General features: G+C 69.3%; 82 protein-coding genes, 1 tRNA gene and 15 pseudogenes. 52 read left to right on the top strand and 46 right to left on the bottom strand.

Going from position 1 to position 115,343, the window contains the following annotated elements:
- Positions 1-283 precede the first annotated feature (283 nt).
- The 3 genes from ACWCP0_RS27175 to ACWCP0_RS27165 all read left to right on the top strand — a co-directional run bounded on the left by ACWCP0_RS27175 (position 284) and on the right by ACWCP0_RS27165 (position 2,641).
- Positions 284-1,183, top strand: coding sequence for a thiamine pyrophosphate-binding protein (locus tag ACWCP0_RS27175; RefSeq protein ID WP_451081395.1), 900 nt, complete (start codon positions 284-286; stop codon positions 1,181-1,183).
- Positions 1,184-1,290: 107 nt separating this feature from the next.
- Entirely contained in the window at positions 1,291-1,692 is a 402-nt protein-coding gene (locus tag ACWCP0_RS27170; protein WP_451081394.1) for a tautomerase family protein, read from the top strand.
- A 211-nt stretch (positions 1,693-1,903) separates the two neighbouring features.
- Positions 1,904-2,641: an SDR family NAD(P)-dependent oxidoreductase gene (locus ACWCP0_RS27165; protein WP_451081393.1), complete on the top strand. Its 738-nt coding sequence runs from the start codon at positions 1,904-1,906 to the stop codon at positions 2,639-2,641.
- Between the two features lie 47 nt (positions 2,642-2,688).
- On the opposite strand, the gene ACWCP0_RS27160 is transcribed toward ACWCP0_RS27165, so the two are convergent.
- The 3 genes and pseudogenes from ACWCP0_RS27160 to ACWCP0_RS27150 form a co-directional block, all read right to left on the bottom strand.
- Complete coding sequence (locus tag ACWCP0_RS27160; protein WP_451081392.1) at positions 2,689-4,731, bottom strand: SpoIIE family protein phosphatase; 2,043 nt, start codon at positions 4,729-4,731, stop codon at positions 2,689-2,691.
- A gap of 434 nt (positions 4,732-5,165) precedes the next feature.
- Positions 5,166-6,000 (bottom strand): annotated as a pseudogene (locus ACWCP0_RS27155) (alpha/beta hydrolase); the annotation flags it as partial.
- A gap of 749 nt (positions 6,001-6,749) precedes the next feature.
- Positions 6,750-7,580: an alpha/beta fold hydrolase gene (locus ACWCP0_RS27150; protein ID WP_451081391.1), complete on the bottom strand. Its 831-nt coding sequence runs from the start codon at positions 7,578-7,580 to the stop codon at positions 6,750-6,752.
- A gap of 546 nt (positions 7,581-8,126) precedes the next feature.
- Between ACWCP0_RS27150 and ACWCP0_RS27145 the strand changes: the two genes are divergently transcribed.
- The 3 genes from ACWCP0_RS27145 (at position 8,127) to ACWCP0_RS27135 (ending at position 13,039) form a co-directional block, all read left to right on the top strand.
- Entirely contained in the window at positions 8,127-8,642 is a 516-nt protein-coding gene (locus ACWCP0_RS27145) for a hypothetical protein (protein WP_451081421.1), read from the top strand.
- A 392-nt stretch (positions 8,643-9,034) separates the two neighbouring features.
- On the top strand, positions 9,035-9,454 hold the full coding sequence (locus tag ACWCP0_RS27140) for a MerR family transcriptional regulator (protein WP_451081390.1): 420 nt from the start codon (positions 9,035-9,037) through the stop codon (positions 9,452-9,454).
- A 765-nt stretch (positions 9,455-10,219) separates the two neighbouring features.
- The gene (locus tag ACWCP0_RS27135) at positions 10,220-13,039 is read left to right on the top strand and encodes a Pls/PosA family non-ribosomal peptide synthetase (RefSeq protein WP_451081415.1); all 2,820 of its coding nucleotides are present in this window, start codon (positions 10,220-10,222) and stop codon (positions 13,037-13,039) included.
- A gap of 199 nt (positions 13,040-13,238) precedes the next feature.
- Here ACWCP0_RS27135 and ACWCP0_RS27130 read toward each other — a convergent pair whose 3' ends face one another.
- Both ACWCP0_RS27130 and ACWCP0_RS27125 read right to left on the bottom strand, forming a co-directional pair.
- Positions 13,239-13,709, bottom strand: a complete 471-nt coding sequence (locus ACWCP0_RS27130) for a DUF6174 domain-containing protein (protein ID WP_451081389.1) — start codon at positions 13,707-13,709, stop codon at positions 13,239-13,241.
- Between the two features lie 188 nt (positions 13,710-13,897).
- Positions 13,898-16,453 carry a Pls/PosA family non-ribosomal peptide synthetase gene (locus tag ACWCP0_RS27125; protein WP_451081388.1) on the bottom strand — a complete coding sequence of 852 codons (2,556 nt, stop codon included), beginning with the start codon at positions 16,451-16,453 and terminating at the stop codon, positions 13,898-13,900.
- 1,254 nt (positions 16,454-17,707) lie between these two features.
- Here ACWCP0_RS27125 and ACWCP0_RS27120 point away from each other — a divergent pair.
- The 4 genes and pseudogenes from ACWCP0_RS27120 (at position 17,708) to ACWCP0_RS27105 (ending at position 20,905) form a co-directional block, all read left to right on the top strand.
- A pseudogene (locus tag ACWCP0_RS27120) lies at positions 17,708-18,222 on the top strand (cupin domain-containing protein).
- Between the two features lie 353 nt (positions 18,223-18,575).
- Positions 18,576-19,133 carry an FABP family protein gene (locus ACWCP0_RS27115; protein ID WP_451081387.1) on the top strand — a complete coding sequence of 186 codons (558 nt, stop codon included), beginning with the start codon at positions 18,576-18,578 and terminating at the stop codon, positions 19,131-19,133.
- A gap of 747 nt (positions 19,134-19,880) precedes the next feature.
- Positions 19,881-19,958: transfer RNA gene (locus tag ACWCP0_RS27110), tRNA-Met, on the top strand.
- A gap of 386 nt (positions 19,959-20,344) precedes the next feature.
- Positions 20,345-20,905: a TIGR02391 family protein gene (locus tag ACWCP0_RS27105; RefSeq protein WP_451081386.1), complete on the top strand. Its 561-nt coding sequence runs from the start codon at positions 20,345-20,347 to the stop codon at positions 20,903-20,905.
- On the opposite strand, the gene ACWCP0_RS27100 is transcribed toward ACWCP0_RS27105, so the two are convergent.
- Both ACWCP0_RS27100 and ACWCP0_RS27095 read right to left on the bottom strand, forming a co-directional pair.
- Entirely contained in the window at positions 20,787-21,296 is a 510-nt protein-coding gene (locus ACWCP0_RS27100; protein WP_451081414.1) for a hypothetical protein, read from the bottom strand. The genes ACWCP0_RS27105 and ACWCP0_RS27100 overlap by 119 nt on opposite strands.
- 280 nt (positions 21,297-21,576) lie before the next feature.
- Complete coding sequence (locus tag ACWCP0_RS27095) at positions 21,577-22,389, bottom strand: DUF3152 domain-containing protein (RefSeq protein ID WP_451081385.1); 813 nt, start codon at positions 22,387-22,389, stop codon at positions 21,577-21,579.
- A gap of 325 nt (positions 22,390-22,714) precedes the next feature.
- Here ACWCP0_RS27095 and ACWCP0_RS27090 point away from each other — a divergent pair, with 325 nt between their 5' ends.
- Both ACWCP0_RS27090 and ACWCP0_RS27085 read left to right on the top strand, forming a co-directional pair.
- Positions 22,715-23,032 (top strand): hypothetical protein, encoded by a 318-nt coding sequence (locus ACWCP0_RS27090; protein ID WP_451081384.1) that lies wholly within the window; start codon positions 22,715-22,717, stop codon positions 23,030-23,032.
- 412 nt (positions 23,033-23,444) lie between these two features.
- Positions 23,445-24,128: a DUF899 domain-containing protein gene (locus ACWCP0_RS27085; RefSeq protein WP_451081413.1), complete on the top strand. Its 684-nt coding sequence runs from the start codon at positions 23,445-23,447 to the stop codon at positions 24,126-24,128.
- Between the two features lie 127 nt (positions 24,129-24,255).
- On the opposite strand, the pseudogene manB reads toward ACWCP0_RS27085, so the two are convergent.
- From manB to ACWCP0_RS27070, 3 genes and pseudogenes are all read right to left on the bottom strand, one after another.
- A pseudogene (gene manB / locus ACWCP0_RS27080) lies at positions 24,256-24,600 on the bottom strand (phosphomannomutase/phosphoglucomutase); the annotation flags it as partial.
- 208 nt (positions 24,601-24,808) lie between these two features.
- The gene (locus ACWCP0_RS27075) at positions 24,809-26,926 is read right to left on the bottom strand and encodes an FUSC family protein (protein WP_451081383.1); all 2,118 of its coding nucleotides are present in this window, start codon (positions 26,924-26,926) and stop codon (positions 24,809-24,811) included.
- Positions 26,927-27,087: 161 nt separating this feature from the next.
- Positions 27,088-27,420: pseudogene (locus ACWCP0_RS27070) on the bottom strand (DinB/UmuC family translesion DNA polymerase); the annotation flags it as partial.
- A 220-nt stretch (positions 27,421-27,640) separates the two neighbouring features.
- Here ACWCP0_RS27070 and ACWCP0_RS27065 point away from each other — a divergent pair.
- The 7 genes and pseudogenes from ACWCP0_RS27065 to ACWCP0_RS27035 all read left to right on the top strand — a co-directional run.
- A pseudogene (locus tag ACWCP0_RS27065) lies at positions 27,641-27,946 on the top strand (sensor histidine kinase); the annotation flags it as partial.
- Positions 27,947-28,233: 287 nt separating this feature from the next.
- Positions 28,234-29,238 (top strand): LacI family DNA-binding transcriptional regulator, encoded by a 1,005-nt coding sequence (locus ACWCP0_RS27060; RefSeq protein WP_451081382.1) that lies wholly within the window; start codon positions 28,234-28,236, stop codon positions 29,236-29,238.
- A gap of 287 nt (positions 29,239-29,525) precedes the next feature.
- Entirely contained in the window at positions 29,526-30,860 is a 1,335-nt protein-coding gene (locus ACWCP0_RS27055; protein ID WP_451081381.1) for an ABC transporter substrate-binding protein, read from the top strand.
- 7 nt (positions 30,861-30,867) lie between these two features.
- Entirely contained in the window at positions 30,868-31,815 is a 948-nt protein-coding gene (locus ACWCP0_RS27050; protein ID WP_451081380.1) for a carbohydrate ABC transporter permease, read from the top strand.
- Between the two features lie 47 nt (positions 31,816-31,862).
- The gene (locus tag ACWCP0_RS27045) at positions 31,863-32,669 is read left to right on the top strand and encodes a carbohydrate ABC transporter permease (RefSeq protein WP_451081412.1); all 807 of its coding nucleotides are present in this window, start codon (positions 31,863-31,865) and stop codon (positions 32,667-32,669) included.
- A 62-nt stretch (positions 32,670-32,731) separates the two neighbouring features.
- Positions 32,732-35,461, top strand: a complete 2,730-nt coding sequence (locus ACWCP0_RS27040) for a glycoside hydrolase family 38 N-terminal domain-containing protein (RefSeq protein WP_451081379.1) — start codon at positions 32,732-32,734, stop codon at positions 35,459-35,461.
- 192 nt (positions 35,462-35,653) lie between these two features.
- Positions 35,654-38,677, top strand: coding sequence for a glycoside hydrolase family 2 TIM barrel-domain containing protein (locus tag ACWCP0_RS27035; protein WP_451081378.1), 3,024 nt, complete (start codon positions 35,654-35,656; stop codon positions 38,675-38,677).
- Here ACWCP0_RS27035 and ACWCP0_RS27030 read toward each other — a convergent pair.
- Positions 38,630-39,022 carry a DUF5959 family protein gene (locus tag ACWCP0_RS27030; protein WP_451081377.1) on the bottom strand — a complete coding sequence of 131 codons (393 nt, stop codon included), beginning with the start codon at positions 39,020-39,022 and terminating at the stop codon, positions 38,630-38,632. The genes ACWCP0_RS27035 and ACWCP0_RS27030 overlap by 48 nt on opposite strands.
- A gap of 71 nt (positions 39,023-39,093) precedes the next feature.
- On the bottom strand, positions 39,094-40,059 hold the full coding sequence (locus tag ACWCP0_RS27025; protein ID WP_451081376.1) for a hypothetical protein: 966 nt from the start codon (positions 40,057-40,059) through the stop codon (positions 39,094-39,096).
- Positions 40,060-40,196: 137 nt separating this feature from the next.
- Between ACWCP0_RS27025 and ACWCP0_RS27020 the strand changes: the two genes are divergently transcribed.
- Positions 40,197-41,318 (top strand): ArsR/SmtB family transcription factor, encoded by a 1,122-nt coding sequence (locus ACWCP0_RS27020; protein WP_451081375.1) that lies wholly within the window; start codon positions 40,197-40,199, stop codon positions 41,316-41,318.
- A 669-nt stretch (positions 41,319-41,987) separates the two neighbouring features.
- Here ACWCP0_RS27020 and ACWCP0_RS27015 read toward each other — a convergent pair.
- Complete coding sequence (locus ACWCP0_RS27015) at positions 41,988-42,398, bottom strand: four-helix bundle copper-binding protein (protein WP_451081374.1); 411 nt, start codon at positions 42,396-42,398, stop codon at positions 41,988-41,990.
- A 126-nt stretch (positions 42,399-42,524) separates the two neighbouring features.
- Here ACWCP0_RS27015 and ACWCP0_RS27010 point away from each other — a divergent pair, with 126 nt between their 5' ends.
- The 3 genes from ACWCP0_RS27010 (at position 42,525) to ACWCP0_RS27000 (ending at position 44,751) form a co-directional block, all read left to right on the top strand.
- Positions 42,525-43,106 carry a GNAT family N-acetyltransferase gene (locus tag ACWCP0_RS27010; RefSeq protein ID WP_451081373.1) on the top strand — a complete coding sequence of 194 codons (582 nt, stop codon included), beginning with the start codon at positions 42,525-42,527 and terminating at the stop codon, positions 43,104-43,106.
- Positions 43,107-43,523: 417 nt separating this feature from the next.
- On the top strand, positions 43,524-43,925 hold the full coding sequence (locus ACWCP0_RS27005) for a VOC family protein (RefSeq protein ID WP_451081372.1): 402 nt from the start codon (positions 43,524-43,526) through the stop codon (positions 43,923-43,925).
- 394 nt (positions 43,926-44,319) lie between these two features.
- Complete coding sequence (locus ACWCP0_RS27000) at positions 44,320-44,751, top strand: hypothetical protein (RefSeq protein ID WP_451081371.1); 432 nt, start codon at positions 44,320-44,322, stop codon at positions 44,749-44,751.
- A 986-nt stretch (positions 44,752-45,737) separates the two neighbouring features.
- Here the strand turns inward: ACWCP0_RS27000 and ACWCP0_RS26995 are convergent.
- Together ACWCP0_RS26995 and ACWCP0_RS26990 are read right to left on the bottom strand one after the other, a co-directional pair.
- Positions 45,738-45,959 carry a hypothetical protein gene (locus ACWCP0_RS26995; RefSeq protein WP_451081370.1) on the bottom strand — a complete coding sequence of 74 codons (222 nt, stop codon included), beginning with the start codon at positions 45,957-45,959 and terminating at the stop codon, positions 45,738-45,740.
- Positions 45,960-46,295: 336 nt separating this feature from the next.
- On the bottom strand, positions 46,296-46,946 hold the full coding sequence (locus ACWCP0_RS26990) for a TetR/AcrR family transcriptional regulator (protein WP_451081369.1): 651 nt from the start codon (positions 46,944-46,946) through the stop codon (positions 46,296-46,298).
- An 81-nt stretch (positions 46,947-47,027) separates the two neighbouring features.
- On the opposite strand from ACWCP0_RS26990, the gene ACWCP0_RS26985 reads away from it, so the two are divergent.
- Entirely contained in the window at positions 47,028-48,521 is a 1,494-nt protein-coding gene (locus tag ACWCP0_RS26985; protein ID WP_451081368.1) for an FAD-dependent monooxygenase, read from the top strand.
- A gap of 166 nt (positions 48,522-48,687) precedes the next feature.
- Here ACWCP0_RS26985 and ACWCP0_RS26980 read toward each other — a convergent pair.
- Positions 48,688-48,855: pseudogene (locus ACWCP0_RS26980) on the bottom strand (IS110 family transposase); the annotation flags it as partial.
- 368 nt (positions 48,856-49,223) lie between these two features.
- On the opposite strand from ACWCP0_RS26980, the gene ACWCP0_RS26975 reads away from it, so the two are divergent.
- Positions 49,224-50,417 (top strand): WD40/YVTN/BNR-like repeat-containing protein, encoded by a 1,194-nt coding sequence (locus ACWCP0_RS26975; RefSeq protein WP_451081367.1) that lies wholly within the window; start codon positions 49,224-49,226, stop codon positions 50,415-50,417.
- A gap of 239 nt (positions 50,418-50,656) precedes the next feature.
- Here ACWCP0_RS26975 and ACWCP0_RS26970 read toward each other — a convergent pair whose 3' ends face one another.
- Entirely contained in the window at positions 50,657-52,567 is a 1,911-nt protein-coding gene (locus ACWCP0_RS26970) for a nitrate- and nitrite sensing domain-containing protein (RefSeq protein ID WP_451081366.1), read from the bottom strand.
- A 306-nt stretch (positions 52,568-52,873) separates the two neighbouring features.
- Between ACWCP0_RS26970 and ACWCP0_RS26965 the strand changes: the two are divergent.
- Positions 52,874-52,990, top strand: a pseudogene (locus ACWCP0_RS26965) (amino acid ABC transporter permease); the annotation flags it as partial.
- A gap of 79 nt (positions 52,991-53,069) precedes the next feature.
- Here ACWCP0_RS26965 and ACWCP0_RS26960 read toward each other — a convergent pair.
- The 5 genes and pseudogenes from ACWCP0_RS26960 to ACWCP0_RS26940 all read right to left on the bottom strand — a co-directional run.
- A complete protein-coding gene (locus ACWCP0_RS26960) occupies positions 53,070-55,016 on the bottom strand; it encodes an ABC transporter permease (protein ID WP_451081365.1) in 1,947 nt (648 codons plus the stop codon).
- Between the two features lie 89 nt (positions 55,017-55,105).
- Positions 55,106-55,915: a molybdate ABC transporter substrate-binding protein gene (modA, locus tag ACWCP0_RS26955; RefSeq protein ID WP_451081364.1), complete on the bottom strand. Its 810-nt coding sequence runs from the start codon at positions 55,913-55,915 to the stop codon at positions 55,106-55,108.
- Between the two features lie 101 nt (positions 55,916-56,016).
- Positions 56,017-56,412: a TOBE domain-containing protein gene (locus ACWCP0_RS26950; RefSeq protein ID WP_351225898.1), complete on the bottom strand. Its 396-nt coding sequence runs from the start codon at positions 56,410-56,412 to the stop codon at positions 56,017-56,019.
- 167 nt (positions 56,413-56,579) lie between these two features.
- Positions 56,580-56,768 (bottom strand): annotated as a pseudogene (locus ACWCP0_RS26945) (molybdopterin-dependent oxidoreductase); the annotation flags it as partial.
- A gap of 7 nt (positions 56,769-56,775) precedes the next feature.
- A pseudogene (locus ACWCP0_RS26940) lies at positions 56,776-57,002 on the bottom strand (hypothetical protein); the annotation flags it as partial.
- Positions 57,003-57,349: 347 nt separating this feature from the next.
- On the opposite strand from ACWCP0_RS26940, the gene ACWCP0_RS26935 reads away from it, so the two are divergent.
- Positions 57,350-57,655: a hypothetical protein gene (locus tag ACWCP0_RS26935; protein ID WP_451081363.1), complete on the top strand. Its 306-nt coding sequence runs from the start codon at positions 57,350-57,352 to the stop codon at positions 57,653-57,655.
- Positions 57,656-57,705: 50 nt separating this feature from the next.
- On the top strand, positions 57,706-60,195 hold the full coding sequence (locus ACWCP0_RS26930; RefSeq protein ID WP_451081362.1) for an ATP-binding protein: 2,490 nt from the start codon (positions 57,706-57,708) through the stop codon (positions 60,193-60,195).
- Positions 60,196-60,479: 284 nt separating this feature from the next.
- Here ACWCP0_RS26930 and ACWCP0_RS26925 read toward each other — a convergent pair whose 3' ends face one another.
- A complete protein-coding gene (locus ACWCP0_RS26925) occupies positions 60,480-60,668 on the bottom strand; it encodes a hypothetical protein (RefSeq protein ID WP_451081361.1) in 189 nt (62 codons plus the stop codon).
- A gap of 126 nt (positions 60,669-60,794) precedes the next feature.
- Between ACWCP0_RS26925 and ACWCP0_RS26920 the strand changes: the two genes are divergently transcribed.
- The 3 genes from ACWCP0_RS26920 to ACWCP0_RS26910 all read left to right on the top strand — a co-directional run bounded on the left by ACWCP0_RS26920 (position 60,795) and on the right by ACWCP0_RS26910 (position 63,508).
- Positions 60,795-61,355, top strand: a complete 561-nt coding sequence (locus tag ACWCP0_RS26920) for an NADPH-dependent FMN reductase (RefSeq protein WP_451081360.1) — start codon at positions 60,795-60,797, stop codon at positions 61,353-61,355.
- Between the two features lie 111 nt (positions 61,356-61,466).
- Positions 61,467-62,531: an LLM class flavin-dependent oxidoreductase gene (locus ACWCP0_RS26915; protein WP_451081359.1), complete on the top strand. Its 1,065-nt coding sequence runs from the start codon at positions 61,467-61,469 to the stop codon at positions 62,529-62,531.
- Positions 62,528-63,508: a pirin family protein gene (locus ACWCP0_RS26910; protein WP_451081358.1), complete on the top strand. Its 981-nt coding sequence runs from the start codon at positions 62,528-62,530 to the stop codon at positions 63,506-63,508. Before ACWCP0_RS26915 ends, ACWCP0_RS26910 begins: the two co-directional genes overlap by 4 nt.
- 752 nt (positions 63,509-64,260) lie before the next feature.
- Here the strand turns inward: ACWCP0_RS26910 and ACWCP0_RS26905 are convergent.
- Positions 64,261-67,971, bottom strand: coding sequence for a S8 family serine peptidase (locus tag ACWCP0_RS26905; RefSeq protein WP_451081357.1), 3,711 nt, complete (start codon positions 67,969-67,971; stop codon positions 64,261-64,263).
- A gap of 505 nt (positions 67,972-68,476) precedes the next feature.
- Between ACWCP0_RS26905 and ACWCP0_RS26900 the strand changes: the two are divergent.
- Both ACWCP0_RS26900 and ACWCP0_RS26895 read left to right on the top strand, forming a co-directional pair.
- Positions 68,477-68,572, top strand: a pseudogene (locus ACWCP0_RS26900) (IS982 family transposase); the annotation flags it as partial.
- A 595-nt stretch (positions 68,573-69,167) separates the two neighbouring features.
- On the top strand, positions 69,168-69,926 hold the full coding sequence (locus tag ACWCP0_RS26895; protein ID WP_451081356.1) for an SDR family oxidoreductase: 759 nt from the start codon (positions 69,168-69,170) through the stop codon (positions 69,924-69,926).
- A gap of 502 nt (positions 69,927-70,428) precedes the next feature.
- On the opposite strand, the gene ACWCP0_RS26890 is transcribed toward ACWCP0_RS26895, so the two are convergent.
- Complete coding sequence (locus ACWCP0_RS26890; protein WP_451081355.1) at positions 70,429-72,735, bottom strand: SpoIIE family protein phosphatase; 2,307 nt, start codon at positions 72,733-72,735, stop codon at positions 70,429-70,431.
- Positions 72,736-73,840: 1,105 nt separating this feature from the next.
- On the opposite strand from ACWCP0_RS26890, the gene ACWCP0_RS26885 reads away from it, so the two are divergent.
- Positions 73,841-75,196, top strand: coding sequence for a mycothione reductase (locus ACWCP0_RS26885; protein ID WP_451081354.1), 1,356 nt, complete (start codon positions 73,841-73,843; stop codon positions 75,194-75,196).
- 276 nt (positions 75,197-75,472) lie between these two features.
- Here the strand turns inward: ACWCP0_RS26885 and ACWCP0_RS26880 are convergent, their stop codons facing one another.
- Complete coding sequence (locus ACWCP0_RS26880; RefSeq protein ID WP_451081353.1) at positions 75,473-75,946, bottom strand: MarR family winged helix-turn-helix transcriptional regulator; 474 nt, start codon at positions 75,944-75,946, stop codon at positions 75,473-75,475.
- A 798-nt stretch (positions 75,947-76,744) separates the two neighbouring features.
- Here ACWCP0_RS26880 and ACWCP0_RS26875 point away from each other — a divergent pair.
- From ACWCP0_RS26875 to ACWCP0_RS26840, 8 genes are all read left to right on the top strand, one after another.
- Positions 76,745-77,218, top strand: a complete 474-nt coding sequence (locus tag ACWCP0_RS26875; protein WP_451081352.1) for a VOC family protein — start codon at positions 76,745-76,747, stop codon at positions 77,216-77,218.
- A gap of 557 nt (positions 77,219-77,775) precedes the next feature.
- Positions 77,776-79,215: a dihydrolipoyl dehydrogenase family protein gene (locus tag ACWCP0_RS26870; protein ID WP_451081351.1), complete on the top strand. Its 1,440-nt coding sequence runs from the start codon at positions 77,776-77,778 to the stop codon at positions 79,213-79,215.
- A 518-nt stretch (positions 79,216-79,733) separates the two neighbouring features.
- Positions 79,734-80,210 (top strand): S8 family serine peptidase, encoded by a 477-nt coding sequence (locus ACWCP0_RS26865; protein ID WP_451081350.1) that lies wholly within the window; start codon positions 79,734-79,736, stop codon positions 80,208-80,210.
- A 5-nt stretch (positions 80,211-80,215) separates the two neighbouring features.
- Positions 80,216-81,751 (top strand): hypothetical protein, encoded by a 1,536-nt coding sequence (locus ACWCP0_RS26860; protein ID WP_451081349.1) that lies wholly within the window; start codon positions 80,216-80,218, stop codon positions 81,749-81,751.
- Complete coding sequence (locus tag ACWCP0_RS26855; protein ID WP_451081348.1) at positions 81,748-82,515, top strand: class I SAM-dependent methyltransferase; 768 nt, start codon at positions 81,748-81,750, stop codon at positions 82,513-82,515. The genes ACWCP0_RS26860 and ACWCP0_RS26855 overlap by 4 nt, the downstream gene beginning before the upstream one ends.
- Before the next feature lie 617 nt (positions 82,516-83,132).
- Positions 83,133-83,369, top strand: a complete 237-nt coding sequence (locus tag ACWCP0_RS26850; RefSeq protein WP_451081347.1) for a zinc finger domain-containing protein — start codon at positions 83,133-83,135, stop codon at positions 83,367-83,369.
- A complete protein-coding gene (locus tag ACWCP0_RS26845; RefSeq protein ID WP_451081346.1) occupies positions 83,366-83,884 on the top strand; it encodes a GNAT family N-acetyltransferase in 519 nt (172 codons plus the stop codon). The genes ACWCP0_RS26850 and ACWCP0_RS26845 overlap by 4 nt, the downstream gene beginning before the upstream one ends.
- A complete protein-coding gene (locus tag ACWCP0_RS26840) occupies positions 83,787-84,023 on the top strand; it encodes a LexA family protein (RefSeq protein ID WP_451081411.1) in 237 nt (78 codons plus the stop codon). The genes ACWCP0_RS26845 and ACWCP0_RS26840 overlap by 98 nt, the downstream gene beginning before the upstream one ends.
- Positions 84,024-84,159: 136 nt before the next feature.
- Here ACWCP0_RS26840 and ACWCP0_RS26835 read toward each other — a convergent pair whose 3' ends face one another.
- Entirely contained in the window at positions 84,160-84,447 is a 288-nt protein-coding gene (locus tag ACWCP0_RS26835; RefSeq protein ID WP_451081345.1) for a LuxR C-terminal-related transcriptional regulator, read from the bottom strand.
- Positions 84,448-84,793: 346 nt separating this feature from the next.
- On the bottom strand, positions 84,794-85,156 hold the full coding sequence (locus tag ACWCP0_RS26830) for a hypothetical protein (protein WP_451081344.1): 363 nt from the start codon (positions 85,154-85,156) through the stop codon (positions 84,794-84,796).
- Positions 85,157-85,495: 339 nt separating this feature from the next.
- Between ACWCP0_RS26830 and ACWCP0_RS26825 the strand changes: the two genes are divergently transcribed.
- Entirely contained in the window at positions 85,496-86,566 is a 1,071-nt protein-coding gene (locus ACWCP0_RS26825; RefSeq protein WP_451081343.1) for an ABC transporter permease, read from the top strand.
- Between the two features lie 66 nt (positions 86,567-86,632).
- Here ACWCP0_RS26825 and ACWCP0_RS26820 read toward each other — a convergent pair whose 3' ends face one another.
- Positions 86,633-86,788, bottom strand: a complete 156-nt coding sequence (locus ACWCP0_RS26820) for a hypothetical protein (protein ID WP_451081420.1) — start codon at positions 86,786-86,788, stop codon at positions 86,633-86,635.
- Between ACWCP0_RS26820 and ACWCP0_RS26815 the strand changes: the two genes are divergently transcribed.
- Complete coding sequence (locus ACWCP0_RS26815; protein ID WP_451081342.1) at positions 86,744-87,274, top strand: phosphotransferase; 531 nt, start codon at positions 86,744-86,746, stop codon at positions 87,272-87,274. The genes ACWCP0_RS26820 and ACWCP0_RS26815 overlap by 45 nt on opposite strands.
- Before the next feature lie 149 nt (positions 87,275-87,423).
- Here ACWCP0_RS26815 and ACWCP0_RS26810 read toward each other — a convergent pair whose 3' ends face one another.
- The 9 genes from ACWCP0_RS26810 to ACWCP0_RS26770 all read right to left on the bottom strand — a co-directional run bounded on the left by ACWCP0_RS26810 (position 87,424) and on the right by ACWCP0_RS26770 (position 97,428).
- Entirely contained in the window at positions 87,424-88,191 is a 768-nt protein-coding gene (locus ACWCP0_RS26810) for an SDR family NAD(P)-dependent oxidoreductase (protein WP_451081341.1), read from the bottom strand.
- A 99-nt stretch (positions 88,192-88,290) separates the two neighbouring features.
- Positions 88,291-88,503 carry a hypothetical protein gene (locus tag ACWCP0_RS26805; RefSeq protein ID WP_451081340.1) on the bottom strand — a complete coding sequence of 71 codons (213 nt, stop codon included), beginning with the start codon at positions 88,501-88,503 and terminating at the stop codon, positions 88,291-88,293.
- A gap of 265 nt (positions 88,504-88,768) precedes the next feature.
- The gene (locus tag ACWCP0_RS26800) at positions 88,769-89,650 is read right to left on the bottom strand and encodes an SCO2400 family protein (RefSeq protein WP_451081339.1); all 882 of its coding nucleotides are present in this window, start codon (positions 89,648-89,650) and stop codon (positions 88,769-88,771) included.
- 516 nt (positions 89,651-90,166) lie between these two features.
- Positions 90,167-91,258 (bottom strand): aldose epimerase family protein, encoded by a 1,092-nt coding sequence (locus ACWCP0_RS26795; RefSeq protein ID WP_451081338.1) that lies wholly within the window; start codon positions 91,256-91,258, stop codon positions 90,167-90,169.
- Between the two features lie 92 nt (positions 91,259-91,350).
- Positions 91,351-92,373: a LacI family DNA-binding transcriptional regulator gene (locus ACWCP0_RS26790; protein WP_451081337.1), complete on the bottom strand. Its 1,023-nt coding sequence runs from the start codon at positions 92,371-92,373 to the stop codon at positions 91,351-91,353.
- Positions 92,374-92,494: 121 nt separating this feature from the next.
- On the bottom strand, positions 92,495-93,547 hold the full coding sequence (locus ACWCP0_RS26785) for an ABC transporter permease (protein WP_451081336.1): 1,053 nt from the start codon (positions 93,545-93,547) through the stop codon (positions 92,495-92,497).
- Entirely contained in the window at positions 93,544-94,515 is a 972-nt protein-coding gene (locus ACWCP0_RS26780; RefSeq protein ID WP_451081335.1) for an ABC transporter permease, read from the bottom strand. The genes ACWCP0_RS26785 and ACWCP0_RS26780 overlap by 4 nt, the downstream gene beginning before the upstream one ends.
- Positions 94,512-96,200 (bottom strand): sugar ABC transporter ATP-binding protein, encoded by a 1,689-nt coding sequence (locus ACWCP0_RS26775; protein WP_451081334.1) that lies wholly within the window; start codon positions 96,198-96,200, stop codon positions 94,512-94,514. Before ACWCP0_RS26775 ends, ACWCP0_RS26780 begins: the two co-directional genes overlap by 4 nt.
- Before the next feature lie 142 nt (positions 96,201-96,342).
- The gene (locus ACWCP0_RS26770; protein WP_451081333.1) at positions 96,343-97,428 is read right to left on the bottom strand and encodes an ABC transporter substrate-binding protein; all 1,086 of its coding nucleotides are present in this window, start codon (positions 97,426-97,428) and stop codon (positions 96,343-96,345) included.
- Positions 97,429-97,999: 571 nt separating this feature from the next.
- Between ACWCP0_RS26770 and ACWCP0_RS26765 the strand changes: the two genes are divergently transcribed.
- On the top strand, positions 98,000-101,272 hold the full coding sequence (locus ACWCP0_RS26765) for a LamG-like jellyroll fold domain-containing protein (protein ID WP_451081332.1): 3,273 nt from the start codon (positions 98,000-98,002) through the stop codon (positions 101,270-101,272).
- A 186-nt stretch (positions 101,273-101,458) separates the two neighbouring features.
- Positions 101,459-103,966 carry an MGH1-like glycoside hydrolase domain-containing protein gene (locus tag ACWCP0_RS26760; protein ID WP_451081331.1) on the top strand — a complete coding sequence of 836 codons (2,508 nt, stop codon included), beginning with the start codon at positions 101,459-101,461 and terminating at the stop codon, positions 103,964-103,966.
- A gap of 149 nt (positions 103,967-104,115) precedes the next feature.
- Here ACWCP0_RS26760 and ACWCP0_RS26755 read toward each other — a convergent pair.
- A pseudogene (locus tag ACWCP0_RS26755) lies at positions 104,116-104,211 on the bottom strand (helix-turn-helix domain-containing protein); the annotation flags it as partial.
- Between the two features lie 330 nt (positions 104,212-104,541).
- On the opposite strand from ACWCP0_RS26755, the gene ACWCP0_RS26750 reads away from it, so the two are divergent.
- A complete protein-coding gene (locus ACWCP0_RS26750) occupies positions 104,542-105,075 on the top strand; it encodes a GNAT family N-acetyltransferase (RefSeq protein ID WP_451081330.1) in 534 nt (177 codons plus the stop codon).
- A 145-nt stretch (positions 105,076-105,220) separates the two neighbouring features.
- Here ACWCP0_RS26750 and ACWCP0_RS26745 read toward each other — a convergent pair.
- Positions 105,221-105,706: pseudogene (locus ACWCP0_RS26745) on the bottom strand (cytosine permease); the annotation flags it as partial.
- A 305-nt stretch (positions 105,707-106,011) separates the two neighbouring features.
- Between ACWCP0_RS26745 and ACWCP0_RS26740 the strand changes: the two are divergent.
- A complete protein-coding gene (locus tag ACWCP0_RS26740; RefSeq protein WP_451081329.1) occupies positions 106,012-106,797 on the top strand; it encodes an MBL fold metallo-hydrolase in 786 nt (261 codons plus the stop codon).
- 259 nt (positions 106,798-107,056) lie between these two features.
- On the opposite strand, the gene ACWCP0_RS26735 is transcribed toward ACWCP0_RS26740, so the two are convergent.
- From ACWCP0_RS26735 to ACWCP0_RS26725, 3 genes are all read right to left on the bottom strand, one after another.
- Positions 107,057-109,357: an FdhF/YdeP family oxidoreductase gene (locus tag ACWCP0_RS26735; protein ID WP_451081328.1), complete on the bottom strand. Its 2,301-nt coding sequence runs from the start codon at positions 109,355-109,357 to the stop codon at positions 107,057-107,059.
- 39 nt (positions 109,358-109,396) lie between these two features.
- Positions 109,397-109,915 carry an SRPBCC family protein gene (locus ACWCP0_RS26730; protein ID WP_451081410.1) on the bottom strand — a complete coding sequence of 173 codons (519 nt, stop codon included), beginning with the start codon at positions 109,913-109,915 and terminating at the stop codon, positions 109,397-109,399.
- A gap of 546 nt (positions 109,916-110,461) precedes the next feature.
- Positions 110,462-110,590 carry a hypothetical protein gene (locus ACWCP0_RS26725; protein ID WP_451081327.1) on the bottom strand — a complete coding sequence of 43 codons (129 nt, stop codon included), beginning with the start codon at positions 110,588-110,590 and terminating at the stop codon, positions 110,462-110,464.
- Between the two features lie 468 nt (positions 110,591-111,058).
- Between ACWCP0_RS26725 and ACWCP0_RS26720 the strand changes: the two genes are divergently transcribed.
- The 3 genes and pseudogenes from ACWCP0_RS26720 to ACWCP0_RS26710 all read left to right on the top strand — a co-directional run.
- Positions 111,059-111,478, top strand: coding sequence for a hypothetical protein (locus ACWCP0_RS26720; protein ID WP_451081326.1), 420 nt, complete (start codon positions 111,059-111,061; stop codon positions 111,476-111,478).
- 266 nt (positions 111,479-111,744) lie between these two features.
- A complete protein-coding gene (locus ACWCP0_RS26715; protein ID WP_451081325.1) occupies positions 111,745-112,149 on the top strand; it encodes a hypothetical protein in 405 nt (134 codons plus the stop codon).
- Between the two features lie 56 nt (positions 112,150-112,205).
- Positions 112,206-112,387, top strand: a pseudogene (locus ACWCP0_RS26710) (transposase); the annotation flags it as partial.
- A gap of 410 nt (positions 112,388-112,797) precedes the next feature.
- On the opposite strand, the gene ACWCP0_RS26705 reads toward ACWCP0_RS26710, so the two are convergent.
- Together ACWCP0_RS26705 and ACWCP0_RS26700 are read right to left on the bottom strand one after the other, a co-directional pair.
- A complete protein-coding gene (locus ACWCP0_RS26705) occupies positions 112,798-113,424 on the bottom strand; it encodes a C39 family peptidase (RefSeq protein WP_451081324.1) in 627 nt (208 codons plus the stop codon).
- A gap of 26 nt (positions 113,425-113,450) precedes the next feature.
- A complete protein-coding gene (locus tag ACWCP0_RS26700) occupies positions 113,451-113,573 on the bottom strand; it encodes a hypothetical protein (RefSeq protein ID WP_451081323.1) in 123 nt (40 codons plus the stop codon).
- A 293-nt stretch (positions 113,574-113,866) separates the two neighbouring features.
- On the opposite strand from ACWCP0_RS26700, the pseudogene ACWCP0_RS26695 reads away from it, so the two are divergent.
- Positions 113,867-113,983, top strand: a pseudogene (locus tag ACWCP0_RS26695) (IS200/IS605 family transposase); the annotation flags it as partial.
- A 6-nt stretch (positions 113,984-113,989) separates the two neighbouring features.
- Here the strand turns inward: ACWCP0_RS26695 and ACWCP0_RS26690 are convergent.
- Positions 113,990-114,160, bottom strand: a pseudogene (locus tag ACWCP0_RS26690) (transposase); the annotation flags it as partial.
- Between the last annotated feature and the right edge of the window lie 1,183 nt (positions 114,161-115,343).

Raw genomic sequence — 115,343 nt, 5'->3', positions numbered from 1 at the left:
TTCCGGCACACCATGCTCGACGCTCTTCGCATGGGCCTCAGTCGCTGAATCCGTTCCACCCGGCCATGGTGCTGCGGGGGAGAGGTAAGGAGTCCGACGGCTGTGCGCTTTGCGCGCGGCTCCTTCCGCGAACACGCGGAAGGGGACACGAAGAGCGCCTGGCTTCCCCTGTTCGTCCGACGCGCTGCCTCGACGAGTAGCCGGAGGCTTGCCGCACGGCGCAGCGTTGCTGTGCAGAGGCTGGGCGTTATGCCCTCCGGGCTGTGGGAGCTGACTGCCTATCATGAGCACGCAAGCGACCGTCCACAGCGTGACGTACGATCTGCTGAGGTCACTGGGGCCGGCGACCGTCTTCGGTAACCCGGGGTCGACCGAGCAGACGTTCCTCCAGAACTTCCCGGACGACTTCACGTACGTCCTGGCTCTTCAGGAAGCCTCCGTCATCGCCATGGCGGACGGATTCGCCCAGACCACTCGTCGTCCCGCACTGGTGAACGTGCACTCCTCCGCCGGGCTCGGCAACAGCATCGGCAACCTTGTCGCGGCTCACCACGGACACACTCCGCTGATCGTCACGGCCGGCCGACAGCATCGCGAGCTGCTGATCGGCGAGCCTTACCTGGGCAACCGCGACGCGACGAACATGCCCAGGCCGTGGGTGAAGTGGTCCTACGAGCCGGCCCGCGCCGAGGATGTGCGAGACCGGTTCATGCGGGCCTACGCGATGGCCTTGCAGCCGCCGGCAGGCCCGGTGTCCCTCTCCATCCCGCTCGACGACTGGAACCACCCCCTGGACGGACCCGCCGTCGAGCGCGAGGTCAGCCGGACCTACGCGCCCGACAGCGAGCGTCTGCGGCGCTTCGCCGAGCGCATCACCGAGAGTGAGCGGCCGGCCCTGATCCTGGGGCCCGACGTGGATCGCGCCGGCGGATGGCAGGCCGGCGTCGCCGGGGGTGCCCGGGCTGGACCTTCCGGAGATGGACATCGCCGCCGTGGGCCGGGGGTTCGGCTGCCGGACCGTCGATGTCACGACCGCCGCGGAACTCGAGAAGGAGTTCACGGCCGCGGTGGAGTCGGGCAGGCCCACGGTCGTGGTGGTGACCACTCCGCAGAAGACCACGCTCTGAGACGCTCTGAGGCGCCTGAGGTGACCGTGCCGATCCAGGACTCAGGACAGTGGTGAGCTCACCGCCGTGCCTTACCCGGCCCGGACGTCGGCGCCGACCCGGCGGCCCTGCCTCCCAGAGACCGGGCTGCCCGGACGCATGTTGATCGACTCCAGGAGCCGATATGCCCATTTACACCTGCACAACCGCCCAGGGAACGCTGACGGCCGAGACCAAGGCCGCATTGGCCGCTGAGATCACCAGGATTCACGCAGCCATCAACCATGTGCCGCCCGCTTACGTCAACGTGGTCTTTCCCGAACTGCCGGTGGACAGCGTTTTCGTCGGCGGAGAACCGGGGGCACCGCTGCTGCTCAGCGGCTGGGCGCGACGCGGCCATCCGCAGGAGGACTTGACGCGTCTGGCGCTGGAGTTGTCCACGGCGGCTTGCCGCGTCGCCGGGGTGGCGGAGGACCGCGTCCTGGTGGTGATCCAGGACAGTCCCGCACGCTCCGCTGTCGAGGGCGGTCGGGTGCTGCCCGAACCGGGTGAGGAACAGAACATGCGGGCCGAGGGCGGGAGGTGAGGTCGGAATCGCGCGCACCCGCTGTCCGGAGCCGGGCGAGCCGGCGTGTCGCCGTCCTCATGGATCGGACCGACCGCACCACCCCCGGCATCCGGCGTTCTCGGCGAGAAGGGTGGCATCGGACGTGCAGGACGTTCCCGGGACGCGCGGGTCGGCCCCTGCGTGACAACTGCGTCCTCTTTCCGCTCTTCCCCACGGGATTGGAGCAGCAATGGATCTCGGATTGCAGGACCACGTCTACGTGGTCACCGGCGGCAGCCGCGGACTGGGACTTGCCGCGGCGCAGGTGCTGACGGCCGAAGGAGCCAAGGTGGTCGTCACCGGGCGCGGTGAATCCGTCGCGGACGCTGCCCGGACCCTGGGCGGTGACGGCCATGCGGTGGGCGTGGTCGCGGACAATGCCGCCCCTGACTCCGCCGAAAAGGTCGTGGGCACGGCGATGCGTCGTTTCGGCCGTCTGGACGGCGCCCTCATCAGCGTGGGCGGGCCGCCCGTGGGTCCCGCGATGGAGGTCCCGGACCAGGAGTGGCGGGACTCCTTCGAGTCGACGTTCCTGGGGGCCCTGCGCCTGGCAAGAACCGCCGCGAAGGCGTTCACGGCCGGTGGGTCGATCGCGTTGGTCCTGTCGTCCTCGGTCCGCGAGCCCATTCCCGGGCTGGCCGTCTCCAACGGCCTTCGCCCCGGGCTTGCCATGGTGGCCAAGACACTCGCCGACGAACTGGGGGGTTCCAAGATCAGGGTGAACGGCATCATGCCCGCGTACATAGCCACCGACCGCCAGAAGGAACTCGGGGGGCTGACGGGCGGCGGGCCTCCGGACAACGCCCTGCGGCGGATGGGTGAGCCCGAAGAGTTCGCGAGGGCTGCGGCCTTCCTTCTCTCGCCGGCTGCGGGCTACATGAGCGGTGTGATGCTGCCCGTCGACGGCGGGGCACTGCGAGGGCTCTGAGGGCCGGCGGGGGAGCGGCGTCCTGCGCGGTCCGACGAGGGCCGGCGTCAGGCGCCTGTCAGGGCTTGCTCGGCCCAGATGATCTTGCCGGTCTCCTCGTACCGCGTGCCCCAGTGCCGAGTGAGCGAGGCGACGAGGAACAAGCCGCGCCCTCCCTCGTCCTGCAGGCGGGCATGGCGCAAGTGCGGGGCGGTGTCGGCGTCGTCGCGGACTTCCACGGTCAGTGTCCGGTCGAGGATCAGACGCAGCCGGATGGGCCCGGTCGCATGGCGGATCACATTCGTGGCGAGTTCGCTGACGACCAGGTCGACGACGGGGGCGTGTTCCTCCAGTCCCCACTCCTCCAACTGGCCATGTGCCGCTCGCCGGGCCTCGCGGACCGAGAGCGGCTCGGGCGGGAAGGTCCAGGAGGCAATGCGGTCCGGAGAGAGGCACCGGGTCCTGGCCACGAGCAGCGCGGCCCCGTCGTGCGGGATTCCGCGCAGCACTCTGTAGGTGGCCGTGTCGCAGATCTCATCGGGAGGGGACGTGGGGTCGGCCACCGCGTCACGCAGTCGGGCGAGGCGGTCGGCGGCCTCCGCCGGATAGCGGCCCGCGCTGCCGTCCGAATGCAGGGCCAGCAGACTTCCGGGCGGCAGTTCCGTGGTGAGGAGTTCGTACGGCACGCCCTGGCCGAGCGCTGCCCCGCGCGGCACCTCCAGCGTGCTGACGACGCCCTCGGGGCTGGTGAGCAGAGGACTCTCGTGTCCCGCGGAAGCCGCCGCGCACCGGCCGGTGATCGGGTCGTACGTCAGGTAGAGGCACGAGGCGGTGAACGGGGGCCGTGCGTGGTGCAGTGTCATCGGGTCCGCGTCCTGCTCCCGCGCCAGGCTCTGGGCCACGTCGTCGAGGTGGGTCAGCAGTTCGTCGGGCGGCAGGTCCATCGAGGCCAGGGTGGAGGCGGCGGTGCGCAGTCGCCCCATCGCCGCGGAGGCCTGCAGGCCCTCCCCCGGCACGTACCCGATCACCAGACCCACCCGGCAGCTGGACAGGGGGAGGACGTCGAACCAGTGGGCACCGTAGCGCCCCGGCATATAGCAGTAGGAGGACTCCACCGCCGCCACCCCGGGAGGCACACGCGGCAGCAGACTGCGCTGAAGCGCGGTTGCCACCGTGTGCTCACGGGTGAACCGGCGAGCGTTGTCCACGTACACCGCCGTGCAATCGGCGAGCTGCGCTGCGAGCGACAGGTCCTCTTCGTCGAAGCGCTGAGGGCGGGAGCCGGCCCGGTAGAAACTGGCCAGGCCCAACACGAGCCCGTGTACGGTCAGCGGGGTCACGATGAGCGAGTGCACGCCCGCGCGGGTGATGTACTCGGCCCGCAGCCGGTCATGGACCAGCCAGTCACCGGCCGTGGGCAACGACGTGACCAGTCGCGGCCGCAGATCGGCCAATGCCTGCGTGTACGGCGTGGGGGTGGTGTAGTAGCTGGCGCTGCCCACCGGGTAGGCGCCGTACTCCCCCGCACGGGCCTTGAACGCGGCACGCCTCATCGGCAGCCGGACGGTGACCGGGCCCAGGGGCGCGTCCCCGGTGAACACGGACTCGAGCAGGTCGACCGCGATGGCGTCCGCGAAGTCGGGCACGGCCATGTCGGCGAGTTCCTGCGCGGTGCGCAGCGCGTCCAGGGAGGTGCCGATCCTGGCGCGCGCGACGTTCAGAAGATCCAGCTCCTTCTGCTTGCGGACCTGCTCCGTCACGTCGTGGATCATCGCGGCAGCGCCGATGAGCCGTCCGTTGTCCCGCAGGGGGTACCCGGTGACGGCATACTCACGCCGACTTCCCTGATCGGCTGGCACCGGACGCTCGAACACCGTGGCTCCGGTCTCCAGCACCTCGCGCATGACCGGCGAGAGGGGCATTCCGGAATCCAAGTCCATGAGCTTGGCACCGACGACCATTCCTGCGGGCAGGCCCCGGATGGCCAGCATCGCGGGGTTTGCCCGGACAATCCGCAGGTCGGTGTCGTACACCTCGATGCCGGCCCTGGCCTGTTCGAACAAGGCCTTCTCAAGGCTGTCCGCTCGGGCCGCCGCGTCGCTGCCGGTCACGGGCCGAATCGCCGGTGTCGTTGTTCACGAGGCATGGTCGACCTCATCTCTCATCGACAAGGGCCAGTTAACACACGAATTGTCCCGCTGCGCCACCCGGAACCCAGGCCGACCGGCGTTCCGGCGGTGGCGTCGGCCGAAGCCGGGCGCCGTCCCTTCACGGACGCGATCGGCACCCTGCCCAGGGAAGCGGCCGACGCCCGCGCCCGTGCCGGCGAGAAGGTCCTCAGGAGGCGTTCCGGGCCGAACAGGAATGCCCGGGCATGCATACCGATCATCCCGATCATCCTGATCTCCGTGGTGCCGACCCTGTCCCTCGAACGCTTTGGCGGCACGAGGTCAGCGTGCCGAGGGTCGGACCGGCAAGGTGCCTGCCGAGGCAGGTACTCTTCCGCGCTGACACCCGCCGAACCGGGCTGTACCGCAGAAGCCGGGCTCAGGACTCGAGCGAGCCAGTCGTTGCGCGTCCGGCGCGCCGTTGCCGAGACCCGTGCCTGCGGACACAGCGCGTCGAATCCGTGGAAGCCTCCCGCCCAGACGTGAAGATCTGCCTGTCCGCCGGCTGCCCGGATCCTGGTCGCGTAGTCGACATCCTCGTCGCGGAAGACTTCTGCCGAGCCGGCGTCGATGCAGGTGGTGGGCAGGCCCGAGAGGTCGTCGGCCAGTGCAGGTGAGACGTAGCTGGGGACGTCCTCGTCGGCGAGGTCGCAGGGGACTGATCGCCATCCGAACTCGTTCATCTCGCGGGTCCGGACACCGGGCCCGCCGGCGTACTGCCGGCTCGATGCGGTGATGTTGCGGTGATCGAGCATGGGGCAGATCAGCACCTGAGCGGCGATCGCCGGACGACCGCGGTACTCCGGCGATCGCCGGAGTACCGCGGTCGCGTGCCATCAGTGCGACTCCGGCGGTGAGGCCACCACCCGCACTGGCACCCGCAACGACGATGCGGGCGGGATCGACGCCCAGGTCGTCGGCGTGCTCAGCGACCCGGAGCAGACCCTGGTAGCAGTCGTCGACCAGAGTCGTACCGGTGACCTCGGGCGCCGACCGGTAGTCCACGGAGATCACGACCGCGCCGAACCGGTCGAGCCACTCCAGCGGGATGTCGATCTGCGAGAAACGGTCCCCCATGACCATCCCGCCGCCGTGCATCCAGTAGATGCACGACGCCCCTGTGGTGCGACCGGCCCCGCCGGGGCTGAAGATCGAGACCGGGATCTGCGCGCCGTCCGGGCCGGGAACGGTGACCTCGCACCGGTCGACCGCCGGCAGCCGCCACGTCGACCCTGCCGTTGCCGCCGTCGTCCGCGCTGATCGCGTCGGTCGGCGTGACGGTGCGGCCGGGTAGACATAGGTGTCCTTCCCGGCAGTTGTGATCCTCGCCTCTGAACTCCCTCCGTCGGGACCTCGTACGGTGATGGCGGCCGGGTTGCTGCCCACCTTGGTGACCGGTGACCTTGTCACCGGTCACCAAGGTGATGGAGACAGGTTCCGAGCGGCCGGTTCGAGACGGTGGCGCTGCCGTGAATGCAGGCGTTGGAGCGGGTCGGGCCCTCCGAGAGGAAGACGATGGACCGTCGCTGCGAGCCCGAGATCGTCCATGCGTAGATCCGGGCTGTTCCTCAGAGTGCAGTCTGGCGACAACCTCGGCCGGCCCGGGGCGAGGGGTGACGCCGATGTCGAGCAAGTCCTGGTACCGGTGGGACCAGATGGCCCAGAGCCGGCGGGAAGGGATGGCTTGGCTTCGGAACACCTCAAAGTTCGCGCCTGTCTCGAGCGCGGCCCGCGGGCGGCACGTGCGGAGGGGCTGCCGTCCCGGTCGAGTGCAGTCTCCAGGTCGTCGCGGTTCATGCAGCCAGGTTGCCGGACTTCGTTCGTGGACGTCGGCGGCAGCACGTGGTGCTTGGAGCCCGTCCGGCCCCGGTCGACCCGGGGCCGGACCGTCCGCCGGGAACGCCGCACCTGCGGGCTCATCTGCCGGCGGCAGCTCAGAAACACCGACCCTGTGACGAGCTCTACGCCTTCAGGAACGCCAGGATATCGGGATTGAGGACATCCGGATTGGTCGACAACATGCCGTGGGGAAGCCCTTCGTAGCTCTTCAGGGTGCTGTGCTTCAGGAGCTTGGCCGACAACGGCGCTGAATCCGGATACGGCACGATCTGATCGTCGGTGCCGTGGGCGACGAGGACCGGGACGTCGATCTTCTTGAGATCCTCATTGAAGTCGGTCTCGGAGAACGCCTTGATGCATTCGTAGTGGGCGTTGGCCGCACCCATCATCCCCTGCCGCCACCAGTTGTCGATCAGCCCCTGCGACACTTTCGCGCCGGGCCGGTTGAAGCCGTAGAACGGACCTGTCGGCACGTCGATGTAGAACTGCGAGCGATTGGCGGCGAGGGCCGTGCGCAGTTCGTCGAAGGCTTCGATCGGCAGGCCGCCGGGATTGGTGGCCGACTTGACCATGATCGGCGGCACCGCGCTGACGAGCACCGCCTTCCCGACACGGCCAGGCTTCGCGCGCGCAACATAGCGCGCGACCTCACCACCGCCGGTGGAGTGTCCGATGTGGAAGGCCCCTTGCAGATCGAGCGCGTCGGTCAGCGCTGCCACATCGGCGGCATAGGTGTCCATCTCATGACCGGTCGCCGTCTGGGTGGAACGGCCGTGGCCACGTCGATCATGGGCGATCACCCGATAGCCATGCGCAAGGAAGAACAACATCTGGTTGTCCCAGTCGTCGGCGCTGAGCGGCCAGCCATGGTGGAAGACGATCGGCTGGCCGTCGCGCGGCCCCCAATCCTTGTAGAAAATGACTGTGCCGTCATCAGTGGTGACCGTGCTCATTGCTGATCCTTCCGCGTGAAGGGATGAAGCGTTGGGGCGCGCGACAATATTTCGGCCGCAGCAAGGCAGTCAGAGCCCGGCGGGAATGGCCACCAAACCCCCGGCCCGGAGGCTGCGGCCCGATCCACCGCCAGCCACGATACGCTCAAGTCCGGCATGACTCATCTCCTGGCCACCAACCGGATCAGCGGCTTGTCGAGTGCCGCAGGAACATTCTCCCTTCCATGACCGTCTGCGCTGTGAACGACCTTTGACTCCCTGAAGTTGTCGCCACCATGCGCCGGATCTGCTTGCTGAACACGCGCGTGAAACCGCAGACAACTGCGATTTCAGCAGTTGTTTATCGGCGAGTCGAAGAGAAGAGCCTTCGCTCTCTCGACGCGAAAGCGACAACGCCTCTCGTGGGGCGAAGCAGCGCTACTTCCCATCGGAAGGTTCGCCGGGTCGCCAGTCGCAGGGTTTCCATCGCCCGTCGGCCGTGCCCTGCCTCGGCGTCGAGGATCTGTGCCGGGACCTGGGGGCCTGCCGCGGCGGGGCTCGGGAGAGGTGCGGACCTGCATCGGGTCGCCGAGCAGTTTCGCTCGCCGCTCACTCAGGACCGCGGCACGGGGATCGCCGGCATTCGCGAGCGAGAACTCTTCGTACGGCACGAAGAGTTGGCCTGAGCTCGCCCGCGGCCTGGGACTGCTGGAGCAGAAAGGGGACCTCTCGGTCCTGGCGGAACTCGCCAAGAAGGAGCCGGACAACGAAGGCGCGGCACTGACCGCCGTGAACTGTGCCGACCACACCGACCGCGGCGTCGGGGGCGACCCGAGGGCGCTGCAGCGGCAGCTCGACACGCTGCTGCCGAAGTTCCGCGACGCATCCAGGATCTTCGGACCGGGTGAGCTCGCCGAGATCACGTTCTGCCACAGCCAGCCCGAGGGCAGCGACTTCATCGCGAACATCGACCACCCGGCCGGCATCCCCCCGATGCTCCTGGTCGGGGTCGGAAACGACCTGGCGAAATCCCGATGCCCTGGCCGATCGACTCTCGGGTCTTGCTGGAGTGGGCGTCGGTGATGGGGCCTGCCCCTGACGGGGCAGGCCCGGGCGTGCGGGAACGGCGCGGACCGACCAGGAGCGGCGACCCGCGGACGGCCTGGAACATGAACGCCGGAGGTCATGGGGGAGGGGGCGGAGCGAAGACCGGCGGACGTGCCCGCTCTGGCTCACGTCCGCGTACGAAGCGTCACGGCGGGAAGGCGGCGGCGCCACGCGTCAAGGGCTCGCGCACGCTCTCTCCTGCAGGAGTCGGATCGTCACCGGGGGCGCCGTCGGCCCCGATGCGTCACAGCGGGACGGTGGGAAACCGTATCGGCAGGCGGCAACTCTACCCTGACGTTAGAGTAGAGATCGGCGGGGGCACGGCGGACGAGGCCCTCAGAAGCGGGACAGACCAGGGGATCACCGGCGTGGACGGCAAGCACATGCAGATCGGCGAGGTCGCCGCGCGGACCGAGCTGTCCCTGCGCACCATCCGCCACTACGAGGAGACCGGCCTCGTCGTCCCCTCCGCCCGCTCCCACGGCGGCTTCCGCCTCTACACCGAAGCCGACGTCGCCCGCCTCATGGAGATCCGCCGCATGAAGCCGCTCGGCTTCACCCTGGAGCAGATGCGCGAGCTGCTGGATGCCACCGACCGCCTCGACGCCGACACCGATCTCGACGCCCGCGAGCGGGAGGCCCTGCTGGAGCGCGTAAGCGGGTACCAGCAGGCTGCCGCGGAACAGGTCGAGAAGCTGCGTGTCCAGCTGTCCCGCGCCGAGGACTTCGAAGCGACTCTCCGCCGCCGTCTGGAGGAACGACCCGTCAGCGCTGCACCGCCCCGGTGACCGGCCGGGACAGGGACGGGATCGGGTCGGCCCGGGCCGGAGTCCGTCGGGCACGACGGCCGCCCGTTCACCGGATGCGGTCCGACGGTCACTCCCCGGCTCGTTCGCTCGTGCTGAAGCTGCCCGCCGCTCAGCGGGGGCGTTGATCTCCGGAGACCAAGGCAATCAGCCAGTCCACCAGCGGAAACACCAGTCACAGCCGCACCGTCCCGCCGTCCCGCGGCGCCCCGGCTCGGCCCGCATGCGGTGGGGTACGTCAAAACCAGAAGGGTGCCGCCGTTTATCAGAGTCGGTTTGTCGTGTCAAGTCCCGTAGTCCAGTATCAGGACAGAGCTCGTCCGATGAGGCCTACTGGATAGAGGAGAATTTGGCCACCGGAAGGCGCGGCGGGATCGGCAATTGACGCTGCTACCGCCGGACGCGTGCGGCCGGGCCAGACGATTCCGAGGAAAACTGAAAGTGATTTGCACCGACTGCAGGTGAACGACACATGTTTTCTTTTTTTTGGGACCAGAACGGGCCCCATGACCTTGCGACTCCCGGCTGCCGTGCTCCGGCTGCTGTCGTAAGGGGCTACCGGGCGCAGGCCGCACGGGCCGGTGCCGACCAGAACGTCGTGGGGGAACTGTCGTGATCGGCAACAGCGTTGATGGTCCCACGGGCACTCCGGCCCGCACGGTGTCCGCCGAAGACGACACAGCCACGGACACGCGAGCGGTCAGTACGGAGGCGCTGCTGGCGGAGGTGTTGGCCGGTGTCCTGGAGATGGAGCGGGTGCCGGTCGACGGTCACTTCTTCACCGACCTGGGTGCCGATTCCTTGGTGATGGCCAAGTTCTGTGCCCGGGTCCGAAAGCGGGACGACCTGCCCACCGTGTCGATGAAGGACGTCTATCAGCATCCGACGGTTCAGAGTCTGGCCACAGCCTTCGCGGAGACCGGTCTCTCTCCGGCGCAGGCGGACGTGCCGTCCGGTGTGGTGGTCGAGTCGCCGTCCGGGTCCTCAGTCGGTACGCAGGTGCTGCTGGCGGAGGTGTTGGCCGGTGTCCTGGAGATGGAGCGGGTGCCGGTCGACGGTCACTTCTTCACCGACCTGGGTGCCGATTCCTTGGTGATGGCCAAGTTCTGTGCCCGGGTTCGAAAGCGGGACGACCTGCCCACCGTGTCGATGAAGGACATTTACCGAAGCCCCACGATCCAGAGCCTGGCGGCCGCACTCGACATTCGTCAGGCCGATCCGGCCCGCTCGCATGTCCCGTCACAGCCCGGGACGGTTGCCGATCCGTCGCCCGACGAGACAGCCGATACGTCGGCCGACGACACGGCCGGGGCAGTGGCGCCGGTAGCGGCCGGCACGTGGCAGTACGTCGTGTGCGGGGTGCTCCAGCTGCTGATCTTCCTGGGCATGTCCTTCCTCGGCGCCCTGGTGTTGACACGCGGTTACGAGTGGATCCTGGCCGGTTCGGGTACGCCCGACTTCTATCTGCGGTCGGCACTGTTCGCCGGCATGGGTTTCGTGGGCCTGTGCGCCCTTTCTGTCGTGGCCAAGTGGACGCTCATCGGCCGCTTCACTGCCTGCCGCATACCGGTGTGGAGTCTCGGCTACGTGCGTTTCTGGTGCGTGAAATCCCTGATCCGTACGAGTCCGATGCGCCTGTTCGTCGGGACGCCGCTGTATGTGCTGTATCTGAGGGCGCTGGGCGCGAGCATCGGCCGCGACGTCGCAATCTTTTCCAGGAATGTGCCGGTCGGAACCGACCTGCTCACCATCGAGGAGGGCACCGTCGTCCGCAAAGACGTGTTCTTCTCCTGCTACCGGGCGCATGCCGGGGTGATCGAGACGGGTCCGGTCACTCTCGGGCGGAACGTGACCGTCAGCGAGCAGACCGTCCTCGACATCGACACGTCGATGGGGGACGGGGCCCAACTGGGACACGCCTCCTCCCTCCAATCGGGGCAGGCCGTCCCGGCCGGTGAGTCGTGGCACGGCTCGCCGGCGCAACCGACGAACACCGACTTCCGGGCGGTCGAGCCCACCGCGTGCGGCATCCTGCGGAAGACCCTCTACACCGCGGCGCAGCTTCTGGTCGTGCTGGGTGTGTACCTGCCGCTTGCGCTGGCCGGCGTGGGCATCGTGCTCACCGCGCTGCCGCAGCTCGATGTCCTGCTGAACCCGGAGCCGGCCTTCACGAGCCCGGGGTTCTACCTCGATGCGCTGATCGCCTCCTTGGTGGCCTTCTTCGGCGGCCTGCTGGTCGCTCTGGTGACGGCGAACGCGGCGCCGCGGATACTCAGGCCGGCGATCAGACCGGGCAGGATCTACCCGCTGTACGGATTCCACCACGGTCTGCAGCGGGCACTCGTGCGGATGACCAATGTCAGGTTCTTCGTCCTGCTCTTCGGCGACAGCTCCGCGATCGTCCACTACCTGCGCTGCCTCGGCTACGACCTGTGCCGTGTCGAGCAGACCGGGTCGAACTTCGGCTCGCTGGTCAAGCACGACACCCCCTACCTGAGTCAGGTCGGCAGCGGAACGATGGTCGCCGACGGCCTGTCGATCATCAACGCCGACTTCTCCAGCACGTCCTTCCGCCTCTCCCCGGCCTCGATCGGGCCGAACAGCTTCCTCGGCAACAACATCGCCTACCCCTCACGTGGCCGCACCGGAGACAACTGCCTGCTCGGGACGAAGGTCATGGTCCCCATCGACGGGCCCGTCCGCGAGGGCGTGGGTCTGCTGGGCTCGCCCAGCTTCGAGATCCCGCGCACGGTGATGCGCGACAAGCAGTTCGACCACCTTGCCGAAGGCGACGAACTGCGCCGCCGCCTGGCCGCCAAGAACAAGCACAACGCGGTCACTGCGAGCCTGTACCTGCTGATGCGCTGGTTCCACTTCTTCGTCGTCGCCCTCATCGCCATGGCCGCCGTGGACCTCTACCCCACCACCGGAGTGTCGGCGATCGCGCTGACCAGCCTGCTCACCCTGATATTCACCGTTGTCTTCTACGCGCTGGTCGAACGGATCATCACGGGCTTGCAGCCGGTGAAACCGCTGTACTGCTCGATCTACGAGCGACCGTTCTGGCGCCATGAACGCTTCTGGAAACTGACGACCCACCGATACATGCAGCTCTTCAACGGCACTCCGTTCAAGAGCATGGTCTGGCGGCTGTTGGGCGTCAGGATCGGCCGCAGGGTCTTCGACGACGGCTGCTCACTGGTCGAGCGGACCCTGGTCACCATCGGCGACGGCTGCACCCTCAACGCCGGGTCCATCATCCAGTGCCACTCCCAGGAGGACGGGGCCTTCAAATGCGACCATGCCACGCTCGGCGCGGGCGTGACCCTCGGCGTCGGCGCGTTCGTCCACTACGGCACCACGATCGGCGACCACGCACAGCTGGCCGCCGACTCCTTCCTGATGAAGGGCGAGGAAGTTCCCTCACACGCAGGGTGGGGTGGCAACCCGGCCCGGGAAACCGGTGCCGTCACCGAGCCGCGGATCCATCGGCAGACAGGCGGCTGTGATGACGTACGGACCGGTGCCACCGAGGATGCCCGTATTCCGACCTCGCGCACACAGTGAACCCGCCCTCGGCCATTGTCGCTCCGACGCGGCACCGCTGCCAGAGCAGGCGCGACGCAGACCAGTTCAGGGTGTGGGCAGCATCGTCGTTGTCCACAGCCTCGCCACGTGGCGATGATGCGGACCGGTCAACGGTTCAACGGCACACGGAGGCGCGGAGGCTGTCACTGCATCACCCGGATCCAGGCCGTCAGCCGGCTCAGACCCGATGCACCCGGTATTCAGTGATCTGGTAGTCGGCCTCGTCATCGAGGGAATCCTTGCGCCAGTCGAGATGGATCTCGGTGGGGTGTCCGTCCGCGGCGAATTCCGCCCGCGCGACGTCGGCCCTGTCCTGACGGGCTTGTCGGAATTCCTTCAGAAGATCTCCCAGCGTGGGCACGCTCTGCAGACCGGCTGTGACGGTGCGCCGGGCCTGCTCATCGAGGCCGACCGCCTTGACGACCTTCCCGTCCTCCACCGTGATGCGGTACTCCCCGAGGCCGTTGCGCTCCCCGCCTTCGGACAGCAGCCTGAAGGAATACCGGCCCGGCTCGGTCCACGCGGCTTCCTTGAGCGTTTCGGCACCGTGGCCCGCCGGCGGTGCGGACCCGGATTCGGAGCCGCAGCCGGCCGTGACGAGTGCAAGCGCGGCGGCTGCAAGGAGCAGGGGCGAACGGGGTGCCGTCATGGCGAGCCTTCCGGTGAGTCACTGCCGCTTCGACGAATTCGCCCTCGATACGGTTCCGACCGGTTGCGTCCCTTGACCTGCCTCCACCCGCAGGTGACCGGGCTCGTACTCCGGCCGTGGATCGTGTGGGGCCGCCGACGACACCCGCTCGCACGCCGCGACCAGGCGCCGGCCGATCCGTTCGGCCGCTATGTGATCACCACGATCGTTGCCTCTGCGCTGTCGGGTTGCCGCGAGTCGACGGTGGGCATCTCCGTTTCTGTCGCGGGGTTTCCGCCCCACCGGGCGTGCGCGGGGACTTCCTCGCCCTTCATCAAGAAGGAGTCCGGCGCGAGCACCGCGCCGTCGCCCATCGTCACGCCGTAGTGCACGTGGGCGCCGACGCCGAGGGTGCAACCGTCGCCGATCGTGCTGTGGTCGGACTTGAAGGTGCCGTCCTCCTGGGAGTGGCACTGGATCTTGCTTCCCGCGTTGAGCATGCAGTCGTCACCGATGGTGGTCAGCATCCGTTCCGTCAGATAGCAGCCGTCGTCGAACACCCTGCGGCCGAGCCGGACCCCCAGGAGCCGCCAGATCATGTTCTTGAAGGGCGTGCCGTTGAAGACGTCGAGGTATTCGTCGGGAACCTTCCAGAGGCGCTCGTGCCACCAGAAGTACGGCTCGTATATGGAGCACAACTGCGGTCTTAGCGCACGGAAGGCCGTGATGCAGCGCTCCACCAGGACGTAGTAGAGAGCGGAGAACGCGAGCGCGATGACCAGGAACGCGGCGATCACCACTGGCCCGAGAAAGCCGTAAAGGTCGGCGGACGCGAGGCCGACCGCGGTGAGCACGAAGACGTACAGCCACCGCACGAACAGGAAGTACACCATCGAGCGGATGTTGTAGCGGTTCTTCGCCGCGAGATTGCGGCGCAGTTCGTCGCCGGCCCGTAGGTGGTCGAAGCGGGTGTCGCGCTCCACCGACCGGGGAATCTCGAAGCAGGGTGAGCCGAGTAGCCCCACCCCTTCGCGGACCTCGCCGTCCAGCGGAACCATCACCTTCGTGGCGAGGAGACAGTTCTCGCCCGTCCTGGCCCCCGAGGGATAGGCGATGTTGTTTCCCAGGAAGTTGTGTGCCCCGATCGACGCCCGGGTCACGCGGAACGACGTGCTCGAGAAGTCCGCGTTCGCGATCGAAAGTCCGTCAGCAATCATCGTCCCGCTGCCGACGGAGCTCAGATACGGCGTCTCGTGCTGCACTTCGGTGCCGAAGTTCGACCCGGTCTGCTCGACCCGGGACAGGTTGTATCCGAGGGCGCGCAGGTAGTGCACGATGTAGGAGCTGTCGCCGAGCAGCCACTTGAAGAACTTGATGTTGGTCATGCGGGAGATCGTGCGGTGCACCGAGTACTGGAATCCGTACAGCGGATGGACCTTGTCCGGCTTGACCACCAGGTTCAGCAGACGGGGAACGGTGACCACTACGGCCAGGCCCACGATGACGGCTCCGAAGAACAACACGGCGGACATCGCCAGCGCGTCGACGTAGAGCGCCGGCGTCGTGAGGTCCACCCTGCCCGGAGCCAACATCCTTCCGAATGCCGGTATCGCGGTCAGCACCAGGTAGGCGCCGCCGATGGTCAGCGGTGTGTACAGGACGAACGTCTGCAGGACGGTGACGAGGCCGTAGCCGGCCCGGCGCAGCGCGCCACATTCCGTCGGCTCGACCCTCACGTAGTCGGTGTCCGTGGGTTCTGCCGGCGAACCGTGCCAACGTTCGCCGGCCGGCACCATCTGGCCGCTGTACAGCGCGGACGTGTGCCCGAGTTGCGACCCGTCACCCATCGAGGTGTCGATGTCGAGCACGGTTTTCTCGCCGATGAAGACGTCCCGGCCGATGGTGATCCGACCGGTCCGAATTCGTCCCGCCTGCGCCCGGTAGCAGAGGAGGAACGCCTCCTTGCGGATCACCGTGCCGGCGCCGATCGTGAGCAGGTCGGTGCAGACCGGCACGGTGCGGGAAAGGATCGTGACGTCCTTGCCGATCCGCGCGCCGAGGGCGCGTAGATACAGCACGTACAGAGGATTGCCGACGAAGAAGACCATGGGGTTGGCGTGGATCAGAACCTTGACGGTCCACAAGCGCAGGTAGGTCAGACCCCATACCGGGAACTCGCCGGGTTTCCACCGGCCGATGAGTATCCACTTGGCCACGATCGGGAACGTGCACATGGCCAGCAGGCTGGCGCCGCCGAAGAGGGCGGACCGTAGATAGATGTCGACCAGGTCCGAACCGTCGGCGACCCATTCGAATCCCCGGGCGGCGATGAATCCGGCGACGGAGGAGTATCCGAGGAAGACCAGGAGTTGTGCCACACCGCAGAGGACGAACCGCAGCGTGCTGGCAGGTGCGACCATCTCGGGCTCTTCCGGGACCGACGGCTCGAGAGAGGGAGGGGCTGTGTCCGCGAGTGCCGTCGCCAGGCTCCGGATCGTGGGGTACTGGTAGATGTCCTTCATCGACACCGACGGCAGGTCCGCCCGCTTCCTCACCCGTGCGCAGAATTGGGCCATCAGCAGCGAGTTGGCCCCGAGGTCACTGAAGAAATGGCTGTCGACCGACACGGTCTCGACGCACACGACGTCAGCCAGTACTGCCGCGAGATTTCTCCCGGTGTCCGCCACCGGGTCGGAGTCACCGCGCTTGGTGAGCGCAGGTTCATCCGGCCCGGGCGTCAACACTTCGACAGATTTCTCCACCATGCGAACTCCTCGTGGAATTTTCGACCACCGTCGGCCGCTCTGGCCGGGCACCCGGTGCCCCCGCGTTCCGGTGACTGCAGGAATCAGCAATCGGAGTCGGAAGCCACGAGGTTGTGAGTTCTTCCCTGGTCACAAGACCAACACGGATGTCAGTCTCCGCCGACCACTGCGGGGCTGCCACTCGAGCTCGCTGTGTCGGCGCGGCGCGGACTCGGGATGCCGTAGCACTCGGTGTCGCAATCCCCAGTCCTGGTGGACGGACGCCCTGCTCCATCGATGTCTCCCTGCGATGCTGGGGCCCAGCGCAGGCACTTCGGGTGAGGGGGCAGCTCTTCACCCGATTGCCGACTTGACGGCCATGCGGCCTGAGGGCATCGAAGGGGGAGCCGCAGAAGTGGGGTTTGCCGTGACCGGCTCCACGTTCCTCGGACGTGCCTGCGTATTGTCCACTCATGCTCCGCCGAAGGAGTGACCCGGCATACTCCGGTTCGGGGTCTGGGGCGGGACAGTGAGGAACGGCCGGCGAGCGCACACTGGTGCTGACCACCGAGTCAGTCACGTTACGTGATCACTGAGGGGGACGGCCCCTGCCGGCCGCGACGTCGGCCGAACGCCTCCCCCTCCGACGGACGATCGGCCGGGGTCAGGCCATGCGGGCGTTCAAGAAGGCCACTTGCCCGCGCCGCAGGGGCGGTCGCGCCGACGGCAACCGGTACGCCTGCGGCCGTCTTCCCCGGGTGCGGCCCCTTGCAGCTGCGTGGGCGCCGCAAGCGCCCCGACCTCCGCCGGCACGTTCCGAGGGATGCGGGACGTGCCGCATGGCGGGAGGGCGACGGTCTGCACTGTGCACAGCGCCTCTGGGCAGTGTTCGACCGTGACGGAGAAGTCGGAGTGGGTGCGCACGGGGCGGCCGGCGACGGAACAGGTCAGGATCTCGTAGCGGCTGTCCACCGACCCGAAGAGGTGGCCGGCGGTGCCGCCCGCGTGGGAGTGGAGTCCGCTGACGCGTACGTGCCGGGCGCCCTGCCCGTCCGGTGGCGTCCCCTCGACCGCTGGCCATCCATCCGCGCCGCTGCTTCAGGCGGTTGAAGCAGCGTTCCACGACGGTCGTCCGTTGTCCGTCGGCATCGACCTGACCCGATGAGCCGCTGGGCATGGCATGCCGAGCAGCGCGCCTCGGCCGCCAGCACGATAGTGGATGGGGAGGCGGACGCGGACCGTACGCCGTGAGCCGTTCCGCGAAGGGAGCCGGTCATGTCGTACCCCGTGTATCCAGAGCCGCGGTACCTCGGCGAAGGAGGTGAGGTCAGCGCGGTCTTCCGGGTGGCGGACGCTCCTGCCGACCTGACCTATGAATCGGGGAACCGGACGAGCTATCTCGCGACGCACGCCTCGACGGACGGGGAGTTCGGGCTGTACCGGGTCGACATGGCGCGGGTTCGCCCGGGCCCAGTACACACTTCCACCGGTCGATCTCGGAGTCGTTCGTCATCCTCGCCGGAGAGGCGAGCCTGTTCAACGGCGAGCGGTGGACGACCGGGCGCGCGGGGGACTTCCTGTACGTCCCGGTCGGCGGGCTGCACACGTTCCGGAACGATGCGGACGCGCCCGCGTCCATGCTGCTGCTGTTCGCGCCGGGTGCGCCGCGCGAGGAATACTTCGAGCGGGTCGGGGAGATGGCGCGCAAGGGCTGCGAGGAGTTCGCGGAGTTCCTCGTTCGGCACGACTCGTTCTTCGTCGACACGGAGGGCGGGCCCGGCAAGGCCTGACACGGGCCTCTGGCGCTGGGTGGCGACGGGACGAGGGCCTGTTCCGGGGCCCGCCGCGGCCGGCCCGAGGCATCCGTATGGCTTCCAGGATGGTGCACCGGGTGCAGTCGTTTGTGCTGCCGCCGGTGACGGTGACGGTGAAGGCGAGCGGACGGATCGGCACGGCCGCCCGGCGGGCGTTCCAGGTGTTCACCGTTACAAGCAGCGGCCGGCGTGGATGGGGCTCAGCCGAGACAGGCCCCGGACTCCTGTCCCTGACCTCGGTCGGCGCACCCTCTGTCCGCTGACCGGCGCCGGCGGATCGACGCCCTAGGCTGCCACCCGGCACCGGCCTCGACCCAGGAGCGCACATCATGTTCGACCCCGCCCGGAAGCACCCGTATCCCGACGCACTTCGACCGGACGAAGCACCTGCGCCGCACGCACTGCTCACGCCGCTGATCGGGTTCATCGGCACGTGGGTCGGCAGGGGCTGCGGCGAGTACCCGACGCTCGCCGAGGAGTTCGCGTATGCGCAGCAGGTCACCTTCAGCCATGACGGGAGGCCCTTCCTCCACTACGAAGCGCGCGCCTGGCTGCTCGACGCGGACGGCACCCCGCTGCGCCCGTCGGCTCGGGAGAGCGGCTGGTGGCGGCTGCAGCCCGATGGGCGCGTGGAGGCACTGATCACCCAGCCCACCGGAATCGCGGAGATCTCGGTCGGCCGTGCGGACGACGGCGCGCTCGACCTCACCACGCATCAGGTGGCTCTCGCTCCCACCGCCAAGGAGGTCAACGCCACCCGCCGCCGCTACACCCTGACGGACGAGGACACGCTCGACTTCGTCCACGACCTCGCGGCGGTCGGTCAGCCGCTGCAGCACCATCTGTCGGCACAGCTGCAACGTCGGGGCAGGAGCTGCAGAAGCTAGTGCCGCATCATGAACGTTCGCCCTGTTGTGGCCCGCCGTCCGGGTACGGGTCCGGGCGGCGAGCGTCCGTCATGTTCTCCGAGTACGACTGCGTTCAGCGGCGGTGCCATCGCCCACGTGCACCGGCCGCGAAGAGTGACTCCAGGCGGTTGGGAGTGCACCGGGTGACCCCGACGACGGCAGGGGAGAGGTTCCCCGGCCGGCGTCGCCTCGTCGGCGCCTGCGGGCTGTTCGCGGATGACTTTGGTCGGCGTTTGTCGTCGGGTCGTCGGGTAGGCCGTCCAGCTTCCGACAGTGGCTTGTTCGAGCACAGCTCACGGCGTCGGCCTTCGGGCAGCCGGTCCAGCAGCGTGCTCGCGCCCGGCTTGCAGCTGCTCATGACGAGCCTTCCGCGCCCGGCGGCCCGGTCGTCTTCCGCCGCGTGGACCGCGACCTGTGTGAGCGTGCGGCCGGTACGCGCCGACCGGGCCCGGTTCGGTGGAGGGGCGTCGTGCGCCGCGGAGGCACGGTCGTCGCCCTCCTTGACCAGCAGCCAGCGCTCGCGCTCGCCGTCCCGGCCGGAACCGGTGCGAGAGGCGTCGGTCGAGGCCGTCGAAGGGACGGTGCCCCGTGCACTTGCCGCACGCGCGCCAGGCGATCCGGCACCCGGTCGCGTGCCGAGGCCGTGCCCCATACGGAGTCGCGGGTCGGGACCGGGCGAAAATCCGTGTCCGGGTCCAGGATGTTGGCGTACAGTGGACGTACCGACGCGGGGTGGAGCAGCTCGGTAGCTCGCTGGGCTCATAACCCAGAGGTCGCATGGTTCAAATCCTGCCCCCGCTACCAACTCCGGCCCCTCGACGCTCAGTTCATCGAGGGGCCGGACGCATGGACGGCCCCTCCTCAGCGGGCCGGGGCAGCGGAAACTTCCCCTGCAACCCTTTCCGGCCCGCGTGGGCGACATTCGTGTACGGAGCGCCCGTTCCCGCGGTCGAATGAGGCACATGCCCACAAGGGAGGTTGCTCTTCTCCTCTTGCCGTAGCCGGCGAGCAGCACCACACCGCTCCCGCGGTTCGACGGGCTCATCGGGTCGGCGCGCCAGGCGTTCCGGAATGAGCCGGACGCCGACCCGCTGCTGCACGGTCGGGCCGACGCTTGGGCGGCGTGGCGGGGGTGGCGCTCGCTGCTGCCCTGCGTCCCGAAACATCCTCGGCTTTCCCTGGGCTGTCGCGTGAGAGCACGCAGTGCCGGTCAAGGACCCAGAGCGCATCGCCCGGTTCAAGGCCCGCGAGCGGCTTTTCGGAGCGCTGCCCCGGCTCTCGGTGCTGCGGTGCGTGCCAACATCGTGCTGGGCAACTTCGAGTCTGCCTGCTGCGCCGCGATGAAGGCGGTTGAGGTGGCCGTTCGCGACGCCTCCGGCGTCGACAACGCCCTGGGTGGGGTGAAGCTGATGCGCGCCGCGTTCCAGCCACACCAAACAGCAAGGTCGGTGGCCCGCTCGCCGGAGCCGGGGCATGAAGGCCGTGGGCTCGAAGCCGCCTCCCGTAGGCCAACGTCAGCCTCCACGAGCACAAGCAGGTCGCGAAGGCCGACGTCACGTGGGCCGGCCCCGAATGAATCAACGGCATCCCGACAGGGGCGCGGCGCACGGGCTCTGGACGCCTGCGTACGGCTCAGCAGCCGCCGCAGTTGTAGTACGTCACGTCCCAGTGATTGCCCTCGTCCGCATAGATGTTCCCCGACGCGGACTTCCATTGCGGAGCACCGTCACCCCGCAGGCCGATGTAGGTGAAGTTGTTCTTGATGTAGTTCCCGACGCAGGTGTACTTGCTGTAGTCGAGCTTGTAGCCGTTCCAGTGCGAGTACGTGCCGCCGGCGTGCCCGGTCTCCGTACCGCCGGTGATGTTGAGCGCGCAGCCGCTTGCGCTCTTGAGCGTCTGAGCTCCCTTCGCGGTGGCGAGGTTGAGCTGCTCGAAGGACGTACAGGTCGGATTGTTCCGGTTCGAGCAGCCGCCGGACGAGGACCAGGTGATTCCGGACGATCTGAACATCGAGGTCGCGGTGGCATGGCTGATCTTGGTGACGGCGTGCGCGTCGGTGGCGCCGGTGACGACGCCGAACCCCGGGGCGAACAGCGCGCCGAGGACGAGCGCAAGCGCACTGAGGACGGAGCGGATCTTCATGTTGCGGTTTCCCTCCTGCTGACCGTGCTGACCGTGCATCTGACGACGGTGCTGCTACTGGTGCCCGTACTTCTGATGGGACGGGAGTGCAGGTGGAGCACAGCGATGATGCCCGAGGTCTACGCGCGTCCGCCAGAGGGCTGCAGCGTCGTTCGGGCTGTACGGGAAGTTGCAGCACAGACTCGGCGGTGAGCTGCGCCCGGCGGTTGACGGCGACACGGCGGCACCTCGCACTGGTGGGAAGCGGGTGCCGCCGTTGGCCACGGGAGGGGAACCGCCGTCACCCGCCGCCCTTGATCTGCTGCATCATCGCGGGGGCGGGCCGGCCCGGCCCAGGGCAGTCGCGGTGGCCGCGGCCGGGGCGGTGGCCGACCTCGTGGTTGATGATCAGGGCGTGGTATGCGGCCGGCTGGCCCTGGTAGTACGGGCTCAGCAGCACCCAGCGCTTGAGGTTGACCACGACGTCCTTGCCGCTACTGCAATTGACCTCGCCGCCGGTGTCCAGGCCGTACTGGGCGCACAGCGTGTCCGTGGTGCCCGGCGTGGCCAGGCGGACCAGGAAGTCGTACGGCGGCTGGTCCACGCGCCGGAAAGTGGCGCCGCTGTTCGTCCAGCCCCGCTTGTCGGCGAGTATGCGATCGACCTCGGCGGCAACGGTCAGGGCGGAGCGTCGCCATGGCCTTCGCGTACACCCGCCACGCCCGGCGCCCCGTCCGGGCCACGCGAACACGGGTGCGGACCTCGCCTCCCCCGGGAGGCGGGCCGTCGTTTCGAAGTCGAGGACCTCGCCGTCGTATTGCAGATGCAGCGTCTGGCCGGCGCCCTCACTGCCGGACAGCCGACAGCCGGACAGCCGGACAGCCGGACAGCCGGACACCCGGACGGTCCAGCGGTGTGCCCAGGCGAGGCGTCCCTTGCCGGCCGAGCCGTCGACGTCCGGATGAGCCCCGGAGTAGGTGTTCTCGCGTTCCTGCCACGCCTTGGTCGCGTTGCAGGTCTTGGTGCCGACGAGCCCGTCGATGTCGAGCGGAGGCGAGGTTGCCGTCCGCCCCCACCGTGCACGAGCCCAGCTTGATGCGCTGTCTGTGCCCACTGATGAAGACTCCCGGATTCAGGGCCTCCCTTGGAGTCGGCTCGCGCCATTGGACAGCCCCCGAGGCCGCATCAAGGCGGCACATTCACGCCATGGGTAAGGCATGTTCACGCCGAGTCCTTCGGCTGCGGTGTGTTGGCGGTCCCCGCTTGCTGCGCATCAGCGTCGGCCACAGGCTCCGCCCCCGGCCGAGGTGTCGACAGCCCCGACGCGATGGCGGGCGGGTTCAGCTCGCGCAATAGATTCGTACGCCATGACGCAACTGGCATCTTCTGTACGACCGCGACTTCCGCGAACGGGCCGGCGGTCCAAGCGCTGGGGGGCGGTGTTCCTCGCCGTTGCGGGACTCCTGTGGGTGTGGTTCGCCGTCCTGCTCTTCACGCTCTACCAGTTCGACGACGGCTACAGCGACCCCGTGAGCTGCGACTCGCCGTTCTTCACGGACCGCGCGGACGCGAACGAGGCGGCTGCGGAGGGCAGTTCGTGCGTCGCCGAGCGCGACTGGCCCGAACTGCTCGCGGTGCTCGGCGGCTCCATGCCGTTCGCCGTCACCGGGGCGGTCCTCTACACCACCGGCGTCATCAGCAAGCGGATCAGCGAGCACGCCGCCGAGATGGCCCGGCTGAAGGAAGCCGACGCGTAGCCCTGCCGCGGCCGCGCCCTCGCGAGCCCGGCCGCCGGCGCGCGGCACCTGGCCGGGCATCCGAGTGCGCCGGTGGGCGAATTCCGTGACCTCGCCCCGGGTAATGACGCGATCGTCCACCTGGCCAAGTCCGCCCTCGGCCGTCACCTGCGTGTACTGGGCGACGCGGGCGCCGGCCCCGCCCGCCAGAAGGTACCCGCCGTACCCGCCGCTTCGCCGAACCACGCCGAGACGCCTCGATGCCCGCTTCCGGGGCTGCTCAAGCCACGATCCCGAGGATGTCGATGCTGCGCAAATCTGACCTTAACGGTCAATATGGATACCCATGCAGGGACTCCGGCTGAGCGGCGTCCAGCTCACATCTTTGGCCTGGCGCATGAGCGTGGACCTGAACTGGAAAGTGGACATCACCATGAAGACACCCCCGATCGTCACGCCTCAGGAATGGGAGGCAGCGCGCGAGCAGCTGCTCGTCAAGGAGAAAGAGCTGACCCGCGCCCGCGACGCGCTCGCCGCGCAGCGCCGGCGCATGCCGTGGGTGGCGGTGGAGAAAGGGTACGAGTTCGACGGACCCGAGGGTAAGGCGAGCCTGCTCGACCTGTTCGCAGGCCGTCGTCAGCTGATCGTCTATCGCGCCTTCTTCGAGCCCGGCGTCAGCGGCTGGCCCGACCACGCGTGCGTCGGCTGTTCCATGGTGGCCGACCACGTCGCTCACCTCGCCCATCTGAACGCCCGCGACACCACGCTTGTCTTCGCCTCGCGCGCGCCGCAGCCGGACATCGAGCGTGTGAAGGCACGGATGGGCTGGACGATGCCCTGGTACACCATGACCGACGAGTTCGACACCGACTTCGGTGTGGACGAGTGGCACGGCACCAACGCGTTCATCCGCGATGGCGAGAGCGTGTTCCGCACGTACTTCATCAACGCCCGCGGCGACGAGGCGCTGGGGACCACCTGGAGTTACCTCGACATGACCGCGCTCGGGCGCCAGGAGGCATGGGAGGACTCGCCCGAGGGCTACCCCCAAACCCCGCCGTACGAGTGGTGGAACTGGCACGACGAATACGGCGGCTCGGAGCCGGCCCAGGGCTGAGGACTGTTCGACGCGCCGTACGCGCCGTACGCGGCGTTCGTCGCCCGCCCGGTAACAAGGCCGGACGACCGAGCATCGGCGACTGCCCGTGCAGCTGCGCCAATGGTGGCCGTCGCCCGCCGATGTGTCACGCGTTGGTGCGGATGATCGCCAGTACCTCGTCGCGCATCTTCTCCATGGTCGCCGCGTCCCGCGCCTCCGCGTTCAGGCGCAGCAGCGGCTCGGTGTTGGACGGGCGGACGTTGAACAACCAGTCGGCGGCCGTGACGGTCAGGCCGTCGAGTCCGTCGAGGGTGACCCCGTCGCGGCAGACGTGGGCGGCCTCGACGGCGGCGAGGCGGCCCGCATGGTCGGTGACCGTCGAGTTGATCTCGCCGGAGGCGACGTAGCGGTCGTAGGAGGCGACGTAGCGGTCGTAGGAGGAGACGAGCGCGGAGAGCGGACGCTCCTGGCCCCCGAGAGCCGCGAGCAGACTGGTTTGGTGGTCGGACCGCGGTAGGGATCCAGGCGTCTCGCGCCACGCCTTGCGGTGGGCGGCGCGATGCCATGGGGATCCGCCCATCCGGACCGCGTCGCACCGCCCGTGCACTGGCGTCAATCACCAGGGCCTACCCGGCTTCGCCCCTCACCACCCCCGGCACGGAGACCCATGGTCAGGGCGGACGGCGACAGTGCGGAGTTCAGGCTGCCGCGTGGCGACGGGGGCGGTGGCGGGAGGCGATGGTGGCGGTCAGGGCCTCCACGGCGTCCACGGTTGCGCCGCTCAGGGCGACGGCGCGGCTGGTCGCGGCGCTGCCGGAGCCGTCGGACGTCTCGGCCGGCAGGCCGGAGCGGGCGGTGAAGGAGTCGAACACCGACCGCAGTGCCCCCGGAGCCACGGTCTCGGCTCCGGCGGCGGCGCGGGCCAGGGCGGCGAGGTGTTCGTGCAGCGGATCGGCCAGTTCGGTCAGCTCCGGCACGGTGTCCTGCGGGGTGCGCGGCAGGTGTTCGCCCAGCAGGGTGGCACATCCGGCGACCGTGGACACCTGGGTCCTGATCTGCTCCAGCTGCGCACTCGACCAGGGGCCGCGGTGCTCGGCCGGCTCGGCGTGCGACTCCTCCACTGCGGCCTCCAGGTGCTCTCTGACCTGCCGTGACCGCGCCCGCAGCTCGTCGACGGCTGCCCGGTCGGTCGCCCCGACGTCGGCGTAGCCGGTCAGCAGCTCGGGCAGCAGCCGGTCCTGCACCCGCAGCCACTCCGCGAGCAGGCCCGGCAGCCGCCGGGTGGACCAGGTCGGCCAGACCAGGAAGATGAGTACGGCGAGTGCGGCGCCGACCACCGTGTCGGCTGCCCGGGCCCACGCCGTGGGTCCGGGCAGCCCGCCGACGTGGTGGATCAGGAAGACGATCCAGGTGGTCAGCCACAGGTTGAGCATCAGCTGCCCGGTCCGCAGGGTCACGAACGACGCCGCGGCCAGCACCACCGACGCGACCGCCAAGCCGGTGAGCGACCAGTGCGGCAGGGACAGCACCCAGGCGAGGAGACCGCCCAGCACGGCCCCGGCCGCCCGTCCCCAGCCGCGGGCGAGGGTGTGCCCGTACCCGGGGAAGAGCACCAGCATGGTCGTCAGGGCCACCCAGAAGCCGTGCGCGGAGATGCCCAGCCCGCCCCAACCGCCGATCGACCGGCCGACGACCTCGGCGAGCACCACACCCACCGCGAGACGCACCGCATGGCGGAAGATCGGCGACTGGGGATGCAGCTGCGTCCGGATCCGCCGGGCGGTTCGTGCCACGGAGGGGGTGCCCGCGTACAGGCCCGGCACCTCGGTGTGGGGTTCCAGTACATCGCCGATGCGGTCCTCGGTCGAGCGCCGGGCCAGCTGCTCGGCGAGCCGCAGCCGCGCGGCCAGGTCGCGCGGGCCGCGCACGGGCGAGGCGGCCGCCCACGACTCCAGGAAGGTCCAGACCTCCCCGGGGATGCGGTGCTCGCGGCCGGAGGCCACCGTACGGGAGATGGTGCCCAGCACTTGCGGGGCGACAACCAGGGCCTCCTGGTTCCCAGCTGCTGCCGCCGCGGATTCCGTCACTCGTACGGTATGCAGCGCGCGGCGGATGCGCTCGGCCTCTCCCAGCAGTCCGAACATGGCCGCCGCCGCCGGCCGGCTGAACTGCGGCAGCAGGTCCAGGGCCTGCCGGGCAGCCGTGAACGGAGCGGACGGGCCCAAGGCGGCGGAGCCGGCCGTGACCGGGGCCTCGGCGAGCGACTGGTACAGGGCCGCAAGGGCACGGCGCTGGGCGGCGAACCGCGGACCGTATGGCGGGAGCAGCTGCACCAGCACGCTGAGTCCGGTCCCGACCGCGATCCATCCGGCCATCACCAGGCCGCCACGCACGTCGGGAGCGAGATCAGCCGTGATCATCAGCCCGATGACCGCGAGGCAACCCCGGATGCCGGGCGCGACGCCCGCCGTCCGCCACAGCCCGGCGGCGAACGCCGCGACCGCGAGCAGCAGCAGGAACAGCCAGGTGGTGCCGTGCACCAGGGCCCCCAGCACCGCCATTGCGCTGAAGGCCGCGGCCATCCCGAGCGCGTTCACCGCAGGGTGCCGCAGCGGGCTCAGCAGCGTACCGATGCCGCAGATGAACGCACCGACGCTGGCCATGGCCCCGGCCACCGGGTCGTCCAGCAGCAGGCCGAGGACCGTGGCGAGCAGCACTGCCAGCACGGCCCGTGCGATCGCCGACGGGGCGGCGAATGCCCGTTGAATGCGCAGCCCGTCCCGGCCGGTCGTGATCAGCGACGACCACCAACGCATGTCCGGGCCTCCTTAACGGCACGGCGCGGGAGCAGCCCTCTCATCCTCTGCCAGCCCAAGCGCGGCGGCCACTCGCTGCACCTGGACGGCGCCGCTCAGGGTGGTGAGAGAGGCGGCGACCGCGCGCTCATCTCTTCGCGATCAGCCGTTCTGCCATGGGGTCACCTCATGGCTGGAGTCCGGCCCTGGCGGTCGCCGGCGAGAGCGGCGGGCCCTACGGCTCCCGGCCCGAAGCGGCGGCGGGCTCTGTCCGCGGCGGCTTCGGTGGTGCGGGCGCGGTCGTCGCCGGGGTCCATGGAGAGTTGGCGGTGGGCGGTGTCGGCCGGACGCAGGTCGTCGCCGCGGATGGCGAAGGCGCTCACTCGTGCGCGTTGCAGCCCAAGGCCGGCCAGCAGGCCGAGAGCGGCGATGGCGAGGGCGGGTGAGTGGTCGGTGGGCTCTTCGAGCTTGTGGGTGCGTGTGGTGGTGCTGCGGTCGGCGTACCGCACTGTGATTCCCCATCAGGTTAGGCGCGGAGATCGCAGTAAAGCAGCGTGTTGCCGGTGAACTGTTCGTGGTCGACGCCGTGGAGGACCGGGTTGGTGGTGATGTCGGGGGCGTCGTGGAGAGGGCAGGGCGTCGGCGGCTCGTGGAGGCGGCTGTCGGGCTTCCTCGGGAACGCGGGCCAGAGTTCGCGGACCCAGGCCCTGAAGCCGCGCTGAAGCGTTCGTCTCCGTGTCCAACGCCCTGCGGCACCCCCCGACGGACGGCGCCGTGACACTCACCGCCCGCCGATGCGGTGACCAGGCCGAACTCACCGTGGAGAACACCGGCGAGGGCTTCGCTCCGGGCGACCTGCCGCACGTCTTCGAGCGCTTGTGGCGAGCCGAGAAATCCCGTAGCCGACGCACCGGAGGCAGCGGTCCGGGCCTGGCCATAGTGCGTCAGCTCGTCCAAGCGCACGGCGGCACGGTGACGGCCGAAAGCGAACCCGGTGCCGTAACGGTGTTCACCGTCCGCCTGCCGTCCGCGCCGCGGTAGAGACACATCGTGCCGAGACCAGGTCAGCGACGTGATCAAGAGCCGCTGGGGCGAAGGCCGCAAGGAGACCTCCGTGGCGGGCTCGCGGTCGTCGTCACCGAGTACTGAGGGAAGCGGCCCAGACCTGTTTCGGCCCGTCCCTCGGCGACGAGCCGCTCGCAAGTGACACGTTCCCGGAGTCCGGAGGGCACGTCCGCAAGGGCACCTGATATCGCGCCGCCGCGCCCGGGACGTGCATACTCGGGCCCTGCGGGCGCATCGGCACCCGCCAGCAGCGGGAGGTACACATGGTGTCGTCGTCGGGGACGGAACCCCGGAAGGTCACGATCCATGACGTCGCCCGGTCCGCCGGTGTGTCCCGTCAGACCGTGTCGCGGGCGCTGAACGACAAGGACGAGATCGATGGCTCCACCAAACAGCGCGTGCTCGACGCCGCTCGCGAGCTCGGCTACCGGCCGAGCCGGTTCGCCCGCGGTCTGGTCCGGCAGGACACCACCACCATCGGGTTGGTGATTCCGGACCTGCTCAACCCGTTCTTCACCGAGGTCGCCGCGGCGGCGCTGGAGGCGGCACGGGCCCGTGGCTGGCACGTTGTCGTATACGACACCGCGGACAGGGCCGAAGAGGAACTCGGCACGCTTCAGGTGATCGGCTCACAAGTGGATGCGGTCATCGGCTACTTCAGCTGTTCCGAGGACGAACTCGAGCTGTTCACCCGCGGCGTCCCGGTGGTGCTCATCGGCCGTGAGCATCACACGCCGCGGTTCAGCTCGATCCGGATCGACGGTGAGGAGGGTGTCCACGCCGCGGTCGCGCACCTGGTCGCGGAGGGCCACACACGGATCGGCATGCTCGACCACGACGGCCGCGCCGAGCCGAGCATCCGGCGCGAGTGGTTCGCGACGGCCGCGGCGGCGTACGGGATCGACGCGGGCATGGTGGTCGGCGCGGACCAGTCGGCCGACGGCGGCGGAGCGGCGCTCAAGACCTTGCTCACCGCCCATCCGGATGTCACCGCGGTCTTCACCTTCAACGACATCATCGCGATCGGCGCCCTGCGCGAGGCGCGCCGGCTCGGCAGGAGCGTCCCGCAGGATCTCGCCGTGATCGGCTTCGACGGCCTGAAGCTCGGCGCGCTCGTCGAGCCCCCGCTCTCCAGCGTCGCACTCGACACGCGAAAGCTCGGCGCGCTCGCCATCGACCAGGTCGCACGGCTGCTGACCGGGGCGAACCCGCTCGGGGCCGACGACCTCGTCGTCCGGGCCGAGCTGCGGTTGGCCGGGTCCGCTTAACCTGCCGGACTCGTGCGTGACTCAAAAGTCTTGACACTCGATCGCACCGGAGCGCACACTTCCGAACAATTATCAATGCACCCGTGAGCGCTCCCGTGAACGTTCACGTGAACGCTCACGGGAACGGAATACATGGTGTGTGTCCCTTCCTGCCACGGCGCTCGGCGCTTGTACCGACACCGTTGCGTCCTGTCCATTCCAACCAGAAGGCATCCCGCAACCCTTGCCTGAGGTGTCAACGTCGACCCGGCTAGCGCCGTCGCTAGTCGCTCTCTGGAACGGAAAATATGAGCAGCACAGTCACGCGCATCCGCCTCGCCGTCGTCGCCGCGGCAGTCAGTACCGCCGTACTCGCCGGGTGCTCGTCGCCCGCTTCGTCCGGTGATGCGTCCGCAGCCTCCTGTGAGCCCGCGAAGGGCAAGGTCACCCTCCAGTACTGGAACACCGTTCCGGGCATGGACCAGGTCGTCGCCCTGTGGAACAAGAAGAACCCGAACATCCAGGTCGAGACGAAGAACATCTCCAACGACCAGTACGGCACCCTCGGCAACGCCCTCAAGGCGGGCAAGGCACCGGAGCTCGCTCAGGTCGGTTACGACCAACTCCCCAACCTGCGCTCCCAGAACGCCTTCGTCGACGCCTCGGCCTGCTCGGCAGCCATCGCGGCCAAGTCGAAGTTCGTGCCGTGGACCTGGTCGCAGACCAGCTTCGGCGGCACCGGCGTGTTCGCCTTCCCGCAGGACACCGGCCCGATGGCGCTCTACGTGCGCGGGGACATCTTCAAGCAGCACGGCCTCGCGATCCCGAAGACCTGGGACGAGTACGCAGCGCAGGCGCAGAAGCTGCACAAGGCAGACCCCAAGCTGAGTATCACGTTCTTCGACCCGAACAACGCCGAGTGGTTCAACGGACTCCTCTGGCAGAACAACGCCGAGATGTACGACTACTCCGGCGACACGTGGCACGTCACCGTGGAGTCCGACCAGAGCAAGCAGGTCACCGAGTACTGGCAGAAGCTGATCGCCGCCAAGCTCGTCCGCACCGACCTCGCCCACGGGTCGACCCAGATGTACGCCGCGTACCAGAAGAACCAGATCGCCAGCTACGTCGGCGCCGCCTGGGGCTACAGCATGTTCCGCGACAACCTGCCCGACCAGGCCGGCAAGTGGTCGATCGTTCCGATGCCGACATGGGGCTCGAGCGCCGCATCCGGCAACTGGGGCGGATCCACCGTCGCGTTCATGAAGGGCAACACGCATCTGTACGAGTCGGTCAAGTTCAACTCCTGGCTGAACACCGACCCGGAAGCCCTCGCGCTGGAGAACAAGCTGGGCGGCCTCTACTCGGCAGCCACCGCCGGTTTGGAGCTTCCCGCGCTCTCGCAGGGCGTCCCCTACTACAACAACGAGAAGATCTTCGACGTCTTCGCCGACTCGTCCAAGAACATCGATACCAGCTTCACCTGGGGTCCCACCCAGAAGACGGTGAACCTGGCGCTCCAGGACGCGATGGCCAAGGCGGCAGCCGGCGACGGCACGCTCACCGACGCACTCTCGGCCGCTCAGGCGGCCGCGCTGAAGTCGATGAAGGATCAGGCGATCCCGGCTATAGCGGGCAAGTGACCGCGGCATGACGGACATCGCAACCCGCGCGACGCGCGTGGTGGCGGCAACCGCGGGCCGCCGCCGTCTCAACGGCGGCGGCCCCCGGGCAGGCACCATCGTCGCGTTCCTGATCCCGTTCTTCCTCCCGTTCGTGCTGTTCTACCTGGTGCCGATCGTCTACGCGATCTGGCAGAGCTTCCTCGTCGTGCGCCGCACCGGCGGCCAGTACGGCACGTCATACACGACCTTCGGCGGTTTCGAACAGTACGTGCAGGTGTTCCAGAACACCGAGTTCTGGTCCAGCATCGGTCGCATCGGACTGTTCGGCATCGTGCAGGTGCCGGTCATGCTGTTCGTCGCGCTGATCATGGCGCTGCTGCTCGACACGCCCTTGCTGAAGCTCAAGTCGTTCTTCCGCATCTCGGCATTCATGCCGTATGCCGTGCCCGGCGTCATCGCCGCGATCATGTGGTCGTACCTCTACTCGCCGCAGCTCAGCCCCGTCGTCGACCTGCTGAAGGGCATGGGCTTCCAGCCCGACTTCCTCGGCCCGGGCGCCGTGCTGTGGTCGGCGGCGAACGTCTCGACCTGGCTCTGGACCGGCTACAACATGCTGATCATGTTCTCGGCGCTGCAGTCGATCCCGCAGGAGCTCTACGAAGCCGCCAAGCTCGACGGTGCGAGCAACTGGGCGATCGCGTGGCGGATCAAAGTTCCGATCATCGCCCCGTCGATCATCCTCACCACGGTGTTCTCGATCATCGGCACGCTGCAGCTCTACGCCGAGCCGGCCGTGCTTCGCCAGATCTCCTCGAACATCTCGAGCACGTACACACCGAACATGCTCGCGTATGCGGTGGCCTCCGGAAACAACTACCAGCAGGCAGCAGCGATCTCCGTGGTCATCGCCGTCATCACCTTCGTTCTGAGCTTCGGGTTCATGCGACTGACCTCGAAGAAGGCGGGACTGTGAGCAACCATCCCCTGATCCGCGAAAGCCGCGTCAGCCGCACGGCTGCCATGGCTCTGATGTTCCTCCTCGCGATCTACTTCCTGCTGCCGATCTACTTTCTGATCGTCGCGGCGACGAAACCGCAGGGCGACCTCGCCTCCACCAACGGGCTGGTGTTCTCGCACTTCGACCTGTTCGACAACCTGGGCACCCTGTTCGGCCGCAGCAACGGCATCTTCGGGCGGTGGGCTCTGAACAGCGTGATCTACGCGGTGCTGGGCGCGGCCGTCGGAACCCTGATCTCCGCGCTCTGCGGCTACGCGCTCGCCAAGTTCACCTTCCGGGGCCGCGAGTTCCTGTTCTCCGTCATCCTCGGCGGCGTCCTCGTGCCCACCACCGCGCTGGCGCTCCCGCTGTTCCTTCTGTTCTCGGCGACCGGGATCGTGAACACGTACCTCGCGGTGTTCCTGCCCAGCATCGTCAGTCCGTTCGGTGTCTACCTGGCCCGCATCTTCGCCTCCGCCGCCGTCCCCCAGGAGATCCTCGAGTCGGCGCGCCTGGACGGCGCCGGCGAGTTCCGCACGTTCTTCTCGGTGGCGTTCAGGCTGATGGCGCCGTCGCTCGTGACCATCTTCCTGTTCCAGTTCGTCGCCATCTGGAACAACTTCTTCCTACCGATGGTGATGCTGCAGAAGGAGTCGCTCTTCCCGATCACGCTCGGCCTGTACCAGTGGAACGGCCAGACCGCCCGTGCCCCGCTCCTCCAGGAATCCGTGATCACCGGCTCGCTGGTGTCGATCGTGCCCGTGATCATCCTGTTCGTCCTCCTCCAGCGGTTCTGGCGCACCGGACTCGCCTCCGGCTCCCTCAAGTGACTCCGCACCCGCGCTCTCCTGTCCTCCACATCGCCCCGCCAGCACAGAAGGTCCCGCTCCCCATGCGCAATTCCGCCGTCTTCGTGCCCCACTTCCATTGGGACCGGGAATGGTACGAGCCTTTCCAGGTGTTCCGGCACCGGCTTGTCGCCGCTCTCGACACCGTGCTGGACACGGCCGAGGCGAACCCGGACTTCCGGTTCACCGTCGACGGGCAGATGGCCGCGATCGAGGACTACCTGGAGATGCGACCGGAGAACCGCGATCGGGTCGTGGCCCTGGTCGCCGACGGCCGGCTCGCCATTGGCCCGTGGCTCATCCTGCTCGACGAGTTCCTCTGCTCCGGCGAGACCATCGTGCGCAACCTGCAGATGGGATGGGCGGCCGCGGCGGACCTCGGCGGCCCGATGCCCATCGGCTATCTGCCGGACATGTTCGGCCATGTCGCGCAGATGCCGCAGATCCTGGCGCGCGCCGGGATCGAGCATGCGGCGCTGTGGCGCGGAGTTCCCGGCTCCGTCGACGGTCACGCCTTCCGCTGGCGCGCTCCCGACGGCTCCGAGGTGCGCACCGAGTTCCTCTTCGACGGCTACGACAACGGCCTCGACGTCCTGCTCGTGCCCGACCAGATCGGACGCGCCCTCGACGAGTACGCGCAGATGACGGCCGATCGGTGGGGTGACGACCCGGTGCTCGCGATGGCCGGCACCGACCACAATGCGCCCGACCCGCAACTCGCGACCTGGCTGCGGCGCGCATCCAGCGACGAGCGCGCCATCACCATCGCGACGCTCGACGAGTACATCCGCGAGCACGTGTGCGACGAGGTCTCCGCCGTCGTCACCGGCGAGCTGCGCAGCCACGTGCGCGGGAACATTCTCCCGGGCGTGCTCTCCGTGCGGCTCGGGCTCAAGCAGCGAATGGCCGTCGCCGAGCGCACCATCGACCACGCCGAGCGGGTGAACGCCCTGTGGTCCCAGCGCGACGACTCGCCGTTCCTCTCGCTCGCGTGGCACAAGATCATCGAGTCGACGGCGCACGACTCGGTCGTCGGCTCCGGCACCGACGAGACCTGCGATCAGGTCGATGCGCGTCTTGCCGAAGCCACGCACACCGCACGGGCGGTCCGGGATGCGGCCCTCGCCGAGCCCGCCACCTTGGTGCCGAGCGACGGCTACCTGGTCGCCAACCCGCTGCCGTTCCCGCGCACGGCATTGGTCGAGGTGGATGTCGTGGCCCCGCCCGAGGGAACCGTTCTGGTCGCGACCGCCGCCGACGGCTCGGCGCAGCCCGTACAGCTGGTCTCGAAGGCCCCGACCGTGCTCAGCGACGAGCGCATGGACGCCTCGCAACTCGAACGCGTGCTGCGCCGCATCCACCGCCGCGAGCTCTTCGGGCGTCTGATCGACCACTACGAACTCACCCCCGGGTCGCTCGTCTTCCACCTCGCCGAGGTACCGACCAGCGGACCGTTCGACCTGCTGAGCCTGCGCCGGAAGGTCGCTGCCGCGGCCGCCGAGCATCCCGGTGAGTGGAGGGTGCTGACGCTGGAGGAAGCCCGCGCGACCGCGCTGGTGCCCGTGAACGTCCCCGCCTCCGGGCTTGCAAGTTTCCGGGTCGAACCGAGCGACCGGGCCGCCGCGCAGTCGACGGCGTTCGCACCCGCGACGGCGAGGGCCCGCGCGCTCTCGAACGGACTGGTCGAGGTCGCGATCGCCGCCGACGGCACCCTGGACGTGACGGGGGCCGACGGCACCGTGCTGCACGGAGTCGGCCGCCTCGTCGATGGCGGCGACCGCGGCGACAGCTACAACTACGCTCCGCCGGCACAGGACCTGCTCGTGGAGGAGCCGGCGGAGGTCGCCGTCGAGCTCATCGAGAACGGCCCGCTGCGGTCGAGGATGCGTGTCACCCGCGTCTACGACTGGCCCACCGTGCTCTCCTCCGAGCGCGACCGGCGCAGCAGTCAGACCGTTCCGACCCCGGTGGAGACGCTCGTGGAGGTGCGCGCAGGCGAGCCGTTCATCCGGGTCTCCACGTCGTTCCTGAACCAGTCCGCCGACCACCGGCTGCGCTTCCACGTGCCGCTGCCCGAGCCGACGGCCGTGTCCGCATCCGCCGGGCAGTTCGCCGTCACCGAGCGTGGCCTCACCGCCGAGGGCGGCTGGGGCGAATACCCGATCCCGACCTTCCCCGCGAGTTCGTTCGTGTCGGCCGGCGCCGCCAACGTACTGCTCGACCACGCCACCGAGTACGAACTCGTCGGCGACGGCTCCGAACTCGCCATCACTTTGCTGCGCGCGATCGGCTCGATCAGCGTCAACATCCATCCACTCCGTGACGAGCCCGCGGCAGCGGAGATCCCCGCACCGGGCGCGCAAGATCTCGGCGTGCGCATCGAGAACCGTTTCGCCGTCGTGCCCTCGGCGACCGGCTGGCAGGGCGCGAACGCGGTCGCTCTCGCCGAGGACTTCCGCAACGACGTGCTCGTCACCCGCGGGACCGCGTCCGCCGGAGGTCAACTGCCCCCCGACGCGACCGGCGTGCAGGTCGACGGTGCGGACGTCCTCGTCTCGAGCATCCGCCGAGTCTGCGACGACGAGCGCGGTGACGGCACCGAGGTGCGGTTGGCCGCGATGAGCGCCAGGGGATCGACCGCCCGCATGACAGGTGCGTTCACAGAAGTCACCACGGTCGACCTGCTCGGCCGCCCGCTCTCCGCGACGTCGGTCGCGGACGAACTGCAACTCGACCTCGGCCCGTGGGAGATCCGAACGGTCGTGTTCCGTTAGGACGGACCAACGGTGATCGTCAGATTCGCGATCCACGGCACAGGCGGACCTCACTGAGCGCGCCTTCGTCCACCTGGAGCCGGCCTTCTCCGCACAACGCCGACGGCCAAGGCGGCCAGGCCCGATCACTCGGGTCGGCGCACGCAGCCGGCGTTCGGATCCTTTTTGTTTTCGAGAAAGAGTTGTCACCTCGTGCACTACCGACTTTCCGCGTCTGTTTCGGACACCACACCAGGGCGTGGCGCGCTGCGCCCGGCGCGCTCGTGGCTGCACTCCGACGCCCCCTCTCGTTCGCTGAACGGGCTTTGGCGTTTCCGTCTGTCGCCAACGGTCCCGGTGGCAGAGAATTTCGCGGCCGAAGGCTTCGACGACAGTGACTGGGACAGCATCCCCGTGCCCTCGCACTGGGTGCTCCAGGGTGACGGAGCCTACGGTCGGCCGATCTACACGAACGTGCAGTTCCCGTTCCCGATCGACCCACCCCATGTCCCGGATGAGAACCCCACCGGCGACTATCGGCGCCACTTCGACATGCCCGCCGACTGGTCGGCAGCCGAGCGCGTCGTGCTGCGGTTCGACGGTGTCGAGTCGCTCTTCAGGCTGTGGGTGAACGGCGACGAGATCGGCAGCGCCAGCGGCAGTCGGCTCGCCCACGAGTTCGACGTGACATCGTCTGTACGCCCGGGCGACAACGTCGTTGCCGTGCGCGTGCACCAGTGGTCGGCGGCCAGCTATGTCGAAGACCAGGACCAGTGGTGGCTGCCCGGCATCTTCCGCGATGTCACCGTGATCGCACGGCCTGCCGGGGGCATCGAGGACGTCTGGCTGCGAACCGGGTTCGAGAATGGACACGGACGCGTCGAGACGGAGATCACCGCCGATGCGGCAGCATTCCCGGTCACCCTTCGCCTCCCTGAACTCGGCATCGAGCAGGTCTGGGCGACACCGGCCGACGTGGCCCCGTTCGACGTCGATCGCGTGGAGCCCTGGTCGGCCGAGCAGCCTCGCCTGTACGACGTCACCGTGTCGACGGCCGTGGAGAGCATCGCCATGCGGGCGGGTTTCCGCACGGTCGAGATCCGCGGCGACCAGTTCCTGGTCAACGGCCGCCGCGTCGTGTTCCACGGGATGAATCGTCACGAGACCCACCCCGAGCGCGGCCGCGTCTTCGACGAGGACCACGCCCGCGAAGACCTGGCCCGCATGAAGCGTTTCAACGTGAACGCGATCCGCACCAGCCACTACCCACCGCATCCACGACTGCTCGACCTTGCCGACGAACTCGGATTCTGGGTCATCCTCGAATGCGATCTCGAGACGCACGGTTTCGACAAGCTCGATTGGGTCGGCAATCCGAGCGATGACCCGGTGTGGCGTGAGGCGTACCTCGATCGCATCCAGCGCACTGTCGAACGCGACAAGAACCATCCCAGTATCGTCATCTGGTCGCTCGGCAACGAAGCAGGAACGGGCAGCAACCTCGCCGCGATGTCAGCCTGGGTCCACGCTCGCGACGCCGGACGACCTGTCCACTACGAAGGTGACCACGCCGGCGAATACACCGACATCTACTCGCGTATGTACGCGTCGGTGCTCGAGACCGAGCAGATCGGAACCGACGGCTCACGCTCGACGCTGCTGAACTGCACTCCCGCGCAGGGCGCTCGGCAGCGCACCAAGCCGTTCCTGCTCTGCGAGTACGCCCACGCGATGGGCAACGGGCCGGGAGCGCTCGACCAGTACGAGGCGCTGGTGCACGAGCATCCGCGGCTCCACGGCGGCTTCGTCTGGGAATGGCGCGATCACGGCATCCTGGCGACGACCCCGAACGGTATGTCCTACTACGCGTACGGTGGGGACTTCGGAGAGGTCGTACACGACGGCAACTTCGTGATGGACGGAATGCTGTTGAGCAATGACGTCCCGACTCCCGGCCTCCACGAGTACAAGGCGGTCGTGCAGCCGGTCCGCTTCACCTTCGATGGTGACGAAGTCGCGATGACCAACCTGCGGCACTCGGCCGACACCTCCGATCTGCGCTTCCACTGGCGCGTCGAGCACGACGGGACACTGGTGGATTCCGGGGACATGGAGGTCCCCGTCCTCGCGGCAGGCGACTCGGCCCGTGTGCCGCTTCCCCGGATCCCGGTGTCCCAAGTCTCGGAAACGTGGCTGACCATTGACGCTGTACTGGCGGCCCGGACTGCCTGGGCGAGCGACGGGCATGTGATCGCGACCGCCCAGGCGGACCGTTCGACGCGTCGTCCCGCGCCCGGCGTGCGACCCCGGAACAACTGGCGGAAGAGCGACGGAACGCTCACACTCGGAATCGCCGACTTCATCGACGGGTCCCTCGTGCGCCTCGCCGGCCGCGCTGTGGCGGGCCCGCGGTTGGAACTGTTTCGTGCCCCGACCGACAACGATGAAGGCGCGTCCGAAGAAGTCGAGGAGAGCGACGCCGGCGTCGCCGGGGTTTCCCATGCCGAACTGTGGCGTCGCGACGGACTCGACCGGCTGACCTCGCGGCGAGTGTCCGTGAAGCGCACTGCTGAAGCCCTGCAAACGATCGACAGAGTCTCCGCGGCGAACTCCGCCTTGTCGGTGATGGTGGAGTCCGTCTGGTCGCTCGAGGGCGACGAACTCGAGCTGCGTGTGGAGATCGAGCCCTCGAGCGGTTGGCTGACGGTGTGGCCGCGGATCGGGATACGTTTCGACCTGCCCGATGGCGCGGCTCCTGTCGATGGCGCCGAGTGGTTCGGCCTCGGCCCGCTCGAGTCCTACCCGGACAGTCTTCGCGCGGCACGCACCGGCCGTTTCTCCGCCACCGTCCGCGACCTCTCCGTCGACTACGCGCGACCCCAGGAGACCGGGCACCGCCCCCAGTTGCGACAGCTGGCGCTGACGAGTGCCGGCACCGAGGTGCTGCGCATCGTGACACTCCCGGACACGCACGGACGTCGCCCCGGCTTCACGCTCAGCCGCCACACCCCACAGCAGATCGCACAGGCCGGACACCCGTTTGAGCTTCCGGATTCGACGACGAGTCACCTGATCGTCGATGCGGCTCAGCACGGGCTCGGCTCACGGGCCTGTGGGCCGGATGTGTGGCCCGAGTTCGCGCTTCGCCCCGAAGCCCGCACGATCAGGCTTCGCCTCGCAGCAGGCCGGCTACCTGCACAGTCCACTCCGTCCTCGGCGCAGCGTCGGGTGTCGTAGCGCCAGTGGATGCGCCAACGTCTCGAATCCCCCGATACCGTCGCGGTCTTCGCTCGCTTCCAGCGCACTCGCCAGTGAGCTGGATGAAGGTGGACAGCCCCTGTCCCACTCCATCCAGGCGACGTCCTCGTCGGCGTCGAGCCTGTTCAGCGCGCCGGCCCCGCTGTCCGGTTTCGAGGTCGGCAGCACCGAGTCGCCACGACCGGACGCGAAGGGCGTCCTGACGACGATCTCGGCATCGAGGCCGGCGGCCCACCTTGGGTCACGCCCCAGAACGTTGACGGTGACGCTGTCCCTCACGTCATCGGCAAGAGAGAGGAGCTCCCTCGGAACGCTGTCGCCCACAGCTACCCCCTCATCGGCGAGGGCCGGGAGATCCTCGCCCCGTCAGGGGTACATCCACCGTCCCCCTTTTGTCAGCGGTTCTCGGAGCGTTCGCAGACCGGGTCGTGGATCGCGCTCACGGTGTACGGGGGCTTCCCCGGGGGCTCGTCGTTCTGGCTGTTGACCACGTACAGCCGGCAGCCGTGGCGGGCCAGCGTCGTGGGCAGGTCGAAGGGCTCGCCGGTGATCCGGTGGGTCACGGACCCGGCGCGCAGGCCCTCGTCCAGTTCGGCGATGTAGACGCCGCTCGGGGCGCCGTAGTTGAGCACGGCGTACAGCGTGCGGCCGCGCAGCAGCATGCCGTCCGCCCCGAAGGACGCCCCGCCGAGGTCCAGGTGCCCGGTCTCCCGGGTGGCGACGTCCACCCGCCACACGGCCTCGGTCCCGTTGGAGGCCACGAGCAGGGTCGCGCCCTCCTCGTCCGCCACGATGCCGTTGAGCAGCCAGTACTGGGCCGGGAACTGCGGGAAGGCGGAACGGATGTCGAGCCAGGGCAGGAGCGGGCCCAGGGTGCCGCCGTGGATCTCGGCGCGGTGGACGACGGGGTTGGCCCAGTCCGTGACGTAGACGGCGTCCTTGGTGATCACCAGGTCGTTGAGATCGGGCGCCCCGAGCGGACCGTCCTGTGCGGTGCGCGAGGCCAGCAGTCGCCCATGGCGGTCGTGAACGGTCAGCTCGGCGCCGCCCACCGAGAAGACCCGCCCCCGGGTGTCGGTGTGCACCCCCAGGGTGCTCGGCCGGTCCTCGACGCCCTCGGCGCGGAAGGGCCGCAGTCGGGGATCGCGGACGTTCCCGCGGTACAGCGCGCCGGTGCCGTCCGAGGACACGTACATCGTGCCGTCGCGGCCGATGGCGATACCCTCGGGCAGGACGCCGGGGGACCGCGACACGACGTAGGTGTCGGGCAGTTGGCGGGCGACGGCCGGGGCGGGCACGGCGGCGAGGCCGACCAGCAGGACCGAGGCGCCGAGGCACACAAGACGGGCGGTTCCGGGCATCGTCAAGACCTCCGGGTGCGTGTACGTGGACGGGCCCCGCACCGCGGGGCCGCCTCGAGAGCCTGTCGGGCGCATTTCGCGGCCGCACGGCCTTTCATGTCTGGGCGAAAGGCTCCACCGGACCGATAATCGTCGGCGTGATCCGTTTACACTTCGACGCCGCCGATCTGCGCCAGATCACCCTCGCCCCGGAGCCCAACGCCCTGTGGGAGACCGCTCTCAGCGTGCGCGGCCTGCGCACCGGTACGGCCCCCGGAGGCCGCGCCCGCCCCGCCGTCGACCGGTGGCAGCGCCGGATGAACGGAAGCCTGGCGGCGCGCGCCGGGGTCCTCCTCGACCTGGTGCCGCGCGACGGCTCCATGCCGGATTTCCTGCTTCAGCCGTCCGCCGGCGACTTCGCCACCGCTCTCGATCTGGCCGGCCGCACCCCTGCCGAGCGGTTGGTCACGGACCTGCGGCTCGAGGACTCCTCCGGCTCCTCCGGCTCGCCCGGCTCCTCCGGCTCGCCCGGCTCCTCCGGCTCGCCCTGCTCCTCCGGCCGCTGGTCGCGCGAGTTCGCCGCCGGCGCGGCCGCGGCCCGCCGGACCTTCACTCACGACCTGCGGCGCTATCACGCCTCGTCGATCGCTCCGCTGTGGCCGCGGGTCCGGACCGACGGCCTGGCCGATCGCGCCCTGCGTGCCGAGATGCTGCTGCGCGGGGGCGTCGACGCCCTCCTGACCACACTCAGCCCCTCGTGGCTCTGGGATCCGCCGATCCTGCACCTTCCATCGCGGTCCACGTACGACATCCCGCTGTGCGGTCGCGGGCTGCTGCTCATGCCGTCCTGGTTCGCGACGGGGCCGCTCGTGATGTGGCGCCCCGAGCAGTCGACGGTGCTGGTCCACCCGATGCACGTGTCGGACCGGCCGGACGCCCCGCCCGGCGCTCTGGGGCCGCTGCTCGGGCAGACTCGGGCGGCCGTGCTCGCCGGTCTCCGGGACCCGGCGACGACCACCGCGCTGGCCGAGCGGATCGGGGTCTCCCTGGCGGCGGCCAGCCAGCACGCCACCGTCCTGCGGAACGCGGGGCTGGTGTCCACCACCCGGATCGGCACGGCGGTCCTGCACAGCCTGACCCCGCTCGGGCAAGCCCTGCTGGAGGGCGAGCCCCCACGGCCGGCGACAGCGGGCGAGCCAGGCCGTGGTGCGTTCGATGGTCCAGCGGTGCCGGCCAAGCCGCCCTTGCGCAGCCATCGGCGCAGGTGGTCGTCGTCGTAGCCATCGTCGGCATGGAGCTCGGCGGACTTTCGCCTGCGAGGGCTGCGGTGGGAGCGGATCGGCCGTATGCCGAGGCCAGGGGCTTCAGGGCCCTGCACCCGCTACGAAATGCCCGTCTTTGGTGGAGTTTCAGTTGGTGGGGGACGGGCTGGTGTCTTGTCTCATCCAGCCTCACCGCCGTATCGGTCGGGGCGGTTCGTCGGCCCCGGCAAAAGGGCACCGTCACTGGACTTTGGCAGGTATGAATCAGGAGACCTGGCCGCCCGGGGCGCCTATCTGGCCATGGACATGGTGGGCTGGTACGTCATCGCTCCCTTCAGCTTCGCCTCCCTGCTGACCGGGCTGATCCAGTCGTTCGGGACGGTGTGCGGGCTGCTGCGCCACTACTGGGTGATCGCGGAACTGCTGATCACCGCGATCGCGACCCTCCTGCTGCTGGTCCACATGCAGCCGGTCGGGCACCTCGCCGAAGCAGCCGCGCGGGCCACGCTGGCGGGCGGCGAGCTGGAGGGCATGCGCGTCCAGCTGGTCGCGGCCGCTGCTCTCGTGGTGCTCCTGACCGCCGCCGCACTGCCGGTGTTCAAGCGGCGCGGGGTGACCGCTACGGGCGCCGCCGCCGGCGCGAGCAGACCCCGCTGCCCGGCTGAGCCGGTCCCTGCCCGTCGTCCGTCAGCCGAGGCCGGCGAGCAGTTCGTTGCACGCCTGCTCGCAGGAGCGGCAGGCTTCGGCGCAGACGCGGCAGTGCTCGTGCATGTCCGCGTGGGAGGCGCATTCGTCGCCACACGCCTTGCAGGCCGTGGTGCACGCCTGGAGGATCGCGCGGGTGATGTTGGCGTCGTAACCGGTGTGCCGGGAGAGGACGGCGGCGGTGGCGGTGCAGATGTCGGCGCAGTCCATGTCGGTGCGGATGCACTTGGTCAGATCGCCGACCATGCCCTCGGACAGGCAGGCGTCCGCGCACGCGGTACACGCCTGGGCACAGGCGATGCACTGCTCGATACAGCGGGTGAGTTTGGCCTGGTCGATGTCGCCGAGGTCGGCCGGGTAGGTGGCGAGCATGTCCTTGACGGTGCTGGTCATCGCGGTACCTCCCTGATCCCGCGGGGCGGGCGGGCCGGTCGACCGCCTGCCAGCCCCGGTACACCTCCAGCTAACCCCTGACGGGACGAGCCTGCGCGGGCGCACCGAAGAAGGGCGCCCAGGCACGTGCGGGACCGGATCAGTGGTAGGCGTGGACAACCGGGCCCGCGCGAGTGGTGGCGCCTGGCCCACAACCCCGCCGGGGAACTCGTCGGCCTGAGTCCCGGCCGTCGCCACGGAGACCCCCTCATCGGCCGTGTCGGCGTGGTGCCCGAGCACCGAGGCCACGGACACGCCTATGACCTGCTCGTCGAGGCCACGCACAAGCTCGCCGACGAGGTCATGGACCGTATCGTGGCCGGGACGGACCAGACCAACGTCCCGATGGCCGCCCAGTTCGCGAGGGTCGGTTACACAATCGCCCAGGAAAGCATCGACCTGATACAGCCCCGAGACAAGAAGCGGGTGCGGGACTCGGGGTGTGACAACCGAGTCCCGCACCCTCGCTCGCGAGCTCACCAGGATCACACCGGATCGCGTTCGGCTTCGCGGATCCGCTCCAGCTCGCGCCGCCTCCATGCCGGACACCACCTGGCCAATGGTCGGGCTCCCGTCAGGCTCCTCCCGGCGCCCTTCAACCGCCCCGGTTTTGACGTCAGTTGCTTCGTTCGGGCAGTACAAAGCTCCAGTGCCTTGTACGCGGCGTGAACCCGCGCCTTGGCCGAGCCGTCACGAGCGGACTCGGCGGGCCGTGGCCCGTGGACAGCCGCTGAGACGGCAAGGCATCGGCCAGGCGGCCCGGAGAGGGCCCACGGGGAAGCCGCAGGGCCGACGGTTCGCGACCATCGGCCCTACGGCGTCGTTTCAGCGGACTACCCACTCCGACCTGCGCCTGCAGCACGCGGTCAGCCTGGCGTCGTTCCTGCTCCGGGCAAGATCCGTTTGAACACGGACGAGTGCTCCAGCCATTGCTTCGCCCCCTTGGGTGGGTGCCGAGGCTGTCGATGACATCGACGCTCTGCTGCGGCTCGGCGTTGGCCTGGAGCCACGTCCGAAGTGTGAAGCTGATCAGTACAGTGTGACGTGACCTGTGCCCGAGAGCCTGTTGGCCGTGACGGAGTTGCCATGCCCCCGCAGATGAAGCTGACGGCGATAACACTCGACTGCCCCGATCCCGAGGCGCTGGCCGCGTTCTATCGGCAGGCGACCGGGCTCGAGCCTCACCCCGAATCCGATGGTGACTTCGCCGGCCTCACTCGCGAGGACGGGTTCGTCATCGGCTTCCAGCGCGTTGACAACTACCAGCCTCCCCACTGGCCCGACCCGGCCGCGCCACAACAAGCCCACCTCGACTTCGCAGTCCATGACCTCGACGAGGCCGAGGCCTTGCTGCTGGAGCTGGGCGCGGTCAAGCCGGAGGACCAACCGGGCGGCGACAGGTGGCGGGTCTTTGCCGACCCCGCCGGACATCCGTTCTGCCTGACGCGTAAATACCAACCGGCGTGGGTAAAACCGGCAGGTAGCTGACCAGCTGACCTTCGCCTCCTGCGTTGCCGCCCCCACGACGCAGTTTTGATCAAGGGCTACGAGGGATCGGTCGCCCATTTACCTGCCCCACGGCGAGCCGCGAAGCCGCCCTGGGTCGCTGACCAGAAGCTGAGTCAAGGTCACTGCGAGCGGCCGCCCACCCGAAGACCTACGAGCCTCTCGGCCTGACTTGGAGTTCTGCGCGTTGGGCCTCCAGGAATCTGCGAACCTGCACGCTCCTCTCCGACCTGATCAAGTCCCTCCAGGCTCCCCGTGGTTGCGCTACGATCTCGGCGCTCCGCCCGGCCAGGGCGGGCAGGAGACGGACGACCGGGGGCGTGTAATGAGGGCTGGTAGGGGACTGAGGCTGCTGACACCGCTACTGGTGTGTGGGGTGGCGGCGGTCGCCGCCTGCGGTGGTTCCACCGGCGACCAGGGCAGCGAGTCCCTGGAGTTGGAGAAGAAGTGGCACGGCAGGATCAGCGATGCGATGAGCGCGAAGCCCGACGCATGCAGGGCGGGCGTGGGCAGTGCCTGCGAGGCCCATGCGGCGGCCGTGCACGCGATCACGGAGCAGCTGCGCGAGGACGTGGAGGCCCGTCCGGACAAGGAGCGGTACCAGGCGACGCTGGACGGCACGATGGCCATCGACAAGGACTATGACGAGTACTTCGGCAAGCTGTGCGCCACCGTCCCCGAGACCACCATCGACGCGGCCACGACCCAGGCGTTCATGAACTGCTCCGGGCTCTACACCGCGATCATCACGGGCGCAGGCGACCTCCAGGAGAACCTGCGTCCCTCCGAGAAGTCCGCGGACGGCTGAGCCCCGACCCGGCCCGCTCGTACCACGCTTCACCCCCGTCGCCGTACGCTCCAGTCGAAGCGGCCCGCGCACACCAGTGTGCCGTCGGCGTCCACGACCTCGGCCCGGGTGCTGAGCCCGGCGCGGTCCTTCTCACCGGCCAGCACGGGCCGCAACGCCGCACGGGCGGCCTTCGCAGGAGACCCGGCGGCCCGGTGATTCCTTCACGAAGAACGCCGGGCTTAGTCAGGGCTCAGCCCGGCAGCAGCGAAGGTCATGACGACCTACTAGGTGCAGGTCAGGAGGCTACGTGGCCAACAAGCCGGAGAGAACAGCGCACGGCCATGCCTCCCGCGTGCACCCTCGGCACAGGGCGTAGCCACCGGCTCACCCTTGCGCCCATGCGCGTAGGAGTGCCTACGCGTGCGCGGTTCTGGCGTGCCGTGGTTGCTGTGCTGGCGGCCCCAGGCTGCGAGGGTCCGCGGGTCGGCCGCGCCCGCCACGAAACGGGCCGGCAGGGACTGGGAAAGGGCGATCTCCTCGGTGCTGTAACCAGCGGCTGCCGCCGAGTACACCGGTACCTCCTCTGCGCCCTCCACCGTCTCCAGGCGCAGGTCCATCTGCGCCGGCTCACCGCCCATGCCGGACACCGCCGCGAGCAACGCTTCCACGGCCGTCCCCAGCCGAATGCCCACCGTGCCGCGCACGGGTGCAGCCTCGACGGTCGCAGAGCGCAGGCTCGTCCACGCCCACGCTTGTGAGCCGTCGGGGTCCACCACCTCCAGCCCTTCGGCAGTGAGCCGGACACAGCGCCCGTCCGCGACCGGCGGGGAACCCCACGTACATCGAATCCTCGCCGATCCAAAACAGTCCGACCATCGCCACAGTTCACTCTCCCCCGTATTTCCGGCACGGCGTGCATGGCTATGTGAGGGCGCGGGCGACAAACGCACCCGGTGCTTGTTTCCCCGGCGTGATCGCTGACCGAGGGCCAGGGCGCCTGATCGTCACGGCGGCGATTCGCCCCATGCCTCTGGGCCGCCGCCCCGCCACTCGATCAGCTCCGGATCGTCGACTGCGGTATCGGTTTCCGGCAGATTCGCGCGGCGCAGGAATTCCAGCACGTCGAACAGGTTGTACGCAGTGCCGACCTGGTTGCCGCGGATCGTCACCCGCCTGCCGCCGCTCGGCGCCGGTGGATGAACGATCACGGGTGGGTTCCCGGCCACAGTCCCAGCGTCCGTCCGGACCTGTCCGGACGCATCCGGACAGGCTCGGCCCGACACACAGCTGATCAAGAGCCTGAGCACTGAGGTCGTGGCTGTCTTCTGCTTCTGGGGACGGGGAGGGGGACTACGAGTGCGCGACCCTTCGAGGTTGCCGGCGGCTCCTGTACCAACTGGTCCGCAGCACGGGCAGGGAGGGCGACGCCGAGGCGATCGGCCGTGCACAGCGCGAGATGAGGGCCCGGGTTTGTGTGGTGGTGACAGTCGAGACGCCGGTGGCTGGCCCGCCGGCTGAAGGGCGCCGGGCGACGCGGACGCTCGGTGCTCGGGCGCCTGGAGTCACTGCTGCGGCGTCAGGTGTCGCAATCCGTTCTCCAGCAGCGCGAACGCGTGCTCCGCATCAGTCACCGCACCCGCGTAGCGCGCGTCGGCCGGCTCCCCGTACGCCAGGCGTTCGGCATTGTCCTGTGCCAGCGCCCAGTGGACCGCGACGATCTGGACGGCGGCCAACCGCGCCGTGAGTTCCGGAGTGCCCGCCGTCTCCCGCAATGCCTGGGCGAGCGCTCGTTCGGCGTCGGCCTTGAACCGTTCCATCCGGGCCACCAGTGAGGGCGCGTCGAGGATCATCCGATGGACCCTGCGCACCTGGGGATGGTCGTTGAGCCCGGTGATCGGGTCCCGCTCGCGCAGCCCCTTGAGGAAGTGCTCGCGCACCGCGGTCAGCGGGGCGGTGCGGGCCGGGCGGGCCCGCACGACGCGTGCGATTTCGGTCTCGTGGTCGGCGAGGCGGTGCACCACGAGGTCTTCCTTCGTCGGAAAGTAGGCGAAGAGTGTTCGTTTGGACACTTCGGCCGCCTCGGCTACCTGGGCCACCGAGACCTGGTTGAAGCCGTGTTCGAGGAACAGCGTGATCGCCGCATCGGAGATCGCTGCGTGGGTCCGCAGCTTCTTCCGTTCCCGTAGCCCTGGCTTGCCGTCCACGACATACACCGTAGCAAGTAGCTTTCCCGAGGATATTTCTGCACCTGGTATACATTTGCTCCGAGGCGAGAATGAGAGGGAGTGAAGGCGTTGACGGAGAGCACGACTGAGGTCCTCGTCGCGGGCGCCGGCCCGACCGGACTGATGCTGGCGTACGAACTGGCTCTGGCCGGGGTCGAGACCCTGGTACTGGAGAAGCTGCCCCAGCGCATCGAGCAGGCGAAGGGCGGCGGGATTCAGCCCCGTACCGCTGAGCTGCTGGAATCGCGCGGGCTACTGGAACCGTTGCTGCACCGGGCCACGCCGCGTGATCCGGTCGGCGGGCACTTCGCGGCCTTGCCCGTGCCCTTGGACTGCACACACTGGCAAACCAGGCACCCTTTCCCGCTCGCGATCCCTCAGTGGGAGATCGAGGAAGTACTCGAAGAGCGGGCGATCGCCGCCGGCGCGCGGGTTCTGCGCGGCACTGCCGTCTCAGGGGTCGAGTCGGACAACGACGGTGTGGTCGTGAGGGCGGACGGTCTGCAGGCGCGGGCACGCTACCTGGCGGCGTGCGACGGCGGCCACAGTACGGTGCGGAAACTACTCGGGCTGCCGTTTCCCGGTAGGCCCGGAACCCATCAGGCGGTGCTGGCCGACATCCGCCTGTCCGCCGCATCGTCGCTGGTGCCGCAGCAGACAGGGCATATGAGCACCCTGACACGTCAAGCGGGCGGTTACTGGGCCATGTTGGCCCCTCTCGGCGGCGACCGGTACCGGTTCACCTTCGGGCGCGCGGACCAGGCGGACACCACCAGCGACACCCCCCTCACCCACGAGGAGATCACCACCGCGCTACAGGCCGTGTACGGCCATGAGACCACCCTCGGTGCCGTGGACAACTCTTCCCGGTTCACCGACGCCACCCGACAACTGGAGCGCTACCGCGCGGGCCGCGTCCTGTTCGGAGGCGACGCCGCACACATCCACCCGCCACTGGGCGGCCAGGGTCTCAACCTCGGCATACAGGACGCGTTCAACCTCGGTTGGAAACTGGCCGCGGCCGTCCAGGACCGGGCGCCGAGCGGCCTCCTGGACACCTACCACGCCGAACGGCATCCGGTCGGAGCCCAGGTCCTGCATCACACCTCGGCGCAGCGGGTCCTGGCGGATCCGAACCCGAGCGAGGACGTGGCCGCCCTGCGCGACATCTTCATCGACCTGCTGCGACTGCCCGACACCAACCGCCACATCGCAGGACTGATCTCCGGCCTCTCCCTGCGCTACCCCCTGTCCGGCGATCATCCGCTCACCGGGCAGCGCATGCCGGACGCCGACCTGGTCACCGAAGCCGGCCCCACCCGGCTGTCGGCGCTGTCCGGCTCGGGGCACGCCGTCCTGCTCGATCTGGCCGGAACCGTCCCGACCGACCTCCGACTCCCGCCCCGAATCGACCTCGTCCGCGCCACATGCACCGACGATCTGGGCGCTGCTGCCCTGCTCATCCGTCCGGACGGCTACGTCTGCTGGGCTGCGGACAGCTCCGCCGCCTGTGGCGATACCCTGCTCGCCGCAATCGCCGGCAACCTTGCGAAGATGCCCTGAGCCGGGCGTCCACCATGGCCTGATTGCACTCACGCGATCGGTGGCCCATCCGCACGCCCTGGCCCCAGGGCCTCTCCGGCGGATCATGGCGTGAGCCATAACCGGACGGGGGCCGGCGGTGACGGTGCCGTGGAAGACGTAGGCCCTCTTGATGCCCCTATGGATTTCAACTGGCGGGTGCCGGCACGGGCGGGTTCTTCCTGGGTGTGATGAGGACCTGGTAGATCTCGCGGGCGACGTAGCGTTTGAGGCATCGGATGGCTTCGCGTCGTGTCTTGCCCTCGGTGATGCGTCGTTCCAGGTAGGCGCGGGTGCGTTTGTCCCAGCGGAGGCGGGCCGGACCGCCGCCCGAGGCGGCACCACTGCATCCTCACAGTCGTATCGGGTGGCGACGGCGCGGCAGTCCTTGAGGCGGTTGATGGTCCGTCCGGCCTCGTTGAGGCGCCGGAGATCCGAAGCCCCGGCTGCTGCTGTGCAGCTTGGAGAACGCCCGTGGCTTCGGCGTGGTGCTGGTGCGGTTAACGCGTGACCGCGTCCGATCGGACACGTGCGGCTGGGGAGCCATCGCCGTGATCTGGCGACTCGTGCGGAGCGGGGCGCTGTTCGGAGTCCAGGGTGGGAACCTCGCGGGGGGCTGCGGTGTATGAGAGGTGAGCGGGGTCGAGGGGCGGGCCCGCCGCAGCCAACAGGGGGAGCCAGCCCATGCGCCTGAACAATTCGTCAGCTCTCGTCGCCTTCACTGCCGTCGTCTGCCTGACGGCGTGCGACACCGATGCGGCCGGCCCGGCCGCGACGAGTCCGTCGTCCCATGCGGCTGCCCTGCCGTCGTCTCCTCCGCCCGGCATCCCCTCGGCGCCTCGACTCCCGGGCCATGCCGTGTTCGTGGCGTTCGCCGACGAGCACAGCGGTTTCGCCGTGATGGGGGAGTGCGCGGGCGAGGACGAGGCGGGGACTGACGACGACCACGTGTGCCGACAGCACGTGGCGGTCCTGGAGGACGGAAAGTGGCGGTTGGGCACGTCTCCGCTGCCAGATCTGAGCGGTGGAGACGGCTTCGTCGCCGACATTTTCGCGCTGGGCCCGGGCAGGGCGTTGATCACCGCGGGGACGGGCCGGGACCCGGACCTCACCTGGTTCACCGACGACGGCGCCAGGACCTGGACGAGCGGCACGACACGGGTCTCCGGCACGGTGCGAGCCGTGCCGGAGCCGGCCCAGCTCACCTGGGACTGCCTGAAGGAGAAGGAGGACGGAGATTGCGTCCGTAGCCGGCTCGTCGTGACGATGCCGGACAGCGGCCGGCGCAAGGCGCTGGCCGCCCAGCCTCCGCTGGCCGGCGTGGTGCTCCCCGCGGGCACGTCGAGCGGTGGCGCGCTATGGGCCTCGGGCCTGGACGCCGGGACCGGCAAGTCGGCGCTCGCCGTCTCGTACGACCAGGGGCGCACCTGGAGGGCCGAGAAGCTGCCCGGCCCGAAGGCGACGACACCCGGCTGGGGGCTCCAGGTCGTCGAGGGGCATGACTGCCTCTACGCGGCCGAGCCCGGACAGCTACTGGAGGAGGACGAGGTCAAGAACGGCCTGCGGGCGCTCTATCGGAGCACGGACAGCGGCCGCAGTTGGACGCGCGTGTGGACGTACCGCCCCGGACGGGAGCCTTTGTCCATACTCGGGGACCCCGTGGCCGCCACGGACGGGGGCCTGACGATCCACGGGGAGCGCGGTGTCTACCGGAGCACGGACGGCGGTCGCAGCTTCCGCAGGACCGCCGGCACCGGCCGGCCGGGAGCGCCGTATCGCACTCCGATCGGCTATCTCGGCACCGGCAGCTCCGGCCAGGGCTCGTACGCGGTCTCCGCCGACGGCGTCCACTGGCGCACCTTCACCCTTGGAGGCTGAGAAGCGGCCCGTAACCGCTTGATGCGCACCCGGGTGCGGGTGCGGTTGTGGCGGCCGACCGCACCGGCGAACGCCGAGGGCCTGCGAGCAGAGCGGCATTCATCCCGCGGTGCCGGTCCGCACGTGCGCTGCAGGGCCCCGCCGTCCTCACCCTCGCACTGCCGCAGGGCCTGCTGAGGTTGACGCAGCGGCTACTGCTGCAGTGCGGCTGGTGGGGGAGGGATGTGGAACGTCCTGCGTCATCCGGTTGCGGAGGCCGACGCCGCGGGTTGTTGATCGGGGTGCTGGACGAGCGTGGCGGGAAGTGCGACGTAGGCGGTGACGCCCGTGCCTTCGGTGGGGCGCAGCTCGGCGTGGGCGCCGAGGCGGGCTGCGAGCGTGCCGACCACGAGGTGGCCCAGGAAGCGGGTGGGTGCGACCAGGTATGACTCGCTGCCCGACAGGCGGGCATTGGCATGGGTCAGTTGCTCGGCCGACATGCCGGCACCGCGGTCGACGACGGCCAGGCAGTACTCGCCGGTGTCCCGCCATCCGTAGATCTCGACAGGCTGCTTGGGTGGGCTGAACATCAGTGCGTTCTCGATGAGTTCGGCCAGCAGGTGGGAGAGTTCGGCCACGACGTGGCCGCGGATGCGGCACTCCTCGACGTCCACGGCGACCACCCGCTGGTATTCCTCGACCTCCGCGACGGCCGACTGGACCACTTCGGTGATGGTGACCGTGCCGGGCCAGCGGCGGGGCGATGACTCCTCGCCTGCGAGGAGGAGGAGCGACTCGGCGTTGCGGCGCATACGGGTCGCGAGGTGGTCGAGTTGGAAGAGCTCGGCGAGCGCGTCCGGGTCGAGTTCCTGGCTCTCCAGGGTGGTGATCAGGACGAGCTGGCGGCGAAGGAGCGCCTGGTTGCGACGGCCGAGGCTGGCCAGCGACTCGGTACTGTTGCGACGCAGTACGGCCTGTTCGGCTGCGAGTCCGACGGCCGTGTGCTCGACGTTGCGCAGGGCGGCGGCGAGTCGGCTGATCTCGCGCGCGTTGCTGCCCGGCAGCTGGGGGTTCCGCGGCTCGGGGGGAACGGGTTCGTCCGGGTCGGCCTCCTGCATGCGTCTGACCGCGGTGGGCAGTCGGGCGCCGGCGATCTCGTCGGCCTCGTCGGCCAGTGCGGCCAGCGGGCGCGTGATGGACCGCGCCGAGGACATGGCGAGTGCGATGGCCACGGCGAGGATCAGCGCGCCCAGCGCGAGGAAGCCACCGAGCTGGCTGGTGGCCGCGCTGCCGGTCTCGTCCGCCCGGGCGCGTATCTCGTCGCCGACCTTCCCTTGCACGTCGTACAGATCGTCGACGAGCTTCGTCATGGCGGCCCACCAGCGGGACGGGACGACGGAGAGTTCCGATCCGTCGGCGCCGCGCTCGGCCTGCGCCTCGAAGGCGACGGCGCGCTTGGCCGCGGCCGTGCTGAAGGCGGAGTCGAGCGCGGACTGCTGGGCAGGCGTGGCGAGTTGGGCGAACTGACCGAGGGCGGCGACCCGGGTCGCGCGTACCTCCGTGAAGTCGACGTATTCGCCGGACCGGAAGCGGCCTGCCGCGAAGACGCCGTTGAGTGAGCCGCGCTCCAGGGCGACGGCCTCGGTGGCCCGGGAGACGGCCTGGAGCGCCCGTACGCCGTCGGCGATGCGGCGGTCTCCGATGTGCGCCGTGGCTGACTGCGCGGGAGCCGACTCCGCGTCGATCAGTGTGGTGATGGCGTCGGTGTAGAAGGTCAGCGTGGGGGCGCGCTCGGCGCTGCCGGCGTCGACATCGCCGCGGGTCGTGCCGAGCTCGGCGAGCGCAAGCAGGGCGTCCGTGACGGCCGACGCGGTGCCGGGTGCCTGATCGGCGCTCTCACTCAAGAGCACCGCCCTCAGCTCGGACCGGGCGGCATCGGTACGTTCGCGCTGCGCAGCCACGTCGTCGCGGTACTCGTTCGCGCCGCCCAACAGTCCGTTGGTCAGGCCGCGTTCACGCTGCAGCTCGCGGACGAGCTCCTGCACGGGCGGGAGTAAGCCGACTTGGCCGGCGGTCTCCCGCGCCGCGGACCAGTCGGCCGCGCGGTCGCCGACACCGAGTCCCGTCACGGCGAGGAGCAGGCAGGTCGGCACGGCCAGCACGATGGCCACGCGGCCCCGTATGGAGCCCCAACCGGGGAAGGCACGCGCCTTCGAGGCGTCAGGGCGTCGGAATCGGGCGAGTGCGCCGGCACGGTCGGGCCGGCGGGATGCGGTGGGTAGGTTCCCCGTCATGCCCGACGACGCTACGGGCAGCCGGTTCAGGGAGCGGTTTCCCCTCAGTAAGACATCCGTTCACAGCTTCTCACCCGGCGAGCCGGGGCACCGTGAGGCTCGATCACGCGTGTGGCAGCACCCTCTCGGCTTCGTGTCCAGCTCCTTGGCGAGCTGTGCGTCCGAGGGTGGCTTGTTGCCGAAGCCGTGACCACCGTGCTGAGCGCGGGACAGTTCTACGTCGAGCGGTACTACGCACGCGGTACCTCCCGCACGCTGCCGCCCACTCCGCTGCAGCGGTTGCACGACACCGTCTTGTGACGCCAGCACGGTGCGCTCCCCTGCCCTTCGAAGCCTCGATGGTCGTCGTCCGCCCGGGTGGCGCGCGACGGGGATCGGCTCAAAGGGCCACCAGGGTCGCCTCGGTCGCTTTGAGGCTGGTCCAGACGGGAGTTCCGTCGGCGAGGCCGAGTTCGGCGACAGCCTGCGGGGTGATCTCCGCGACGAGGTCCGGGGCCTGCTCGGAGCTGATCAGGACGCGTAGCCGGCTTCCACTGGTGGTGATCTCCCGTACCGTGCCGGGCCACACGTTGCGGGGGCTGCCGGTGGGCTTGTCGCGGTGTACCGCGACGGCTTCCGGCGCGATGATCGCGAGCGCGTCGGTGCCGACCGGGAGCTGGTCCGCGACGACGAGCGTGCCGCCGCCGGCGAGTTGGATGCCTTCGGCGGTGGCGGTGCCGGGCCAGGCGTTGCGTCCGAGCATTCGGGCCACCCAGGGGGATCGCGGGTGACGCGTGACCTCGGCGGGCGAGGCGTCCTGCAGGGCACGCCCGCCGTCCAGGACGAGGACCCGGTCGGCGAGCGCCACGGCTTCGACGGGGTCGTGTGTGACGATCAGGCACACGCCGCCGAAGCCGTCGAGATGACGCCGGAGGGTGTGGCGGACGTGGGCGCGGGTGGTCTGGTCGAGTGCGGCGAGCGGTTCGTCGAGCAGCAGGAGCCTGGGGCGGGCGGCCAGCGCGCGGGCGAGCGCGACGCGCTGGGCCTGACCGCCGGAGAGCTGCGCGGGCCTGCGGCCGGCGAGGTGCCCGACGCCGAGACGGTCGAGCCACTCCTGCGCCTCTCGGCGGGCCTCGGCGCGCGGGGCGCCGTGAGTGCGCAGTCCGTACGCGGTGTTGGCCAGCGCGCTCATGTGCGGGAAGAGGGCACCGTCCTGCGGGACCCAGGCCACGCCCCTGCGGTGCGGAGGGAGTGCGGTGACATCGTCGTCGCCGAGCCGGAGTCCGGCGTCGGCGCGTGGGGTGAGTCCGAGGAGCGCGCGCAGCAGGGTGGTCTTGCCGGCGCCGTTGGGACCGACGACGGCGATGGTGGTGCCCGGTTCGGCGTCCAGGGTGAGTCGATTGAAGCCGGTGACGTCGGCGTGCAGGGACCAGAGCTCCTGCGGAGCTGTGAGCTCAGTGTTGGTTCGTACGGGGGAGGGGACCGGGGCCGTGTCCGGGTCGGCTTCGTCCACCGCGGGCCTGGGTTCGTGCGAGCGGACGGCGGGCGTACCGGCCCAGCGGCCGCGCAGCGCGATGAGCACGAGCATCGCGATGGCGAGCAGCAGCAGAGAGACCGACGTCGCTGCCTCCGGCTCGTCCTGGAGCAGCAGGTACACCTGCAGCGGCAGCGTCTGGGTGGTGCCGGGGAGGTTGCCGGCGAAGGTGATGGTCGCGCCGAATTCTCCCAGCGCACGAGCCCAGGTGAGGGCCGCCCCCGCGATGAGGCCCGGGGCGACCATGGGCATGGTGACGGTGAAGAACACCCGTACCGGCGAGGCCCCGAGGGACGCGGCGGTCTCCTCGTAGCCGGGTCGCAGTCCTCCCAGCGCGCCTTCGAGGCTGATGACGAGGAACGGCATGGCGACGAAGGTCGCGGCGAGGACGGCGCCCGAGGTGTGGAACGGCAGGGTGATGCCGAACGTGTTCTCCAGCCAGGGGCCGAGCACGCCGCGGCGGCCGAAGGCGAGCAGCAGTGCCACACCGCCGACGGTCGGTGGCAGCACCATCGGCAGCAGGACCAGGGAGCGTACGAATGCCTTGCCGGGGAACGGGACGCGGGCCAGCAGCCACGCCAGCGGTACGCCCAGGACCAGCGACAGGCCGAGCGCCCAGAACGAGACCAGCAGCGAGAGCCGTAGCGCCTCGATGGTCCCCGGCGTCGAGAGATGGTCCGCGAGTTCGCCCCACTGAGTCCGTACGAGGATCCCGATCAGGGGCAGCAGCAGGAACGCGACGGCCAGCAGGGCGGGGATCGCCAGGGTGACCGGGGTGCGGGGGCCGGGTGTGCGACTGCGCATTCGTTTCATCGGAGATCCCTGGGACTCGGGGTGATGGATGAGGGAAGGGGGCTGCCCGTTCCCCGGAACGGGCAGCCCCCTCACGGCAGTCGCCGGAACTACGGCTGCTGGAAGCCCGCATCCTGGAGGATCTTCTGTGCCTCGGGCGAGGACAGCCATGCGACGAAGGCGGCGGCGGCCTCGGCGTTCTTCGACTGCTTCAGCGCGGCGGCCGGGTACTCGGCGACGGCGTTCTGCGCGTCGGGGATCTCGACCGCGTCGACCTTGTCCGTGGCGGTCTCCGCGTCCGTCTTGTAGACGAGTCCGGCGTCGGCCTCGCCGAGCTCGACCTTGCTCAGCACGGCGCGGACGTTCGGCTCCTGGGAGACCGGCTTCACCGTGATCTTCTGGGCGTCGAGGACCTTCTTGCTGTACTTGCCGGCCGGCACCTCGGGCGCGGCGAGGACGACCTTCAGCTTCGTGTCCGCGAGGTCCTTCAGCTCGTCGACCTTGTGCGGGTTGCCCTCGACGGTGGCGATGACGAGGCGGTTCTTGGCGATGACGGCCGGGGTGCCGGTGTCCGCCTTCACGCTGTCCATGCTCTTGGCGTCGGCGGTGACCAGCGCGTCGGCCGGGGCACCCTGCTTCACCTGGGCGACCAGCTCCTGCGACCCGGCGAAGGAGAAGGTGATCTTCGTGCCAGGGTTCTTCTTCTCGTACGCCGCGCCGGCGGTCTTGAAGACGTCGGTCAGTGAAGCCGCTGCCAGCACCGTCAAGTGGGCCTTGGGGGCCCCTTTGGCGGACTCGGTGGCCTTCGCGTTGCCACCCTCCTTCTTGGAGTCGCCGTTGCCGCAGGCGGTAAGCGGGACGAGGAGGGCGGCGGTCAGTACGGCAGCGGCGGCGCGGCGTCTGGTGAGCGTGCGGGACATCAGGGTGGGACTCCATGGGGGACGTGGCCGGCTGGTGCCGTCCGTTGCGGGTGGTGATGAGCCGCGCCGGTGACGGGCGACGCCGCTTGTCGGAGCGAGGGTCAGGTGCGGTCGATGTGCACGCTGGTCGACTTCACGCGGGCGGTGGCCTGCATGCCGACCTCCAGACCAAGTTCCTCCACGGCCTCCCGGGTCAGCAGTGATACGAGCCGGTGCGGACCGGCCTGGATCTCGACCTGTGCCGCGACATCGCCGAGCTTGACCGCGGTGACGATGCCGGGAAAGGCGTTGCGGGCCGAGGTGTAGGAGGCGTCCTCCTCGCCGCCGCCGCTCTGGGCGACCTCGATGGAGAAGGCCGCCAGATCACGGCCGTCGATGAGGCGGCGCCCGCTGTCGTCGCGATGGGTTGCGACCCGGCCGGCGTCCGCCCAGCGGCGCGCAGTATCGGGACTGACGCCGAGCAGACGTGCCGCCTGTCCGATGGTGTAGGACTGCATGCGCGACACGCTAGAGCCATCGATCTGGCATCTGCAACTCTAGATACGATTATCCATCGCAGATGCCAGTCGTATGGGAGAAAGTTCCCATTGATCGGAGCGGTGATGCCGCTGCGGCGTACAGGCGAGAACCCGTACCTCCGGATCGGACGGCTGATGAAGCCGTGAGCGCTGATGTAGCGTGCGCCGCAGCGGTCGGAGGGCACCACGAGCTGGGTGCCCGCCGCGTCGAGGTCGTCGTTGTCCAGGCGGGCCGCCGGCAGTACGGGCGTGTTGCCGAAGTCGGAGTCCATCTCCGCCCACGACACGCTGTGGTGGCCGTCGCCGCCACTGACGGACAGCAGGAAACGGGCTCGGCCGGGTTCAAGCGCCAAGGGCCGGGCTCTCGGCGGCTGAGGCCCGGGCGTGGCGGTCGAGGGCGAGCCAGATCCGGTTCCGGGTGACGGGTCGTTCGGTGAAGCGGGTGCCGGTGGCGTCGCGCAGCGCGTTGGCGAAAGCCGGGGCGACGGGTTGAAGGGGCTCTCGCTCATCGACGTGGCGCCGAGCGGCCCGATGGCGTCCGCGGTCTCCGTGAAGTGGACTTCGGTGCGGAGGAACACGCACGTCAGACGGTGCGCCGCGGCCCCGCGCCGTTGTCGCGGATACGACGGCTGGTTCATGCGGCGCCGGACGTGCCGGACACGCACTGTGTGGCCTGCGGTGTTGGACGGCAGTTCGCGTTCGGTGTGTGGCGGAGGAGTGGATTCTCGTAGCGTGTGAACTCCGGTCGGCGTGTAGGTGGGGAGGGTGGTGCGGGGTGGATCCGGTATCGGTGGGGCTGCCGGCGGCGTTGGCGGGTGGCGCTGGTGGTGAGACCGGTCGACAGGCGTGGGCGGGTTTGAGTCTCCTGTTGCGGCCTCCGCTCCGTGGTGGCCAGGAGACCGAGGACGTTCCCACGGTGGGTTCGGAGGAGGTGGAGCCGGCAGAGCTGGAGCGGGCGCCGGCCGATCCGGTGCGCGCGCAGGCGCTGAGTACCGCGCCGGCGCGGGCGGCGGTGGACGCGGACCGCCGTGTCGGCCGTCAGCCGTGGCACGAGCAGGCGAGGCTGCTGCGCACCGGCGACGGTGAGGCGCACCGCACCATCAGCGGTCGGACCTTCAACAGGTCGGCGCTGCGGGGCCGGGGCTTCTCAGGGATCTCCTTCACGACACCGCTCCTGCCGCCGGCCGTCCCCGGCCCCGGTACGCCCGCCGCGCAGGGCTGAGCGGCATGGCCGACGCGGACCCCCGCGGCGTGGGTCGGGCAGGCCCGCGCGTGTCGAACCAGATCAGCGGCGGTGTCTTCTTCCATGCGGTGATCCAGGGTCGGGACATCACCGTGCAGTTGCCCCCGCAGATCACCCCGGCACTGTCCGGCCTGCCCACCGCCGCGGCCACCTTCACCGGCCGCGACGAACAGGTCGAGGAACTGCTTGAGGTGCTGGCACCCGGCGCGGGGCCGCAGGAGGCGGTGCTGGTGGCGGCGGTGGCGGGTCTGGCCGGGGTCGGCAAGACCGAACTGGTCGTGCAGACCGCCGCCCGGGCGCTCAAGCAGCCCGGCTGGTTCCCTGGCGGGGTGCTGTTCGTCGACATGTTCGGCTACGACCCGGAACGCCAACTGTCCCCCGAACGTGCCCTGGACGGGCTGCTTCGCGCGTTGGGCATGCCCGGCGAACACATCCCCGCCGATCTGCAGGGCCGCTCCCGGTTGTACCGCAGCGTGCTGGCCGGGTTCGCCGAGCAGGGCCGCCGGATCCTGGTCGTCATCGACAACGTCTCCACCGCGGAGCATGCCCGCCCGTTGCTGCCCACCGATGGCACCACCGCGGCTCTGGTCACCTCCCGCCACACCCTGGACCTCGACGTCCGCCTGCACGACCTTGCCGTCCTCACCGAGCGTGCCTCGGTCGAGCTGCTCCGCCAGGCCCTCCTGCAGGCCCGCGGCCCCGCCGACGCCCGCGTGGCCGACGCACCCGAACAGGCCGCAGCGATCGCCCGGCTGTGCGCGGGCCTGCCCCTGGCCCTGCGCATCGCCGCCGCCATGCTCGCCGACGCTCCCACCCGCCCCCTGTCATCCCTGGTAGAGGCCCTGGAGGCGGAGCACACCAGGCTGGATCGGTTTCGCCGCGAGGACCGTGCCGTGCGCGCCGCCTTCGACCTGTCCTACCAGCGCCTCAACCACGACCACGCCCGGCTGTTCCGGCTGCTGCCACTCCACGCCGGCCCGGACCTGTCCACCGAATCCGCCGCACACCTGGCGGGCACCGACCAACCCCAGGCCGAGGAGCTCCTGGAGGGCCTCGCCCGCGGCCACTTGATCGAACCCGGACACACCTGGGGACGCTGGCGCCTGCACGACCTGGTGCGCCTGTATGCCGAGCAGCGCGGACATACCCATGCCGACGGCGACCAGCGTGTTGCCGCCCAGGCGCGCCTGCACGACCACTACCGCACCACCACCGAGGCAGCCGACGTCCACCTGGAAACCCTGCCCGGCACCCGCTCCCCCCGTTTCACCGACCGCCACCACGCTCTGGCCTGGCTGGACGACGAACGCCTCAACCTGGTCGCCACCGCCACCGCACCTCCACCCCTCGGTGACCCGGACACCAGCGCCGCTCTCGCCTTCGCCCTCGCCCGGTACCTCGACCACCGCCGCTACTTCGACGACTGGATCACCATCACCACCACCGCTCTGGCCGTCTGCCGCGAACTCGGTGACCGCGACGGCGAGGCTGGGGCGTTGAACCACCTCGGGCTCGCCCTGCGTGAGGTGCGGAGGTTTGGCGAGTCCATCGACGCGCACACTCGGGCTGCTGCTGTCTACGGTGAGCTCGGTGACCGCGACGGTGAGGCTGGGGCGTTGAACAACCTCGGCAGCGCCCTGAGGCAGGTACGCCGGTTCGATGAGGCCATCGACGCGCACACCCAGGCTGCTGCTGTCTACGGTGAACCGGGTGACCGCCACGGCGAGGCTGGGGCGTTGAACAACCTCGGGCTCGCCCTGCGTGAGGTGCGGCGGTTCGATGACGCCATCGATGCGCATGCTCAGGCTGCCGTTGTCTACCGCGAGTTCGGTGACCGTCACGGTGAGGCCGTGGCGATGGACAACCTCGGGCTCGCCCTGCGTGAGGTGCGGAGGTTCGGCGAGTCCATCGACGCGCACACTCGGGCTGCTGCAGTCTGCCGCGAGCTGGGTGACCGTCACGGTGAGGCTGGGGCGATGGACAACCTCGGCAGCGCCTTGCAGGAGGTGCGGCGGTTCGGCGAGGCCATCGATGCGCATGCCCAGGCTGCTGCTGTCTGCCGAGAGTTCGGTGACCGCCAGGGTGAGGCCGCGGCGTTGAACAACCTTGGTCTCGCCCTGCAGGAGGTAGGGCAGTTGGATGAGGCCATGGACGCGCACACTCAGGCTGCCGCTGTCTACCGTGAGCTCGGCGACCGCTATGGCGAGGCTGGGGCGTTGAACAACCTTGGTCTCGCCCTGCGTGAGGTGCGGCGGTTCGGCGAGGCCATCGACGCGCACACCCAGGCTGGCGCGGTCTACCGCGAGCTCGGCGACCGCCACCGCGAAGCCTTGTCGTTGAACAACCTCGGGCTCGCCCTGCAGGAGGGGCGACGGTTCGATGAGGCCATCGACGCGCACACCCAGGCTGCCGCTGTCTACCGCGAGCTCGGCGACCGCCACCGCGAGGCCATGGCGCTGAACCACCTCTCCAGGGCCCAATCCCACGAAGGGCGGCGATGGTGGCGTTGGCGCAGATAACAGGGCCGTTTCCACCAGGGCGGTGCCGCATGAGCCTGCTCGATCCGCTCGCCCCCGGGCCGAGCTCGATCGGTCGGTGGCGGCCGAGGGTGTGAAGCAGAGGCTGCGGTTTTCGAGGAACGGCTTCCACTACGGTGGCGCGCCGGCCTTGCGTGGCTCCTCCATGCTCGACCGGGCTGAGACCACCGCCAGTATCCGCATGCCAGGGGCCGGGGCCCGCGGCGACATCGGCTGCCGTATTGCCGACTGAGGGTGGGTGAGGTTGCAGGTGTCGGCGAGTTCGCTCATCCGCATAGCGGTCTTGGCGGCCTCAGGCAGGAGCACGAGGGGGTGTACTCGGGCAGACGGGGCCTGCCGTCGCGGGCCGTCTCCGCGTCGACCGCGTGCGTCAGCGCCATCGTGACCTGGCCCAGCGCCCGCACGAGCACTTCTTCGGCCTGGTCCAGGGGTCGCAGGGGCTGCTCGGAGGACATGCCTCACACTCCATCTGCTTGACAAGTCAAGCGGATACCGAATCTACTTGATGCGACAAGCACATGTCTGCGCATTTACCTGATTTCGCAAGCTCTGCAACTACATACCTCGCAAAGGTGTAAAGCATGACGAAGATAGGCATCATCCTCGGAAGCACGCGCCCCGGACGTAACGGAGAGGCCGTCGCCCGCTGGGTGCACGAGGTGGCTGCTCAGCGCACCGACGCGGAGTACGAGCTCGTCGACCTGCTGGACTACAAGCTGCCGCTCCTGGACGAGCCCGCCCCGGCGGCGATGGGTCAGTACAGCCAGCCGCACACTCACGAGTGGGCCGCAAAGATCGCCTCCTTCGACGGCTTCGTGATCGTGACGCCCGAGTACAACCACTCGGTGCCCGGCGCGCTGAAGAACGCCATCGACTTCCTCTGCGCCGAGTGGAACAACAAGGCCGTCGGGTTCGTCAGCTACGGCTCCACCGGCGGCACCCGTGCCGTGGAGCACCTGCGCCTGATCGCCGGTGAGCTGCAGATGGCGGACGTCCGTTCCCAGGTGGCACTCTCCCTGTTCACCGACTTCGAGAACTTCAGCGTCTTCAAGCCCGTCGACGCCCAGGCCGACGCCCTCACGAGCACGCTGGACCAGGTCGTCGCCTGGAGCAAGGCCCTCGCACCGCTGCGCGCCCACTGACGCGAGGAATCACGAGACGACCCGCCCAAGCCCCGCACCAGCGCATGACGCCGGTGCGGGGCACGGCCCGCGCATACCCGCCGCCCGTTACCGGAAATGAGAAGCCTGTCAATGACCAACCGAGCTCCGTCCCCTGCGGGTGGGCACCCGATCACGCTCGGTCTGGACACGTTCGGCGACGTGACCAACGATGCCCAGGGCCAGCCACTGTCGCACGGTGAAACAATCCGCAATCTGGTGGCCGAAGGTGTGCTCGCCGACAAGGTCGGGCTCGACCACTTCGCCATCGGGGAGCACCACACCGACTGGATGCCTCTCTCCGCGGCGGACGTGGTCCTCGCGGCGATCGCGTCGCGCACCTCGCGCATACGGCTCGGATCCGGCGTCACCGTCATCAGCTCGGACGATCCCGTTCGCGTTTACCAGCGCTACGCAACGCTCGACGCCGTGTCGAACGGCCGTGCCGAGTTGATTCTCGGCAGAGGCTCGAGCACGGAGTCCTTCCCGCTGTTCGGCTATGACCTGGGCGATTACGACATTCTCTTCGAGGAAAAGGTCAACCTCTTTGCCGAACTGCGCAAGGAGAAGCCCGTCTCCTGGTCGGGCAGCACCCGGCCGGCCCTCGAGGACCAGCCCGTCTACCCCTACAGCGAGTCCGGAGCGATCCCGACCTGGATCGGCGTAGGCGGCAATCCGGAGTCCGTCGTCCGCGCCGCACGCTACGGATTCCCGCTGATGCTCGCGATCATCGGTGGTCCGACGGCACGGTTCGCTCCCTTCGGACAGCTCTTCCGGCAGGCGCTGGAGAAGTTCGGTCAGCCGGACCAGCCTGTCGGCGTGCACAGTCCGGGGCATGTGGCCGCGACCGACGAGCAGGCTGTGGACGAATTCTGGCCCTACTACGAGAAGGCCATTCGTAAAGTGGCTCAACAGCGGGGATTCCGCGCCCCGACCTTCGAGCAGTTCATGCACGACGTCGGCGCTGGAGGGGCACTGTTCGTCGGCTCGCCTGAAACGGTGGCACAGAAGATCGTCACCACCCTCCGGGAACTCGGCGCCAACCGTTTCGACCTCAAGTACGGGATGAACGGTCTTCCGCATGAGGCGCTCATGACCAACATCGAGCTCTTCGGTACGAAGGTGGCTCCCCGTGTGCGCGAGCTGATGGCCTCGTGAGCGACGCCGAGTTCACCCTGGCAGCCCCTGCGGCCAAGGACGCCGGCACGCTTTCACCGGCAGTGGCGGAGGTCCTGCACCCACGGATGGTCCCGCTCGGGGGCCCACGCGCCCATCCCGTCCGACGGACGCTGCCGCAGCGACACCGATCGCTGATCGGAGCGTGGTGCTTCGCCGACCACTACGGCCCCACCACGACCGACGCCGCCAGGGCCATGGACCTGCCCGGTCACCCGCACACCGGTCTCCAGACGGTTTCCTGGCTGTTCACCGGCACCCTCGAACACCAGGACACCATCGGGTCGCACGCACTGATCCGGGCCGGCGAGATGAATCTCATGACCGCAGGCAGGGGCATCGCCCACGCCGAACACACCACCTCGGACACCACGACCCTGCACGGTGTGCAGTTGTGGATCGCCCTCCCGGAGCACGACCGTTACGCCGAACCCCGCTTCGAGTCCTACGCGCCCGAGCCCGTCACCGTCGGGGAAGCCCGCATGCGCGTCTTCCTCGGCTCCCTGGCCGGCTCGGCCTCACCCGTCCGCACGAGCACGCCTCTCCTCGGAGCGGAGCTGGAGATCGCCCCGAAAGCGGTGGTGCGGCTCGAGGTGGACCCGTCCTTTGAGCACGGGATCCTGGTCGACTCGGGCGACATCACCTCCGGCGGGGTCGCCGCCACCGACGCACAACTGCTGTACCTGCCCACCGGAGCGGACTCCCTGACGATCGAGACGGGTGACCGGCCGGTCCGTGCAGTGCTGCTCGGAGGGGAGCCGCTCAACGAGCGCATCGTCATGTGGTGGAACTTCGTCGGCCGCAGTCACGACGAGATCGTCACGTTCCGGTCGCAGTGGCAGCAGCAGATGACCGGTGATCACTCCGAGGCAGGGCCGTACGGACGCTTCCCCGAGGAGTGGGCCACCGTGCTCCCGGCTCCCGAACTGCCCAACGCGCAGCTGAAGCCTCGGAAGTGATGTCCCGGACAGGGCCGTGACGTCAGGGCAGCGCGGTTCCACCGGCCTTCGGCCCCGGAGACGGCAATCTCGCCGGCAGTCTCCGGAACGGCTCCTGGATCCAAGCCGTCGAATCCGAGGGCTCCGTCGGCAGTGATCATGCTGTTGAACTGGGGGAGATCACCGAGTACATGGGGAGCTGGGTCGAGCATCCGCTTGACGTCACAGCGCTCCTGGGCCGGTTCGGTCGTTCCCTCACGGAGACAGCGCGCCGGCGCGAGTGCCGTCGGCTGCTCGCCCCGGTCTGCCGGTTTCTGCCGGCGAGCGATGATCCCGAGCATCCCAGGAACCCTGTCGGTGCCGCGGAACGGCCGGCCGGCCGGCTGCTGGATCTGCTCGCCCGAGGCGGGGCTCGGGGCCCGGCGGCAGCATCCGCTGGGCCCCGAGGTCGGGTCCAGGCCGTCTCACGGAGTCCTGCGGAGGGGATGGCGTCGGCCCGCCGGGCGTGCCCGGCCGGGCGGCTTCTGGGGTGGCCGGCAGGCGGCGATGGTGGTCGGCCGCCGGCAGGAGCGTGGACGGTTGCGGGTTGCGGTGGGTTCCAGCGGGTCCCTCTCATCCGGATGACGGGATCCGCCGGTTCGGACCGGGGACGCGAGCGCGTCGGCCAGGCCCACGATGCGTGCGGCCGGTACCAGCGGGCCCGGGCCGGCGAACGGCGCCGGGCGGGGCCGCCGGCTGCGACCCCGCCCATGCGCGTGCTGTGTCAGATGACGTCAGCGCAGGCCGAAGGCCCGGGTGATCGTCTGCGAGACGCTGTTGTCGGCGCTGTCCCGGGCGGTGACCCGCAGGGTGACGAAGCCGGCCGTCTTCGGGGCCTTGAGGCTCGTCCGCCATCCGTCACCGGCACGGTCCAGGTCGGCCCGCTGCCAGGTCGCCCCGTCGTCGTACGAGATCTCGACGGAGAGCTTCCCGATGGCGGCGGTTGTGCCGGGCAGGTGCGATGCGGTCACCGTGAGCTTGGCACGCCGGTCCGCCCGGCCCGCCTTGTCGGTGTCCACGCCGTAGTCGAGCTGGATCAGCGGCAGGGACTCCACCGACTCGACCCCGGTGGCCGCGGAGGTGAAGTTCCACTCGGTCAGCGTGTGCGTCGAGTACGGGTGGGTCCAGGCGCCCCGGTCGTTGTCGACCACCAGCCGGTAGGGCAGCCGCTCCGCGGCGAGCCTCGGAACCGGCAGGAACTCGGCGTTGCCCCAGTCGAGTTGGCGGTCACCCTGGTAGAGCGACATCCAGTTCTTGACGTCGTAGTTGCCGCGGGTCCCACCGACATGGCCGGCGCCGGAGTCGCCCCAGCCGGGGGCGGGGATGTACACAGTGTCGAGGTAGCGCACCGGTTGGGAACTGACCGGGCCCATTCGGGGTCGCTGGATCGGTCCGAACCAGTTGACCTTGCTGGTCTCACCGGCCGGGTATCGCAGCTTTGCGATCGACTCCTGCCCGGTCTCCGTGGGAATGAAGGCGCTTTCGTACCAAGCGGCCTCGGAGGTGACCCAGTCGGTCCGCTCGCCCTGGGCGGGAGCGGTGACCTGGTTTCCGGCGGTCCAGCCCTGCCACACGTCGTAGCGGAACTCGTTCGCCTTGCCGGGCCGGTGGTTGCGGAACGAGACGTCCACCCGGCCCAGGTCGCGCGGCTCCACCCGCCAGGTCGGGTTCGTCGGGACGGCGCCGGTCCAGTGGTGCACGACGTCATAGAGGTAGTCGGTGGTGGGATGCGAGGTGACCTTCAACTCGACGGATCCGCGCTGGAGCGCGTCGATCAGATCGTCGCCCTGATCGGCGTTGAGTGTGGCGACCGTCAGCGGGGCCGGGCTCTCCGGGCTCCACGGGTTCTCGTCCCAGGGCCGCAGCCGGCCGACGCGGTCGTGGGCGACCAGGAGCAACTGCGCGCCCGCCGCGGCGGCGGCCTCCGCCTGCTCCTTGATCGTGACGGAGTCGCTGCGCCGCACCACCACGGCCTTGCCGCGCACGCCCTTGCGGGCAAGCGTCTCGGCCGCACCCTCGTCGGCGAAGACCGCCGTCAGGGTCCGGGTGCCGGCCGGCAGCGGCTTGGCCGCACGCTTGACCAGCGGGTCGTCGAAGGTTTCCGCCTTCGTGCCCACGGTCAGCGCCGGCTGCTCGAGGCGGAAGCGGGCGCCGAATTCGAACTTGCCGTCGGTGACCTTCTCACCGGTCGGCAGCGCCCAGATGCTGTCGTAGGTCTCGTTGGGCATCATGGAAGACTCGACCAGGCTGTCGGTGAACGACCGGTGGATGTCCAGTCGCGGAGCGACCGCGGTGGTCTGCCTCGGCGCGTGGGCGAGGATCTGACGGGCCTTCCGGCCGTCCAGGGTGACAGTACGGTCCTGGTCCAGCTTGACGTCGTTGAAGGCGAGCATCGCCATGCCCAGCGAGTGCGGCCCGTTGGCCCCCCGCACATCGGCGGTGAGCCATCCGCTGTAGCTGCCGACGGGCATCCGTGCGGTGCCGGTGCCGGACGCGTCGAGATCCAGCACTGTGAACAGGCGGTGAGCGGTGAGGACGACCCTGCCGGACAGCGGCTTGCCCGCCCGGTCCTTCGCGACGACGGTCAGGGTCTGCCGCTGCCCCTCCTTCGCGGCGCCGATCAGGGTCCTGGCCCGGACCTTTCCGGTGCTGTCCTTACCAGTGATCATGCCGCTGATCTGCTGGTCGAGCGACATCCGGTCCAGATCCGCCGTCAGCAGGACGGTGGTGGTGCCGTGCGCGGGAATGGTGACCCGGTCCTCCGACAGGGTGAACAGCCCCGCGGGGGCGGCCGCGTCGATCGCCAGGTCGAGGCTGACCGGGGCGTCACCGGTGTTGGTGTACGTCACCTTCTGGACGTCGGTCTCACCCTGCTCGTGCGGCCACGCGTAGAAACCGGAGAAGGCACTGGTGGTCGCGAACACCGAGGTGTTCACCGCCGCCACGGCGTCGAGCCGCCCGCCGCCCGCCTGGTACGGGGTGTACGACGGGGTGGCCTTGGCGCTGCTGACCAGGGCCTCCTTCAGCTGCGCGCCGGTCCAGTCGGGGTGGACGGCGGCCAGCAGCGCGGCGGCGCCGGCGACGTGCGGTGTCGCCATCGACGTACCGCTCATCGTCGTGTAGTAGCCCGCGCCCCGACGGTAGTGGGAGCGGGCCGCGAGGATGTCGACCCCGGGTGCGGTGATCTCGGGCTTCAGTCCGAAGTCGCCGTCACGCGGGCCCTGGCTGGAGAACTCGGCGAGCCGGTCCGCGGAGTCGACGGCTCCGACGGTCAGTGCGGAGTCCGCGGCACCGGGGCTGCTGATGGAGCGCGGGCCGCCGTTGCCCGCCGCGATGACGAACAGCGCGCCGGTCTCGCGGCTGAGCTGGTCGACCGCCTGGCTCATCGGGTCGGTGGCGTCACCGCCTCCGCCCAGGCTCATGCTGACGATCTTGGCCTGCTGGTCCCGGGCGGCCCATTCCATGCCCGCGATGATCCAGGACTCCTGGCCGGAGCCGTTCTGGTCGAGCACCTTGCCGATCTCCAGCCGGGCGCCTGGGGCGACTCCGCGCTCCTGACCGTCGGAGGCGCTGCCGGTGCCGGCGACGGTCGAGGCGACGTGGGTGCCGTGACCGTGGTAGTCGGCGATTTCCGGCTCGTACGGGATGAAGCTGGCGCTGTCGTCGATCTGCTCGGCCAGGTCGGGGTGTTCGGGGTCCACACCGGTGTCGAGGACCGCGACCTTGACGTCCTTGCCGGTGTTGCCCTCCGCCCAGACCTGCTGCGCGCCGATCTGCGCGGTCGAGTCGGACAGGTCGGCCTTGACCTTGCCGTCGAGCCACACCTTGGCGATACCGGCCGCGAAAGCCGGCTTCGCCGAACGGGCGGATGCCGAGCCCGAACCGCCGGTGAGCGCGGACCAGAACGCCGGGGCCTGCTCGCGGTTCTGCGCGAGGGCCGCGCCCTGCATGCTGCCCAGCCGGCGAACGACCGTCGAGCCGGCCATTTTGGGCTGGGTCCGGGACTTGGCCGCGGCGTCGTTGTAGCTCACGATGAGCGGCAGCCGGTCGGCGTGCGCGTCGTCGTACCCGTCGGCGATCAGCTGCGTCACGTTGAACAGCCGCTTGTCCAGCTTCCCCGTGCTGACGTACGGCATGACCGAGTCGGGATAGACGTAGGTCGCGCCGTCGATGACACTGCGGTGGAAACCCGTGGTGGCTCCGTTCGCGCCTTCGAAGGACCGGATGACCGTGCCGTCGGCGGCAGTGCCGATCGTCACCTTGTCACCGGTGATCAGGGTGACGGTGTGTGTGCTGCCTTTGCCGGGTGACTGGTGTACGGCCCCGGCGGGTGGCACCGGACCGGCCGGGGCCGCGGATACCGCGGCGGTGGCTGGTATGACCCCGAGTGCCAGGGCGGCGACCACGCCGAGCGCGACCGGCCCGGGTCGGGGGATGGGAACCATGGACAAGGAGACTCCTCAAGCGCTGCGAAGAGTGGAAGAGCATTGATCATCCGGGCCACCTTCGACCTTGCTCAATAGGCAGGTGCTGTCGCTCTTATGACATGGCGCAGGTACGACACCGCGGGGATGGGCCGCCGGGGCACCTTGCTGGCACGACCTGATGACCCGGCGGAGATGACCGCGCCGGTGATCATTACGGCAAGTGTCAGCAGCAAGACGCGCCGTCTGCCGAAGAGGTCACCGAGACGCGCCCGCTGACCGGCGTCACGATCGAGCCGGTCAGAAGAAGTGTGATGGTGACGACCCACGATGCGTCGGCGGGTGAGGCGTTGAGAACTGCGGGAAGACTGGGAACGAGGGGAATGACCAACGTCTGCAGCAGCGCCGCCGGCAGGCTGGTGGCGGCGAGTACGGCGACTATGGCCGAGGGGGACCGGAAGGTGTCATGCGAGTCTCCTTGCCGGGCGATTCTTTGGATCATGGACACATCGATCCGCCAGACCTTCAGGGCCGGCTCAACCGGGAACGACACGGCGGCAAGAGCCCGGCCGGGACAGCCGCCATGGGCCTGGCCCGCGTCATCGCGCCGACCGCCGCGATCATGACCACGGTGCGGTTCATGCACGGTGGCTACGCCTCCGTAGGGTCCCTGGAGTGGTACCCCCGGCCCCCGCGTCGACGCGGTCGCCCGGCACGTCACCGAGCGAGACCCCGCCGCACACAGCCGTCGGTGAACCTTCGCGCGTCAGCGTCAAAGGTGAAGTCAAGTACCGCAGACCGGGACGCGTCCCGAGTGCTGAACAGGTGCGGCACGGCCCGAAAACGGCGACCGTGGTGGAGGAGACCGGTTCTCGCGGAGGACGGAGTATGGCGCACAGCGCCCGGCCATTGACCACGTGTGATCGTTGTCTGCGGCGATGGGCACGACCGAGTCCTGGTTCAGCAGTGCAGTGCTCCTCGCGAAGGTCGCCAGGAACGCTGCGCACACGCACGCCTACGCCGAATTGAACAGTTTCAAGAGCTTTTCCTCGCTGGGATCCGAGCCCGCGCCGCCCTCGGGATACTGCGCGACACGATCCAGCCGTTGAGCAGATCGGGGAGACCGGCACCAGGCTGAAGGCGTACAGCCATGGCGGTCCAAGGGGCACGGAATCCGCGCGAGGCGTGATGACGACGAGCACGGCAGAGGAGGAACCATGAGCACAGCGAGATCTGTATCGTCCGGCCACCGCGACCCGGCGCTGCTCGGGCAGACCGTTGTCGTCATCGGCGGGAGCGCCGGCATCGGGCTGGCGACGGCGAGGCAGGCACGCGCCGAGGGGGCAGGCGTCATTCTGACCGGCCGGAACCCCGACCGGCTGCGGAGCGCGGCGACGGACGTCGGCGCGGTCGACACCGCAGTCTTCGATGCGAACGACCCGGTGTCGTTGGAGCGGTTCTTCCAGGAGCTGCCGGAGCCGATCGACCACGTGATGGTCACGGCCGGACACCCGACCTACGGGCCGCTCCTCGAGATGGACCCGGATCAGGCGCGCCGGGCGATCAGCGAGCGCATGGTGCTGGCGCTCGAGGTTGCGCGCCACGCCGTCGGCAAGGTGCGCCGCGGAGGCACGGTGCTACTCATGGGCGGCACCGGCGCTCGGCGGATCGGTCCCGGTCTCGGGATCGCGCCGACGATCACCGCCGCTTTGCCGGTGCTCACGGCCAGCCTCGCGCTCGAGCTCGCGCCGGTCCGGGTCAATCTCATCGCAGCCGGCTTCGTCGACACTCCGCTGTCGGCAAGGCTCCTCGGCGACGACCTCGACGCCCGTCGCGAGGAACTGCGAGCCAGGCTGCCGATCGGCCGCGTTGTCGGACCGGACGACGTCGCGGCCCTCGCTGTTCACATCATGACCAACACCGCCCTGACGGGCGCCACCTACGACGTCGATGGTGGACAGCATCTCGTTGGTTGAGAGCAGGGCCGGAAATCATGGAGTTCCTGGTCGAGTTCGAGCTCCTTCTTCCGGAGGGGACACCGGAGTCGGACGTCGAACAGCGCGTGAGTGCCGAGGCCGTCGCCGCTTCCGCCGCCGAAGAGTCCTGCGGCTGACGCTCCCTCGGCCCTCGGTTGGAGCCGCGCTCGTCTGGGCGCGTGCAGGGAGCGGGTGTGGCTGCGCACGGCCCGTACGTCCGTTGAGGGAGCCCAGAGTCGCGCATCTTGACCACGCAGACTTCTGTAGGTTCCCTCGCACTCTTCTGGTGCCGCATCAGAGAACCTTTGCCCTGTCGGGATGTGACGCACCGTCCGGGTGCTGGTCCTACTGATCCTGCTGGTCCGTGTGCAACTCTGCGGTCACTCACAGCGCGTCCTTCGAGCTCCAAAACCGTCTGCGAGCGACGGGGAGGGGTCCATACCCTCCGGGCATGGACCTTCGCGAAGAGCTTCCGAGCGACAGAGAGTCTGGGCGATCTGGGTCATGTGGAGAGGGCCGACGCCCCTGTTGCTTGTTCTGCCCAGACGGTCTTTCCACGCGCCTGGTAGCGGGTGCCCCACTGGTCAGCGAGGCTCGCGATGATGAACAGTCCGCGGCCTGTCTCGTCGATGGTGCGGGCGTGTTTCACGTGCGGAGCGCTGGGAGCGGTGTCGCTGACCTCGCAGGTCAGCATCCGCTCGAAGATCAGGCGTAGTTGCAGGGGCGGAGCGCCGTAGCGGATCGCGTTGCCGACGAGTTCGCTGACGATGAGTTCGGCGGTGAACGCGGTTTCCTCGTCCAGGCCCCAGGCCTCAAGTTGGCGGCGGGCCGCTGCGCGGGCGATCGGCGCTGCCTCGGGGTTCGCGGGTAGCGAGCGGGTCAGTACCCGATCCGTGGGCAGCGCCTTCGTGCGGGCGAGCAGCATCAGCGTCTCGCCGGTCCGGTGGCTGCTTGTGAGTGCGTGCGCGATGTCGTCGCGCAGGTCGGGCAGGGGCTTTGTGCCGGCGCCGTCCAGGAGTGGACGCAATGGACCGGATGGCGCCAGGACCTCATCGGCGAGCGCGGCCGTGCCCATCGCGAGGATGCTTCCCTCGGGGAGGTCGACGGTGGTCGCGGGGAAGGGGGCGGTGTCCGTTCCGGCGAGTGGGGGACCTGGGAGAACGCGCAGGCCGGCCGAGGTGCCGTCGGGGAAGACGGCGACCGGCTCCGGGAGACCGGCGCGGGCGATGGTGCAGGTGAGATCGACCGGGTCGTAGATCGCGATGGAGCAGCCGGCGGTGAGCGGCTCAACCTTGAGGGGATCCATGGGAGGCAGTGCGGCGCGCGCGGCGGCGAGACGGGCTGTGGTGTCGCTCAAGCGGGCCAGCAGCTCGTCGGGCTGCAGGTCCAGGGCGGCGAGTGCATGGACGGCCGTCCGTAGGAGTCCCATCATGATGGCGGCGGGAATGCCCTGCCCTGCCACGTCGCCGACGATCAACGCGGTCCGTGCGCCGGGCAGCGCGATCGTGTCGAACCACGCCCCGCCGCCCTCCGGGCAGGGAAGGTGCAGTGGGGAGATCTCCACGGTGGGTTGTGGGGCCGGTTGCTGGGGGAGAAGCCTGCGCTGGACGGTCGACGCGATAATCCACTCACGCATGTACTGAGAGGCGTAGCCGATGCAGAGCGCAGCGTGCGCACACACCGCGGACGCCACCGCGACGTCATCCTCTTCGAAGGGGTCTTCATGCTGGTGGCGGTAAAAGCTGACCACGCCCAGCGCCTGACCGTGCAACACCAGTGGTGCCACGATCAGGGAGTGCGCACCGGATCTCCTGACGGCCTCGGCCCGGGCCGGGTCGGCGGCCAGCCACGAGGTGTCCTCCGCGAGCGAGACGAGGCGCGGCCGAAGGTCGGACAGGACGTGGGAGAAGGGGGTGCCCGTCGGCAAGGGGCCCACATCTCTGACCGGGTGGGCCGGGACGTGGCCTTTGGCGGCTGCTCGGCGCAGTGGAACGTTCCGGTGGACGGGGACCAGGGGAGGGTCCTCGCCGCGGACGACGTCTTCGACCACCTCGACATCGGCGATGCCCGCGAAGGCGGGCACTACCGCATCCACCAGCTCCCAGCAGACATCCATCACGTTCAGTCGGTGTCCCACTCGTGTGCGGACCATTTCCTGGAGGTCCAGGCGGTTCTGTGCGTTCTCGCGCTCGGTGACGTCGACCGTGGAAGCCACCAGTCCGAGCACATCGCCGCGGGAGCCCTCCAAGCGGAAGTAGGAGACGGAGTAGAGTCGCCGCTTGCGCCGGCCTGGTGGCTTGACGCCCCGGACTAGCCGGTTCACTACCGGCCCTCCGCTCTCCAGGACCCTGTGCGCCACGGCGGCTTCTTCCTCGGGGTCTTCGAGTTCACACGCCTCGGTGAAATGCTTGCCCAGCAGCTCTCTGACCGGCGTGTCATGCGGGGCGCGGCCGGCGCTGCTCATGCGGACCACGCGCAGCCGGTCGTCGAGGACGTGCAGTCCCACCGGTGACTGAGTGAACATGGCCTTCAGGATCGCCACGTCCTGTCCCGACACGGTGTCTCCTGCTGCGAGCACCTGCCAGACCACGGAGGTACCTCGCAACACCGGCTTGACCAGCACCGCGGCCGCATCCGAGAGCCTTTCCCGCCGCCGTTCGTCGTCAGCGGCGACCTCGCGCATGAGCACGGTCACCAACTGGCCGACTGCCTGTTCGGCGGACCACCCGAACAGTTCCTCCGCCGGACGCCCCCACTCGACCACCCGGCCACTCTCATCGATGAGTACGAGCACGTCACCGCTGGGCATTCGAAAACACCTCCGCCTCCATCCTTGCCCACGCGTGCCGGCGGCAGGCCCGCACACCCGATGGCTACACCGATCGGCTCAGCCCGCTGGCCACCAGGGCTGTCGTGCTTCACCGGTAGATCCTGATCTTGAGGGTGCAGGGCACGGCTTACCCGGTGCCTCGTGGGTTGCTCCGCCCTCATCCGCAAGGTCAGATCATTCTCCGACAGCGCCCAAGCCGACATCCGCCAAGCACTCGGGCCCGGATTTCGCCGATCTCCATCTCCGCGACCTCCACCTGCGAGCACTCGCCGAAAAGGCACTCTCCAGGGCCGAGGACGAGGTGGGCCTGCGCAAGATCACACAATTCCTCAGCCTCAACGAACCAGCCGACAGCCACGATGCGGACAGCCGTCCGTATCCGATACCCGCGAAGCTCGCAAAGCCCCAGCCCCAGCCCCAGCCCCAGCCCCAGCCCCAGCCCCGGGCCTGGCTCGAGCCTGTGCGCAGCCTCCCGCGCGGCGCGGCGCGCGGGCACGACCGGGCACGACCGGGCACGGGACAGCGGCTGCGCACCTGATCCAAGAGCGACGTCGCCGCAACCCACTCCGCTGGTACGCCCCCGTACTCGACCAAGGCCATCCAGGGCATCCCGGATCGACCCACACCCCGTCACGCAGCGCGCGACACCATCGGTGCGGACCCGGGCGTCAAGCACCCGGCTGCCCTCTGGCAGCCCGTGACGGGCGATGCCCCTTCGAGCATGCCGGCGGCCAACCCCTGGCACCCGACGAAAGCCGAGAAACGACTGATGCGGGTGCAGCGGGCACTGGCCTCCACCGGGAAAGACATCGCCGGCAGGAGATGGCCGGCGCCGCATTGGTTGCCTCCATCGCGAGGTGTCCGTCCGCCGTGGCATTGCGCTGCACCAGCTCACCAAGGAACTCGCTACCGGCTGATGTCGCACTGACATTGCCCGCCGATGCTCCATTTTCCGCGACAGGGATCTTAGGGGTATTTTGCATGGAAGGGACCCTGAGACTTAAATTCGGGTGAAACGGACTCGCGGTCTCCAGGGAGGCCATGACTGTATGGCCGAACATTTCGTCGCGGAAGGTGGACGAGCGTGCGGCAATACGATCTTGTGGTCCTGGGGACGGGCAGCGGCAACATGCTGCTCAACGACGATCTCGCTCATCTGCGCGCCGCTATCGTGGAACCGGACCGCTTCGGTGGCACGTGCCTCAACCGAGGCTGCATTCCGAGCAAGATGCTCGTCGTCGCCGCCGACGCGGTCGAGGGCGCGCGGGCGGCAGCGCGGCTCGGTGTCCATGCGACCGTTGAGCACGTCGACTGGAAGGCCATTCGCGACAGAGTGTTCCAGCGCATCGATCCACTGCATGACAGCGCGCTGAACTACCGCAGGGACAACGGCGTTGACGTGTACACCGAGGAGGGGCGATTCGTCGCGCCGAAGGTGCTGCAGGTGGGAACCGAGCGGATCACCGCTGACACGTTCGTCGTCGCGGTCGGATCACGGCCTGTGGTGCCGAACATCCCCGGACTCGACACCGTGCCGTACCACACCTCGGACACCATCATGCGGATCGACGAAGTGCCCGCATCCATGGCCGTCATCGGTGGCGGTTTCATCGCGGCGGAGTTCAGCCATGTATTCGGCGCGTTCGGTACGGATGTCACGATCGTGCAGCGGGGACCGCGCCTGCTGATGGCGGAGGACGAGGAGGTCTCGGCGCGGTTCACCGAACTCGCGTCGCAGCGACATCGCGTCCTTCTCGATGCCGCCGTCACCTCCGTCGCACGGCGTGGTGACGACGTTGAAGTCGCCGTGACCTGTCCGGGTGGCGACCATGTCGTCCGGGCCGCGACGCTGCTGGTGTGCGTCGGCCGTCGGCCCAACACCGACCGGGTGGACGCGGCCGTCGGCGGACTGGAACTTGACGAGCACGGCCACATTGCGACCGACAACGCCTACCGCACCTCAGTACCGGGGGTCTGGGCACTCGGCGACGTGGTGAATCACTTCCAGCTCAAGCACATGGCCAATGCCGAGTCGCGCCTCGTGCGGTACAACCTGCTCCATCCGCAGGACGTGCGCACATTGGCCAACAAGGTTGCGCCGCATGCAGTCTTCACAAGCCCGCAGATCGCCAGCGTCGGATTGACCGAGCAGGAGGCGCGCCGTCGCAAGATCGAGTACCTGGTGAGTACCCGTGACTACGCAGAGACCGCATACGGATGGGCGTTGGAGGACACCACCAGCTTCGCGAAAGTCCTGGCGAACCCTCTCGATCGTACGATCCTCGGTGCCCACATCATCGGCCCACAGGCTGCGACGCTCATTCAGCCATTGATCCAGGCGATGACACTGGGCCTGACGGTGGACCAGGTCGCCCGGGACGTGCTGTACATCCACCCCGCACTGACCGAAGTCGTCGAACAGGCTCTGCTGGCCTTGTAGTCCCGAAGAAGCCATCTCATGTGGCGTGTTCGCAGCATGCGCCCGTGGGGTTCGTGGAGCGTCTGGTACCGGATGAGTCGGGTGAGCCTTCCACGAGGGGCCAACTCGACCCGGTCACTCCAGTGCCGGCTGCCCCGAACCTCGCAGTCCTGGCTGACGGCGAGAGCGAACCGCAGGGGTGGGCGGCGGCGGATGCGCTGGGCGCTGGAGTGTGCACGAGGCAACGAATTGGCCCGGGAACCGCTCACGGAGGATCGGCGGCACGCAGCGGCCGGGTCAGTCACCTGCGGAGACGTTGGCCGTCAGACGCTCGAGGAGGGACTTGGCAGCCTCGGTCTCCCAGGCGGTGAAGCCCACGGCGTCCCCTACGGCGGCGGGGATGGGGCGAGCACGCTCGCGGAGCTCGACCCCCTGCTCGGTGAGAGAGATCTGCACCGAGCGCTCGTCGTCCACCTGACGCTCGCGCCGGATCAGCCCGCCTGCTTGCAGGCGCTTCAGCAGCGGCGTCAAGGTGCCGTAGTCGAGCTGCAACAGCGTGCCCAGGGTCTTGATGGGGAGGGCGCCGTGCTCCCACAGCACCAGCATCACCAGGTACTGCGGATAGGTCAGGTTGAGCTCCTCCAGCAGCGGGCGGTAGCGATTGGTCATCGCGCGCTGCGCCGCGTACAGGGCGAAGCACAGCTGGTCCTCGAGCAGCATGCTGGCCGTGGCGGCGCCGGCCTGCTCGACGTCCGTCTCGATGTTGCCCATCGGGACTCCTCTCCCACGCGACTCTTTCGCGCTGACAGCATACTCCACACTGTTCCAGTGTGCAATTATATTGTGCACAATCGAAATGGCATTGGGTTGGCAGCGCATAACGGAGCCCTGGGTGCACCGCACTGTCACAGCATGAAGTCGACTGCTGTCCGCGGCGGCACCGGTGGTGCAGCATGTCCGCGCCCGCACGTCCGATCCGTGCGGGGCTGTCCGCAGGGGCTGTGCACGCACCGAAACCGTGCCATCCGGTGCTCCGCGACGGGTCCCAGGACCCGATCGGCCCGTGGTCGGCCGGTTCAAAGGATGGCGACGGCCGCCACGAGTCCGGCAACTGCGGCAACGCCGTGGATCTCCAGACGTCGCGGCAGCGTCGTCCGTCTCAGGCCACGGCATGAACCGCCTCGCAGGAGTTTCCTCGAAGGGTTCCGCAAGCGCCGGCCCTGATGTGGCGACCGCTGATCGCATCGTCGTCGGCGGGATTGCGCCTGTCCGTCCGTGGTGCGCCCCAGGCCCCTGCGGCGAAACCACGCCGGCCTGCTCGGACTCCGGGTATGCGCCGAGCGATACCTTTGTCACACTCTCATTTGTGACACTTTACTTGCGCACAAGTTAAGTGGAAGGTAGGTTTCCTGCCAGGTTGGACCGCAGGGATGAGCCACCCCTTCGGCCATCACCGCCGTCCGCCGCAGCAGCCGCGGGGCGCAATCGCCCCGGCTGCGACCACTGCCTGTTGAACCGGTGACGCATTGGATGCGTGATTCACCGACGTCAAGAAACAAGGACATCCCCATGGATCTGAAGCTCGAAATGATCGTGCTGCCCGTCTCCGACATCGATCGGGCCAAGGCGTTCTACGAGAAGGTCGGATTCCGCTTGGACGTCGACTACACGGCCAACGAGGACTTCCGGGTCGTGCACTTCACGCCGCCCGGTTCCGAGTGCTCGATCATCTTCGGCGAGGGGATGACCCCCATCGCACCCGGCTCGTTCCAGGGCCTGTACCTCATCGTCTCCGACATCGAGGAGGCCCGCGCGGAGCTCACCGGCCGCGGCATCGGGGTCAGCGAGATCTTCCACGACGCAGGCGGCCTCCTGTACCACGGTCACGACGGTGGGGACGTCACCCACCGCGGCCCCGGCCAGGAGCGACGGGCCGGCCTGCACCCCCAGCGCGCCTCCTACGGCTCCTACCTCACGTTCAGCGACCCGGACGGCAATGGCTGGGTGCTCCAGGAGGTCACACAGCGTGCCCCCGGCCGCTGACCCCCCAAGCCACCCCAGGTGTACGGGCCGTCACCAGCCCGGACGGCGGCCCGGCCCTTTCAGTCCCTGGGGTGCAGCACCGGCGAGGCCGAGCAGCCGGATCCCCGCGCCGAGCGCAGGGCGACCACGGCCCGGACGGCCTGACGGCTCTCGCACTCCAGGGCCGGGCACAAAATGCGACCTACCGCCCAGCGGCCCACCTGTCACGGGGGCCGCGTCGACTCAGCGGCCGCCGCGCGGACTGCACGGTGAAGGACCAGCGCGCCGCTGGTCAGGGCCGGGCACCGAGAGGCAGCCGGCGTGCGGGGAGCAATCCGCTCCCGTGACCACCCCCCACGACCGGACGCTGCGGCTCTCGGGCCGTCCGGTGGCGGGGGAGCAGCGGCGCGCGGTCCGTAGCCGGCCGCAGGTCACAGCCCTTCCATCGGGCGCGGCGGCGGCGGCGAGCCGTAGTCCGGCAGACAGGCCACGGTGCGAGGCCCGGTAAGCCCGCCCCCCGCAAAGGCCGCAACGTCCCACCGAGTTACAGAAGCAGATCAGTGATGAACGGAGCAGTGATGAACGAGACAACCCGCACCTACGACGTGGTCGTGATCGGCGGGGGGCCGGTCGGCGAGAACGTGGCCGAACGCGCCCGCGCCGCAGGGCTCAGCGCCGTGATCGTGGAGCGCGAACTCCTCGGCGGGGAGTGCTCGTTCTGGGCCTGCGACCCGAGCAAGGCGCTGTTGCGGCCGGTGGTGGCACGTGCCGACGCGAGCCGCGTACCCGGACTCAACCCGGCGGTGGCCGGCCCGCTGGACGTCGAGGCGGTCCTCGCGCACCGCGACAAGATGTCCTCGTACTGGAAGGACGAGGACCAGGTCGACTGGCTGAACTCGGTCTCCGTCGACCTCATACGCGGCCACGGCCGCCTCACCGGCCCCAAGCAGGTGGCCGTGCAGACTCCCGAGGGCGACACCATCGCGCTGACCGCCCGGCACGCCGTCGCCGTCTCCACCGGCACCCGCGCGGCCCTGCCCCCCATCCCCGGATTCGACGCCGTGCGTCCCTGGACCAGCCGCGAGGCCACCAGCGCCGACAAGGTGCCCGGCCGCCTCGCCGTCGTCGGCGGCGGTGTGGTGGCCGTCGAGATGGCCACCGCCTGGCAGGCCCTCGGCTCCCAGGTCACCATGCTGGTCCTCGAGAATGGGCTCCTCGAGCGGATGGAGCCGTTCGCCGGCGAACTGGTCGCCGACGGACTGCGCGAAGCAGGCGTCGACATCCGCTTCACCACCACCGTCACCTCCATGACCCGCGAAGACGGCGAAGACGGCGAGGTGCGGATCACACTGTCCGACGGCGGGCAGCTGGCCGCGGACGAGATCCTGCTGGCGACCGGCCGCGCCCCGCAGACCCGCGACGTCGGCCTGGAGACCGTCGGTCTCACCCCCGGCGACTGGCTGACCGTGGACGACACCTTCCAGGTCACCGGCGTCGACGGCGGCTGGCTCTACGCCGTCGGCGACGTCAACCGCCGCGCCCTGATGACGCATCAGGGCAAGTACCAGGCCCGGATCGCCGGCACCGTCATCGGCGCCCGCGCCAAGGGAGAGCCCATCGACGACGCCCCCTGGGGCGCGCATGTCGCCACCGCCGACAACACCGCCGTCCCCCAGGTCGTCTTCACCACCCCCGAGGTCGCCTCCGTCGGCCTGACCAGCCGCGAGGCCGAGCAGAGCGGGCGCCGCATCGAGGTCGTCGACTACGACCTCGACCGCGTCGCCGGCGCCCACCAGTACGGCGAGGACTACCGCGGCCGGGCCCGCATGCTCATCGACACCGACCGCAACACCGTGGTGGGCGTCACCTTCGCCGGCCCCGGCGTCGGGGAACTGGTGCACTCGGCCACCATCGCGGTCGCCGGCGAGGTGCCCCTCGACCGGCTCTGGCACGCCGTCCCCGCCTTCCCCACCCTCGGCGAAGTCTGGCTCAGGCTCCTGGAGACCTACCGCGGCTGAGGCGCTGCCCGGGCCGGGGACCGGCGCGGTGTCCAACGCTCCGTTCCGGTCCCCGCCGCCCGCTGCCCGGCGGTCGAGCCCGCTGCAATATTGCCGCATGGCCGCCGCTCCGCCCCGCCCACGCGGTCCGTCACGCTCATCACCGGCGACAAGGTGATCGTCACCCCCGGGGCGAAGGGAGCACCTGCCGCGGTGAGCGTGCAACGCCGCGCGGGCGCGACCGTCATCGGTACGGACCATCACCGATGACACAGGCACCTGTGTGTACCCCGACGATGCCGAGGCCTATGTCACCGAGGGCCTTCTCGACAAACGACTCTTCAACATCACCGGCCTCGTCGCCCAGGGATACGACGATGCGCACCCCCCGGGCTGCCCCTGATCATCACCCGCGACACGGACGCGTCGCGGCTCGCCGTCACCGACTTGCCGGGCGTCGCCGTCGAGCGGCAACTGGCGTCCGTCCGCGCAGGCGGTGAGCGCGGACCGGGCCAAGGCAGCGAGCGTGTGGAGCGCTCTTGTCGCGGCGCCGCCGGGCACGGCTGACCGGAAGACCACCGGCCGCGCCGTCCTTGCCCGGGGGCATCGACAAGATCTGGCTGGACGGCAAGGTCAACGCGGCCCTGGCGGACAGCACAGCCCAGATCGGCGCGCCGCAGGTCTGGGACGAGGGCGCCATCGGCACCGGCGTCAAGGTGGCCGTGCTCGACACGGGAGTCGACGCCGGCCACCCGGATCTGGAGAAGCGCATCGTCAGCAGCCGGAGCTTCGTGCCCGGCGAGGACGTCACCGACCGCCGCGGGCACGGCACGCACGTCGCCTCGACCATTGCCGGTCGAGGTCGTCGTTGCCACCGCCGTCGTCGCCGCTGTCGCCGCTGTCGCCGTCGTCGCCGTCGTCGCGGCTGTCGCGGCGGCGGTGCTCCCGGTGCACCGTCGGCGGTCGCGTCCGGCCCGGGCCCGGGTGGCCCGTTCCGCGAAGCCGTTGCAGGGTGAGCGGGATGAGACCCTTCAGCCCTCCCGTGTTGAAGCCGCTGGACCTCGAGGCTTCCCGTCCGCGCAGAGCGGCGTCTCGTTCGCTGCTCTGGCCGGCGGGGCTCGCGGTGGTGTTCACCATCACCCAGTTGGCCCTCGTGGTTCCCGGTTCCGGTCTGGGTTGGGACGAGACGGTCTATGTCAGCCAGGTCGGCGGGAATGCCCCTCCCGCGTTCTTCAGTGCGCCCCGCGCACGGGGCATTTCGTACCTCGTCGCACCCGTGGCCGGTGTCACCGCGTCCACGACCGCAATCCGGGTCTTTCTCGCCCTGCTGTCCGGGGTCGTCCTCCTGGCCGCTCTGTGGGTCTGGCGGAAGGTCGTGCCCACGCCGGTGCTGACCGGTGCGGGCGCCTTGTTCGCCGGTCTGTGGATCACCCTGTTCTACGGCCCGCGGGTGATGCCCAATCTGTGGTGTGCGTTCGGGGCGTTCATGGCCGTCGGCTGGTTTCTGCGTGCCACCGTGGACGCCGCCGGCCGCCGGTGCCGTGCGTCACTCGTCGGCCTGGGGGCTGCAGTGCTCGCGGTGACCCTGCTGCGGCCTGCCGATGGAGTGGGGCTGGCCGTGCCGCTCGCCGCGGCGGTCCTGCTGGTTCCGGACTGGCGCCGCCGCCCGGCGGTGCCGGCCGTACTCGTGGCCGGGCTGCTGCTCGGTGCGGTTCCCTGGGTCGTCGAGGCGTACGCGCACTACGGCGGACTTGCGGCCCGGCTCCGGCGTGCCGGCGAGATCCAGGGCAGCATGGGCTGGCAGATGGCCGTGGATGACCATGTGCGGGCCCTGGCCGGGCGCACGCTCTGCCGACCATGCGATGTGCCCTGGCAGTACCCGATCACTGCTGTGTGGTGGTTCGTGCTGCCGTTGCTTGTCCTCGGCGGCATCGCCGCCGCGTTCCGCGCCCGCCGGGGCGCCGCTGCGGTGCTGGCGACCGTGACCGCGGCAGCGCTGGCGGCGCCGTACCTGTTCACGATCGGCTACGCGGCGCCCCGCTTCCTGCTCCCCGCCTACGCCCTGCTGGCCGTCCCCGTGGCTGAATGTGTCGTGTTCCTGCTGACCTCGGTCCGCCCGGCGCTGCGACCGGTGACCGCGATCCTGCTCGCCGTCGGAATCGTCGCCCATCTCGCCGTGCAGTACGCAGTACTCTCCCGCGCGGTCGCCGGCAGCCGTTCCACCCGCGAGAACTTCACCGCGATCTCCTCCGCGCTCCACCGGCTGGGTGTGCGTCCGCCCTGCATGGTCAGCGGCCATCAGGCCGTACCGATCGCCTACTACGCGGGCTGCTCCTCCCGCCAGCCCGGCGGCCACGACGCCAGCATCTCCCCGGAGGGCATCGCCGCAGCCGCGCGCCGCATGCCGGTGGCCGTCATCGTGGCCGCCCACGGCGTCCCGCCTCCGTACGCCCGAACCTGGCGGTTCGTACCCCTGCCGCACGCCCCCGGCTGGGACCACTACGCCGCCTACCTCGCACCCGGTACGACCCACACGGAGAAGGACGCCCCAAGATGACCGCGCCCCGCACCGGCAATCGCGCCAGCCTCGGCCACAGACTCCGCTACGCCTCCCGGCACCCCGACCGCTTCGTGCCGTATCTGCGCCGACTCGGCCGCGACTGGAGGCTGCGGCTCACCGCCCGCGACCACGTGGCCTACTACCGCGCCGTGATGAAGGCGGACACCGCCAAGAGCCCGTCAGCCGCGGTCGGCAGCGCGACCGAGGACCGTTGGCTCGCGCTCGGTGAGATGCAGTTCGACTATCTGCTGCAGCACGGGCTCACCCGTGAGGACCGGATGCTGGAGATCGGCTGCGGGAATCTTCGCGCAGGCTGGCGATTCATCGACCATCTTCACACCGGGCACTACTACGGCATCGACATCTCTCCCGAGATCCTCCTGGCAGCGGGCGACACCCTCGCCGCGCGCGGACTCCAGGCAAAACTCCCGCACCTCGCCCTCGTCCGCGATCTGCGCCTTTCCACCCTGCCTTCCGGGTACTTCACGGTGGTGCACGCGCACAGCGTGTTCTCGCACTCGCCGATCGAGGTCATCGACGAGTGCCTCCGCCACATCTCGCGGGTCATGGCCCCGGACGCCTTCTTCGACTTCACGTTCAACCGCACAGAGGCCAAGGAACACCACGTTCTGCGCGAGGACTTCTACTACCGGGTCGAAACACTGACCGAGCTCGCTGCCTCCCACTCGCTCTCGGCCCGCCTCATGGAGGACTGGGAGCAGCTGCCCCACAAGCAGTCCAAGGTCCGCGTGAGGCGCTGAGACGCCTCAGGCGCCCATGAAGTCGGGACCGACGAGCGCCTGCAGGCTGTCGACCGCGCGAGCCATGCGTGCGGTCATCTCCGGGACCACCACACCTGACCGAGGATGCGCCGGCACGGATCACCTCTGCCGACACCACCGACCGAACTCCGCGAACCTGAGCATGGTGTCCAGTGACCACGAGCGAGCTTCCGAGATCCTCGAGATTCCCGACAGCGCCGCTCCCTCTCCCTTCCCAAGGCCTGATGGCGGCAGCGCCGTTGCGGCGGCGCGTGACAGGGACCTCCGTCTGTCGGCAGAGGAGGCGAGTTCGGCGCTGGGGGTTCACCGCCGCAACGGCCGCGGTGCCGAGGCCGCGCGCGCCGGCCTGCCGAGGGTGCTGACCCGCCCGGACCCGGTGCGGTCTCCCTGACCGGTCACTGCCGCGGACGCATGCGCGGGAGACGCGGACGGGCAAGCACGCCCCTTCGGGGACGGCGCCCGTGGGTTCGACACGGGTGGCGCCCGTGGCGGCGCCCCATTTCCAACGGGTGGACGCGCAGACGTCTGCAGCGAACCGGACTTCTTGATGCACGGGTCGACGCGTGAAAAGTACTGTTCATGAAACAGTCTGGGTCGTGAGTGACGACTTCAAGCGCGTGGAAGCGCACAAGCGCCCGATGTCCACCTGCGGCGCCCGGACGGGCTTGCCGTGCCGCACCGGCAAGGGCAAGGTGGCCATCCAGTACCGCACAGCCCGATTCCGCGTGCCCCAACTGGCGAAGGCCCTCAAGGTGCCCACCCTTGCTCTGCCCAAGCCCGGCTCGGTCTGGACCTATCCTCTCGTCGAACGCCTCGAGGCAGTCGCGGCGTGAGCACCATCGTGGCCCAGGCCAGCAGTACCGGGCGACTGGACCTGCTGCCGCTTCACGTCGACCATGCCGAGGAGATGGCAGCGGTGCTGTCCGATCCGGCCCTGCACGCCTTCACCGGCGGCACTCCGGACACCCCGCAGGCTCTGCGCTCGCGCTACCAGCGCATCACCGCCGGCTCTCCCGATCCGGCCGTCTCCTGGCTGAACTGGGTGATGCGGCTCCGCGAGGAGGCCTGCCTGGTGGGCACAGTCCAGGCGACGATCAGCCCCTCCGGCCACGGCCCCATCGCCGAGATCGCCTGGGTGGTGGGAACTCCGTGGCAGGGAAGAGGCATGGCCACCGAAGCGGCCCGAGGACTCGTCGACTGGCTCAGCCGGCAGCCGGTACAGACCGTCATCGCCCACATCCACCCCGGGCATCACGCCTCCGCTGCCGTCGCCACGGCCGCCGGGCTCACGCCTACCGACGTATGGCACGACGGCGAGATCCGATGGTGCCGGAGCATCGGACAATAACGACATCGTCACCGTTCGGCGCCAGGACACGGCCGGCCACGGCGACGTCACCGCTGTCCTGCTGGACGGCGAGCGCACCGTAAGGCGCCTGCGGCGTGAGGATGTCCGGGGGTGGCTGATGTCCCACAATTCCTCGTAGGCGCGGATCCTCGGTGACGACGCCGGCCATCCGCGGGAAGGTCGTCGCCGCAGGGCCGAATCGAGCTGCGGACGCTCTGTCGGCCGTGGCCGGGGTCGCGGCATGGCTCGGGTCTCGCGGAGTCGAGGTCGGGCCGTCAGATCCAGCCGCGCCGTGCGGCCTCCATGGCGACCTGGAAGCGTGTCTGCGCGCCGAAGCGCTGCATGAGCTCGGTGCTGTGGCGGTGGACGGTGCGTTCGCTCCAGCCCAGGGCCCGGCCCGCGGACTTGTCCGTGGCGCCGGAGGCCAGCAGCGTCAGCAGCCTGGCCTCGTCCGGCGACGGCTGATCGGACCGGTCGTCGGCCGCGCCGGGAGCCGACGGCCGCACCTGCACACTGCGCTCCCACACCGCCTCGAACAGCGCCATCAGCGCCATCAGCGCCATCAGCGCTATCAGCGCGTCGAGCAGGGGCGACGGGTTGGATCAGGTACGAGGCGGTCACGGCGTCGTCGCCGGGGCGCAGCAGCGGGAGCATGGCCACCCGGTCTTCGGACATGGCCGGCTTCGTCGGCAGGCCGGGGGCGACGCGGGCCTGTTCGCCCAGGCGCATGCCGGCGGTGACGTCCTCCAGCCACCCGGGGAGGTCGAGGACGGAGGTGTCGTAGACGACGCGGTACTTGACGCCCCGCTTGAGCAGGCCGAGTTCGACCGTGTGGGGCTCCGTGTGCTCCTCGACCGCGGCAGGCACCTCCTACTTCGACGACCGCTACGGTGCCCGTCCCAACCCGCGCTACGGCTGGGGCCGGATCGACGCCCACGCCGCGGTCGAGGGGACGTCCCTGCGCAGCGGCGTGCGGGGCACCGTCACGGACGCGAAGAACGGCAAGCGGCTTGCGGGCGTCACGGTGGCGCGCACCGACAACGGACGTCCCGTGCCCGGCCCGGCACGCCGGTCCGCGTCACGGTGCACATCACGAACGTCGGCGAGAAAACCCGCACGTACGAGGCCGTGCTGCTGGTTGCGGGAGAGGCGGAGCAGCGCCGTTCCGTCGTGGTCCGCGCTGACCAGGACGTGCGGGTCGAGTTCGTCGTACGGCGCAAGATCGCGGGAACGTACTCGGTGCGGCTCGGCCCGCTCACTGGGGGATTTCACGGTCCGCAAGTGACCGTCGGGGGAGTGCCGGATTCCGGCCCGGCCGGCCGGGCCGGAATCCGCCGTGATGCCAATACTGCCGGCATCCGTGAGCCCTCCTTGTTGCCAAGGCGACAACGGGCCGATCGACCGCGGCGTGGCGACGTCAGGAAGGCCTCCGGTTCAAGACGTGACACGGCAAGCGCAGCTCCGAGGTCAATGAACCTCCCCGCCGACGGCCCATGCACCGACGCGAACGTCATGTCCCCGGAGCGTCGGGTGCCTCAACGTGCCGACGCGGTGAGCAGGGTCGGCACCGTCCGGATGCAAGGCCTACACGGCTGCCCTAGCGTCTTTGCCATGGCGGAGTCCAGCGCGCAGGACAAACATGTCCACGGAGCACACGGGCGGCCTCCGACGAGGGCGGAGCGCTGGAAGGCGGCCAAGCGCTCCCCTTTCCTGCCGGCGACGGTGCTCGTGTTCATCGTCGCGCTGATGGCAGGTCTCTTCGCATGGTCGTACACCTATGCCTTCGCCAATCCCATACCGCACAAAGTGCCGACAGCGGTGGTCGGCCCGGTGAACGCGACGCACGGCGCCGCGTTCCTGGCGGGCATGGAGACGGCGCTGGACGCCTCCCTGGACGTCCACAGGTACGCCGGCTACGCAGGGGCCAAGGACGCGGTCGAGGAGCAGAAGGTCTTCGCGATCTTCGACGTGCGGCAGGAGCGGAAAGTGACGCTGGACGTCTCGTCCGCGTCGGGCGCATCCGTGGCAGAGCTCCTGGAACAGGCAGCGCCACTCGTCGGAAGGGCGGTGGGGACGGACGTCGCGGTACGGGACATCAATCCGAACCAGAGAGGCGATCCACGCGGCCTGGCGATCTTCTACATCTCGTTGGCGGCCGTGGTGGTCGGCTTCGTGGGCGCGATTCAGATGAGTGTGCACGCGAAGGCACTGAACCCAGGTGAGCGCATCGCGTTCACGCTCGCGTACTCCCTGCTGGGGGCGTTCACCATCGCCGCGGTCGTGGACTGGCTGCTCAACGCGATCGACCTGCCCTTCGTACCGACCTGGCTGACGTTGACCCTGACCATGTTCACCGCGGGCATGGTCTTCCTGATGTTCATGGTCCTGATCGGACGGTGGGCCATCATTCCCACATGGGGCCTGATGGTCCTGATCGGCAACCCCTCCTCCGGCGGTGCGGTCTCCTGGCCTCTCCTCCCCCCGTTCCTGGGCACCATCGGCCGTTGGCTGCCCCCGGGCGCCACGATCAGCGCCATCCACACGGAGGTCTACTTCGCCGGCCATCTGCATGCCTTCCCCTTCCTGGTCCTCGCCTGCTGGGCGCTCGTCTCCACGATGGTCTTCTGGGTCCGCGAGCACCGTCGTCCCGAAAGGCAGACCGCCGCGGCGCACTCAGCGTGAGAGCACCGGTCCCGCCGTGGCCGTGGTGACGCCGTCAGTGGAGGAGCGAGCCGAGGGGCGCGAGTCTCAGCCGAAGGCCCGGGCGAGGGCGACCAGGACGGGGCGGGCACGAAGGTCAGGCCACTCTCGGCTCAGTGTGACCCGCTGCACCGAGGCGGTGACCAGTTGCATTCCGCCGTGCCGTCCGAGGTCGTCGCCAAGATCCCCCTCAGGCCCGGTCATCAGGGCGAACTTCTCGGTCACCTCGGCGCGTGGGCAGAGACAGCGCGTCCGCGGGCCGGCGGTCCCGTCAGGCAGGCCATGGACACCGGGTTGGCGTGGCCGGCCCGATCAGGTCCGGAAGCCGACGCACCATCTGGGCTTCCACCGGTCTTCGGCCCTGGTGACGGCCATCTCGCCAACTACCTCTGGGACGGTTCCCGGGTGCAGATCGTCGACTTCGAGGGCTGTGGCCGCAGTGATCGCGCCTTTGAGCCGGCGGAGATCACCGAGCACGTGGGGAGCTGGGTGGAGCACCCGCTTGATGTTTCGGAGTTCCTGGACCGGTTCGATCTCTCCCCGGCCGAGACAGCGCGCTTGCGGACGTGCCGTCGGCTGCTCGCTCGGGTCCGGCTGTTTCTGCCGGCGAGCGATGATCCCGAGCATCCCAGGAATCCTGTCGGCACCGCGGAGCGGCAGGTCGGCCGGCTGCTGGATCTGCTGGCCTGACAGCGGGCCCGGGAACGTCGGCAACATCCGCAGGGCCATGAGGTGGGTTGCGCACCAGGTCGGGTCACGGGGGCCTGAGGAGGAGGACGTCGGGCACGACAGGCCCGCGAGACTCCTGTTCCGCTGGGAGCCTCCCGGGTGTGTGCTCTTCAGGTCCGCAGGTGCGAGGCGCCGTTGAGGTCGAGGACGGCGCCTGAGGACCATTCGGCTTCAGGGGAGGCGAGCCAGAGGACGGCGGCGGCGATCTCCGAGGCCGTGGCGATGCGACGGAAGGGGCTCTGGGCCAGGATGGCCGGGCCCTCGGGGCCTGTGAGGCGTGGGGCGACCCTTTCGGTGGCGAAGAAGCCGGGGGCGACGGAGGCTACGCCGATGCCGTGCGGGGCCAGGGACACCGCAAGCGACTGGCCCAGGGCGTGGACCGCAGCCTTCGTCGCCCCGTAGGCCGGGTGGTCCGGTTCGCCGCGGAACGCGCCGCGAGAGCCGATGTTGACGATCCGTCCGCCGCCGCCCTGATCGATCATCCGCCGCGCCGCGAGGTGGCTCAGGTTCGCCGTCGCGAGCAGGTTCACCGCCACATGGCGTTGCCAGACCGCGACCCACTCCTCGTACGATGTTTCCGCCAATGGGTGACGTATGTTGACGGCCGCGTTGTTCACCAGCACGTCGATCCCGCCCAGCGCCTCGGCGGCCGAGTCCACCACGGCCTCTGCCCCCACCGGGTCCGCGAGGTCCCGGCCGATCAGGACGTGGCCCGTGCCTTCGAGGGAGCCGAGTGTTGCGCGGGCCTCCTCGGCGCGCGAACCGAAGTGGACGGCGACCCGGTCGCCGTTGGCTGCGAACGCCTGGGCCACCGCGCGGCCCAGGCCCCGCGACGCGCCGCTGACAAGGACGCGCCGGCCTGAAGCGGGCAGGTTCATGGAAGTTCGGTCTTTCCGTTCAACGAAGGGAAAACAAGGCGGCGCCTCGAGAATTGGGGGACCACTCCGTCCCGGAGGCACAGGACCCCGCCCAGGGTCTCAGGTCACGCCGGAGGTCTTCAACCGGCGGCCGGTGCCCGCAGGGCGGAACGCGGCCTGTACGCCCGCCCCGGCGGCGCGCCGCCTGATCTGGGCACCCCGCTGCTGGTTCCGCCCGACGGCCACCGCGATCAGGCTCCAGCCTTCCGGGCGCCGTACCGCGTCCCGGAAGCACCCGACGTCGCCTTCCGCACCGGCTTCGCGCCGTGCCACGACCTGCGCGCAAAGCCCTTCCATCGCGGCGTGCGAGGGCTCCTCGGCGAACTCCTCGATGGCGACGCCTTCCCGCCCGCCACCAATTCCTCCGGGCAGCGGAATGCGAAAGCCGATCGCCCGCTGGAAACTGGACGTGATGGGCGGCGCGCTGCCGCCGGCGGCGGCAGCGGATCGGCGTACGGGGTGCGGGCCCGGAGTCGGGGGGAGGGGCGCGCTCTCCGTCAGGGAGAGCAGACCTCGCCGTGTGCCGGCAGCGGATCGATCACCCGATGCACACACCGATCAGACACACGTGTGTCGGTGATGTCGGCTTGTCTCCCAAAACACCCGGTAGAAGGTCCAGCGATGTCGGGCCGGTGTCCGGGCGTTCGGTCGCAGCGGGCACGGTCGTCGCCGGGGCCGACGGTTCGGCGGTGCGGGGCTGCGTCGTCTTGGCGGGCTCGGGTGCGGTGTCCGGCGTTGCGCGCGAGATCACGGGGGGCTCGGCGGCGGTTGTGGCCGGCCGCCGTTCCGTCGTCGAGGAGGAAGACACGGCGACGCCGGTGTCCTGCTGCCGACCGGCCGTCGGCGGCCGGCCCGTGCCGGGCTGCGGTGAAACCCGCGTGTCCGGCTGCTCCGACGGCGGTTCCACAGCCGCGGTCGAGGGCGTGGTTCCGGTGGGCACCGGCTCCGGAGGTGGGGCCGCGTGTGTGCGATCGTTGGAAGGCTTGCTGGTCGGCAGCGCGGCAACGGTCAGGCCGCCGCCGACGAGCGCAACGGCCGTCGCCGCCGCGGCGCGACGCCGGTTCTTCTTCCAGCGCGCCAGTTGCCGGCGCCGAGCCGCCCGGCCCTGCCCGGTGGAGGCGACGCCTTCATAGCCGTCGGCCGGATCCGTGTCCGACGCATCCGCCGTTGCGTCGTCGGACACGCTGTTGCCCGTCGGTGAGGCCCCGTAGATCCTTGCTGCACCGTGGTGATGAGCGTCGGGGTAGGGCCCCGGAGCGGGGGCCGCCTCCAAGTGCCACGCCCGCTGCGTCGTTGCGCCGGAGACGCCGTCGTTGCGGAGGTGCCGGGAAGGCGGGGCGATGTCCGGAGCGTATGCGCCGCACCCTGGACACACGAGTGCCCCGTTGAGATTCCGGCGGCACGCGGAGCAGTAGTCCATCTGCGATCTTTCTGTGGTGACTGCGTCGCCAGGGACGCCGACGACCTGTTTCGTGTTCGCACGCGGGATCGAGCGGCCAGTAACGCTACTGGCACTGGCGGAAGGCCGTGCGCAGCCTTTGTGACGCTGCTGCAAAGATTTGCCGCCTGCCCGCCGTGGTGGAACGCCAGGGGCGCCACGCCGTGAGGTCCGCGTCACGCCGCCCTTATTCGCTCACGGTCCTCCGGACCCGCTCGCAAGGAAACCGGTCAGAGGCGGCGGATGCGGGCAGCGATCCCATGGCCGAGCAGAAGGCAGATCACGGCGGGCAGTGCGCAGTTGAGCAGGACCCGCTTCACGTAGGACCCCGTGGTGAAGATGTCCTGGGACCCACGAGTTCGGTGGCCCAAGTCCGGGCGGCGGTGAGGCCTTCGTGGCAGGCGGTGTCGAAGTGGGGCGAGATCATGCCGAGCCGGTCGGGCTGCTTGATGCGGTCCTCGTCGAGGCGGCCCGGGCCGCGTCCCGGCGGGCCACGCTTCAGTGGTCCGGCTGCTTCGGGGCGTCGGCGAGGTGCGGAAAGCGGAACTCGGTGCGACTGTGACCGGTCGTGCCGGGGCGCAGCACGGTGGTGGGGTAGTCGGGGCGATTGGGTGCGTCGGGGAAGTGCTGGGTCTCCAGACAGACCGCTGTGTGGCGGTCGTGGGCCCGGCCGGCGCCGTCCGTGAGCGTGCCGTCGAGCTGGTTGGCGGTGTAGACCTGGATGCCGGGTTCCGTCGTCCATACCTCCATGACGCGCGAGGCGGCCGGCGCGGTCAGCCGGGCGGCGCGTCGCAGCGTGCCGTCACCTGCAGCGGTCAGGACCCAGCAGTGGTCGTAGCCCTCGGCCTGCCGGATCTGGTAGTCCGGCGCGTGGAGCCGCTCCCCGAGGAGCTGAGGGGCGGTCAGGTCGAAGGCGGTGCCGGCCACTTCCACGGCGGGGCCGTGCGGGATGCCGTCCGTGTCTACGGGCAGGTAGGCAGGGGCGTCGACCTGCAGGGTGTGGCCCCGGATGTCGCCGTCGCCGGCCAGGTTGAAGTAGGCGTGGTTGGTGGCATTGACCACGGTGGGCCGGTCCGTCACCGTCTTGTACTCGACCGAAAGCGTGCCCGAGGTGTCGAGCGCGTAGGTGACAGTCAGGTCGAGTGCACCGGGGAATCCCATGTCCTCGTGCGGGCTGTGTAGCGTGAGCCGTACCGCGGCACTGTCGTCGTCCATCAGGGGAGTGGCGTGCCACACCTTGGTGTCGAAGCCTTCGGGTCCGCCGTGCAGGGCGTGGCCGCGGTCGTTGACGGGGATCCGGTACGTCGTTCCGTCGAGGGTGAAGCGTCCGTGGGCGATGCGGTTGGCGTAGCGGCCGATGAGGGCGCCGAAGTATTGGCTCTTCTCGGCGTAATGGTCGACGGAGGCCAGCGACAGGACCACGGAGGCGTTGTTGCCCGAGGTGTCGGGGACGCCGAGGGCGTGCAGGATGCCTCCGTAGGTGATGATCTCGGCATGCACGCCGGAAGCGGATTCCAGTCGCCACAGACCGACGTTCTCTCCGCTCGGGGCAGTGCCGAACGGCCGGTGGTGCACGGTGGGTCGCGGCATGATCAGTCCTTTTGGCGAGCGGGCGTTCTCGGGGAACGGGTCGGTTCTGGGCGGGGGCGGCCGCCGGTCGTGACGGGGCCGTCGGCGCCCCGCTAAGCACCTGTCCGGCCGGTGCGGGTCGACTCCCTGACGATGAGGCGGTGACCGGGCCTGATCTTCTGCGGCTCCGACACGGATCCTCCGGTGAGTCTCTCGACGAGCCGGTCGACGGCCAGACGGGCGATGGCCGGCTTGTCGGGGGAGATGGTCGTAAGGGTGATGGCGCCGTAGCGGCTCTCCTCGATGTCGTCGAAGCCGACCACGGCGACGTCGCCGGGGACCTCGAGGCCGCGTTCGGTGAGTGTGCGCATGGCTCCGAGGGCGATCAAGTCGTTGTAGGCGAACACGGCGTCGGGCCGTTCGCCGCGCTCCAGCAGCTCGGCCATGGCCGCGGCGCCGTCGGCACGGCCGTAGCCGTCCGTGGCGACAACCAGGCTGTCCTCGGGCTCCAGACCGACTGCGGCGAGCTCCTCACGCCAGCCGCGCAACCGCAGGTGGGCGGGGCGGCGCTCGCGGCTCGTGCGTGAGCCGAGGAAGGCGATCCGGCGGCGGCCGAGGTCCAGGAGATGGCGTACCGCGGAGCGCGCCGCGGCCACGTTGTCGATGGCGATCTGGTCGTAGGGCGCCTCGTACTCCCGCTCGCCGAGCAGCACCAGCGGGGAGGTCTCCTGCCTGGCGAGGAGGTCGGCGTTCTCCAGGTGGACGGGGCTGAGGATGAGCCCGTCGATGACATGGGAACGGAACTCCTGGCTGACCAGCAGCTCCCGCTCGCGCAGGCCGGCCGTGTGGTCGATCAGGACGGTGTAGTCGTGTACGGCTGCGGCGTCGATGATGGCACCGGCCAGTTCGGCGAAGTAGGGGTTGCCGAGTTCGGGGACAGCGAGGGCGATGATGCCGGTGCGACCCTTGCGCAGATGGCGTGCGGTGAGGTTGGGACGGTAACCGAGTTCGTCGATGGCCTGTTGCACCTTGGCGCGCATGTGGGGCGTGACGTGGGGGTAGTTGTTCACCACGTTCGACACGGTCTTGATCGACACGCCTGCCCGCTGCGCGACGTCCTTGAGGCTGACGCCCACGGCACTCCTCTTACTCGGCTCTGTTAGGCATGGGACCGGGACCGGTGTCCGGTGCTTTCCGGGGTCCGGGGTGGTGCGCCGGGACCCAGGCGGTCGTGCGTCGGCGGGATCCCGGCCGGGTTCAGACTGTTCTTCGGCTGCGGGCCAGGTATCGCTGCGCGACCACGACGAGGATAAGGAATCCGCCGCTGACCACGGACTGGTACGAGGAGTTGAGCGAACCGATCTGGTTGATGAGGTTCTGGATCACGGCGAGCAGGAGTACACCCCACAGGGTGCCGCTGACGGATCCGGCACCGCCGACGAGGAGCGTCCCGCCGATGACGACGGCGGCGATCGCGTCGAGTTCCATCCCGGCGCCGATGATGGTCACGCCGGAGGACAGCCGTGCGGCATTGACGGCGCCGGCGAGGCCGGCCAGGAGCCCGCTGAGCAGATACACGATTATTTTGGTGCGGGCGACGGGCAGCCCCATGAGGGTCGCGGCGTCGTTGCTGCCGCCGACGGCGAACAGGGTCTGGCCGAACGAGGTGCGTTGCAGCACCAGGCCGCCGGCGCCGAAGAGCACGAGAGCGATCAGGATCGGATGGCCGAAGCCCCAGATGCTCCCCTGGCCGAGTTCGGCGAACACCGAGTCCTTGGGCACCAGATAGGTGGTGGCGCCTTCGTCGGTGATGGCGAGCAGCAGTCCGCGGGCGCCCAGCAGGGAGGCGAGCGTGACGATGAAGGGAGCCATGCCCGCTCGTGCGATGAGCACGCCGTTGAGCGCGCCGATCGCTCCGCACACCGCGAGCGGTACCAGTAGTGCGGGCAGGATGCCCCACTGAGAGGCCCATGCGGCGAGTACGCCGCCGAGGGCGAAGACCGATCCGACGGACAGGTCGATGCCCCCGGTGATGATCACCATGGTCATGCCCAGCGCTACGACCGCGAGGAAGGACGCCTGCACGGTCACACCGCGGGCGTTGTCGAGGGTGGCGAACGTGGGGTAGACGAAGGAGGCGATCACGATCACGAGGAGCAGGACCGCGAGCACGCCCTGACGCTGTACGAGCGAGGCGAGACGTTCCCTGCCGGACACTTCTGCGCCGGCGGGCTCCGTTGCGACTCCCGCGAAGGGCGCGGGCGCCTGGGTGCCTGCCCCGCAGGCAGCGAGTGGTGAGGTGAGTTTCATCGGGATCGGCGCTCCCGTGCGACGTAGACGGCGACGATGATGATGGCCGCCTGGGCTATCTGGGCGGTGGAGTCGGGCAGGTCGTGCTTGACGAGCGTGGCGCGCAGCAGCTGCATCAGCAGCGCTCCGGCGACGGTGCCCAGCACACGGATGGACCCTCCGCTGAGCGGGGTACCGCCCACGACCACGGCGGTGATCGCCGACAGTTCCATCAGGTTGCCCAGCGAGGACGGGTCGCTGGCGGTGAGCCGGGCGGTGGCGAGGATGCCTGCCAGCGCCGCGAGGATGCCGCACAGGATGTAGACGCCGGTCAGGACGCGCTTGACGGGGAGGCCGGCCAGGGCCGCGGCGGGCCGGTTGCCGCCGATTGCGACAACCTGCCGACCGAATGTCGTGCGGTGCACGAGGAAGGCCACCGCGAGCGCCAGCACAGCGGCGATGAGGACGACCAGCGGGATGCCGAGGAAGCTTCCGGTGCCGAGGGACAGCAGGTCGGGGTTGGCGATCTGCTTCAGCTGGCCGTCCGCCATGACGAGGGCGATGCCGCGCCCGCCGACGAACAGGGCGAGTGTGGCGACAATGGGTTGCAGTCCCACCACGGACACCAGCGTGCCGTTCACAGCGCCGACCACGGCGCCGGCGAGGAGCGCGATGAGCAGGGCGGGCACGAGCCCGTAGCCGAGGTACAGCGGCAGCAGTGCCGCCGCCAGTGCCATGCCGGAACCCACCGACAGGTCCACACCTTCGGTGCCGATCACCAGTGCCATGCCGAGAGCCACGATGACGATCGGGGCGACCTGGATCAGCTGGGTGCGGAGGTTGTCGGCGGTGAGGAAGTGCTCGGTGAAGATCGCGTTGAAGGCCAGGAGCGCGGCCACCGCCGCGTACACGCCGTACTCCTGGAACCATGCGGGGCCGCTCAGCCGTGACTGGCCGCGTGTCGGCGCCGCGGTCGCCTGGGTGGTCATCGGGCGTCCTCCTTGCCGGCCGTGGCCTGGGCCCGGGCCGGGACGTGCGCATCGGTGCCGGTGGCGTCGGTGGCCCCCGCGGTGCCGGTGGCGTCGCCTTCCGGGGGAGGGCCGACTGCGGGGGAGTGATCGGCGAGCACGTTGAGCAGGGCGCTCTCCGAGACCTGATCGCCGGTCAGTTCGCCTGCTGTGGCTCCGCTCCGCAGCACCACGATCCGGTCGGATCCCTCGATGAGTTCCTCGATGTCGGAGGAGATCAGCAGCACGGCGAGCCCTTCCTGGGCGAGCTCGTCGATGAGTGCCTGGACCTCGGCCTTGGCGCCGACGTCGATGCCGCGCGTGGGCTCGTCGAGCAGAAGTACTTTCGGCTCGAGGCACAGCCAACGGGCGAGGAGGACCTTCTGCTGGTTCCCGCCGGAGAGTTCGCCCACCTTCTGCTCGGGGCTCGACGCCTTGATGCGCAGGCGCTTCATGAAGATGTCGACGATACGGTCCTGCTGCTTGCGCGAGACGATGCCGGCGCGCGAGAGCCGGGGCAGCGCCGCGAGCACGATGTTCTCCCGCACCGACAGGCCGGGCACGATGCCCTCGGCCTTCCGGTCCTCCGGGAGCAGGCTGATGCCGGCGCGGATGGCGCTCGCGGAGGAGAACCGGTCGAGGGGGAAGCCGTTGATGCAGATCTCTCCGGCGTCGAGCGGCAGGGCCCCGGCGAGTGCCTTGGCGGTCTCGCTGCGGCCGGACCCCAGAAGGCCACCGAGGCCGAGCACCTCGCCGGGGTGGAGTTCCAGCGAAATGTCGTCCAGCTGGTGTTTCTTGGTGAGACCCGTGGCGGTGAGGACGGGCTTGCGAGCGATGTCGTGGTCCTCTTCGCCGAAACTCGTCACGCCGTGCCGGCGGACCTCGGAGACCTCGCGGCCGAGCATCATGGACACCAGCTGCATACGGTCCAGGTCGGCCAGGTCGCCGGTGTGGATGTGGTTGCCGTCGCGGAGCACGGTGGCCCGGTCGCATATGCGGTACAGCTCGTCCATGCGATGGCTGACGTAGACGACGGCGATGTTCTGTCGCCGCAGATCGCCGATGACCCGGAACAGGGTTTCGACCTCACGCGGCTCCAGTGACGAGGTGGGCTCGTCCATGATGACCACTTGCGCCTTGACGGACACCGCACGGGCCAGCGCGACCATCTGCTGGGTGCCGATGCCCAGGGTGTGCAGGGGACGGCGCGGGTCGACGGTGACGCCGAACCCTCCCAGGAGGGTGGCTGCCTCACTGTGCATGCGTGCGAAGTCGATCAGTCCGAGACGGTTCTTGGGCTCGCGGCCGAGGAAGATGTTGCGCGCCACGCTCATCAGCGGGACGAGGTTCACCTCCTGATAGATCGTGGAGATGCCGGCCTGCTGGGCCTCGAAGGGACGGGCGAAGCTCACCGGCTGCCCCGACAGCAGCAACTCGCCGCCGTCCGGGCGGTATACGCCGGTGAGCACCTTGATCAGGGTGGACTTGCCCGCGCCGTTCTCGCCGACGAGCGCGTGGGTCTCACCCGCGCGCAAGGTGAACCAGACGTCGTCGAGGGCGACCACGCCGGGGAAGCGTTTGCCGACGTCGCGAGCCTCCAGCAGCGTCGGCGCGGCCGCCGGCTCTGTGCCGGTCGCCGCGGGCGCTGCCGCTTCGGGGGGTGCCATGAACGTGGCCTTCCGGAGATGGATCGTGTGGGTGGGCCCCGGGCCGCCACGGGAGCAGAGCACCGTGGGGGCCCGGAGCGGGCCGGGGAGTTCCGTTCGGATCAGGCCGGATCAGCGGCATGACCCGAACGAGGGGCCAGGGTCAGTACGCTCCGCCGATGGAGGCCTTGGCGTTGGATTCGTCGTAGGCGCGGTCGGCGATGATGACGTTCTCCGGGATCTCCTCGCCGGCGTAGAACTTCTGGGCGGTGGCGAAGGCGAGCGGACCGAAGCGGGGGTTGGACTCGATGACGGCGTTGAGTTCGCCGCCCGCGAGGGCCTGGACGGCGTTGCGGGTGCCGTCGATGGAGACGATCTTGACGTCCTTGCCGGGGGTCTTGCCGACGGCCTTCAGCGCGGTGACGGCGCCCAGCGCCATCTCGTCGTTCTCGGCGTAGACGGCGGTGATGTCGGGCTTGGACTGGATGAGCTGCTCCATGACCTGCTGGCCCTTGTCGCGGGCGAATTCGCCGGTCTGCTGGGCGACGATCTCCAGTTGGGGTGACTGGGCCTTGACCTGGTCGACGAAGCCCTTGGTGCGATCGGTGGTGACGCTGTTGCCGGAGGAGCCGAGGAGGATGGCGACCTTGCCCTGGCCGCCGGTGGCCTTGATCATCGCGTCGGCGGCGCGCTTGCCCTGCTCGACGAAGTCCGAGCCGAGGAAGGTGAGGTAGTCCTTGCAGGCGGTGGCGTTGACCTTGCGGTCGACGGTCAGGACGGGGACCTTCTTGGCAGCTGCGGCCTGGAAGGCCGGCTCCAGACCGTCGGAGTTGAGGGGCGCGACGATGAGGAACTGCGCGCCCTGGGCGAGCATGTCCTGGATGTCGCTGATCTGCTTGGACAGTTGCGACTGGGCGTTGGTGGTGAGCAGCTTCTTCACGCCGATCTTGGCGGCCTCGTCCTTGATGGACTGCGTCTCGGCGATCCGGAAGGGGTTGGCCTCCTTCTCCGACTGGGAGAAGCCGACGACCGCGCCCTTCAGGTCGAGCTTCGGAGCGCCGTAGGTCTCGAGCTTGCAGCCGGGACCGGAGGACGCCGCGGGCGTCTGGATCGCCTGGGCCGCCTGGCTGCTGTCGCCGCCGGCGTCGTTCGAGGTCTCCGACTTGGCGCAGCCGGACATGGCCAGCGTGGCGGTGGCTGCGGCCAGGCAGGCGACAGCGAGCGTGCGAGATCTCTGCGGAAGGGTCATCTGAAGACACTCCTAGGCGGGGACAGCACCGCCGAGTGGCGTGCGGTCGGGCGAGGTGGGTAGGCAGAGCCATGCCTGTTCCGGATGTCCGGCAGGCCTCTTGGTCAGTACGGTCCTGACCTGGTGAAATCCGAGGTTCGCAGCCTCCGTGCGGCGGTCGGGGGCTCCGGCTTTACAACGTTATAACGCTGCCGTGCTGTGTGCGGCAAGAGTGCGGTGCGACGTTTCCGGGATGTGCCCGAGGCGTGATCTGCCCCCGTGGACACGGTGGTGACATCAAGTCAGGCACGTGCGTGTACGGGGTCTGGACAGCCGCCGGACGGCGTGCTGTCATTCCGCTGCACGCAGTTTTCCAACGTTGCAACGGCCACCGGCCGTTGCGGCCGACCGCTCCGGCGTCGGTGTCCTGCCCATCCGGGACGCCGTCGGTCGGAGCCCGTTCACGAGACTGTGCGGCGACCCGCCAGGCGCCATGACCTCGAGGTGAACACGGCACCTCACCGGGGCTCTTCAGCCGTTTGCGCCCCTCCCAGGTCCGGCTCCTGATCCCCTCTGTACGAGGAAAGAGTCGATGACAAGACAACACCCCCGCCCAAGAGCCAGGCTGTGGGCGCTGCTCACCGCGGCCGCCCTGGTCCTGCCGACGAGCAGCGTGGTCTCCACCGCGTCGGCCGCGGAGCCGACCAGCAGCGCGTCCACTGTCTCCGCTGAGGACGCCGCCATCGAGGTGCACGGCCTGAAGGGCGAGTACTACAGCATGTCGGCGCCAGGCGCGCGGGACTTCGCCCAGCTCGGCGGCGCACTGCTTGATCCGCAGATCAACTTCTCCGGTCTGACGAGCACCTTCGAGTCGCTGACCGGGCGGGCGGAGCACACGACCGCCCGCTGGACAGGTCAGATCGAGGCGCCCACCACCGGTGACTACACGTTCTACGGCATCGGTGACAACGGCTTCCGGCTCTTCATCGACGGCAAGCCGGTCATCGACCACTGGGAGCCCGACTGGGACAGGGAACAGACCAGCGCGCCGCTCGAACTGACCGCCGGTCAGAAGCACGACTTCCGCCTGGAGATGTTCCAGGACTTCGGCGGGGCGAACATGTTCCTGCGCTGGTCGACTCCGACGATGCCCAAGCAGCTCGTGCCGGAGTCGGCTTTCACCCCGCCGGCCGACTTCGAGGTCTACCCGGTGGAGCTGACCGTCGCCGAGGACGGACGGCGGCTGCGGGCGAGGTTCGAGAACAGGGTCAGTGACCTCCAGGCGGTCAAGGACCACCTGAAGGTCGAGGCCGACACGACGGCCATGCCGATCAAGTCGGTCGCGGCCGCCCCCGGCGACCGGAACTCCCTGATCGTCACCCTCGCGGAGCCGATTCAGAAGAATCAGCAGGTCCGGGTCGACTACGACGGCTCAGGTGGCCTGAAGTCCGGCGACGAGACCGTGCCGCAGATCATCCGCTCGGCGCAGAACGCCTCCACCCACCGGCTCACCACCGAGTGGGGCGACAAGCTCGACGAGAAGAGTCCGCTGCCGGAGTACCCCCGCCCGCAGCAGGTACGCGGCAAGTGGAAGAACCTCAACGGCCCCTGGCAGTTCAGCGGTGCCGACGCGGGCGAGAACCCGGTCTTCGGCAAGAACCTCGACGAGAAGATCATCGTGCCGTTCCCGGTCGAGTCGCAGCTCTCCGGGGTCGAGCGGCACGAGGACCACATGTTCTACCGCCGGCTCGTGAACGTGCCCAAGGACTGGAAGGTCGGCAAGGGCAACCGGCTGAAGCTCAACTTCGACGCTGTCGACTACCACGCCCGCGTCTGGGTCAACGGCAAGCAGGTCGCCGAACACACCGGTGGCTACGACGGCTTCAGCGCAGACGCGACGGACGCGCTCAAGGGCACCGGGCCGCAGGAGGTCGTCGTCGCGGTCACCGACACCGGCGGCGCGAACCAGCCGATGGGCAAGCAGTCCACCAACCCGGGTGGCATCTTCTACACCCAGTCGTCGGGCATCTGGCAGACGGTCTGGATGGAGCCCGTCGCCGACGCCTCCATCGACAACGTCGTCACCACGCCCGACATCGACACCAGCAGCCTGGCGGTGACCGTCGAGTCCGACGACGCCTCATCGAAGGCCCGCGTCGAAGCTGTCGCCCGCGACGCCCGCGGCAAGGTCGTCGGCAGGGTCAGCGGGCCGGCCAACAGCAAGCTGCGCCTGCCCGTGGCCGAGCAGTACCTGTGGAGCCCGGACGACCCGTACCTCTACGACCTCGACGTCAAGCTGACCGACGGCAGGTCGACCGACACCATCGACAGCTACTTCGGTATGCGGAAGATAGGCATCGAGAAAGTCGGCGGCTTCCAGAAGCTGGTGCTCAACGGAAAACCGATCTTCTCCCTCGCCACGCTCGACCAGGGCTTCTGGCCCGACGGCCTGTACACCCCGCCCAGCGACAAGGCCCTCGCGTTCGATCTCGAGGCGCACAAGAAGCTCGGCTTCAACGCCGTCCGCAAGCACATCAAGGTGGAGTCGCCCCGCTGGTTCTACCACGCGGACAAGCTCGGCCTGCTGGTCTGGCAGGACTTCGTCTCCGGGAACATCACCAACGAGACGGGCCGGAAGGCCTTCGTCGACCAGGGCCGGGAGGTGATGCGACAGCATCACAACTCGCCCGCCGTCATCGGCTGGATCGTCTTCAACGAGGGCTGGGGCGAGTGGAACCGCGAGGAGAGCGGCCGCATCGCCGAGTCCGTCATGGCCGCCGACCCGTCCCGTGTCGTCAACGCCCACAGCGGTGTCAACTGCTGCAACTCCAAGGGTGACTCGGGCAAGGGCGACATCATCGACCACCACGACTACAACAACACCGAGCCCCCGTTCCCCGACCACCGGGCCGCCATGGACGGCGAGCACGGCGAGCACGGCGGCTTCACCCTCCGCACCCCGGGCCACATGTGGCCGGGCGCCCCGACGGTGATCTACAGCGGCGTCGCCGACAAGGAGGCGCTCACCCGCAAGTACGTCGAGAACACGGAGAGATTCTACCTCGAGGCGGCCGGGGCCGAACTCTCCGGTTCGGTGTACACGCAGATCTCCGACCTGGAGAACGAGCTCAACGGCCTCTACACGTACGACCGCCGTGAGATCAAGATCGACCCGGTCAGGGTGCGCGAGATCAACCGCAAGGTCATCGCGGCCGGCGCCGCCGCCGGTGAGAGGGACGAGCTGAAGGGCGGTGGCTTCTGGACCCTCGACGAGGGCAAGGGCACCACCGCGCAGGACAAGGGCCCCAACAACAAGCCTTTGCAGCTCACCGCGGGCACCACCTGGACCCCGGGCGTCAGTGGCAGCGCCCTGAAGTTCGACGGCCAGAGCCAGTACGCCGAGACCGACGGCCCCGTGGTCGACACCACGAAGAGCTATTCCATCTCCGCCTGGGTCACGCTCGACTCCCTCCCCGGCAACTATGCGACCGTGGTCAGCCAGGACGGCCGGCGCCAGGAGAACCCCTTCTACCTGCAGTACGGTCAGGGCGCCTTCGCCTTCAGCACGCCGGGCGGCAACCGCGCCCGCCTGGAGACCAGGCCCGAACTGGGCCGCTGGTACCACCTCGTCGGTGTGCGGGACACCGCGAGCAACGAGATCAAGCTCTACCTCGACGGCAAGCTCGTCGCGACGGCCGCCCCCGGGCCGGCCGACGTCAGCACCGGACCGCTCGCCGTCGGCCGCGCCCAGTGGGGCGGCGGGAACGTCGACTTCTGGCACGGCGCGATCGACCAGGTCCACGCCTACGACAAGGCGCTCACCACCGAGGAGGTGAGCGCGCTCCACGCCCAGGAGAAGTCGTAGTCCTGAGCATCACCAGGGTTCCCCGGCGAGCGGGCCACGGTCCGCTCGCCGGGGAACCGCGCACCCGGCTGCAACGTGGAACCCGCCGCCCGCGCCCGGTGCCCGGCGAGCGCCGCCTCGTGACGAACCGGCCCGCCCCGCACCACCCCTGACTGTTCACCTGGTACGGAGAGACGGAGCACCCGCATGGCCCTCGACCGACGACAGTTCCTGCACACCGGCACTCTGGTCCTGGGTGCCGCCGCCCTGACCGGTCCCCTCGCACCCGGCGCCGCCGCCCGCCAGACCGAAGCCGGCGGTGCCCATGCCGCCTCCGCCGCCTCGACCGGCAGCCGACCGATCGTGCTCCCCATGTACCCCGAGGTGGGTCGTGGCACGGCGGTCCTCGACCACGAGGCACTGCTCGGCGACGTCGTCGAGGCGGAGTGGTACGAGGCGAACATCCCCTTCGTCGACGTGCCCGACCAGGCGATCAAGGACACCTACTACTACCGATGGCGGGTGATCAAGCATGCGCTGAAGTACACCGGGCCGGAAGAGGGCTGGATCTTCTCGGAGTTCCTCGGTCCGGTCGGGTACTCCGCGCCGAACGGCGGGATCGTCGCCGCCGCGGCCCACCATGTCCGCGAGGCCCGCTGGCTGCGCGACAGCCGCTACCTCGACGACTACATCGACTACTGGCTGCGCGGCAGCGGCGCCGGGCCCAAGCCGGCCACGGACTTCCTCAACAAGAACACCACCGACTGGGCACACCAGTACTCCTTCTGGATCGCCGACGCCGTCGTGGCCAGGGCCGCCACGGACGGGCGCTGGGACTTCGCCACAGACCGCCTCCCCGAGCTGGAGCGACAGTGGGAAAGGTGGGCTCCGCAGTACGACGGCGAACTCGGCCTGTACTGGCAGACGCCTGTGTGGGACGCGATGGAGTACACGGCGAGCTCCTACCAGAGCGACGACCCCTACCACGGTGGCGACGGGTTCCGCCCGACACTGAACGCGTACCAGTACGGCGACGCCAAGGCGATCGCCACACTGCTGCGGCGGCGGGGGAGGTCCGGAGACCTCGAGCAGGCCCAGCGGTACGACGACCGCGCGAGCGCGCTGCGGGCGAACCAGGAGCGCTGGCTGTGGGACGAGGAGGACCAGTTCTACAAGCACGTCATGCGTGACGGGAATCCTGACCGCCGGAAGATCGCCGACCGGGAGCAGATCGGCTTCGTACCCTGGTACTTCCACATGGCGCCGGCCGAGAACGCCGCCGCGTGGGCCCAACTGACCGACCCCCAGGGCTTCTCCGCGCCTTTCGGCCCGACGACGGTCGAGCGGCGCAGCCCGTGGTTCATGCACCAGGCGCTCGAGGGCTGCTGCCGGTGGAACGGCCCCAGCTGGCCGTTCTCCACCAGCCACACCCTCACCGCGCTCGCCAACCTCCTCATCGACTACCCCGATCAGCCCTACGTCGGCCGCGCCGACTACTACGACGCGCTCCGCGCGTACGCCCTCACCCACCGCAAGAACGGCAGACCCTACGTCGCCGAAGCACACCATCCCGACGAGGACCGCTGGATCTACGACGGCCGCGGGCACAGCGAGGACTACAACCACTCGACCTTCAACGACCTCGTCCTCTCCGGCCTGCTCGGGATCCGCCCCCAGGTCGGTGCCAGTGTCGAGATCGCGCCGCTCGTCCCCGGGGAGTGGGACCACTTCGCGGTGGAAAACCTCGCCTACCAGGGCCGCAATCTCACCGTGCTGTGGGACCGCGACGGCGGGACGTACGGGCGCGGTGCCGGCCTGACCGTGTGGCTCGACGGCAGGAGGGTGCACCGCCAGAACGGTCTCGAGCCCGTACGGCTCGAGACCGGCAGGGCACCGCACCGTGAGACACCGCCAAGGGTCGTCGACGACCTGGCGAACCTCGCCCGGAGCGGGTATCCGGCCGCGAGCGCCTCGTACACATTCCCCCTGGACAGCCCGGCCAGGGCGATCGACGGGCAGGACCTGCACATCGACACACCGCCGTCGCGGTGGACGAACTATCAGAGCCCGGACGTCACCGACTGGCTCGCGGTGGACCTCGGCGTCCCGACCCTGGTGTCGGACGTGCGGATCTCGTTCTACGACGACGGCGGCGGCGTCCGCACCCCCGACTCCTACGAACTCGAGTACCGCACCGCAGACGGGGACTGGCGTACGGTGCCCGGCCAGCGCCGTACTCCGGCCAAGCCGCAGCGCGGGGTCCTCAACCGAGTCCTCCTCGACCGCACCGTCACCACCGACGGGCTGCGGCTCACCGCGGTACGCGACGGAGGCGGCGGCGTGGGGGTGAGCGCCTGGCAGTCGTGGCGTGCCGAGGACCCGCGACTCGACGTCGCGATCGAGACGGGGCCGCAGGGGCTGATCGCCGTGGAGCCGGGCAAGGCGGTGGAGGTAACGGCCACGGTCAGGGCAACCGGCACCGTGGTCGTCCGGCCGGAGCTGCTGGCACCCCTCGGCTGGCAGGTCGCGCCACGCGAGACGATCCACCCGACGCCGGTGCGAGCCGGGCAGGTGGTGCGGACACGATGGTTGGTCAAGGCTCCGGCCGACCTGCCCCGGGGTTCGCACGAGCCGCTGCGCCTGTTGGTCCGGTCACGGCTCCGTGACGGCTCGCTGCGTGTCACGGGCCATGTCACCCCGGTGAAGGCCGGGTGAGCGGTCGTCGTCGGCGGCCCCGGCCGACGGTGCCGTGCGCCGCGGGGGCACCGGACCTCGCGGCGCAGGACGTCAACTGGTGCTGAGGCGGCGCACCCTGCTGCGCTCGACGGGTTCGGGCGGTGCCCCGAACCCGGTGACACAACCCTCATGACGAAGCCCTCGTCGTCATCGCTGAGCCGGCGGGGACGGCTTCCCGCCGATCGAGGGTCCAGGCAGGCCAGGCCGATCTCGTTGAACCGGTGGTCCTGGCCGGCCAACGGCCGGCCGCATGCCGCTCCCCCCGGTTCCTGGCCCGAGGCAAGTCCCTTCCGGGGACCCTGCCTCCCCGGGCAAATTGCCGGTCCAGGCAACGCCTCACCCCGCTGCCGCAAGCTGCAACAGGCCGTTTCCGAGTCGGTCTCGCCCCTCGACCGCGTCGGCGAGGTGGCACGGCATCTCTCCGCTGCTGTCGGACCGGTGCTTCACCGGCTGCACTGTCCGGTGCGGGCGGCCTGATGACGTGCGGTCCGGAGAGGCAACACGGGCACGTGCCGATTTCCGGTGAGGCCCTTGCCTTGGGCAGGATGGGTGCCATGACCGAGATCCGCACCCCCCGCCTCATCCTCCGTCGCTGGTATGACGACGACCTCGCGCCTATGGCGGACATCCATGCGGACCCGCAGGTCATGCGCTGGGTCGACGACGGGTCGGTGCGCGACCTGGACCGCACGGCGGAGGACATCGAGGGGTGGGAGGAGGAGTGGGACGAGGAGGGCTTCGGCCTCTTCGCCGTCGAGCTGCTGGCCTCGGGCGAACTGGCCGGTTTCACGGGTCTGTCCGTGCCCGAGTTCCTGCCGGAGGTGCTGCCCGCCGTGGCTATCAGCTGGCGGCTCGGCTCGCAGTTCTGGGGCCAGGGATACGCATCCGAAGCCGCCCACGCCACCCTGGAGTTCGCGCTCCAGGACCGCGGCCTCGACCGCGTCATCAGCATCAACCGCGTGGGGGACGACGCCTCCGAGAACGTCATCCGCAAGCTCGGTATGGTGCCGGAGCGCGAGACGGCACACCCGGTGTACGGCTTCCCACTGAGCGTTCACAGCATCGACCTCACCGAGTTTCAGGCGTGAACCAGCCGGGTTGACGGATCATCGGACAGTTGACCGCTGCCGCCCTCGGACTTGCTCCCGGCGGCATCGCCGTGACCGGTGACGTCACGGCCTTGAAGCGTCTGCCAAGGCGGTCACGCGCCTGGTCTGCAGTTCCTCAGCCGGCTCATGCGCGTACCGCTGCGCCCGGCCCGGTCAGCGTGCGCCGCATCAGGATCGCGTAGGCGGCCGATGCGACGGTGATGCCGGCGGGCAGGGCGAGGTCGACACCGCCGAGGGCGTGCGCGATCGGGCCGGTGTACAGGGTGTTGACGCGGAGGGCGGCTGCGGTGAGGCCCGCCATGAGCGCGAGGGCGCCTGCCCAGTTGACACCGCCGGTGTACCAGAAGGGGCTGCCGGGGGTCTCGTCCGTGAGCTCGAGGCCGTCGTGGCGGTTGCGGCGCAGCAGGATGCCGGTGGCGTAGATGGCCATGCTGGGGCCGAGCAGAACGACGGTCAACTGGAGAATGTTGCTCACGGTGTCGAGGAAGTTGGACACGAGACGCGCGTACGGGGTCAGGGAGACGGAGACGGATCCGTCGACGGTCACGCTGAGGGAGCGGCGGATGCGGAAGCCGACGGCCTGGAGGGCCGGGCCGGCGCTGCAGGCGGTCGTGACTCCTCCCCCGGCTGGAGCCGGGGGCTTCTCGCCAAGCCTGGTTGGCGTTGCGACGGACCAGCCCGGCCCGTGGAACGTTGAGGGCTCCCACCGTGCCAGCGTGTGCAGAGTGGCCGCACGAGCGGCAGTGGAACGTCTCCTGAGTGGGCCGGTTCTCCTTGGCGGTGTGCCGGCATTCTTACCGGGCGTTCGTCGGGGTGGACCGGTTCGTCCGAGGCAATCCGTGCTCGCAGCGACTGCAACGGTGAGGACAGGTGGGGCGGGGCGGAAACTGACCGGACCTGACACAGGAGGGCCGATTGGAACGGCACGGAAGGGTGCTCGCGTTGCTGGACGCCGCCGGTACGTTCTTCAAGCCGGAACGGCTCGCCTTTCCCGGCGCGGGCGAAAGTGACTGGGCACGCGCGGCCTCTCTCGATCCGGGCGCACGAGGGCCGGACGGGACGTGGCGGCTGAACTTCTGGTGCTTCGCGATCGAGTGGCCAGGCGGGCGTTGGGTCCTGGTCGACGCGGGTGTCGGGCCGGCCGAGGGCCCTGGTGCTCCGTGGTGCCCGGTACCCGGCCGGCTGCCGGAGGCGCTCGCCGAGGCCGGGATCGCGCCGCCGGACGTGGCGGCTGTCGTCCTGACCCACCTGCACGAGGACCATGTGGGCTGGTCGACGACAGCTGCCGGGGACCCCTTGTTTCCCCGGGCCCGCTACGTCGTCCAGCACGCGGAGACAGCTGCCCTCGATCGGTCGGACCCGGTGTGGCAGTGGGTCGTCGAACCGCTGCGCGCAACGGGACAGCTCGACGAGGTGCACGGGGAGCATGGGCTGATGCGGAGGGTGACCCTGCTTCCCACGCCCGGACACACACCCGGCCACCAGTCCGTCCTTGTCGAACAGCCCGGCGGCCGGGATGTCGTCGTCACCGGCGACGCACTTGTGCACGCCGTCCAGTTGGGCAGTCCGGCCGTCGCCTACGCCCACGAGCGCGACCCGGACACCGCCCGCGCCTCCCGCGAGGCACTGCTGGAGCGAGCTGCGGCACACCAGGCCCTGCTGGCACCTGCCCATCTGACCCGGGCGTTCGTCGAACCGTAGGACGTCCGGGTGTCGCCGCGGACCACGGCGCGATCGCGCCCGCGCCTCCGCCGTGGCCGTGCCCGGGGGACGGCGTTCGTACCCCCGGTCAGGGACCGCAGGAGCAGGGTTCGATCAGTCGGAGGGCCGCGGTCGCGATCAGGGATCAGAGTGGACGCCTGAGACCGTGCGCCGGGCTCTTCGAAGAGCGTCGCCCCAGGTTGACCGTGCACCCGGAACGGCTCACATCCCGTCCCTGCCGAAGGCATCCGGATGACACTCACTCCGCACGGGCGGCTGCGGGCTCCAGTCGGACGACGATGCCTTTGGCGGTCGGTTGGTTGCTGCTCTCGGCCACGCTGTCCAGTGGCAACAGGACGTTGGTCTCCGGGTAGTACGCGGCGGTGCAGCCGGGGGCCGTCGGGTAGGGGACGACCTCGAATCCCTCTGCGCGGCGCTCAGCATTGTCGGCCCACACGCTCACCAGGTCGACACGCTGGCCCTCTGCCAAACCGAGTCGGGACACGTCCTGTGGGTTCACCAGGACCACTCTGCGGCTTCCGTGGATGCCTCGATAGCGGTCGTTGTCCGTGTACGGGATGGTGTTCCACTGGTCGTGGGAGCGCAGCGTCTGCAGCAGCAGGTGCCCCTCGGGGGCGTGCGACATCTCCCAGGCGTTGCAGGTGAACAGGGCCTTGCCGACGGGAGTGGGATAGACCCCTTCGTTGACGGGATTGGGCAGCCTGATCCCGCCGGGACGGGTCACCCGACGGTTGAAGTCGTGCAGTCCTTGCACGACGTGGGAGATCCGGTCTCGGATGGTCCCGTAGTCGGCTTCGAACTGATGCCACGGAATTCCGGCCTTGCCGTCAAGGGTTCGGCGGGCGAGCCGACACAGGATGGCGACCTCGCTGAGCAGGAGCTTGGAGGCCGGCTCCAGGCGCCCGTGGGAGGTGTGCACCTCGCTCATCGAGTTCTCCACGGTGACGAACTGCTCGCCGGTGGCCTGGGTGTCCCGTTCGGTGCGGCCCAGGGTCGGCAGGATGAGCGCGGTCCGGCCGCAGACCGTATGAGACTTGTTGAGCTTGGTGGAGATGTGGGCGGTGAGGCTGCATCGCCGCATGGCGTCCTCGGTGACGGCACTGTCCGGAGCGGCCCGGACGAAGTTGCCCGCGACGCCGAGGAAGACCTTGATACGGCCTTCGCGCATGGCTTTGATCGAGTTCACCGAATCGAGCCCGTGGGCGCGAGGCGGGTCGAAGCCGAATTCCTTCTGCAGCGCGTCGAGGAAGGAGTCGGGCATCTGCTCCCAGATGCCCATCGTGCGGTCGCCCTGGACGTTGCTGTGCCCGCGCACCGGGCAGGCCCCGGCTCCGGCCCTGCCGAGGTTTCCGCGCAGCAGCAGGAAGTTCACGATCTCCCTGATGGTGGGGACCCCGTGCCTCTGTTGCGTCACCCCCATGGCCCAGCAGACGATGACGCGGTCGCTGTGCAGGACCTCGTCCCGGACCTTCTCGATCTCGTCTCGGGTCAGTCCGGTCGCGGTGAGGACGTCTTTCCAGGCGATGGTTCGGGCGTGCTGGGCGAACTCCTCGAAGCCGCTGGTGTTGGAGCGAATGAAGTCCTGGTCGAGCACGGTGCCCGGCCGGGCGTCCTCCGCCTCCAGCAGGAGCCGGTTCAGGCCCTGGAACAGTGCGAGGTCGCCGCCGCTGCGGATCTGAAGGAACCGATCGGCGATCTGTACACCGCGCCCGACCACCCCGCGAGCGTTCTGCGGGTTCTTGAACCGCAGCAGTCCTGCCTCGGGCAGGGGATTCACTGCGATGATGCGGGCGCCGTTGTTCTTGGCCTGCTCCAGCGCGGAGAGTTGCCGCGGATGGTTGGTGCCGGGGTTCTGCCCCACAAGGAAGATCAGATCGGCGTGGTGGATGTCCTCCAGGCTCACCGTTCCCTTGCCGGTGCCCAGAGTCTCATGCAAGGCGAAGCCGCTGGACTCATGGCACATATTGCTGCAGTCGGGCAGGTTGTTGGTGCCGAAAAGCCTGGCGAAGAGCTGGAGAAGGAACGCAGCCTCGTTGCTTACCCTGCCTGACGTGTAGAAGACGGCCTCGTCGGGCGAGTCCAGCGCCTTCAGCTCCTCGGCCAGCAGCCCCATGGCGTCGTGCCAACTGATCGGCTCGTAGTGAGCCGAATCAGGCCGTTTGACCATCGGCTCGGTCAGCCGGCCCTGTTGGTTGAGCCACAGATCGGACCGTCGGCCCAGTTCGGAGACCGTGTGCCTGCGGAAGAAGTCGGCCGTGATGCGCCGTGACGTCGCCTCGTCGTTGATGTGCTTGGCGCCGTTCTCGCAGTACTCGTTGAGGTGCCTGTGTCCGGGAGAGGGATCGGCCCAGGCGCAGCCGGGGCAATCGATTCCGTTCACCTGGTTCATGGTCAGCAGTGTCAGTCCGGCTCGCCGCACCGACGTCTCCTCGAGGGAGTACTCCAAGGCGTGGGTCACCGCGGGCACCCCCGCCGCCCACTTCTTGGGCGGAGTCACGGTGAGTCGTTCGTCCGGCTCTTCGCTCGGTGGCTTCTTCATCGGGCGTGCTTCTCGCTCTCGTGCTCTCAGGCAGGCGGATCAGCCGACAGGCCAGTGAGGGACCCGGCTTCTGGGTGGTTCCGGCTCCATAGGCTGGACGTGGCCGTTGTGGACGCTTCCCCGCCAGGCCCCGCCCTCTTGCCCGAGACCCTCGATGAACTCTTTGAAGTGGCCGAGTTCGGCCCGGACCACACGACGCGTGAACCCGGGGGCATGGGTGAGGAGGCCCGTGACTCTGTGCGGTTTGACGCGCATGCGGACGAAGACCGCGGTACGGTCCGATGCGATCGCGCGGAACGACACCTCACCCCGGTGGTTGGAACACCGGTCCAGGCTCCGCCATGCCACGAGAGAGTCGGGCAGCTGCTCCACGATTTCCGCCTCGAACTCGTGTCGCAACGGGCCGAACCCGATCACCCACCGGGTGAGATTGGGGCGGATCTGCTCGACGCTCTTCACCACGGACATGAACCGCGGAAAGCTCTTGAACTGCGTCCACTGGTTGTAGGCGGTACGTACCGGTACCGCGATTTCAATCGTCTCTTCAACGGTATGCATGGCCCACCTGTCTTCAGGCGCTGCTGTTCTCAGTGTCACCGCCTGCCCGGCGGGCCGCCATGTGAATTCATACAACGCTACGGTTGGTTCCCCGGCGGGTGGCGCCTCAACCGACATTGCTCTAGGCTGACGACCTTTTCCTTCGCCCGGCGCAATACGGCGTTCTCCTTCTCAGCCGCTCAATCTTCCCTGGTCCACATTCGGTATCGAGCCGCCGAACAATGCGGCCTCCGCCCTCCGGAACCAAGCTCGCGCAATTGCTGCCGTTCTGCGGTCAGCCTGCCGCCCCGTGCATCGCGCACGCCCTGGTGATAGTGCACGGACCAGGAGCCGTCAGCCCCTACGACATCACGAGTTCAACCTCACGAGTCTTGCCATAGCGGTCGAACAGGTCGAGAGAGCCATCCGTCCAGATGCGCGCGTGAACGTCGATCCTCATGGCCGCCTCCCTCCCCAGTCCCACCAGCGTCGGACCCCGACTCGCCAGGCGCCGGTGCGACTGCGCCGGACGAGGACAGGACACCGGAGACGGAACAGCCCGCCCGGTCACCGCACCACCCGACGAAGAGGGGACGACAGCCAGCGGGAGCCGACGACGGAGAGCATCGCTCCGGCGAGGCCCGGACCGGCACGTACCGCGGCGTTGTTCCAGGGGGTGGAGCGGTCGGTCCGCACGGGCCGTTCTCCCACGACACCACTACGGTCGCCCTGCGCATCGACGAGGCGGGCGGTCTCCGGCGTACCCGCTGGCCAACTGCGACGGCCGCTGCCTTGGTGGACCGGCACACCCCCGGCAACATGTTCGGGATCCGTAGCGGTCACGCTGCATCCCACGGATCGTGACCGGAGTGCGCGGGGCCGATCCTGGGCACTTTCGCCTTTCTGGCGCCCTGTGGCTCCGACATCCCCGACCCCGGATCGACCGGACCGGAGTACCGCGTGAGCATCCGGAACATCCGATGACTTTCCGAACAACCGTGGGCTCAGCCCGGTGAACGGGGGTATCCGGGACACTTTGAAGCCGTGATCACGCCGGCCACGACAAGATCGTCTCACTGCCCCCAAGGTCCCGGTCAGTGCCTGGAGCGGAGTCCGGACAGAGCTCACTGGTCCCGCCGACGTCGCCGTGAGAACCTCGCCACGATGAGCACTCACGATGAAGCCGAGGTGGGCGAGCTACTGCATCGGCGCGGCTGGCGGACGGCATTCACAGTCACCGACAGGGTGAACGCGTGGGCGGCGCTGGTGGGCTCGGTGGAGCGCGGGTACGGCGACGCCATCTACGAGTACACCAACGACCTCTACTGCCGGAACTGGCTCCACGAGGCGTGGCTCCTGCTGCACGACCATGTCGTCCAGCTGTGGACGCCGCAGATCAAGACGTTGGACGACCGGTTCAGAGCGGCGACGGTTGCAGACGACGGCCTGGCCCTCGACCAGTTCCATGCACTGCCCCACCCCGACATGTGGTGGTGGCGGCGTCACCCCCGCGTACTCACTGGAGACCTGGGCCAGTACCTTCGCTCCGCCGGCGCCATCGGCACAGATCGAGAGACGACCTGACCCGCGGCCCCGGTATCCGGGACAGCCCTTGGAGCTGGTCTCATCTGGTGCGCTCGGCGCTACCCTGCGGGGATGGGACCCGGTGCAGTGGTTGGTGCCAGACGAGGAACGCGAGCAGCTTTGGGCCGTGCCGCCCGTACCGGCGCGGTCCCGGGGTGGGGCTGGTGCCGCAGCACTGGCTGATCGACTACGGCATCAACGGGATCAGGTTTGTGCTCCAGCCTGGTTCCGCCGGAGGTGGAGGGGACGTCTTGGGTTGGAGTCCGATGATCTACAAGTTCGTTGACGGTGGTGAGGTGCCCGTGCCGCTGGACATGGAGCTGGTGCGGGCTGTTCTGGAACCGCACCATGTCGGGGATCCGCAGCTCACGGTGGGCGAGGACGGGACCCTGGGATTCTGGATCCGGGCTTCGGACGGAAGCGAAGCCGAAATGTTTGTCGATGAGTACGGCATCACGGTGCACCGCCCACACGCCGGCGGCGTGTTCGGCATTGTCGCGGAGCTGGTCTCCCGGCTCGGCGCGATCATCATCAACCCAAGCAGGGTTGGAGTCGTGTGCCGGGCGGAGGAGCTCGCAGGCCTTCCGCCAGGGATGCAACATGATGCCATCGTCATCGAGATGACGGGCGAGGCCGTCGAGGCCGCTCTCACCGGGCCGCGTCGGCCCTGACGAGCAAGACCCCCAGATGCAGTGCGATCGAGCGCCGCTACCTTGCGGGGCATGGTCTGGCCGATCGGGTGGCGCCGGACGAGTCATGGGAGCTGTTCCAGCGGGTGGTGCCGCCTGCGCCGACGCGCCCGCAGGCGGGGGCCGGTGCCGGTACGGGGACCGCGTGGTGCTTGCGGCGATCATCTACGTGGCGACCTCGGGCTGTACCTGGCGGCAGCTGCCGCCGGTGTGCGAGCCGTAAGGGCCGGCCGCCCACCGCCGCTTCACCCAGTGGACATGAACTCCCCGCACCGTCCTGGCTCGGACGGCCCTGTGCCGGCGATGCACAGTGACGAGCAGTGGCTGGTGGGCTTCCGCTTCCGGACTGTCACCGGCACGCTGATGCGCCACTACTACGGAGTTCCCCGGGCTCCAGATGGTGAGAATGCCACGCAGTTGGCAGTCCAACGGGCCCGCGGTGCGGGGGAGCAGGCGAGGCGCGCGTTCGCCGGAGTCGACGAACGGTGGATCGAGGTCCAGCGGCTACGGCGCAGCGCCATAGGTGACTGGCGCCTGACCGCAGGAACCTGGCGACGTGAGTCGGATCCGTCCGGCTTTATCGCGCCTCCTGCGTGGCACGGGGGCAGCACAGCGGCGGCGGACCCAGCATCATGAGGCTCCTTGTGCGGCGCCGAGGACGACTCCGCGGCCTGCGTAGAAGCGGTCGAGGTCCGTCCAGGACAGGGCGTGGAACTCCTGGGACTGACCGGGCAGGCCGGACGGGTTGTGCAGCACGACCCCGCGGGCACCGGAGCCGACGGCGAGCACCAGGTGCCCGCCGCGTCCGGCCGGTGCCGGATCAAGCGTGCGGATGGTCCTGTGTACGGACAGCAGCAGCAGATTTCCCCGCGCGACCTCGGCATCGATTTCCTCGGCCGCCAGCTGGGGCCGGGCCTCGGCACGCAGTCCCCAGCGGCGCCTGACCCAGTCGGCGAACGGCGCGTAGATCAGGCCCTTCACGGTCGCCTCCCCGGTGCGCACGTATGCGCCGGCGGCAAGGGCTTCGCGCAGCAGCGGTACGGATGGCGGCACCGGGTGACCCCAGAAGTCCAGGGCCATCCGGAGACAGGCCACGCCGCACATGCGCGGCGCCCAGAACGCGTACTCCTCGCGGCTGTCGGCGCCGGACTTCTGCCAGAGCGGGTCGTCGGCCGCCGACCTGGCGCCGGTGACGAATTCGGGTACCAGGTCGGCGGACTCCCACTGCGAGTAGTACGGGACACGGTGCATGGTCATGGAGCCAGTCATGGCCCCACAGTCTGCTACGGCATCCAGGCGGGCTTCATGAAAGCCGTGTCCAACACGTGCACGATCAGGTCCTCGGACGAGATGTCAGCCGCACGGGCCAGCGTGGCGAGGTTTCCGAGCTCGGACAGGCCGGGCACGGTGTTGATCCCGCGGCTTCGGCGGAGGCGACCGGTCCGGGCCGCTCGGGCAGAGTCGCCGCCGAACGGGACGCACGGCGGTGGCAGACGGCCGAGTCTGTCATCCCGCCCGGCATGGCTGGCAGCGCGAGCCGCTGAGCGTTCTGGGCCACTGTTGTTTCCATCCCTTGATCTTCGCTGCGTACCCCTGGCTTCAGCCAGGGGGTGAAAGCGATCCTTGGCCTGGGGCGCGCAGCGCCGGAGTTCTCTGTATCTGCGGGACGGTGTTCGCAGCGGACGCCGCTGGCCTTTGACTGCGTGCCGAATACACCGGCAGGATCAATCGCATCGGGCTTGAGTCCGTCTTCTGGTCCCGCTCATACTTCGCCGGTTCCTGTGGCGGTGCGCCGATCAGCATCGTTCGTCAGTAGATATCAGGCGCTGACGCCCTCGGGGCTGTTGATCAGTTGGGACAAGGCCACCTTCGGCGGGTAGTGCACCAGCAGGTGCACATGGTCGCCTTCGCCGTTGAACTCCCTGAGTTCCGCCTCGAGGCCCGCGCAGACCTGGCTCATGATCGCCTCACAGCGCTTGAGCATCGCGTCATCGAAGACTCACGAGCAGCACGCGCCCAGCGTGACCCGGATGACTTTGGACCTGGCGCCTACAGAACACCTGACGGGCCCGTCTCCCCGAGCGGCCGTGAGGGCCCGAACAGCCGACGGTTCGGGCCCTCAAACGCGTATCCGCGGGGACGGAGTTCAGTCACGCGTTGCCATGCTCAACGGCGCTGCGCCCTCGCAGTTACGGCGCCGACGGCCCGGATGGCCTTTCGAGTGTCGATCAGCAGGGATCGCCGTACACGGTCTTACGGATCGCCCGCGCGAGGAGGTCGAACTCCTTGCCGTCCACGGCGAGGAAAGCGTACTGCGCAGAGCGTCGACGTACTGGCCCGCGCCGGTCACGGAAACGTCCTCGCACTGTAAAGGAGCCCGACCCAGATGGCGCCGGCTGCCACGACGTGTCCCCTGACCACGAGGCTCTCTTCCTCCATCTCGCTGCTGTCGGTGTCACGGTCACTCCTCTCGGGGTGTGCGTGGCCGTCCCCGAGTCCTGGCCCGAACAAGGCGACCACGCCTTCCTCGCCATCTCGCCCTCCCAGGGACCCGAGGAGCCCGCTTCCCCGGGCCGGGCCGCCCGTTTGCATAGACAGTGCCGATGACGAAGGACCTGCCACCAGCCATCTCCTCATCGTCGGCCGGACGAGCCCTACGCCCGAACCCGAGCCGTGCGTCGGGTCGACGCCACGCTGATGGGCAGCGTCCTGCGGTAATCCACTTGAACGGGCGCCAGGTGGACGTGGCAGGCTTGCGCGGTGATGCTCGAGTTGGCCCCTGGCAATCTGACCTGGGACGAGGTGGACCCCACCCGTCGTCCCTTCGACAGCGCGTCGGCAAGACAGGTGGTGCACTCGCTCGGGCCGGCTCGGCGTGTGCCACGCCGCCCCGACGTCCCCATCGCCGACTCCGCGATGAGTGCCTGGAGCTGGGGCGAGGCCAAGCTCTGGGCCGACGCCATGTCGCATGCCCTCGTCCAACGCTACGGCCGCTGGGTAGTGGGCTGGCGCTGGTCGCACGACGAAGGGGACTTCGATGGGGGGCCGGTTGGGAACTGGTGCTGCCCGCGGGACTCGATCAGTGCGTTGTGGCAAACCGGATTTCGTTCGAGGTGTGCGGCGCGGGTGATCATCTGGACAGAGGTACGGGTGCGGCCGTGGACATGAAAGAACGG

The organism is Streptomyces sp. NPDC001970 (assembly GCF_053594115.1).
This window is presented reverse-complemented; position numbering and strand designations above follow the sequence as displayed.

Excerpts from the sequence above, each read along its gene's own strand:
- ACWCP0_RS27175 (WP_451081395.1), top strand. The coding sequence starts at position 284 with ATGAGCACGCAAGCGACCGTCCACAGCGTGACGTACGATCTGCTGAGG.
- ACWCP0_RS27170 (WP_451081394.1), top strand. The coding sequence starts at position 1,291 with ATGCCCATTTACACCTGCACAACCGCCCAGGGAACGCTGACGGCCGAG.
- ACWCP0_RS27165 (WP_451081393.1), top strand. The coding sequence starts at position 1,904 with ATGGATCTCGGATTGCAGGACCACGTCTACGTGGTCACCGGCGGCAGC.
- ACWCP0_RS27150 (WP_451081391.1), bottom strand. The coding sequence starts at position 7,580 with ATGAGCACGGTCACCACTGATGACGGCACAGTCATTTTCTACAAGGAT.
- ACWCP0_RS27135 (WP_451081415.1), top strand. The coding sequence starts at position 10,220 with ATGGAGCGGGTGCCGGTCGACGGTCACTTCTTCACCGACCTGGGTGCC.
- ACWCP0_RS27130 (WP_451081389.1), bottom strand. The coding sequence starts at position 13,709 with ATGACGGCACCCCGTTCGCCCCTGCTCCTTGCAGCCGCCGCGCTTGCA.
- ACWCP0_RS27125 (WP_451081388.1), bottom strand. The coding sequence starts at position 16,453 with ATGGTGGAGAAATCTGTCGAAGTGTTGACGCCCGGGCCGGATGAACCT.
- ACWCP0_RS27115 (WP_451081387.1), top strand. The coding sequence starts at position 18,576 with ATGTTCGACCCCGCCCGGAAGCACCCGTATCCCGACGCACTTCGACCG.
- ACWCP0_RS27100 (WP_451081414.1), bottom strand. The coding sequence starts at position 21,296 with ATGAAGATCCGCTCCGTCCTCAGTGCGCTTGCGCTCGTCCTCGGCGCG.
- ACWCP0_RS27085 (WP_451081413.1), top strand. The coding sequence starts at position 23,445 with ATGAAGACACCCCCGATCGTCACGCCTCAGGAATGGGAGGCAGCGCGC.
- ACWCP0_RS27075 (WP_451081383.1), bottom strand. The coding sequence starts at position 26,926 with ATGCGTTGGTGGTCGTCGCTGATCACGACCGGCCGGGACGGGCTGCGC.
- ACWCP0_RS27060 (WP_451081382.1), top strand. The coding sequence starts at position 28,234 with ATGGTGTCGTCGTCGGGGACGGAACCCCGGAAGGTCACGATCCATGAC.
- ACWCP0_RS27055 (WP_451081381.1), top strand. The coding sequence starts at position 29,526 with ATGAGCAGCACAGTCACGCGCATCCGCCTCGCCGTCGTCGCCGCGGCA.
- ACWCP0_RS27050 (WP_451081380.1), top strand. The coding sequence starts at position 30,868 with ATGACGGACATCGCAACCCGCGCGACGCGCGTGGTGGCGGCAACCGCG.
- ACWCP0_RS27045 (WP_451081412.1), top strand. The coding sequence starts at position 31,863 with ATGGCTCTGATGTTCCTCCTCGCGATCTACTTCCTGCTGCCGATCTAC.
- ACWCP0_RS27040 (WP_451081379.1), top strand. The coding sequence starts at position 32,732 with ATGCGCAATTCCGCCGTCTTCGTGCCCCACTTCCATTGGGACCGGGAA.
- ACWCP0_RS27025 (WP_451081376.1), bottom strand. The coding sequence starts at position 40,059 with ATGCCCGGAACCGCCCGTCTTGTGTGCCTCGGCGCCTCGGTCCTGCTG.
- ACWCP0_RS27015 (WP_451081374.1), bottom strand. The coding sequence starts at position 42,398 with ATGACCAGCACCGTCAAGGACATGCTCGCCACCTACCCGGCCGACCTC.
- ACWCP0_RS27005 (WP_451081372.1), top strand. The coding sequence starts at position 43,524 with ATGCCCCCGCAGATGAAGCTGACGGCGATAACACTCGACTGCCCCGAT.
- ACWCP0_RS26975 (WP_451081367.1), top strand. The coding sequence starts at position 49,224 with ATGCGCCTGAACAATTCGTCAGCTCTCGTCGCCTTCACTGCCGTCGTC.
- ACWCP0_RS26960 (WP_451081365.1), bottom strand. The coding sequence starts at position 55,016 with ATGAAACGAATGCGCAGTCGCACACCCGGCCCCCGCACCCCGGTCACC.
- modA (WP_451081364.1), bottom strand. The coding sequence starts at position 55,915 with ATGTCCCGCACGCTCACCAGACGCCGCGCCGCCGCTGCCGTACTGACC.
- ACWCP0_RS26950 (WP_351225898.1), bottom strand. The coding sequence starts at position 56,412 with ATGCAGTCCTACACCATCGGACAGGCGGCACGTCTGCTCGGCGTCAGT.
- ACWCP0_RS26925 (WP_451081361.1), bottom strand. The coding sequence starts at position 60,668 with ATGTCCTCCGAGCAGCCCCTGCGACCCCTGGACCAGGCCGAAGAAGTG.
- ACWCP0_RS26920 (WP_451081360.1), top strand. The coding sequence starts at position 60,795 with ATGACGAAGATAGGCATCATCCTCGGAAGCACGCGCCCCGGACGTAAC.
- ACWCP0_RS26915 (WP_451081359.1), top strand. The coding sequence starts at position 61,467 with ATGACCAACCGAGCTCCGTCCCCTGCGGGTGGGCACCCGATCACGCTC.
- ACWCP0_RS26905 (WP_451081357.1), bottom strand. The coding sequence starts at position 67,971 with ATGGTTCCCATCCCCCGACCCGGGCCGGTCGCGCTCGGCGTGGTCGCC.
- ACWCP0_RS26895 (WP_451081356.1), top strand. The coding sequence starts at position 69,168 with ATGAGCACAGCGAGATCTGTATCGTCCGGCCACCGCGACCCGGCGCTG.
- ACWCP0_RS26890 (WP_451081355.1), bottom strand. The coding sequence starts at position 72,735 with ATGCCCAGCGGTGACGTGCTCGTACTCATCGATGAGAGTGGCCGGGTG.
- ACWCP0_RS26880 (WP_451081353.1), bottom strand. The coding sequence starts at position 75,946 with ATGGGCAACATCGAGACGGACGTCGAGCAGGCCGGCGCCGCCACGGCC.
- ACWCP0_RS26875 (WP_451081352.1), top strand. The coding sequence starts at position 76,745 with ATGGATCTGAAGCTCGAAATGATCGTGCTGCCCGTCTCCGACATCGAT.
- ACWCP0_RS26870 (WP_451081351.1), top strand. The coding sequence starts at position 77,776 with ATGAACGAGACAACCCGCACCTACGACGTGGTCGTGATCGGCGGGGGG.
- ACWCP0_RS26860 (WP_451081349.1), top strand. The coding sequence starts at position 80,216 with ATGAGACCCTTCAGCCCTCCCGTGTTGAAGCCGCTGGACCTCGAGGCT.
- ACWCP0_RS26855 (WP_451081348.1), top strand. The coding sequence starts at position 81,748 with ATGACCGCGCCCCGCACCGGCAATCGCGCCAGCCTCGGCCACAGACTC.
- ACWCP0_RS26835 (WP_451081345.1), bottom strand. The coding sequence starts at position 84,447 with ATGGCGCTGATGGCGCTGATGGCGCTGTTCGAGGCGGTGTGGGAGCGC.
- ACWCP0_RS26825 (WP_451081343.1), top strand. The coding sequence starts at position 85,496 with ATGGCGGAGTCCAGCGCGCAGGACAAACATGTCCACGGAGCACACGGG.
- ACWCP0_RS26820 (WP_451081420.1), bottom strand. The coding sequence starts at position 86,788 with ATGACCGGGCCTGAGGGGGATCTTGGCGACGACCTCGGACGGCACGGC.
- ACWCP0_RS26810 (WP_451081341.1), bottom strand. The coding sequence starts at position 88,191 with ATGAACCTGCCCGCTTCAGGCCGGCGCGTCCTTGTCAGCGGCGCGTCG.
- ACWCP0_RS26800 (WP_451081339.1), bottom strand. The coding sequence starts at position 89,650 with ATGGACTACTGCTCCGCGTGCCGCCGGAATCTCAACGGGGCACTCGTG.
- ACWCP0_RS26795 (WP_451081338.1), bottom strand. The coding sequence starts at position 91,258 with ATGCCGCGACCCACCGTGCACCACCGGCCGTTCGGCACTGCCCCGAGC.
- ACWCP0_RS26785 (WP_451081336.1), bottom strand. The coding sequence starts at position 93,547 with ATGAAACTCACCTCACCACTCGCTGCCTGCGGGGCAGGCACCCAGGCG.
- ACWCP0_RS26780 (WP_451081335.1), bottom strand. The coding sequence starts at position 94,515 with ATGACCACCCAGGCGACCGCGGCGCCGACACGCGGCCAGTCACGGCTG.
- ACWCP0_RS26775 (WP_451081334.1), bottom strand. The coding sequence starts at position 96,200 with ATGGCACCCCCCGAAGCGGCAGCGCCCGCGGCGACCGGCACAGAGCCG.
- ACWCP0_RS26770 (WP_451081333.1), bottom strand. The coding sequence starts at position 97,428 with ATGACCCTTCCGCAGAGATCTCGCACGCTCGCTGTCGCCTGCCTGGCC.
- ACWCP0_RS26765 (WP_451081332.1), top strand. The coding sequence starts at position 98,000 with ATGACAAGACAACACCCCCGCCCAAGAGCCAGGCTGTGGGCGCTGCTC.
- ACWCP0_RS26760 (WP_451081331.1), top strand. The coding sequence starts at position 101,459 with ATGGCCCTCGACCGACGACAGTTCCTGCACACCGGCACTCTGGTCCTG.
- ACWCP0_RS26750 (WP_451081330.1), top strand. The coding sequence starts at position 104,542 with ATGACCGAGATCCGCACCCCCCGCCTCATCCTCCGTCGCTGGTATGAC.
- ACWCP0_RS26735 (WP_451081328.1), bottom strand. The coding sequence starts at position 109,357 with ATGAAGAAGCCACCGAGCGAAGAGCCGGACGAACGACTCACCGTGACT.
- ACWCP0_RS26730 (WP_451081410.1), bottom strand. The coding sequence starts at position 109,915 with ATGCATACCGTTGAAGAGACGATTGAAATCGCGGTACCGGTACGTACC.
- ACWCP0_RS26720 (WP_451081326.1), top strand. The coding sequence starts at position 111,059 with ATGAGCACTCACGATGAAGCCGAGGTGGGCGAGCTACTGCATCGGCGC.
- ACWCP0_RS26715 (WP_451081325.1), top strand. The coding sequence starts at position 111,745 with ATGATCTACAAGTTCGTTGACGGTGGTGAGGTGCCCGTGCCGCTGGAC.
- ACWCP0_RS26705 (WP_451081324.1), bottom strand. The coding sequence starts at position 113,424 with ATGACCATGCACCGTGTCCCGTACTACTCGCAGTGGGAGTCCGCCGAC.